Annotated in this window: 125 protein-coding genes, 1 tRNA gene and 2 riboswitches (2 of these 128 running past the window's edge); of the genes, 79 read left to right on the forward strand and 47 right to left on the reverse strand. The window is 45.7% G+C overall.

What is annotated here, in order from left to right:
* From ACFO0S_RS02275 to ACFO0S_RS02290, 4 genes are all read right to left on the reverse strand, one after another.
* Nucleotides 1-356: the start of a heavy metal translocating P-type ATPase gene (locus ACFO0S_RS02275; protein ID WP_378139736.1), read on the reverse strand. Its footprint begins 1,756 nt before the window's first position; only the first 356 of its 2,112 coding nucleotides appear in the window; its start codon is at nucleotides 354-356; its stop codon lies off the left edge, out of view.
* Nucleotides 357-488: 132 nt separating this feature from the next.
* Nucleotides 489-854: an ArsR/SmtB family transcription factor gene (locus tag ACFO0S_RS02280; RefSeq protein ID WP_378139738.1), complete on the reverse strand. Its 366-nt coding sequence runs from the start codon at nucleotides 852-854 to the stop codon at nucleotides 489-491.
* 55 nt (nucleotides 855-909) lie between these two features.
* Complete coding sequence (locus ACFO0S_RS02285; protein WP_378139740.1) at nucleotides 910-1,185, reverse strand: GNAT family N-acetyltransferase; 276 nt, start codon at nucleotides 1,183-1,185, stop codon at nucleotides 910-912.
* 11 nt (nucleotides 1,186-1,196) lie between these two features.
* Nucleotides 1,197-1,601 (reverse strand): (4Fe-4S)-binding protein, encoded by a 405-nt coding sequence (locus ACFO0S_RS02290; RefSeq protein ID WP_378139742.1) that lies wholly within the window; start codon nucleotides 1,599-1,601, stop codon nucleotides 1,197-1,199.
* Nucleotides 1,602-1,737: 136 nt separating this feature from the next.
* On the opposite strand from ACFO0S_RS02290, the gene ACFO0S_RS02295 reads away from it, so the two are divergent.
* From ACFO0S_RS02295 to ACFO0S_RS02320, 6 genes are all read left to right on the forward strand, one after another.
* Entirely contained in the window at nucleotides 1,738-2,043 is a 306-nt protein-coding gene (locus tag ACFO0S_RS02295; protein WP_378139744.1) for a hypothetical protein, read from the forward strand.
* Nucleotides 2,040-2,195 carry a hypothetical protein gene (locus ACFO0S_RS02300; protein WP_378139746.1) on the forward strand — a complete coding sequence of 52 codons (156 nt, stop codon included), beginning with the start codon at nucleotides 2,040-2,042 and terminating at the stop codon, nucleotides 2,193-2,195. The genes ACFO0S_RS02295 and ACFO0S_RS02300 overlap by 4 nt, the downstream gene beginning before the upstream one ends.
* A 72-nt stretch (nucleotides 2,196-2,267) precedes the next feature.
* Nucleotides 2,268-2,654, forward strand: a complete 387-nt coding sequence (gene mscL, locus ACFO0S_RS02305) for a large conductance mechanosensitive channel protein MscL (protein ID WP_378139748.1) — start codon at nucleotides 2,268-2,270, stop codon at nucleotides 2,652-2,654.
* Nucleotides 2,655-2,741: 87 nt separating this feature from the next.
* On the forward strand, nucleotides 2,742-3,434 hold the full coding sequence (locus tag ACFO0S_RS02310) for a DUF1287 domain-containing protein (protein WP_378139750.1): 693 nt from the start codon (nucleotides 2,742-2,744) through the stop codon (nucleotides 3,432-3,434).
* Between the two features lie 18 nt (nucleotides 3,435-3,452).
* A complete protein-coding gene (locus ACFO0S_RS02315) occupies nucleotides 3,453-3,881 on the forward strand; it encodes a VOC family protein (protein ID WP_378139752.1) in 429 nt (142 codons plus the stop codon).
* The gene (locus ACFO0S_RS02320) at nucleotides 3,878-4,288 is read left to right on the forward strand and encodes a VOC family protein (protein WP_378139754.1); all 411 of its coding nucleotides are present in this window, start codon (nucleotides 3,878-3,880) and stop codon (nucleotides 4,286-4,288) included. The genes ACFO0S_RS02315 and ACFO0S_RS02320 overlap by 4 nt, the downstream gene beginning before the upstream one ends.
* On the opposite strand, the gene ACFO0S_RS02325 is transcribed toward ACFO0S_RS02320, so the two are convergent.
* Nucleotides 4,285-4,701, reverse strand: a complete 417-nt coding sequence (locus ACFO0S_RS02325) for a hypothetical protein (protein ID WP_378139756.1) — start codon at nucleotides 4,699-4,701, stop codon at nucleotides 4,285-4,287. The genes ACFO0S_RS02320 and ACFO0S_RS02325 overlap by 4 nt on opposite strands.
* Nucleotides 4,702-4,837: 136 nt before the next feature.
* Entirely contained in the window at nucleotides 4,838-6,298 is a 1,461-nt protein-coding gene (locus tag ACFO0S_RS02330) for an MFS transporter (RefSeq protein ID WP_378139758.1), read from the reverse strand.
* A gap of 121 nt (nucleotides 6,299-6,419) precedes the next feature.
* Here ACFO0S_RS02330 and ACFO0S_RS02335 point away from each other — a divergent pair, with 121 nt between their 5' ends.
* From ACFO0S_RS02335 to ACFO0S_RS02350, 4 genes are all read left to right on the forward strand, one after another.
* On the forward strand, nucleotides 6,420-6,680 hold the full coding sequence (locus ACFO0S_RS02335; RefSeq protein ID WP_378139760.1) for a hypothetical protein: 261 nt from the start codon (nucleotides 6,420-6,422) through the stop codon (nucleotides 6,678-6,680).
* 37 nt (nucleotides 6,681-6,717) lie between these two features.
* Nucleotides 6,718-6,951 carry a diguanylate cyclase domain-containing protein gene (locus ACFO0S_RS02340; protein WP_378140396.1) on the forward strand — a complete coding sequence of 78 codons (234 nt, stop codon included), beginning with the start codon at nucleotides 6,718-6,720 and terminating at the stop codon, nucleotides 6,949-6,951.
* A 136-nt stretch (nucleotides 6,952-7,087) separates the two neighbouring features.
* On the forward strand, nucleotides 7,088-7,690 hold the full coding sequence (locus ACFO0S_RS02345) for a trimeric intracellular cation channel family protein (RefSeq protein ID WP_378139762.1): 603 nt from the start codon (nucleotides 7,088-7,090) through the stop codon (nucleotides 7,688-7,690).
* 86 nt (nucleotides 7,691-7,776) lie between these two features.
* A complete protein-coding gene (locus tag ACFO0S_RS02350) occupies nucleotides 7,777-8,247 on the forward strand; it encodes a hypothetical protein (RefSeq protein WP_378139764.1) in 471 nt (156 codons plus the stop codon).
* Between the two features lie 173 nt (nucleotides 8,248-8,420).
* Here ACFO0S_RS02350 and ACFO0S_RS02355 read toward each other — a convergent pair whose 3' ends face one another.
* The gene (locus tag ACFO0S_RS02355) at nucleotides 8,421-9,590 is read right to left on the reverse strand and encodes a pyridoxal phosphate-dependent aminotransferase (RefSeq protein ID WP_378139766.1); all 1,170 of its coding nucleotides are present in this window, start codon (nucleotides 9,588-9,590) and stop codon (nucleotides 8,421-8,423) included.
* Between the two features lie 128 nt (nucleotides 9,591-9,718).
* Between ACFO0S_RS02355 and ACFO0S_RS02360 the strand changes: the two genes are divergently transcribed.
* The 4 genes from ACFO0S_RS02360 (at nucleotide 9,719) to ACFO0S_RS02375 (ending at nucleotide 11,463) form a co-directional block, all read left to right on the forward strand.
* Nucleotides 9,719-10,375, forward strand: a complete 657-nt coding sequence (locus tag ACFO0S_RS02360; protein ID WP_378139768.1) for a potassium channel family protein — start codon at nucleotides 9,719-9,721, stop codon at nucleotides 10,373-10,375.
* A 24-nt stretch (nucleotides 10,376-10,399) separates the two neighbouring features.
* Nucleotides 10,400-10,729, forward strand: a complete 330-nt coding sequence (locus ACFO0S_RS02365) for a potassium transporter TrkG (protein WP_378139770.1) — start codon at nucleotides 10,400-10,402, stop codon at nucleotides 10,727-10,729.
* A gap of 12 nt (nucleotides 10,730-10,741) precedes the next feature.
* On the forward strand, nucleotides 10,742-11,014 hold the full coding sequence (locus ACFO0S_RS02370) for a potassium transporter TrkG (protein WP_378140398.1): 273 nt from the start codon (nucleotides 10,742-10,744) through the stop codon (nucleotides 11,012-11,014).
* Between the two features lie 98 nt (nucleotides 11,015-11,112).
* The gene (locus ACFO0S_RS02375) at nucleotides 11,113-11,463 is read left to right on the forward strand and encodes a YolD-like family protein (protein ID WP_378139772.1); all 351 of its coding nucleotides are present in this window, start codon (nucleotides 11,113-11,115) and stop codon (nucleotides 11,461-11,463) included.
* A 326-nt stretch (nucleotides 11,464-11,789) separates the two neighbouring features.
* Here the strand turns inward: ACFO0S_RS02375 and ACFO0S_RS02380 are convergent, their stop codons facing one another.
* From ACFO0S_RS02380 to ACFO0S_RS02410, 7 genes are read right to left on the reverse strand one after another with little or no spacing between them, the layout of a single operon-like run.
* Nucleotides 11,790-12,158: a Na+/H+ antiporter subunit G gene (locus tag ACFO0S_RS02380; RefSeq protein ID WP_378139774.1), complete on the reverse strand. Its 369-nt coding sequence runs from the start codon at nucleotides 12,156-12,158 to the stop codon at nucleotides 11,790-11,792.
* Nucleotides 12,142-12,426: a Na(+)/H(+) antiporter subunit F1 gene (locus tag ACFO0S_RS02385; RefSeq protein ID WP_378139776.1), complete on the reverse strand. Its 285-nt coding sequence runs from the start codon at nucleotides 12,424-12,426 to the stop codon at nucleotides 12,142-12,144. The genes ACFO0S_RS02380 and ACFO0S_RS02385 overlap by 17 nt, the downstream gene beginning before the upstream one ends.
* Nucleotides 12,423-12,908 (reverse strand): Na+/H+ antiporter subunit E, encoded by a 486-nt coding sequence (locus ACFO0S_RS02390; RefSeq protein WP_378139778.1) that lies wholly within the window; start codon nucleotides 12,906-12,908, stop codon nucleotides 12,423-12,425. Before ACFO0S_RS02390 ends, ACFO0S_RS02385 begins: the two co-directional genes overlap by 4 nt.
* Nucleotides 12,909-12,932: 24 nt before the next feature.
* Nucleotides 12,933-14,411, reverse strand: coding sequence for a Na+/H+ antiporter subunit D (locus ACFO0S_RS02395; RefSeq protein WP_378139780.1), 1,479 nt, complete (start codon nucleotides 14,409-14,411; stop codon nucleotides 12,933-12,935).
* Nucleotides 14,401-14,742, reverse strand: coding sequence for a Na(+)/H(+) antiporter subunit C (locus ACFO0S_RS02400; RefSeq protein ID WP_378139782.1), 342 nt, complete (start codon nucleotides 14,740-14,742; stop codon nucleotides 14,401-14,403). The genes ACFO0S_RS02395 and ACFO0S_RS02400 overlap by 11 nt, the downstream gene beginning before the upstream one ends.
* Nucleotides 14,730-15,167, reverse strand: a complete 438-nt coding sequence (locus ACFO0S_RS02405) for a Na(+)/H(+) antiporter subunit B (RefSeq protein ID WP_378139784.1) — start codon at nucleotides 15,165-15,167, stop codon at nucleotides 14,730-14,732. Before ACFO0S_RS02405 ends, ACFO0S_RS02400 begins: the two co-directional genes overlap by 13 nt.
* On the reverse strand, nucleotides 15,154-17,547 hold the full coding sequence (locus ACFO0S_RS02410) for a Na+/H+ antiporter subunit A (RefSeq protein WP_378139786.1): 2,394 nt from the start codon (nucleotides 17,545-17,547) through the stop codon (nucleotides 15,154-15,156). The genes ACFO0S_RS02405 and ACFO0S_RS02410 overlap by 14 nt, the downstream gene beginning before the upstream one ends.
* Before the next feature lie 176 nt (nucleotides 17,548-17,723).
* Here ACFO0S_RS02410 and ACFO0S_RS02415 point away from each other — a divergent pair, with 176 nt between their 5' ends.
* The 3 genes from ACFO0S_RS02415 (at nucleotide 17,724) to ACFO0S_RS02425 (ending at nucleotide 20,573) form a co-directional block, all read left to right on the forward strand.
* Entirely contained in the window at nucleotides 17,724-18,401 is a 678-nt protein-coding gene (locus ACFO0S_RS02415; protein WP_378139788.1) for a histidine kinase, read from the forward strand.
* 373 nt (nucleotides 18,402-18,774) lie between these two features.
* Nucleotides 18,775-19,974, forward strand: a complete 1,200-nt coding sequence (locus ACFO0S_RS02420) for an iron-containing alcohol dehydrogenase (protein WP_378139790.1) — start codon at nucleotides 18,775-18,777, stop codon at nucleotides 19,972-19,974.
* Nucleotides 19,975-20,063: 89 nt separating this feature from the next.
* Nucleotides 20,064-20,573, forward strand: coding sequence for an SRPBCC family protein (locus tag ACFO0S_RS02425; RefSeq protein ID WP_378139792.1), 510 nt, complete (start codon nucleotides 20,064-20,066; stop codon nucleotides 20,571-20,573).
* 23 nt (nucleotides 20,574-20,596) lie between these two features.
* Here ACFO0S_RS02425 and ACFO0S_RS02430 read toward each other — a convergent pair whose 3' ends face one another.
* On the reverse strand, nucleotides 20,597-20,779 hold the full coding sequence (locus ACFO0S_RS02430) for a hypothetical protein (RefSeq protein WP_378139794.1): 183 nt from the start codon (nucleotides 20,777-20,779) through the stop codon (nucleotides 20,597-20,599).
* A 453-nt stretch (nucleotides 20,780-21,232) separates the two neighbouring features.
* Here ACFO0S_RS02430 and ACFO0S_RS02435 point away from each other — a divergent pair, with 453 nt between their 5' ends.
* Complete coding sequence (locus ACFO0S_RS02435) at nucleotides 21,233-22,294, forward strand: LLM class flavin-dependent oxidoreductase (protein WP_378139796.1); 1,062 nt, start codon at nucleotides 21,233-21,235, stop codon at nucleotides 22,292-22,294.
* 408 nt (nucleotides 22,295-22,702) lie between these two features.
* Here ACFO0S_RS02435 and ACFO0S_RS02440 read toward each other — a convergent pair whose 3' ends face one another.
* The 3 genes from ACFO0S_RS02440 to ACFO0S_RS02450 all read right to left on the reverse strand — a co-directional run bounded on the left by ACFO0S_RS02440 (nucleotide 22,703) and on the right by ACFO0S_RS02450 (nucleotide 25,583).
* Nucleotides 22,703-23,896 (reverse strand): acyl-CoA dehydrogenase family protein, encoded by a 1,194-nt coding sequence (locus ACFO0S_RS02440; RefSeq protein ID WP_378139798.1) that lies wholly within the window; start codon nucleotides 23,894-23,896, stop codon nucleotides 22,703-22,705.
* A gap of 2 nt (nucleotides 23,897-23,898) precedes the next feature.
* A complete protein-coding gene (locus tag ACFO0S_RS02445) occupies nucleotides 23,899-25,032 on the reverse strand; it encodes a CaiB/BaiF CoA transferase family protein (protein ID WP_378139800.1) in 1,134 nt (377 codons plus the stop codon).
* Nucleotides 25,033-25,262: 230 nt separating this feature from the next.
* Nucleotides 25,263-25,583, reverse strand: a complete 321-nt coding sequence (locus ACFO0S_RS02450) for a DUF3870 domain-containing protein (protein ID WP_378139802.1) — start codon at nucleotides 25,581-25,583, stop codon at nucleotides 25,263-25,265.
* Between the two features lie 139 nt (nucleotides 25,584-25,722).
* Here ACFO0S_RS02450 and ACFO0S_RS02455 point away from each other — a divergent pair, with 139 nt between their 5' ends.
* The 8 genes from ACFO0S_RS02455 (at nucleotide 25,723) to ACFO0S_RS02490 (ending at nucleotide 32,508) form a co-directional block, all read left to right on the forward strand.
* Entirely contained in the window at nucleotides 25,723-26,361 is a 639-nt protein-coding gene (locus tag ACFO0S_RS02455; RefSeq protein ID WP_378139804.1) for an FMN-dependent NADH-azoreductase, read from the forward strand.
* A 145-nt stretch (nucleotides 26,362-26,506) separates the two neighbouring features.
* Nucleotides 26,507-27,319 carry an adenosylmethionine decarboxylase gene (speD, locus tag ACFO0S_RS02460; RefSeq protein WP_378139806.1) on the forward strand — a complete coding sequence of 271 codons (813 nt, stop codon included), beginning with the start codon at nucleotides 26,507-26,509 and terminating at the stop codon, nucleotides 27,317-27,319.
* 106 nt (nucleotides 27,320-27,425) lie between these two features.
* A complete protein-coding gene (locus ACFO0S_RS02465) occupies nucleotides 27,426-28,382 on the forward strand; it encodes a 2-hydroxyacid dehydrogenase (RefSeq protein ID WP_378139808.1) in 957 nt (318 codons plus the stop codon).
* 71 nt (nucleotides 28,383-28,453) lie between these two features.
* Nucleotides 28,454-29,617 carry a M20 family metallopeptidase gene (locus tag ACFO0S_RS02470; protein ID WP_378139810.1) on the forward strand — a complete coding sequence of 388 codons (1,164 nt, stop codon included), beginning with the start codon at nucleotides 28,454-28,456 and terminating at the stop codon, nucleotides 29,615-29,617.
* Between the two features lie 162 nt (nucleotides 29,618-29,779).
* Nucleotides 29,780-30,559, forward strand: a complete 780-nt coding sequence (locus ACFO0S_RS02475) for a transporter substrate-binding domain-containing protein (protein WP_378139812.1) — start codon at nucleotides 29,780-29,782, stop codon at nucleotides 30,557-30,559.
* Between the two features lie 16 nt (nucleotides 30,560-30,575).
* On the forward strand, nucleotides 30,576-31,235 hold the full coding sequence (locus tag ACFO0S_RS02480) for an amino acid ABC transporter permease (protein WP_378139814.1): 660 nt from the start codon (nucleotides 30,576-30,578) through the stop codon (nucleotides 31,233-31,235).
* Nucleotides 31,228-31,947: an amino acid ABC transporter ATP-binding protein gene (locus ACFO0S_RS02485; protein WP_378139816.1), complete on the forward strand. Its 720-nt coding sequence runs from the start codon at nucleotides 31,228-31,230 to the stop codon at nucleotides 31,945-31,947. The genes ACFO0S_RS02480 and ACFO0S_RS02485 overlap by 8 nt, the downstream gene beginning before the upstream one ends.
* A gap of 33 nt (nucleotides 31,948-31,980) precedes the next feature.
* Nucleotides 31,981-32,508 (forward strand): dihydrofolate reductase family protein, encoded by a 528-nt coding sequence (locus ACFO0S_RS02490; RefSeq protein ID WP_378139818.1) that lies wholly within the window; start codon nucleotides 31,981-31,983, stop codon nucleotides 32,506-32,508.
* A gap of 338 nt (nucleotides 32,509-32,846) precedes the next feature.
* On the opposite strand, the gene ACFO0S_RS02495 is transcribed toward ACFO0S_RS02490, so the two are convergent.
* The 3 genes from ACFO0S_RS02495 to ACFO0S_RS02505 all read right to left on the reverse strand — a co-directional run bounded on the left by ACFO0S_RS02495 (nucleotide 32,847) and on the right by ACFO0S_RS02505 (nucleotide 35,145).
* The gene (locus tag ACFO0S_RS02495) at nucleotides 32,847-33,002 is read right to left on the reverse strand and encodes a hypothetical protein (RefSeq protein WP_378139820.1); all 156 of its coding nucleotides are present in this window, start codon (nucleotides 33,000-33,002) and stop codon (nucleotides 32,847-32,849) included.
* 319 nt (nucleotides 33,003-33,321) lie between these two features.
* Entirely contained in the window at nucleotides 33,322-34,257 is a 936-nt protein-coding gene (locus tag ACFO0S_RS02500) for a carbohydrate kinase family protein (protein WP_378139822.1), read from the reverse strand.
* A 120-nt stretch (nucleotides 34,258-34,377) separates the two neighbouring features.
* Nucleotides 34,378-35,145, reverse strand: a complete 768-nt coding sequence (locus ACFO0S_RS02505; protein WP_378139824.1) for an NRDE family protein — start codon at nucleotides 35,143-35,145, stop codon at nucleotides 34,378-34,380.
* Between the two features lie 115 nt (nucleotides 35,146-35,260).
* On the opposite strand from ACFO0S_RS02505, the gene ACFO0S_RS02510 reads away from it, so the two are divergent.
* The 4 genes from ACFO0S_RS02510 (at nucleotide 35,261) to ACFO0S_RS02525 (ending at nucleotide 38,614) form a co-directional block, all read left to right on the forward strand.
* A complete protein-coding gene (locus ACFO0S_RS02510) occupies nucleotides 35,261-35,986 on the forward strand; it encodes an ABC transporter ATP-binding protein (RefSeq protein ID WP_378139826.1) in 726 nt (241 codons plus the stop codon).
* Nucleotides 35,983-36,744 (forward strand): ABC transporter permease, encoded by a 762-nt coding sequence (locus tag ACFO0S_RS02515; RefSeq protein WP_378139828.1) that lies wholly within the window; start codon nucleotides 35,983-35,985, stop codon nucleotides 36,742-36,744. Before ACFO0S_RS02510 ends, ACFO0S_RS02515 begins: the two co-directional genes overlap by 4 nt.
* Before the next feature lie 69 nt (nucleotides 36,745-36,813).
* On the forward strand, nucleotides 36,814-37,758 hold the full coding sequence (locus tag ACFO0S_RS02520) for an alpha/beta hydrolase (protein WP_378139829.1): 945 nt from the start codon (nucleotides 36,814-36,816) through the stop codon (nucleotides 37,756-37,758).
* On the forward strand, nucleotides 37,748-38,614 hold the full coding sequence (locus ACFO0S_RS02525; RefSeq protein WP_378139832.1) for a putative RNA methyltransferase: 867 nt from the start codon (nucleotides 37,748-37,750) through the stop codon (nucleotides 38,612-38,614). Before ACFO0S_RS02520 ends, ACFO0S_RS02525 begins: the two co-directional genes overlap by 11 nt.
* A gap of 168 nt (nucleotides 38,615-38,782) precedes the next feature.
* Here the strand turns inward: ACFO0S_RS02525 and ACFO0S_RS02530 are convergent, their stop codons facing one another.
* Nucleotides 38,783-39,463, reverse strand: coding sequence for a DUF1129 family protein (locus ACFO0S_RS02530; protein ID WP_378139834.1), 681 nt, complete (start codon nucleotides 39,461-39,463; stop codon nucleotides 38,783-38,785).
* A gap of 2 nt (nucleotides 39,464-39,465) precedes the next feature.
* On the reverse strand, nucleotides 39,466-39,792 hold the full coding sequence (locus ACFO0S_RS02535) for a PadR family transcriptional regulator (protein ID WP_378139836.1): 327 nt from the start codon (nucleotides 39,790-39,792) through the stop codon (nucleotides 39,466-39,468).
* 200 nt (nucleotides 39,793-39,992) lie between these two features.
* A riboswitch (SAM riboswitch) is annotated at nucleotides 39,993-40,101 on the forward strand.
* A gap of 81 nt (nucleotides 40,102-40,182) precedes the next feature.
* Here ACFO0S_RS02535 and ACFO0S_RS02540 point away from each other — a divergent pair.
* Genes ACFO0S_RS02540 through metH form a run of 3 tightly spaced genes read left to right on the forward strand, consistent with a single transcriptional unit; the run spans nucleotide 40,183 to nucleotide 46,554 of the window.
* Nucleotides 40,183-41,295 (forward strand): aminotransferase class I/II-fold pyridoxal phosphate-dependent enzyme, encoded by a 1,113-nt coding sequence (locus tag ACFO0S_RS02540; protein WP_378139838.1) that lies wholly within the window; start codon nucleotides 40,183-40,185, stop codon nucleotides 41,293-41,295.
* Complete coding sequence (locus ACFO0S_RS02545; protein ID WP_378139840.1) at nucleotides 41,292-43,136, forward strand: bifunctional homocysteine S-methyltransferase/methylenetetrahydrofolate reductase; 1,845 nt, start codon at nucleotides 41,292-41,294, stop codon at nucleotides 43,134-43,136. The genes ACFO0S_RS02540 and ACFO0S_RS02545 overlap by 4 nt, the downstream gene beginning before the upstream one ends.
* The gene (metH, locus tag ACFO0S_RS02550) at nucleotides 43,117-46,554 is read left to right on the forward strand and encodes a methionine synthase (protein ID WP_378139842.1); all 3,438 of its coding nucleotides are present in this window, start codon (nucleotides 43,117-43,119) and stop codon (nucleotides 46,552-46,554) included. Before ACFO0S_RS02545 ends, metH begins: the two co-directional genes overlap by 20 nt.
* A 20-nt stretch (nucleotides 46,555-46,574) precedes the next feature.
* On the opposite strand, the gene ACFO0S_RS02555 is transcribed toward metH, so the two are convergent.
* Together ACFO0S_RS02555 and ACFO0S_RS02560 are read right to left on the reverse strand one after the other, a co-directional pair.
* Nucleotides 46,575-46,955: a DUF2500 domain-containing protein gene (locus tag ACFO0S_RS02555; protein WP_378139844.1), complete on the reverse strand. Its 381-nt coding sequence runs from the start codon at nucleotides 46,953-46,955 to the stop codon at nucleotides 46,575-46,577.
* Between the two features lie 95 nt (nucleotides 46,956-47,050).
* A complete protein-coding gene (locus tag ACFO0S_RS02560) occupies nucleotides 47,051-47,497 on the reverse strand; it encodes a GNAT family N-acetyltransferase (RefSeq protein WP_378139846.1) in 447 nt (148 codons plus the stop codon).
* Between the two features lie 190 nt (nucleotides 47,498-47,687).
* On the opposite strand from ACFO0S_RS02560, the gene ACFO0S_RS02565 reads away from it, so the two are divergent.
* Nucleotides 47,688-48,335 (forward strand): EAL and HDOD domain-containing protein, encoded by a 648-nt coding sequence (locus ACFO0S_RS02565; protein WP_378139849.1) that lies wholly within the window; start codon nucleotides 47,688-47,690, stop codon nucleotides 48,333-48,335.
* Nucleotides 48,336-48,419: 84 nt separating this feature from the next.
* Nucleotides 48,420-48,893 carry a DinB family protein gene (locus ACFO0S_RS02570; RefSeq protein WP_378139851.1) on the forward strand — a complete coding sequence of 158 codons (474 nt, stop codon included), beginning with the start codon at nucleotides 48,420-48,422 and terminating at the stop codon, nucleotides 48,891-48,893.
* An 18-nt stretch (nucleotides 48,894-48,911) separates the two neighbouring features.
* On the opposite strand, the gene ACFO0S_RS02575 is transcribed toward ACFO0S_RS02570, so the two are convergent.
* The gene (locus ACFO0S_RS02575; protein ID WP_378139853.1) at nucleotides 48,912-49,574 is read right to left on the reverse strand and encodes a type 1 glutamine amidotransferase domain-containing protein; all 663 of its coding nucleotides are present in this window, start codon (nucleotides 49,572-49,574) and stop codon (nucleotides 48,912-48,914) included.
* A 57-nt stretch (nucleotides 49,575-49,631) separates the two neighbouring features.
* Nucleotides 49,632-50,549, reverse strand: a complete 918-nt coding sequence (gene cysK / locus ACFO0S_RS02580; RefSeq protein WP_378139855.1) for a cysteine synthase A — start codon at nucleotides 50,547-50,549, stop codon at nucleotides 49,632-49,634.
* A gap of 161 nt (nucleotides 50,550-50,710) precedes the next feature.
* Here cysK and ACFO0S_RS02585 point away from each other — a divergent pair, with 161 nt between their 5' ends.
* On the forward strand, nucleotides 50,711-51,586 hold the full coding sequence (locus tag ACFO0S_RS02585) for a patatin-like phospholipase family protein (RefSeq protein WP_378139857.1): 876 nt from the start codon (nucleotides 50,711-50,713) through the stop codon (nucleotides 51,584-51,586).
* Between the two features lie 11 nt (nucleotides 51,587-51,597).
* Here ACFO0S_RS02585 and ACFO0S_RS02590 read toward each other — a convergent pair whose 3' ends face one another.
* Nucleotides 51,598-52,146 carry an NADPH-dependent FMN reductase gene (locus tag ACFO0S_RS02590; protein WP_378139859.1) on the reverse strand — a complete coding sequence of 183 codons (549 nt, stop codon included), beginning with the start codon at nucleotides 52,144-52,146 and terminating at the stop codon, nucleotides 51,598-51,600.
* A gap of 12 nt (nucleotides 52,147-52,158) precedes the next feature.
* On the reverse strand, nucleotides 52,159-52,527 hold the full coding sequence (locus ACFO0S_RS02595) for a DUF2188 domain-containing protein (RefSeq protein WP_378139861.1): 369 nt from the start codon (nucleotides 52,525-52,527) through the stop codon (nucleotides 52,159-52,161).
* A 174-nt stretch (nucleotides 52,528-52,701) separates the two neighbouring features.
* On the opposite strand from ACFO0S_RS02595, the gene ACFO0S_RS02600 reads away from it, so the two are divergent.
* The 4 genes from ACFO0S_RS02600 (at nucleotide 52,702) to ACFO0S_RS02615 (ending at nucleotide 55,001) form a co-directional block, all read left to right on the forward strand.
* Nucleotides 52,702-53,115 (forward strand): general stress protein, encoded by a 414-nt coding sequence (locus ACFO0S_RS02600; RefSeq protein ID WP_378139864.1) that lies wholly within the window; start codon nucleotides 52,702-52,704, stop codon nucleotides 53,113-53,115.
* Between the two features lie 33 nt (nucleotides 53,116-53,148).
* Entirely contained in the window at nucleotides 53,149-53,346 is a 198-nt protein-coding gene (locus tag ACFO0S_RS02605; RefSeq protein WP_378139866.1) for a hypothetical protein, read from the forward strand.
* A gap of 40 nt (nucleotides 53,347-53,386) precedes the next feature.
* A riboswitch (SAM riboswitch) is annotated at nucleotides 53,387-53,488 on the forward strand.
* Nucleotides 53,489-53,564: 76 nt separating this feature from the next.
* Complete coding sequence (locus tag ACFO0S_RS02610) at nucleotides 53,565-53,846, forward strand: hypothetical protein (protein ID WP_378139868.1); 282 nt, start codon at nucleotides 53,565-53,567, stop codon at nucleotides 53,844-53,846.
* Nucleotides 53,847-53,858: 12 nt separating this feature from the next.
* Entirely contained in the window at nucleotides 53,859-55,001 is a 1,143-nt protein-coding gene (locus tag ACFO0S_RS02615) for a glycerate kinase (RefSeq protein WP_378139870.1), read from the forward strand.
* 43 nt (nucleotides 55,002-55,044) lie between these two features.
* On the opposite strand, the gene ACFO0S_RS02620 is transcribed toward ACFO0S_RS02615, so the two are convergent.
* Entirely contained in the window at nucleotides 55,045-56,103 is a 1,059-nt protein-coding gene (locus ACFO0S_RS02620) for a CdaR family transcriptional regulator (RefSeq protein ID WP_378139872.1), read from the reverse strand.
* Nucleotides 56,104-56,222: 119 nt separating this feature from the next.
* On the opposite strand from ACFO0S_RS02620, the gene ACFO0S_RS02625 reads away from it, so the two are divergent.
* Nucleotides 56,223-57,350: a glycerate kinase gene (locus tag ACFO0S_RS02625; protein ID WP_378139874.1), complete on the forward strand. Its 1,128-nt coding sequence runs from the start codon at nucleotides 56,223-56,225 to the stop codon at nucleotides 57,348-57,350.
* Between the two features lie 11 nt (nucleotides 57,351-57,361).
* The gene (locus tag ACFO0S_RS02630; RefSeq protein ID WP_378139876.1) at nucleotides 57,362-58,702 is read left to right on the forward strand and encodes a GntP family permease; all 1,341 of its coding nucleotides are present in this window, start codon (nucleotides 57,362-57,364) and stop codon (nucleotides 58,700-58,702) included.
* 38 nt (nucleotides 58,703-58,740) lie between these two features.
* Here the strand turns inward: ACFO0S_RS02630 and ACFO0S_RS02635 are convergent, their stop codons facing one another.
* Nucleotides 58,741-59,973, reverse strand: a complete 1,233-nt coding sequence (locus ACFO0S_RS02635) for an MFS transporter (RefSeq protein ID WP_378139878.1) — start codon at nucleotides 59,971-59,973, stop codon at nucleotides 58,741-58,743.
* Between the two features lie 352 nt (nucleotides 59,974-60,325).
* On the reverse strand, nucleotides 60,326-61,495 hold the full coding sequence (locus ACFO0S_RS02640) for a YbfB/YjiJ family MFS transporter (protein ID WP_378139880.1): 1,170 nt from the start codon (nucleotides 61,493-61,495) through the stop codon (nucleotides 60,326-60,328).
* Between the two features lie 85 nt (nucleotides 61,496-61,580).
* On the opposite strand from ACFO0S_RS02640, the gene ACFO0S_RS02645 reads away from it, so the two are divergent.
* From ACFO0S_RS02645 to ACFO0S_RS02660, 4 genes are read left to right on the forward strand one after another with little or no spacing between them, the layout of a single operon-like run.
* The gene (locus ACFO0S_RS02645; protein WP_378139882.1) at nucleotides 61,581-62,003 is read left to right on the forward strand and encodes a DUF1801 domain-containing protein; all 423 of its coding nucleotides are present in this window, start codon (nucleotides 61,581-61,583) and stop codon (nucleotides 62,001-62,003) included.
* Nucleotides 62,000-62,518, forward strand: a complete 519-nt coding sequence (locus ACFO0S_RS02650; RefSeq protein WP_378139884.1) for an SRPBCC family protein — start codon at nucleotides 62,000-62,002, stop codon at nucleotides 62,516-62,518. The genes ACFO0S_RS02645 and ACFO0S_RS02650 overlap by 4 nt, the downstream gene beginning before the upstream one ends.
* On the forward strand, nucleotides 62,469-62,663 hold the full coding sequence (locus ACFO0S_RS02655; RefSeq protein ID WP_378139886.1) for a hypothetical protein: 195 nt from the start codon (nucleotides 62,469-62,471) through the stop codon (nucleotides 62,661-62,663). Before ACFO0S_RS02650 ends, ACFO0S_RS02655 begins: the two co-directional genes overlap by 50 nt.
* Nucleotides 62,664-62,688: 25 nt before the next feature.
* Nucleotides 62,689-63,348, forward strand: coding sequence for an RNase H family protein (locus tag ACFO0S_RS02660; RefSeq protein WP_378139888.1), 660 nt, complete (start codon nucleotides 62,689-62,691; stop codon nucleotides 63,346-63,348).
* Nucleotides 63,349-63,369: 21 nt separating this feature from the next.
* Here ACFO0S_RS02660 and ACFO0S_RS02665 read toward each other — a convergent pair whose 3' ends face one another.
* A complete protein-coding gene (locus ACFO0S_RS02665) occupies nucleotides 63,370-63,642 on the reverse strand; it encodes a hypothetical protein (protein WP_378139890.1) in 273 nt (90 codons plus the stop codon).
* A 54-nt stretch (nucleotides 63,643-63,696) separates the two neighbouring features.
* A complete protein-coding gene (locus tag ACFO0S_RS02670; RefSeq protein ID WP_378139892.1) occupies nucleotides 63,697-64,098 on the reverse strand; it encodes a hypothetical protein in 402 nt (133 codons plus the stop codon).
* A gap of 111 nt (nucleotides 64,099-64,209) precedes the next feature.
* Between ACFO0S_RS02670 and ACFO0S_RS02675 the strand changes: the two genes are divergently transcribed.
* The 5 genes from ACFO0S_RS02675 to ACFO0S_RS02695 all read left to right on the forward strand — a co-directional run bounded on the left by ACFO0S_RS02675 (nucleotide 64,210) and on the right by ACFO0S_RS02695 (nucleotide 68,968).
* Nucleotides 64,210-66,225 (forward strand): penicillin-binding transpeptidase domain-containing protein, encoded by a 2,016-nt coding sequence (locus ACFO0S_RS02675; protein WP_378139894.1) that lies wholly within the window; start codon nucleotides 64,210-64,212, stop codon nucleotides 66,223-66,225.
* Between the two features lie 75 nt (nucleotides 66,226-66,300).
* On the forward strand, nucleotides 66,301-67,221 hold the full coding sequence (locus tag ACFO0S_RS02680) for a 1,4-dihydroxy-2-naphthoate polyprenyltransferase (protein WP_378139896.1): 921 nt from the start codon (nucleotides 66,301-66,303) through the stop codon (nucleotides 67,219-67,221).
* A 99-nt stretch (nucleotides 67,222-67,320) separates the two neighbouring features.
* The gene (locus ACFO0S_RS02685; RefSeq protein ID WP_378139898.1) at nucleotides 67,321-67,542 is read left to right on the forward strand and encodes a transcriptional regulator; all 222 of its coding nucleotides are present in this window, start codon (nucleotides 67,321-67,323) and stop codon (nucleotides 67,540-67,542) included.
* A 73-nt stretch (nucleotides 67,543-67,615) separates the two neighbouring features.
* Nucleotides 67,616-68,176 carry an AAA family ATPase gene (locus tag ACFO0S_RS02690; protein ID WP_378139900.1) on the forward strand — a complete coding sequence of 187 codons (561 nt, stop codon included), beginning with the start codon at nucleotides 67,616-67,618 and terminating at the stop codon, nucleotides 68,174-68,176.
* Nucleotides 68,177-68,242: 66 nt separating this feature from the next.
* Nucleotides 68,243-68,968 carry a ZIP family transporter gene (locus ACFO0S_RS02695; RefSeq protein ID WP_378139902.1) on the forward strand — a complete coding sequence of 242 codons (726 nt, stop codon included), beginning with the start codon at nucleotides 68,243-68,245 and terminating at the stop codon, nucleotides 68,966-68,968.
* Nucleotides 68,969-69,061: 93 nt separating this feature from the next.
* Here ACFO0S_RS02695 and ACFO0S_RS02700 read toward each other — a convergent pair.
* Nucleotides 69,062-69,134, reverse strand: a tRNA-Val gene (locus tag ACFO0S_RS02700).
* A 73-nt stretch (nucleotides 69,135-69,207) separates the two neighbouring features.
* On the opposite strand from ACFO0S_RS02700, the gene ACFO0S_RS02705 reads away from it, so the two are divergent.
* The 5 genes from ACFO0S_RS02705 to ACFO0S_RS02725 all read left to right on the forward strand — a co-directional run bounded on the left by ACFO0S_RS02705 (nucleotide 69,208) and on the right by ACFO0S_RS02725 (nucleotide 73,564).
* Nucleotides 69,208-69,417, forward strand: a complete 210-nt coding sequence (locus ACFO0S_RS02705; protein ID WP_378139904.1) for a helix-hairpin-helix domain-containing protein — start codon at nucleotides 69,208-69,210, stop codon at nucleotides 69,415-69,417.
* 55 nt (nucleotides 69,418-69,472) lie between these two features.
* Nucleotides 69,473-70,405 carry a glutaminase A gene (gene glsA / locus ACFO0S_RS02710; protein WP_378139906.1) on the forward strand — a complete coding sequence of 311 codons (933 nt, stop codon included), beginning with the start codon at nucleotides 69,473-69,475 and terminating at the stop codon, nucleotides 70,403-70,405.
* A 171-nt stretch (nucleotides 70,406-70,576) separates the two neighbouring features.
* Nucleotides 70,577-72,313, forward strand: a complete 1,737-nt coding sequence (locus ACFO0S_RS02715; RefSeq protein ID WP_378139908.1) for a carbon starvation CstA family protein — start codon at nucleotides 70,577-70,579, stop codon at nucleotides 72,311-72,313.
* Nucleotides 72,314-72,367: 54 nt separating this feature from the next.
* The gene (locus ACFO0S_RS02720; RefSeq protein ID WP_378139910.1) at nucleotides 72,368-72,631 is read left to right on the forward strand and encodes a cory-CC-star protein; all 264 of its coding nucleotides are present in this window, start codon (nucleotides 72,368-72,370) and stop codon (nucleotides 72,629-72,631) included.
* Nucleotides 72,632-72,649: 18 nt separating this feature from the next.
* A complete protein-coding gene (locus ACFO0S_RS02725) occupies nucleotides 72,650-73,564 on the forward strand; it encodes an ArsA family ATPase (protein WP_378139912.1) in 915 nt (304 codons plus the stop codon).
* Nucleotides 73,565-73,614: 50 nt separating this feature from the next.
* Here ACFO0S_RS02725 and ACFO0S_RS02730 read toward each other — a convergent pair whose 3' ends face one another.
* Entirely contained in the window at nucleotides 73,615-74,403 is a 789-nt protein-coding gene (locus ACFO0S_RS02730; RefSeq protein ID WP_378139914.1) for an alpha/beta fold hydrolase, read from the reverse strand.
* Nucleotides 74,404-74,520: 117 nt separating this feature from the next.
* Here ACFO0S_RS02730 and ACFO0S_RS02735 point away from each other — a divergent pair, with 117 nt between their 5' ends.
* The 5 genes from ACFO0S_RS02735 (at nucleotide 74,521) to yfkAB (ending at nucleotide 80,304) form a co-directional block, all read left to right on the forward strand.
* On the forward strand, nucleotides 74,521-75,387 hold the full coding sequence (locus ACFO0S_RS02735; protein ID WP_378139916.1) for an SDR family oxidoreductase: 867 nt from the start codon (nucleotides 74,521-74,523) through the stop codon (nucleotides 75,385-75,387).
* A gap of 268 nt (nucleotides 75,388-75,655) precedes the next feature.
* Entirely contained in the window at nucleotides 75,656-76,633 is a 978-nt protein-coding gene (locus ACFO0S_RS02740) for a TAXI family TRAP transporter solute-binding subunit (RefSeq protein ID WP_378139918.1), read from the forward strand.
* Nucleotides 76,620-77,072, forward strand: coding sequence for a DUF1850 domain-containing protein (locus ACFO0S_RS02745; RefSeq protein ID WP_378139921.1), 453 nt, complete (start codon nucleotides 76,620-76,622; stop codon nucleotides 77,070-77,072). Before ACFO0S_RS02740 ends, ACFO0S_RS02745 begins: the two co-directional genes overlap by 14 nt.
* 12 nt (nucleotides 77,073-77,084) lie before the next feature.
* Nucleotides 77,085-79,103 (forward strand): TRAP transporter permease, encoded by a 2,019-nt coding sequence (locus ACFO0S_RS02750; protein WP_378139923.1) that lies wholly within the window; start codon nucleotides 77,085-77,087, stop codon nucleotides 79,101-79,103.
* A gap of 88 nt (nucleotides 79,104-79,191) precedes the next feature.
* A complete protein-coding gene (gene yfkAB, locus ACFO0S_RS02755; RefSeq protein ID WP_378139925.1) occupies nucleotides 79,192-80,304 on the forward strand; it encodes a radical SAM/CxCxxxxC motif protein YfkAB in 1,113 nt (370 codons plus the stop codon).
* A 45-nt stretch (nucleotides 80,305-80,349) separates the two neighbouring features.
* Here yfkAB and ACFO0S_RS02760 read toward each other — a convergent pair whose 3' ends face one another.
* Nucleotides 80,350-80,793 carry a GNAT family N-acetyltransferase gene (locus ACFO0S_RS02760; RefSeq protein ID WP_378139927.1) on the reverse strand — a complete coding sequence of 148 codons (444 nt, stop codon included), beginning with the start codon at nucleotides 80,791-80,793 and terminating at the stop codon, nucleotides 80,350-80,352.
* 164 nt (nucleotides 80,794-80,957) lie between these two features.
* On the opposite strand from ACFO0S_RS02760, the gene ACFO0S_RS02765 reads away from it, so the two are divergent.
* On the forward strand, nucleotides 80,958-81,767 hold the full coding sequence (locus ACFO0S_RS02765) for a DUF368 domain-containing protein (protein ID WP_378139929.1): 810 nt from the start codon (nucleotides 80,958-80,960) through the stop codon (nucleotides 81,765-81,767).
* 17 nt (nucleotides 81,768-81,784) lie between these two features.
* Here the strand turns inward: ACFO0S_RS02765 and ACFO0S_RS02770 are convergent, their stop codons facing one another.
* The 3 genes from ACFO0S_RS02770 to ACFO0S_RS02780 form a co-directional block, all read right to left on the reverse strand.
* A complete protein-coding gene (locus tag ACFO0S_RS02770) occupies nucleotides 81,785-82,279 on the reverse strand; it encodes a DinB family protein (RefSeq protein WP_378139932.1) in 495 nt (164 codons plus the stop codon).
* A gap of 12 nt (nucleotides 82,280-82,291) precedes the next feature.
* Nucleotides 82,292-83,425: a M20 metallopeptidase family protein gene (locus ACFO0S_RS02775; RefSeq protein ID WP_378140400.1), complete on the reverse strand. Its 1,134-nt coding sequence runs from the start codon at nucleotides 83,423-83,425 to the stop codon at nucleotides 82,292-82,294.
* A 143-nt stretch (nucleotides 83,426-83,568) separates the two neighbouring features.
* On the reverse strand, nucleotides 83,569-84,741 hold the full coding sequence (locus ACFO0S_RS02780; RefSeq protein ID WP_378139934.1) for an MFS transporter: 1,173 nt from the start codon (nucleotides 84,739-84,741) through the stop codon (nucleotides 83,569-83,571).
* 146 nt (nucleotides 84,742-84,887) lie between these two features.
* Here ACFO0S_RS02780 and ACFO0S_RS02785 point away from each other — a divergent pair, with 146 nt between their 5' ends.
* The 10 genes from ACFO0S_RS02785 to ACFO0S_RS02830 all read left to right on the forward strand — a co-directional run bounded on the left by ACFO0S_RS02785 (nucleotide 84,888) and on the right by ACFO0S_RS02830 (nucleotide 96,106).
* Complete coding sequence (locus tag ACFO0S_RS02785) at nucleotides 84,888-85,817, forward strand: AEC family transporter (RefSeq protein ID WP_378139936.1); 930 nt, start codon at nucleotides 84,888-84,890, stop codon at nucleotides 85,815-85,817.
* Between the two features lie 12 nt (nucleotides 85,818-85,829).
* A complete protein-coding gene (locus tag ACFO0S_RS02790; RefSeq protein WP_378139938.1) occupies nucleotides 85,830-86,729 on the forward strand; it encodes a DMT family transporter in 900 nt (299 codons plus the stop codon).
* 118 nt (nucleotides 86,730-86,847) lie between these two features.
* Nucleotides 86,848-88,269, forward strand: coding sequence for an NAD-dependent succinate-semialdehyde dehydrogenase (locus ACFO0S_RS02795; protein WP_378139940.1), 1,422 nt, complete (start codon nucleotides 86,848-86,850; stop codon nucleotides 88,267-88,269).
* Between the two features lie 54 nt (nucleotides 88,270-88,323).
* The gene (locus ACFO0S_RS02800) at nucleotides 88,324-88,512 is read left to right on the forward strand and encodes a hypothetical protein (protein ID WP_378139942.1); all 189 of its coding nucleotides are present in this window, start codon (nucleotides 88,324-88,326) and stop codon (nucleotides 88,510-88,512) included.
* A gap of 225 nt (nucleotides 88,513-88,737) precedes the next feature.
* Nucleotides 88,738-90,585 carry a GAF domain-containing sensor histidine kinase gene (locus ACFO0S_RS02805; protein ID WP_378139944.1) on the forward strand — a complete coding sequence of 616 codons (1,848 nt, stop codon included), beginning with the start codon at nucleotides 88,738-88,740 and terminating at the stop codon, nucleotides 90,583-90,585.
* Nucleotides 90,560-91,210 (forward strand): response regulator, encoded by a 651-nt coding sequence (locus ACFO0S_RS02810; protein ID WP_378139946.1) that lies wholly within the window; start codon nucleotides 90,560-90,562, stop codon nucleotides 91,208-91,210. Before ACFO0S_RS02805 ends, ACFO0S_RS02810 begins: the two co-directional genes overlap by 26 nt.
* A 159-nt stretch (nucleotides 91,211-91,369) precedes the next feature.
* Nucleotides 91,370-92,797 carry a S8 family serine peptidase gene (locus ACFO0S_RS02815; RefSeq protein ID WP_378139948.1) on the forward strand — a complete coding sequence of 476 codons (1,428 nt, stop codon included), beginning with the start codon at nucleotides 91,370-91,372 and terminating at the stop codon, nucleotides 92,795-92,797.
* 18 nt (nucleotides 92,798-92,815) lie between these two features.
* The gene (locus ACFO0S_RS02820; protein WP_378139951.1) at nucleotides 92,816-95,278 is read left to right on the forward strand and encodes a S8 family serine peptidase; all 2,463 of its coding nucleotides are present in this window, start codon (nucleotides 92,816-92,818) and stop codon (nucleotides 95,276-95,278) included.
* Nucleotides 95,279-95,483: 205 nt separating this feature from the next.
* Nucleotides 95,484-95,648, forward strand: a complete 165-nt coding sequence (locus tag ACFO0S_RS02825) for a hypothetical protein (protein WP_378139953.1) — start codon at nucleotides 95,484-95,486, stop codon at nucleotides 95,646-95,648.
* Nucleotides 95,649-95,680: 32 nt separating this feature from the next.
* Nucleotides 95,681-96,106 carry a DUF4126 domain-containing protein gene (locus ACFO0S_RS02830; protein ID WP_378139955.1) on the forward strand — a complete coding sequence of 142 codons (426 nt, stop codon included), beginning with the start codon at nucleotides 95,681-95,683 and terminating at the stop codon, nucleotides 96,104-96,106.
* Nucleotides 96,107-96,140: 34 nt separating this feature from the next.
* Here the strand turns inward: ACFO0S_RS02830 and ACFO0S_RS02835 are convergent, their stop codons facing one another.
* The gene (locus ACFO0S_RS02835) at nucleotides 96,141-97,178 is read right to left on the reverse strand and encodes an NAD(P)/FAD-dependent oxidoreductase (protein WP_378139957.1); all 1,038 of its coding nucleotides are present in this window, start codon (nucleotides 97,176-97,178) and stop codon (nucleotides 96,141-96,143) included.
* Between the two features lie 118 nt (nucleotides 97,179-97,296).
* Between ACFO0S_RS02835 and ACFO0S_RS02840 the strand changes: the two genes are divergently transcribed.
* The 5 genes from ACFO0S_RS02840 to ACFO0S_RS02860 all read left to right on the forward strand — a co-directional run bounded on the left by ACFO0S_RS02840 (nucleotide 97,297) and on the right by ACFO0S_RS02860 (nucleotide 102,467).
* The gene (locus ACFO0S_RS02840) at nucleotides 97,297-98,091 is read left to right on the forward strand and encodes an ABC transporter ATP-binding protein (protein WP_378139960.1); all 795 of its coding nucleotides are present in this window, start codon (nucleotides 97,297-97,299) and stop codon (nucleotides 98,089-98,091) included.
* A gap of 1 nt (nucleotide 98,092) precedes the next feature.
* Nucleotides 98,093-99,022: an iron-hydroxamate ABC transporter substrate-binding protein gene (locus tag ACFO0S_RS02845; RefSeq protein WP_378139962.1), complete on the forward strand. Its 930-nt coding sequence runs from the start codon at nucleotides 98,093-98,095 to the stop codon at nucleotides 99,020-99,022.
* A gap of 1 nt (nucleotide 99,023) precedes the next feature.
* On the forward strand, nucleotides 99,024-100,034 hold the full coding sequence (locus tag ACFO0S_RS02850) for a FecCD family ABC transporter permease (RefSeq protein WP_378139964.1): 1,011 nt from the start codon (nucleotides 99,024-99,026) through the stop codon (nucleotides 100,032-100,034).
* Complete coding sequence (locus tag ACFO0S_RS02855) at nucleotides 100,031-101,041, forward strand: FecCD family ABC transporter permease (RefSeq protein ID WP_378139967.1); 1,011 nt, start codon at nucleotides 100,031-100,033, stop codon at nucleotides 101,039-101,041. The genes ACFO0S_RS02850 and ACFO0S_RS02855 overlap by 4 nt, the downstream gene beginning before the upstream one ends.
* A gap of 178 nt (nucleotides 101,042-101,219) precedes the next feature.
* Nucleotides 101,220-102,467, forward strand: a complete 1,248-nt coding sequence (locus ACFO0S_RS02860) for a NupC/NupG family nucleoside CNT transporter (protein ID WP_378139969.1) — start codon at nucleotides 101,220-101,222, stop codon at nucleotides 102,465-102,467.
* 383 nt (nucleotides 102,468-102,850) lie between these two features.
* Here ACFO0S_RS02860 and ACFO0S_RS02865 read toward each other — a convergent pair whose 3' ends face one another.
* Genes ACFO0S_RS02865 through ACFO0S_RS02875 form a run of 3 tightly spaced genes read right to left on the reverse strand, consistent with a single transcriptional unit; the run spans nucleotide 102,851 to nucleotide 105,403 of the window.
* Nucleotides 102,851-103,774, reverse strand: coding sequence for an ABC transporter substrate-binding protein (locus ACFO0S_RS02865; protein WP_378139971.1), 924 nt, complete (start codon nucleotides 103,772-103,774; stop codon nucleotides 102,851-102,853).
* A gap of 16 nt (nucleotides 103,775-103,790) precedes the next feature.
* Nucleotides 103,791-104,438 carry an ABC transporter permease gene (locus tag ACFO0S_RS02870; RefSeq protein ID WP_378139974.1) on the reverse strand — a complete coding sequence of 216 codons (648 nt, stop codon included), beginning with the start codon at nucleotides 104,436-104,438 and terminating at the stop codon, nucleotides 103,791-103,793.
* Nucleotides 104,435-105,403: an ABC transporter ATP-binding protein gene (locus ACFO0S_RS02875; RefSeq protein WP_378139976.1), complete on the reverse strand. Its 969-nt coding sequence runs from the start codon at nucleotides 105,401-105,403 to the stop codon at nucleotides 104,435-104,437. The genes ACFO0S_RS02870 and ACFO0S_RS02875 overlap by 4 nt, the downstream gene beginning before the upstream one ends.
* Nucleotides 105,404-105,492: 89 nt before the next feature.
* Between ACFO0S_RS02875 and ACFO0S_RS02880 the strand changes: the two genes are divergently transcribed.
* Together ACFO0S_RS02880 and ACFO0S_RS02885 are read left to right on the forward strand one after the other, a co-directional pair.
* Nucleotides 105,493-106,050, forward strand: a complete 558-nt coding sequence (locus ACFO0S_RS02880) for a hypothetical protein (protein ID WP_378139978.1) — start codon at nucleotides 105,493-105,495, stop codon at nucleotides 106,048-106,050.
* Between the two features lie 17 nt (nucleotides 106,051-106,067).
* The gene (locus ACFO0S_RS02885; RefSeq protein WP_378139981.1) at nucleotides 106,068-106,970 is read left to right on the forward strand and encodes an acetamidase/formamidase family protein; all 903 of its coding nucleotides are present in this window, start codon (nucleotides 106,068-106,070) and stop codon (nucleotides 106,968-106,970) included.
* 40 nt (nucleotides 106,971-107,010) lie between these two features.
* On the opposite strand, the gene ACFO0S_RS02890 is transcribed toward ACFO0S_RS02885, so the two are convergent.
* The 3 genes from ACFO0S_RS02890 to ACFO0S_RS02900 all read right to left on the reverse strand — a co-directional run.
* Nucleotides 107,011-107,985: a class I SAM-dependent methyltransferase gene (locus tag ACFO0S_RS02890; RefSeq protein WP_378139983.1), complete on the reverse strand. Its 975-nt coding sequence runs from the start codon at nucleotides 107,983-107,985 to the stop codon at nucleotides 107,011-107,013.
* 76 nt (nucleotides 107,986-108,061) lie between these two features.
* Nucleotides 108,062-109,870, reverse strand: coding sequence for an oligoendopeptidase F (gene pepF / locus ACFO0S_RS02895; protein ID WP_378139985.1), 1,809 nt, complete (start codon nucleotides 109,868-109,870; stop codon nucleotides 108,062-108,064).
* 266 nt (nucleotides 109,871-110,136) lie between these two features.
* Nucleotides 110,137-110,175, reverse strand: the end of a protein-coding gene (locus ACFO0S_RS02900; RefSeq protein WP_378139987.1) for a hypothetical protein. Its footprint extends 171 nt past the window's final position; 39 of the gene's 210 nt are visible here — the last part of the coding sequence; the start codon falls outside the window, past its right edge — the gene reads right to left on this strand; it ends in the stop codon at nucleotides 110,137-110,139.

Here is a 110,175-nt window from a genome sequence, read left to right on the forward strand (position 1 = left end):
AGATAAAGTCCGATTACGACAGGTTGGGGGGCTGAGAATGCATAGTCGGTATAGAGTGCTGCTAGGAGCAGTAAAAAGGAAGCGACGGTGTTCCGGTTTTCTCGCGACTCCCAAAATGAACGCTTATCTCCAATGTTCGTGCGATGAGATTCTTCGTAGACACGAATTCCATCAAAGGCTCCTGCTTTTTCAAGCTGTTCAATCGTTACGTCTCCTGTAACAGTCAATTTGGATGCACCAAAATTCAGTTGTAGGTTTTGTACGGTACCGATCTGTTGAATATTCTTTTCAAATTTAGCAGCGCAGTTTGTACAAGACAGCCCTTCTAGCCGGTACACATGTTGCTCTGATTTCATGAGGTACACGCCCTTTACATTCAAATGAACATTTGATTGTTTTTAGTATATGCCGGTAGGTATCTTGTGTCAATATCATTCAAGTATTTGTTTGAATGAAAAAACCCTTCTTCCACGAAGGAAGAAGGGGCGTTATTCGTTAAGATGTTCAATGGCAATTTTAACAAGATCGGTGATGTGATGGTCTTTTACCGAATAGTAGACAAGCTTCCCTTGCTTACGGTTTTTAGCGATTCCCATTGTCCGGAGCAGTCGTAAATGATGAGAGGCTGTGGCTGTCGAGATGCTGACGATAGCAGCGACGTCACAAACACACAGTTCATCTTCTTGGGTCAAGGCATAGATAATTTTCATGCGTGTCGCATCCGATAATGCTTTGAAGATCGTTTCAACCCCCTTGACTTGCGAAATGAGAGGAGTGATACGCTCGACGACCTCTGGATGAGTACACTCTACTTCGCAGTGGTCTACTGATAGTTTCTTTAATGATTGACTCATTGTGAATCGCATCCTTTAATGTGAGAATACCTCAAGTATAGCAAACCTGCTGTACTTAGTTATTCCACACATCTTTATATTCTGGTGTCTTCTCAAACTGGCTCTTGATAAACGGACATGTCGGCACAATTTTGAGGTCGTTTTCACGAGCATAGGCTACGAGCTGTTCAACGAGCTTTTGCCCTACGCCTTCTCCTCGGAGAGAGTCGTCCACATGTGTATGGTCCGCAATCAGTTTCGTGGAGCCCGTCGGCACATAGCGTACTTCAGCAAGTGTATGCTCACTGTCCTCTCCCACATAAAACTTGTTGTTGTCGTGTTTGATTTCCATACAATCTCTCCTTATTTGCAGCTGCCAGATTGATCACAAAACGGGGTATTTGATGTGCTTCCACAACCGCAAATCACGGCGCGGTAGGTCACGATGTCTTGTTCTTCTTGATGAAAATGAAGATCACCGCGCATAAATAACTGACCCTTTTCATTGGGCTCTACACGCGTCGGCACTTCCGGAAGTTCCCCCCGCACGTTGTCATGGCGGATGTATTGAAGTGCACCACTCGGGCAGCGTTCGACTACTTCTACGATGTCCGGTGCTGCCCCGTTTTCAGGATTGACCCAAGGACGTTTCTTTGTATTGAAGACAGCCGGAAGCCCTTTGACGCATTCTGCTGCGTGGATACATAGACCAGGCGTGAAATAGACATTGATGTCCGAGCCGACATATTCTTTAGGTTCCAGTTTCATAAGACACTCTCCTTTTTCTGATAATTCCTACTACTGGGTGTATCCTATCCATTGGAGCTCTAAGTGCTATTGCTAAATGAAACCTTTTTTGATAGGGTACGTATAATTCATTAAATACAGCCTAGAGGTGAAAATCATGGTATCCCTTATCCATTTCGCTAGTATAGTATCTGTCATTACATTGTCTCTATTCAAAGATGTATCTGATAAGCAATATAAAAAAAATATCGATGCACTACGCCAAGAGATTTGGTTTCAAATGTATTGGAATGATCCAGAATATCAAGCAATTTTAAAAGAAGACCCTCAATTGCGTAAAATCATCTGCTATATCAATCGTGAGAAACTTGAAAAACAGCGCTATGCCGCTTGGCAACGCAAGAAAATCATTACGATTGTGGAGAAGAAAGCGCAAGAAGTAGAGGAGGACACGCAGATATGATGCTTTTATTAGGCATTGCATTTTTCATTGTTGTTTATATTTCACTCAGCACAATCGAACGATTGTTGCGTGAGATGAAGACGCAAAATCAGCAGATCATCGATTTGTTGGAGCGGGCAGAACGGAAGAATCCAGATTTAGACGCCAATTAATCATCCGCTCCTACCATATTTTGTTTCCATTTCGTATAATTATTAGGAAAACAATCATTTGGAGGTTTTTTTATGTGGAATGCCTTTAAAGCATTTGCGTTCAAAGGCAATGTACTGGAACTGGCAATTGCTGTTGTAATTGGAGCAGCCTTTGGGAAAATCGTCTCTTCTTTAGTCGAAAATATTATTACCCCGCTGATCGGACTCATTATGGGAGGCGTGGACTTTTCAGGGCTTGCAATTACTGTCGGGAATGCCAATGTTACATATGGAGTTTTCATCCAATCTATCATCGACTTCGTGATTGTCGCGTTTGCCATCTTTATGTTTGTCCGGTTACTTGACAAATTCAAGCGGAAAGAAGAAGTGAAACTGGAAGAAGGACCAACCATCGACTCGAAAGAAGAGTTGCTGATTGAAATTCGTGATTTATTAAAGCAACAAAATACACGTAGTTAATTCATAGACCGTCTAGATCAATTCTAGATGGTTTTTGCTATCTTTTAGGAAAGATGGGCGTTCTTTATAGGAAGAAGAGGTGAAGAAATGAAAAAACGTTCTATAGTCGGTATTGGGGTGATAGGGATAGTCGTGTTTGTGTTGTTTTTCCGAGGAGGTGTAATTCCCCAGACTCTTGGATGGACCTGGGAGAATCCGTTTGCACCTCGAGTCGAAGTGGAGGACCACACCGAATTTGTCGATCGGAATGGTAATGGTATAACGGACCAACTGGATATCGTGGCAGCTGCACGCAAAGAAGTAGAGAATCGAACGACCTACCGCAGTGCCTATTATGGCGGAGGCTACCCTCCCGAAGATGAAGGTGTCTGTACAGATGTGATCTGGCGAGGATTAATGGGTGCGGATATTGTCTTAAAAGACGCAATGGACGCAGACATTGCAGCGAATGTGGCAGCTTATCCCCGGACGGAAGGGACGCCTGACCCTAATATCGATTTTCGTCGTGTCCCCAATCAGTTTGCTTATCTTGAGCGCCATGCCGAGTCCCTGACCACTGAACTCATTCCTGGAGATCCGGAAAATTTAGCGGAATGGCAACCAGGAGATATTGTGATTTTCTTAGAAGGTACAGATCATACGGGAATCATCTCTGACCGCCGTGCAAAAGACGGGACGCCGTATATGATTCACAACGCACCTCCATTTGCTGCGGAAATTAAGTTGACTTCTTATTCACAAGAAATTGCCGGCCATTACCGATGGAATTTTCATGAATAGGAAGGAAAATCATTTCGAATGGCGAATAAACTAGACGAGGTGATGAAAATGACACGACTAAAACGTGTAGGAACAACGTATTTGCCCGTATCGAACTTGAAAAAAGCAACCGAATGGTACACATCCAATCTAGAAGCGGAAATCTCTTATCATGACGATGAGAAGACGATACTGAACTTTGCAGATCAAAGCTTCTTCTTGATTCCTGCTGCCCCTGATCAATCCAATAGTTTCATTGATGCGAAGGGGACGGAGTGGTTTGGGCTAGGTTTTGAAGTCGATGGAGAAGAAAACCTTCTCACATTCCACCAAGACCTGTTGAAGCAAGGTGTCAAAGCAGGAGACATTGAGTCCCGCGGACACGCGGGGAAAAACTTTCGGTTTTGGGATGAAGACGGCAATGCGTTTGATGTTTGGAGCGAGTGGAAGGAGCGGGGTGAGACATGAGAGCAGGAAGTCTATTTATCCCGGTTCGAGATTTAGAAAAGTCAGCAATTTGGTATGAAAAACATCTTGGAGTGAAGCGGATTGATAGTTGGGGAGAAGGGATGGGATTTTACTTTCCAAATGGACCTACACAGCTCGCGCTGATTGTAGTGGAAGAAACACCCACCACCGAATTTTCTATCACGCACGCACGGAAAAATGTGTACTATAATTTCCTGACATCCGACATTGAACAATTACATAAAGAATTTCAAAATCAAAAAATTCATGTGAGTGCCATCAAGAACTTTGGTGGGATGCTGTGTTTTGACGCCGTGGATCCGGACGGCAACGTGTTGAGTTTTGTAGATGAACCGGAAGATTCACTCTATTATTCAAAACAAATCGAAAAACGTCAAAACCATTAAGAGACGTCTTCATTTTCCCGGATTAACACGTGAAGTCCTTCTAACTTAAGATGCGGACGATCTACCAGGAACAGTCGATGCGAGTAAGCAAGGCGAGATGGGACGTGGCGGGCCTCTTGAAACGACCAGTATTCAAGATGTTGGCCAGACGTCAGGTAAAATGAAGTGTCTTCAATACAAAGGCGCCCCTCTTTTGTACGGACGATCTCACCCGCATATTGGACTGGTTTGGTTCCTTGACGAATGAGAAGAGACAACTCTCTCGTTTGTTCGCTCACGCGCTGTTGGAATTCAGAAGAGGAAAAATGGTCTTCCTCATGAGCATATACTTCAAACAACTGAGCCAACTGGCGAAGCTCTTGAGCCAATGGTTTTAATGCGTCTGACGTTTTCATTTGGTTTGAAGAAAGCATGGTCACCACTCCTAATAAGAACATTTGTTCTATATTATCATGTCAGTCAATGGACGACAAGTTGGATTTACAAGATGAGACTAGTTAAGCCGGATTGTCGAGTAGACAATCCGGCTTGTTTAAGCTTTTATACATGTCACCTTGATGTAGAATGTGACTTATAGTTTACGAGTAAACCGCTACACAATGCGCCAATAAGTAACACAGTTGCTGTGACCATGAACAACACCGAAAGGGATGAGGAAACGAGCGAAAGGCCTGAAGAACCAAGCACAACGCCGAGTGAGAAGAACGCGTAAAAATACCCATAGGCTTTCCCGCGGTTCTTTTCCGTCGTGCCTACATAAAGAAAAACATTGATAGCGGGAAATGTAAAAGCGAATCCCACTCCGTAAACAATCAGTATTCCATAAAACGCGGCTAGAGATGAAGCCAGTCCTAGACTTAACTGGGCAGCCGCAATTAACATCACGCCAATTCGGAAGTTGGCGAGTGCAGGCCACTGGTCGAACAATTTTCGTATAGGAGACAGAAAGATCATGACAGCCGTTACGCCAAAGGTACTCAGTAATGTTCCACTTACACGAGAACTAAACCCAAGTTCTTCAACACGAAGTGGCAACAGGTACGCCAATGCCCCTTGGGAGAACATCATCAAAAATGCACCTCCGAACGCGACAACGAGGGCAGGGTGGAAGCGAAGCGTTTCCGGGTGGTCTTTCGTCCGACGGAACAATTGTCCGCGTAGCAAAAAGAAGGCTGCTACAAACAAAATGACTCCGAAAAGCCCAACCGTTTGGAACACAAAAGGAGCGGATATCTGCGCAGCCATGATGCCGCTGAAGGCAGGACCTATGATAGCGGCTGACCCGACGAAGGCTCCTGTCATCGCGTTCTCACTTCCGGTCTTGCCTTCTAAGCTTTGATTTGCCACATAGGTAAAAGCAGCGGGAACAATAAATCCGCCAATAAACCCATGAACAAAACGGATCACGAGCAACGATTCCGGAGTGGTCGCCCATGTATACGCAAACAGCATAATGGACGTTCCAAGAAGGCCGATGACAAGAAGGCGGTAAGGGCCCAACCGGTCGGTAAAAAGGCCAGCAAGTAGGTTGCCTCCTGTATTTGAAAAGGAATAGATCCCCACAGCCATGCCTGCTACGAGTGTACTTGCGCCAAGACTTGTGGCAAAGGTGCTCATAATAGGAAGCTGTGCAAAGAGGTCCATGAATGAGAAGAAAATAATAGCATAGACGAGCCACAAAACAGGAAAAGCTTTCGTACGGAACTGAGCTTCACGCTTTTTCACGGCACGGTCTAACAGAAAATTGGCAAACGGAATAAAGGCGGCTGCAATCCCAAGTAGACTCCAGTACACGTTCCATCTGACCGTAAGCTGTACGATGACAATGGTGACGATATAGCCAATGAAAATGGCACCGTGTATAGAGCCGACGAAGGTGACCGCAAGAGGCAAGCCTGCCCAGTACTTTAATGGCATCGCAATGCCGAGTAAGATGAGTAAGGAAATCCCATCTATAATACCAAAGAAACGAAACAAACGAATAGGAAGATACTGTTTTTCTTTCAGCAACGGTGAACCCTTCTTTCTTTCACTTCCTTCAGTATTTCATAGAAAAATTTGGGTGGCAAGCTACGAAATGTGAACGATTCACCTATGACTTTTGGTATGCTTAGGGAAAGGGGGAGACTGCATGGAGAAGTCGAAAAAATTACATACCATCTACAGTGGGGTCTTTATTCTAACAACCCTTGTTTTGATTGGGATTGTTGTGAGTATTGCCGGACTGCAGTCCTCCCAAAACTTGCGAGAAGAAAGTGGCGGGGCACTCGTTGTGACCGCGAAGACCATGGGAAACCAGCTCGATCAACATATGTGGTTTCGTTACGGGGAAGTGGGAATGCTGACTCAGCTCGAGCCGTTCCGAAATCCTAGAAGGCGTTTCAATTGCTGAACGCCCTGTTTATTTAGAGGCACAAAATGCTCCGTTTATTGAGGATGTACATGAAGCGGACCGTCAGACTGCCGAACGGCGCGTGAGCGGACTGATGAAGGAGCAAGGGAAGTCCTATTCTGTTGAAGGTCAAATGGCGATGGTAGGAATCAGTGCAGGGGGGCGTCTATGGACGGGAGAAGATTCTTTAGAAGACGTATTGGCACAAGCGGATAGTGCACTGTATGACGTGAAGATGAACGGTAAGAAGGGCATAAAATTTTATAACTAAACGAGCTGCGGGGAAATCCCTTGCAGCTTTTTGTTTTCATAGATTTCAGGTCGTCTTCAAATGTGGTATGATAGCAAAAGTGATTTTTTATAAGGTCAGACCTTTGCACGAGTGAATAGTAGGGGAGTTATGCCCTGTGGTATGGGATGTATTGAATGTTATTGGAACGCTTGCGTTTTGCATTAGTGGAGCGCTCGTTGCGATGGAAGCGAAATACGATATTATGGGAATTTATATATTGGGGCTCATCACGGCATTTGGCGGGGGAGCGGTTCGGAATCTGATGATTGGTTTACCGATTGTCGAGGTATGGCAACAGACGACGTTATTTGTTATCGCCTTGCTTGCGATGACATTGTTTATCTTACTACCGAAGAGTTTTGTGTTTCATATGAAAGAATGGTCGTTGTTCGATGCAATTGGACTGTCGGCTTTTGCCGTGCAGGGAGCGATGTATGCGCAGTCGATGGACATGCCACTGCTTGCTGTCATGTTTTCTGCCTCCATCACAGGGGCTGGCGGTGGGATTATTCGCGATGTACTCGCCCAGAAGCGGCCGAGTGTGTTCACGAAAGAAGTGTATCTCTTATGGGCGATTCTCGCCGGGTTCGTCATCGGAATGGACTGGGTGTCCACCGACGTCCAACTATATGTTGTCTTTGCCATCATCCTTGCATTACGTTTGATTTCGCAGCGGTGCAAGTGGGATTTGCCGATTCGCAGCTTCGATGACAGATAGAAGGGGAATTTCGAATAAGTGAAGTATTAGCCAGATTATGTTAAAATATACACGTGATACAAAAGTGGATACAAAGGAGTGATTGAATGCAGGCCCGGTTAGTTAAGCGCGACCGTAGTTACATGATTGGGATTTCTGTGACCATTCCCTCTGCAAAACGAAACCAAATTAAGTTAAATAAATCGGTAATGAAACGCCTTGTTTCACTGCAACGATATTTGACGTTACCTGGAACGGAAGAAATCATTGCTTTTCCTTCAAACAAAAAAGGTTTGGACGGGGATGAATGGATCATTGGGTATTCCGTCTTCTCACGTTTCCCACCATTCAAAGATTATGAGCTACATGAACTTCCAGGAGGCACGTATTTTGTAGGTGCCCAGAATGTGGAGCTTGAATCCGTTTATGGCATGATGAAGTCTCATTGGATCATGACGGAAATGTATAAACCATTACCTGTGTTGTTTGAGTGCTACACAATTTCAGGTGACCATAAAGATGTGCAAGTCTACTGGAAAGTAAAACCCCAGTCTGGTACAGAGCAAAAATATGCCTAATGCGTCCGAGCGAAGTCTTTGCTCGACGCTTTTTTTGTTTACCAAGGGGTTGGGCAGCTGAGGTCCTTTTCTTGTAACTGCCCGGTTCATTTCAAGGTTGTACCCGGTCCATTCCACAACTCCACGTAAAAAGCACCTTTCCCGTACAAAGAAAAGGTACTTCCACAAGTTAGTTAGTTTTGAAACAAACCTAGCTTTCCGATCCGCTGAACCGCTTCCGCAATACGTTCTTCTTCAACGACAAGTCCGACACGGACATAGCCTTCTCCATGAGAACCGAAGCCATTCCCTGGCGCAACGGAAACGTCTACTTCCGCGAGAAGTTTATCTGCAAACTCTTGACTCGTAAAGCCTTCGGGAACAGGAAGCCAGGCAAAGAAAGAGCCTGCTGGTGCTTCAATCTTCCAGCCTATTTTTGCACATTCTTCAACAAGACGCGTGCGGCGCTGACTGTATCGTTCGACCGCTTCTGTAATGTGATGTTGAGGGCCTGTCAGTGCTTCCACAGCTGCTCGTTGAACGGCAGGGAACAGGCTACAATACATATGATCATGCAATCGGTCCAGTGCCGCAATCATTTGTGCATTTCCGGCTGCAAAGCCGACACGCCAGCCTGCCATGTTGTACGTCTTCGATAACGTATACATTTCAATGCCTACATCTTTGGCGCCTTCTTGTTGGAGGAAGCTAACCGGACGTTTCCCGTCAAAACCAAGTGCGCCATAAGCGAAGTCATGACAAATCGCGATATCATGTTTTTTGGCAAAGTCGATGGCTACTTCAAAAAATGACCCGTCGGCCATCGCACCAGTTGGGTTGTTTGGGTAATTCAAATACATGAGCTCGGCTTTTTTTCGTATGTCTTCAGGAATGTCGTCGAATACTGGTAAAAATCCATTTTCTTGTGTGAGTGGCATCGTCGCCATTTCTGCACCGGAAAGAGAAAGGGCAGAGAGGTAATCAGGATAGCCTGGATCTGGGAGCAACAACACATCACCTGGGTCCATCATCGCCATCGGCAGTTCAACAAGACCGGCCTTGGAGCCAAATAAAATCGAGATTTCCGTTTCCGGGTCGAGTTCAACGTTGTATTCACGCAAATAAAAGTCTGCTGCACCCTCGCGCAGCGATTGAATCCCCCGGAATGGGGAATATTTGTGAGTAGATGGATCATCGGAAGCCTCGTGAAGAGCTTCAATGATGTGCTGAGGAGTGGGCTGGTCTGGGTTGCCTTGCCCAAGATTAATGACATCTCTGCCTTCGTTTACAGCCGCTGCTACTTGAGCGACAAGACGAGCAAAAAATTGCTCAGGGAGCTGTTCTAGTCGTTTGGAAAACTTCATGGGTTTCGCCTGCCTATCTGGTTGTATTATGGCAAAGCGTAACGTGATTTGAACCGCTTGTAAAGTCCTATTGACAACTTTTTGTGGCAGGAGTAATGTAGCTCTATTCAAATAAGGGGATGAAGTAAATGGACAGTACGTTTGCAGTATTTGGGCTTGGGAGATTTGGCGGTAGCTTGGTGAAAGAACTTGTGGCGATGGATCAGGAAGTCCTGGCCGTTGATATAGATCCGGAAAAAGTCGATTACTACAGCAATTATGCTACACACGCAGTAGTGGCAAGTGGCTATGATGAGAAGGCATTACGTGCCCTGGGTGTGCGGAACATCGACCACGCATTTGTTTCATTCGGTGAGGATATTCAGTCAAGCGTGCTGACTACTATGGTACTTAAGGAGTTAGGTGTTCCAAAGGTGTGGTCGAAAGCCCATGATGAAAATCACGGAAAAATCTTAGAAAAGATTGGAGCAGACCGCGTCATCCATCCAGAGCGTGATATGGCACGCCGGATTACCCACAATTTACACTCGTCTAAAATTATCGATTTTATTGAACTGTCGAGTTCATTTAGTATTGCTGAAATTCGTGTGACGGACCGTTTGATTGGGAAACGTTTGTCGGAACTTGATTTGCAGCGAAAATTCAATGTGAACTTTGTTGCCCTGCAGAGAGGCCAAGAAACGATACTCAGCTTTTCGGAAGATGAGCAAATTAAAGAAGAAGATTTATTGGTGGTCATTGGCAAAAACGAAGATATTGAACGTTTCGATACACAGGGCTCGTAATTCTGGATAAAGAAGGCGAAAACGATGTTTTGGAGATTTTTTAATTGGAGGGCTTATTCACCACCTGCCGTCATTGCATTGAGTTTTTTTCTGATGATTATGATTGGAACGATTTTATTAAGTTTACCCATCGCTCATGAAGGAGATATAGAGTGGATAGACGCATTATTTTTTGCGGCATCTGCAACAACTGTAACAGGACTCGGAGTGTCCGACACAGCCAGCACTTTCACCGTTTTTGGAGAAATGGTATTGATGGTGTTGATTCAGTTTGGTGGCATCGGCCTAATGACCTTTTCGGTTGCTGTGCTGGTCTCTTACTTACCTTTCACTGGGCCGACAGGTATCCACTAGGGGAAGCCGCTTATTTGGCTATGTTTCATGACGATTACCGAGAAAATCCCCTTTCTCTCGCTCTTGTTTGAAGTCTTTTCCGCTTTCGGGACGGTCGGACATTCTATGGGGGTTACGGCAGAGCTTAGTGATATAGGAAAGTTTTTGATTTGTCTTACGATGTTTATCGGACGACTAGGGCCGCTCACCCTCTTCTTTTTGTTAGTTAAACCAAAGAACCGCCATTACCGGTACGCCCATAATCAGGTATATCACTGTTATGAATTTAGCTTAAACTCTTACTGATAAAACGGTGAGAGTTTTTTAAATGGAAAAAAATAAAGATTGTTGAAATAAGAACATTTGTTCTATACTGAAAGGGAATACAGGAGGAGGTGACGCTGATGGAAAGACCGGACCCTTCCCGCATTCGCGATCGGGGAAGAATCAAGTGGACCGCCATGATGCTGCCCGAGCATGTGGCTATCATTCGTGACTATATAGCGAATGACGGCAAAGTCAAAAAACCGGTTCTGGACGAATGGGATCTACGTCAACTCGAAGAATCCATTGGTTTGGCGCTCGCCCAACGAGCGGAAATCAAATTGAAGTATTGGTATGAGGGAGACATCTTGACGCGCGGTGGCAAAATCACAAAGGTCGACACAAATCGCCGACGGCTCTACGTCGAAGACCCCTTTGACACGACGGCCTACCCGCTAGACTGCATCATCGACATCTCTATCATTGACTAAACTAGATGTGGAGCAGGCTCGTTCTGAAATTCGGTTAAATGACAGCGTGGACAAGGAGGCGTCCTTTGCCTCCATGGACGCGATGGCATTTAGCATGGATTTCAAGCCTGCGCAACTCGATAACTCCTAGATGTGAAGCCACCTGTTCCAGAAACTCCGAGAAAATCAGGCGTGCCCGAAGAGGCGTTCGTTGCCTCTACGGGTGCGAATGATTTTGGAGTGTGTTTCTAGGTGGTGCAACTCGATAACTCCTAGATGTAAAGCCACCTGCTCCAGAACCAAAAAAACACCTTCCTCCTGTTCAAGGAGCGAAGGTGTTTTGCATATTACGATTTGCGAGATTGACCCGAAAGCTCTCGGAGAAAATCACCCAAGGCATCTTCTGTCGAAGAATCCGAAAGTTTCACGTTCGAACGATAGGCTGCCCGAATAATGATATGACCTGCCACCGGGGCTGTCAAAAAGACAAAAACGATACCGAGCAACAAGCGAATGCTAATGAACGCTTCAGTGGCCCAAAAGAAGATGAACGCGCCGATAAGCGACAGCAATACAGCAAGCGTCGAACTCTTAGTAGCTGCATGGGAACGTGTATAGACATCGGGTAACCGAAGAATGCCAAATGCACTAATCACCGCCATGATACTGCCGAGAAAAATCAAGATGACACTAAGTGTTTCAATCGTCGTGCTCATGTTCGACAATCTCTCCTCTCTCTACATAGCGAGCCAGACCCACGGTACTAATAAAGGCTAAAATTCCCACAATTAAAATAACTTCTAAATACGCGTGGGTACGTAGGAAAACCGAAAACACGGCAACAAGTGAAATCAAATTGACGCCAATCATATCTAAGGCAACCACTCGGTCCGGCATTGACGGCCCACGGATAATGCGATAAAGCGCAATGAAAATAGCGATTGTAAATAAGAAGAGGGACGCCACGAGTAAAAAGTCGATCATGGTCGAGTCACCTCCATAATCGCTTTCTCAAATGTTTGAATCGATTTGATGACTAAATCCCGCGAGACTTCCATATCCATGGCATGAATAAAGAACGTCTTTCCATCGGGGGAGACTTCCATTACGACAGATCCTGGGGTCAATGTGAGCAAAAGTGCCAGTGCCGTGAGTTCGTAATCTCCTTCCATGTTGTGAGTGTACGTGAAAATTCCAGGCTTGATGGAAAGAGACGGGCTTAAGATCTGTTTCAGCACCAAGATGCTGGACTGAAATAATTCTGAAAAGAAAATGAACAACAATTTGAGGGTCGAATAGACACGAATCAAATAGAATTTACTTCCGAAGAAACGGTGCATCAAAAAGATGATGACAGCCCCAATGAGATATCCCGCAAAAAAAGTAGGGAAGTAAAAGGCATCTTCATCCATCAGAAACGTCCAAAGTGCCGCAATCGTTAAGTTGAGTAAAAATTGAGCGGGCATTTCTCATCACGCCTTTCTAAAAGATTACGAGCCATTTCCTAGGACCGCCTTAATATAAATGGATGGATCGAGTAAAGTCGCTGCAGCCTGTATGTAAGGAGCAAGCATTTCGCTGCCGAGTCCTAACAACAGTGTAATGGCAGAAAGCATCACAATAGGTGCTAAGCGCATGGCAGGAAGGGGACGTTGCTCGTCCGCACTGATGATCGTCTCTCCCCAGAAGCACTGACTAAAGATGCGTAGCAGAGAGTAAAGGACGGCCAGACCAGAAAATAAGGCAAGAACCATTAGTACATAGGAACCGTTGGCGATTGCTCCTTCAATTACCAATACTTTGCCTAAGAATCCACTAAACGGTGGAATTCCTGCAAGCGATAAGATGACGATGAAGAATGACCAGCCGAGGACCGGATAGTTCTTGAGTAAACCACTCATCTCATGGATGTGAACCTTATTGGTGACATAGATCATCGTTCCAATTAACAAGAACAAGAGGGCTTTCGCAAACATGTCATGCAAGATGTAATAAATCGTTCCTTCTATCGCCAATTCGTTACCGATGGCAAGACCAGCCAGCATGAAGCCGACAGCAATCACGACTTGGTAGGCCGCAATTTTCCGGATATCCGTATAAGCAACGGCTCCAAGACTGCCTCCAATGAGTGTCAACGCCGCCATAACGGATAAAATCATAGGAATCATTTCACCATCATTAAATATAAGCGTGAACATGCGGAAGAGCGCATAAACGCCGACTTTTGTCAGAAGAGCGCCAAAAAGAGCCGATGTGACAGTAGGTGTGGAACTATATGAGCCAGGCAACCAAAAATACAGAAGTAAACCTGCTTTCAAACTAAACACTATTAAAAAGACAAGACTAACCACAGTGAGTAGAGGGGTGGGGCCAGCTTCAGCCACGCGCTCTGCGATATGTGCCATATTCAACGTGCCGAGTGAACCGTATAAGTAGGCAATTCCGATAAGGAAGAACCAGGAGGACACGATATTGATGGCCACGTACTTTATGGCTTCACGAAGCTGAAAGCGATTGCCCCCGAGTGTGATCAACACATAAGAAGATAAAAGCATCACTTCAAAACAAACAAAGAGATTAAAGATATCTCCGGTCATATAAGATCCAATAATCCCCGCATTCAAAAAGAGGACGAGGGGATAAAAATAATAGTTGGTCATCTTCTCTCGTGGAGATAATGCGAGATACAGCAAACAAATGATGGTGACAAAAAGTGTCGTAAGCGACAGCAACAGTGCAAGTGTATCTGCTACAAATAAAATACCGAATGGTGGCTCCCATCCACCAAAATCTAGGCGGATGATGGTATGGGACTGAACGTACTGAAGAAGATAGACGCCGAGTCCAAATAATCCACTAAGTGCGCCGATACTGACCCAAGCCTGCAGTTTCGGGTGCTCACGGTAGAAAATCAATGTGACACCGACGAGAATCGGCAGTGCCATGAAAAATGCGAGACTATTGCTCATCTTCGGACCCCCTTAATTCATCCAAGCGATCCGTCCCGTGTTCTTGATACACGCGGTAAGCGAGCACTAAGATAAAGGCCGTCACCGCAAAACTGATAACAATCGCCGTTAAAATAAGTGCCTGAGGAAGGGCATCAATGTAACTGTCCGCTTCTTCTCCGAGAAGGGGAACGGTTCCTGTTTTCAGTCCGCCCATTGTCAGAATCAAGAGATGCACAGCGTGAGACAGAATCGCAGTCCCTAAGATGATACGAATCAAATTTTTACTGAGTAACAGATAAATGGCAACGGAGGTCAAAATGCCGACAAGGATGATAATTAAGCTTTCCATTTATTTGACCCCTCACTAATACTTAAAATAATGTTCACGACAACGCCAACAACCGTCAAAGCAATGCCTGCTTCAAAAATCGTCACCGTGGCGAGTTCGGTCTTTCCGAAAATCGGTAAGTCAAAGTAGCCGAAGCTCTGATTCAAAAAAGGTTGTCCGAAGAAAATCGGTAGAACGGCACTGCTTGTGGAAATGAGCACACCGATCGCCGACAACTTTTTAAACGAAATTGGAATCCCTTCACTGACGGTCTCCACATCATACGTTAAGAATAACAACACAAACGCGGATGCCATTACGAGACCGCCTATAAATCCGCCACCTGGTGTGTGGTGTCCTGATAAGAAAAGGTAAATACTGAACGTCAAAATAATCAAGACGACCGCTTTGACAACGGTTTTTAAAATGACATCATTGATCTTCACGCGGTTCAGCCCCTTTCTTTTGACGCATACGAATCAAGGTGAAGACGCCGATTCCTGCAATGAACAACACCAGACCTTCGAGCATTGTATCAAATGCGCGGAAGTCACCGAGGATGGCGTTGACGATGTTTCGTCCGCCAGCTAACTCATACGAATCTTCATAATACGAAGAGATGCTGTCGAACTGGTTGTAGCTATTGACTGCGAGGCCGATAATGATGACCATCAGTCCGCCACCAAATGCAATCAAACCATTCCGCACCTTTTTCCGGATGGACAGGGTTTCTGGCTTCCACTCTGGTAGATAGTTAAAGCATACAAGGAACAGAATGGTCGTCACGGCCTCGATGACGAGTTGCGTCAGAGCAAGGTCCGGCGCACGGAAAAAGACAAAGAAAATCGCAATAGAGAAACCGATGACGCCGTTTAACAAAATTGCAGTGAGTCGCGATTGGGCAAATAGAATCGCCATCGCCGCCATCGCCATCGTGATGGCGAGCAGAGTTTCATAAAGCGAGATTTCCGCATCACCCGAGAACGAGATAGCAATCGGTCCTACGGTGAGCCATATGCCACCGACCAAAAGAATGAAGAACGTAAAAATGTAGGCGAAATAACTTGGTAAGTTTCCATTCATGTACCGGTGTGTCACATTTGTGGCCATACCTTCATATGTTCTCAACGACCATAAAAACAAATTGTTGAACGACCAGGTGGACGGAAGGTATTGATAATACGGGCGCCATTTTTTCAACAAATAATAAGCGAGACTTCCGGCCAAGATGATGCCAATCGTCATCCATAGTTCCGCGTTAAATCCATGCCATGCATAAATACGCGGTGCAAGTTCCGCACCTCCCTCGATCATCGTGCCCAGTGCAGGCTGCAAGATAGCATTCCCCAGGAGGTTCGGGAAGAAGAATAAGCCGACAACGAGTACGGCAAGGATAATCGGTGAAATCAACATGCCAATCGGTGCTTCGACCGGTGGGCGTTCATCAATTTCTGCCTTCACGGCACCGGTAAATGTACGGAAGACTAAAATTAGGCTATAGACAAACGTAAATAGACTGGCAACCCAAGCAACCGTTACAATTATCCATCCCATGGAAGCAGCAGAAAACAACTCGAGTTCTCTTACAGAAAGGACGGCTGTGAAGAACATCTCTTTACTTAAGAAACCGTTCAGAAGCGGAAGGCCGGCCATCGAGAAACTACCGATAACGGCAAGAACAAAGGTGATCGGCAAGAATTTGAGTAAGCCACCCAGACGACGTAAGTCACGGGTTCCAACTTGATGGTCAATGATTCCGACGACCATGAACAGAGAGCCTTTAAAGGTTGAGTGGTTGACAAGATGGAACAGTGCTGCAAAAAGCGCCAGTGCGTAGAGTTCTGGATCGGCTACACCTGCGTGAAGACTGACGGAACCGATACCAAGCAGCGTCATGATGAGACCGAGCTGACTGATTGTCGAAAAAGCAAGTAGCGCTTTTAAGTCATTCTGACGAACAGCGTTAAATGATCCCCAGAACAGGGTGGTGAGTCCAATAATCGTAATAACCCAGAACCAATAGACGTCTCCGCCAAATCCAGGCGTCAGTCGTGCAACTAAGTAGATACCTGCCTTGACCATTGTGGCAGAGTGCAGGTAGGCACTGATTGGCGTTGGTGCTTCCATGGCATCCGGCAACCAGATGTGGAACGGGAACTGGGCCGACTTCGTGAAAGCCCCAAGCAAGATACAGGCCATTGCTGGATAAAACAACAGGTGATTGGACACTTCCGGAAGAGTCGTCAAGATTTCACGGATGCTGAAGGAATCGGTCATCAAATGCACCATAATAAAACCCGCCAGCATACTAAATCCACCAAACATCGTGATCAGTAATGATTTTTGAGCGCCGTTTCGCGAATTTTTCCGGTGGAACCAGAAGGCGATGAGTAGGAAGGATGAAATACTCGTTAATTCCCAGAAAACGTAAAGCACAATCAGATTATCGGATAATACGACCCCTAACATGGCTCCCATAAACAGCATGAGATATGTATAAAAGTGCGGCAAGGAGTCTGTTGGAGATAAATAGTAGATGGAGTACAAGATAACAAGGGAACCGACCCCTGAAATCAATAGAACAAAAACAAGACTTAATCCGTCTAAAATAAAGGAAAAGTCAATGCCATACGTAGGAATCCAAGGCATTAGAAATGTTAGCGTTTCACCTGAGGCGATTCGTGGTATATGACTAGCGAAATATCCAAAGAGGATGAGAGGTATGCTAAGAACAAGCCAACCTAAATTGAAGCGTCGTAAAGAATGTGAAGCTATTGCAATGCCGACTGCGGCCAGAAAGGGCAACAAGATAGAAAGAAAAAGCATAAAATTCCTCCTACAAACAGGCTGATGCCCAAGGGTTTCAGGCATTCTATTTAATCATACAGGGAAATCATCAAAGAGTAAAATGATACTAGCTGTTGCAAAAGAATTTAGTATGGGCTATAATTTTGTAGTTTTAAACAATAAGCCACGGCAATGAAAAGATGGAGGGACCAGAAATGGGATTAATCCGCGGGAAAATGGATGAAAGTATTTTAGTATGTGTGTTTTACGGTCCGAACGGGGAGCGATTGATTCGCCGCGGCCATCAGCTGTCAAGCATGCTGGGCTGTCCGTTATATATTCTTACAGTAGATGCTGTACCTTTTGATGAGTTTGATGCGGATAAGACCGCCTATATAGAACGTTGGAAAGAACTGACGGAAGAACTTGGGGCACAAGAGTTCATTATTCGTGACAATGAGAAACGCTCTTCTGCAAAAGTCATTGCGGAAGTGTCCAATCAATTAGATGTGACGCAGATCATTATTGGTCAGACGGCAAGAAGCCGCTGGGAAGAAATCACGAAGGGGTCATTCATTAACTTGTTGCTTCGTGAGATTCCATTCGTTGATCTGCACGTCGTGTCGGTGTCTCGTACGATTCGTGCATCTGAAGACGAATTGTTTGAACGAGGTGTTCGTTGTTATGTCGTGAAAGACGGCGAAGGATACGCTCTTAGTTTTACACAACGTAAAGAGTGTAAGATGGAAGGGATTTTCTTTAAGGAAATTGGAACGGACTTTAACAATGGCATCTTTAAATTCATGGATGATCATGAACTGCGCCAAGTGACCGTTCATGACGGGAAAATTGACCAACCAGAAAAAATTAAATCATGTATTGAAGAAAAATAAACGCACCGCGTCTTCCTTTACGAAGACGGTGCGTTTTTTTGTTGGTCGAGATGTTTCATCCTATAAGGAAATAAACCTAAACGTTCATAAGGTCTGCGAGCGCTTCTTCTTTAATCGATATTTCGGTTGCTATATAAAAAGCCCCTTTCCAAAAGGAAAGGGGCGGGACCGGCCATATTGCCGGTCTCTCATCTGAGGCGAGCCAGACCACGCTCCACAACGTGTTCCCGAAGGAGTGTCTGTTCGACTTACACAGAGCAGCTCATCGCAAAATATATCATACGCGAAAAGTGGTCAAATGTCAATGAGCAGGAAGTCTTTTCGCCTATGTCGAATGAGAGAAAGAGACTATGATTTGAAAAGAGGAACAACGATGAATAAATTATATGCCCGAACGTATCAAGCGATTTACCGAGGTGTGTCAAAAGTACTTCCGTGGCGTACACCACTCCTTGTTGCAGGGGAAGGCAGTGTTATAGAAAGTGTAAGTGAGTTGAAGCAACGACACATCACAAAATTCTTACTTGTCACAGATGTGACAATGACCGATAGGGGTTTGTATCACTCCTTTATAGAAGCAGCTGTAAAAGAGCGAATCAAGGCCGTGATTTATGACCAAACGATTCCGAATCCGACCATCACAAATATTGAACAGGCCTTCGAACTCTACAGGTCGCAGCAGTGCCAAGCCATCGTTGCTTTTGGTGGAGGGTCTGTTATTGATTGTGCTAAAGGCGTAGCAGCACGCGTCGCTCAACCGAATAAACTGATTCCGGACATGAAAGGGCAATTGAAAGTCCGAAAGCCGACGCCGTTTCTTATGGCGATTCCGACCACGGCAGGAACAGGCAGTGAAGGAACCGTTGCCGCTGTAATCTCCAACCCGGAAGCGCAAGAAAAATATGCGGTCAACGACACTGTTCTCATTCCAGACGTGGCCGTTTTAGATCCCCTTCTAACTGTAGGGTTGCCTGCTCCTTTGACAGCCACCACAGGGATGGATGCATTGACGCATGCAGTAGAGGCCTTTATCGGAGGGAGCAATACGGCGGAAACAGAAGCTTATAGTAAAGAAGCTGTCGCGCTCATCTTTCAGTGGTTGCAGGTTGCGTATGAGGATGGCAAAGACCTCGAAGCACGAAAAGCCATGCAGAAAGCATCGTACCTTGCAGGTCTTGCATTCACACGTGCCTATGTCGGAAATGTTCATGCCATTGCCCACACATTAGGCGGCTATTATAATGTGCCACATGGTTTAGCGAATGCAGTGCTATTACCAAAGCTATTACGTTTTTATGGAAACACAGCCGCCCCAAGACTGGCAGAGCTCGCGGAAGCTGCAGGATTGTTGATAGAAGGGAAAACCATTGCAGAGAGAACCGAAGCATTTATCGAAGCAATTGAGAAGATGAATGAAGATATGCAGATCCCGGAACAGATTGACGGGATTAACGAAAAGGATATCAAAGAGATGGCAAAAAAGGCCTATAAAGAAGCCAACCCATTGTATCCGGTTCCTGTGATTATGAGTAAGAAACAATTTGAACAACTGTACCATGAAGTCATGAGATAATTCTTTACATTTCCCCTTTTATTTCCTATTGTGGAATTCATATAATTTGGTATATACTAGGAAATAACCAATTGTAAGGAGGGGAAGTCATGACACGTGTTATTTGTAAGCAATTGCAAATCAATGCATCACTCGAACATACTTGGGCACTTTGGACAGACGCTTCTCAAGTAGAGAAATGGTTTGCGCCCAAAGCGTTTATTGACCCATCTCTAGGAGGACGGTATGAATTGTTTTTTGTTTCCGGAAATTCTCTATATAGAAATACAGAGGGTTGTCGTATTCTCCGTTTTCTGCCGCAGGAAGAATTAACGGTGACATGGAAAGGTCCGAATCAGTTTACGGATTTGATGAATCAGCCTTCGTATCAAACGACGGTCACTATCCGGATGAAAAAAATGTCGGATTCCACGACTTGTGTGAAGATTTTTCACGATGGGTTTAGGGAAGAGGAAGTGTGGGACGCGGCGTACGACTGGCATGACCTCGCATGGGCAGGCATTTTAAACCGATTACAAAATGAACTGGAAAAACCGGAGTATTCACTTGGCTATACACAGTTCCCTACATACAAAAAAACCGTTTCCTGTGCAGGTTAATTTCTGCTTGAGGAAACGGTTTTTTATTCACCTTGCGCCCGTTTAAAAACTTGCTGGACACCGTAGATGAGAAAGATGATGCCGGGTAGTCCGATTACATAGTACAAGACACTCCATACAGGGCCTTCGTTGGGCATGACTTGTGGATAGATATATAAAAAGAGCGTCGCTGCTATAAACATGGCGAGGTATTGAAAGATTTTCATGAAAATGCCTCCTTCTTCATTTTAGTGTAGCAGATAGGGGAGCAGGGAGAAAAGTGAAACTTCGCATGCCTGCTTTGAAGTTCTAAGCTTTCTCACCTGTATTGGCCGGGGAACAAATTCATCTGACCGAACTCCTTGCGAGCTGAAAGGTAGTTGGATGAAAGATGAACTGGCGTTAAGTGATGAATGGAACCGTGTAAATGCTGGAGGAATACGGACGTCCATGTCACTCAAAGAGTTTGAAGTGAAAGAGAAGTAAAAGCGTAGATGGGTTCTATGGATTGGTGTTCCACTGGGCCTGATTGTTTTCATTGTAGTCGGGTTGTATATAATAGGATCTATGTAATTCCGTCAAAAGTCTGAAAATCTTGAAATCGAAGTGTTTTGATTTTGTACCATTCTATAACCTGCGTATACTGAAAAATAGGTAGATGTCAGGAAGGAAGTTGCCAGATGGAAAAGTATCGTTTCGACCAGAAAAAAGGATTAGAGTTTGGACTCTATACACTGGGTGACCATATGCCCAACCCACATACAGGAGACCGCATCTCTGCTCAGCAGCGTATTCAGGAAATCATTCGACTCGCCCAGCTTGCGGAACAGGCCGGCATGGACTTTTTTAGTGTCGGAGAAAGCCATCAAGAGTATTTTGCGACGCAAGCACATGCCGTTGTTCTCGCTGCAATTGCGCAAGCGACAGAGAAGATTAAGATTGGAAGCTCCTCAACCATTGTCAGTACGTCGGATCCTGTTCGTGTCTATGAAAATTTCGCAACCATCGATTTAATTTCAGGAGGGCGTGCGGAAATTGTGGCAGGACGTGCTTCTCGTGTCGGTTTGTTTGAGTTACTTGGTTATGATATCCGGTATTATGAAGAATTATATGAAGAAAAATTTGATTTGTTGCTTCAGATTAATGAGAAGGAACGCATCACATGGGACGGTCGGTTCCGCTCACCTTTGAACGATGCAGAAGTATTGCCGCGTCCGGTTGAAGGGAAGTTGCCGATCTGGCGTGCAGTTGGTGGCCCTCCAGCGAGTGCGATTAAAGCAGGTAATGCGGGCGTGCCGATGATGCTTGCGATGCTTGGTGGACAAGCGGAAAACTTCCACTATTCGGTCGAAGCGTACCGTGAATCCGCGCGACGTGCCGGACATAATCCGGACGAGTTACCGATTGCGACAGCAGGCATGTTCTTCACAGCGCCTACTTCTCAAGAAGCCATCGATACTTATCACACATATGTCGATAAAGGGATGATGAAGAGCAATGGGCGTGGGTATCCAAAGTTTGCATTTGAACAAAGTGCACAGGATCCACGCGATGTGTTGAACGTCGGCAGTCCGCAACAAGTGATTGAAAAGATCTTATACCAGCACGAACTGTTCGGTCATCAGCGCTACATCGCGCAGATGGATTTCGGCGGCGTGCCGTTTGATCAACTAGAGCGCAACATCGAGTTGATTGGTTCCGAAATTTTACCGGCCATCCGAAAGTATACGCAACAAGCCTAAATGGGCCCGCCTTTCCTTTGGGAAAGGCGGGTTTTGCTGTGGCCAGAGTGTCTCCGCGTCCGAATGTCTCGCAAACGCTTTGGTTCGCCCCAAAAGCCGCTCCATTTGTCTCGAAAAGCACTGTGAATGACTCGAAACCTTCCATTTGTCTCGCAAACGCTTTGGTTCGCCCCAAAAGCCGCTCCATTTGTCTCGAAAAGCACTGTGAATGACTCGGAATCTTCCATTTGTCTCGTAAACACCTTGATTTGCCTCGGAAGCACATTGGTTTGTCCCACAACGACTCTCCATCTACTCAAATCGTCAACTGCTTATTAGCTAAACCCTTCCTATGAAAAAATCCCGCAGCCAAAGCTGCGGGCACTTCAAGAACTTCTGTTTTTGTTTCTGAACGAGTGTTCTTCACATCTAATTTGTCTCCCACCCAGGCAACATACTCGACAACACTTTATCCTCCCGGTACCCGAGCACATACTCGGCTTGCATGACCGTGTGGATTTCGCGGGTGCCTTCGTAGATGACCGGTGCTTTGGAGTTGCGAAGGAAGCGCTCGACCGGATATTCGTCGGAGTAGCCGTTTGCGCCGAAGATTTGCACGGCGTCGTCGGCTGCTTTGTTGGCGAAGTCGCACGCCTGCCACTTGGCAAGCGAGGTTTCGCGCGTGTTGCGTTTGCCTTCGTTTTTCAGTTGACCTGCGCGGTAGACAAGTAAACGACTCATCTGATAGCCCGCTTCCATGTTTGCCAGCATCTGCTGCACGAGTTGGTGGCGGCCAATCGGTTTGCCGAAGGTCTCGCGCGTGTGACAGTACTCTGTGCTGACTTCTAGACATGCTTGAATCAAGCCGACCGCGCCTGCTGCAACTGTGAAGCGGCCGTTATCGAGAGCGGCCATCGCAATTTTAAACCCTTCGCCTTCTTTTCCGAGCAAGTTCTCTTTCGGCACCTTGACGTCTTCGAAGAACAGTTCGCCTGTGTTGCCTGCACGAATCCCAAGTTTGCCTTTCACCGCTTGAGAAGAAAAGCCTTCCCATGAGCGTTCAACGATGAAAGCGGAGATGGCTTTGTGCTTGTCTTCTTTACTTCCGGTATACGCAAAAATCAAGAAGTTGTCGGCAATATCGCATAGTGAGATCCATGCTTTTTGGCCGTTTAGTACATAGTGGTCGCCATCTAATTTCGCTGTTGTTTGAAGAGCGGCTACATCTGAACCGGCAGCGGGTTCTGTTAATCCGAAGGCACCAATTTTGTCACCTTTTGCTTGCGGGACGAGGTATTTTTCTTTTTGTTCTTCCGTTCCCCATTGAAGCAGCGTCATACTATTTAGGCCTGTGTGTACAGACACTGCTGTACGGAAGGCCGTATCGCCACGTTCAAGCTCTTCGCACACGATAGCGAGGGAATTGTAATCCATGCCACTACCGCCGTATTTTTCAGGAATGCAGACGCCCATCAGACCGAGTTCTGCTAAACGTTTATAGATGACAGGGTCAAACTTTCCGTTGCGGTCCCAGTCCCGAATGTTTGGCATGATTTCTTTATCGACAAAGTCTCGTACTGTCTTGCGTAGCATCGTTTGTTCTTCAGTGAAATGAAAGTTCATTATCATTCGCTCCTTTTGATCCATTTGGTTTGGTGTTGTCCGGGTTCAGGCGGGATGAGGCGATAGGTGACCGGTGTTCGTGACAGTTTCAACGGACTCCCAATCATACGAATAGGTCCTGCAACCGGATGTTCTCCGCTAATCCACATGTTGCGGTGTTCGAGTTGTGGGTCTCGCGTCAATTCCTCAAACGTGTGAATCGGACCACACGGGATGCCGGCAGTTCGCATTGCTTCGACCCATTCCGCAGTTGTTCGTTCGTGTAAATACAGTTCAAGCATAGACGTCAATGTCTCTCTGTGTGCCACGCGTCCGGCATTTGTTGCGAAGCTAGCGGGAGGGTCCCAACCGATCAACTGGCACAACACGTCAAACTGCGTGTTCGTGCCTACGGCGAGAATCACTTGGCTATCTTTCGTCCGGAACGTCTGGTACGGTGCAATTTGCGCATGGGTGTTGCCGCGACGAACGGGCTCTTTTCCAGTCATCAGGTAGTTGCTGCCAATATTGACGAGGCTACTGACGGCGCAGTCGTAGAGGGAGAGGTCGAGTTTTTGGCCTTCTCCGGACGCGCCTCGCTCCAGGAGTGCCGCTTGAATGCCGATGCATGCGTACAGCCCTGTCAAGATGTCAACGATGGCGACACCTACTTTTTGAGGTCCCGATTCCGGGGTACCGGTGATCTGCATCAAGCCACTCATTCCTTGCAAGATGAAATCGTACCCAGGAAGGTCTTTCAGTGGCCCGGTCTCCCCAAACCCGGTAATCCCACAGTAGACGATACCTGGATTAACCAAGCGCAATTCGTCGTACCCAAGTCCAAGCTTCTCCATCGTCCCCGTTTTAAAGTTATGCAACACGACGTCACTTTCTTCCACCAGCTTGAGAAAGGCGTGGCGATCCTCCGCGTGGCGTAAGTCGAGTGTGATGCTCTCCTTATTCCGGTTCGCACTCAAGTAGTACGCGCTGACACCTTCTTGGAAAGGCGGTCCCCAGTTGCGTGTCTCGTCCGAACCTCCGGGTGCTTCTACTTTGATGACTTCTGCTCCCAAGTCACCTAGGATCATCGAGCAATAGGGTCCCGCGAGGACACGACTGAGGTCGAGAATTCGAATCCCTGATAACGCTCCTGTCATCTATTTCTCCTTTCTTGCCATAAAAAAAGCCAGCCCAAATACCCTTGACGAATTCAAGAGATGGGACTGGCGGATGGTCTGAGAAAAGCATTCGGCTAAGAATGGTTGTCAGATTCGGCAGTTTCGTTGTGTAGTTGGTGCAGGAATCGTGGACGGACACGGCAAGTGTCTCAGCGTTCCTTATCTCCACTGTATCGAAAAAAAGACATCGTGTAAACTGTATTTACGAACTACTCTGACAATTTTGTGCGTTGTGCGTCGTATTGTTTGTATAGATCGCGAAGGGCGGATTGCAACGCACTTCCAGCTTTACCTAGATAATGCGTTTGAATCGCTTGAAGGGGCTCGTCGATGCCATCTCGTAGGCTATAACCTCGGAGAAGCTGGTGAACAAAATCTTGTCCGTGCTGGGTAGCCAGAGTACAGGAAGCAGCGACGATGACACTGTATTTCCGGTCGATTTCCGCTGTGATGGTCAAGGTTTCATAAAGGTTCTGGGCCGCCATTCCGGCTGGTAATCGAGCATGTCCTGCGATAAAGACAGTTTTCATGGCAAATTCCTCTTTCTCACATTTTCTCCAGTATAGCAAATTGGAGAGAGCAGATGTCTTGAATTCGAATGATGTTCGTGATAGGATGACCTTTCTGCTTCTTTTAGGCAGTTAGCTAAGACAACAAGGAGGAACCAATATGACCAACGTATTAGTCGTAAAAGCAAATAATCGCCCGGATGGGATTTCAACTAAAATGTATAACACGTTCATGGAAACAGTAAAAGGGAACACAGACATGAACGTACGCGTATTTGATGTATTTGAAGAGGATATGCCGTATTTCGGCCAAGATCTTTTCAATGCTTTCGGTAAGATGCAAAATGAAGAAGAATTGTCAGACGTGGAGCGCCGTATCATGGCTGCGAAGCAAAAAGCAATGGACGCAGTAAAGGAAGCGGACATTCTTGTGTTCGCTTTCCCATTATGGAACTTAACGATTCCAGCGGCACTTCAGACGTTCATTGATTACGTCTACTCTGTAGGCTTTACATTCAAATATGACGCACAAGGTAACTTAGTGCAATTGATGCCTGAAAAGAAAGTCATTCTTTTGAATGCACGTGGTGGCTTATATTCTGCACCAGAGATGGTGCCTATGGAAATGTCATATAACTATATGCAAAATGTCTTCCATGGCGTGTTCGGTATGCAAATCATCGAAAACGTGATTATTGAAGGTCACAATGCCAACCCACAACAAGCAGAAGCGATTGTGGAAGCAGGAATTCAGCGTGTTCAGGAAGTAGCTCAGAAGCTCGTTGCACAATACGCGTAATTATAGATATAGGTGAGAAGGCAGAGTCCTTCTCTCTTTTTTTGCTTCGAAAGCCCTGTCCACTCCCCGTTTGCTTGTCAAATATAAGGGGTAAAGGTATAGTTGTAACCGAAGTTTATTTTTTTACGTGAAGGGATGAGGAAATGTGTCGTTAACTCCCGAGCAGCGCATTGAGCTGCATGAATTCAACAATTTGACGAAATCATTAAGTTTTAATATGTACGATATCTGCTACACGGGCACGAAAGAAGAACGTGAACGTTACATTCAGTATATCGATGAACAATATAACGCAGACCGTCTAACGACCATTTTGACAAAAGTAACCGAAATCATTGGTGCGCACGTATTGAACGTCGCGAAACAAGATTATATTCCGCAAGGTGCAAGTGTGACGATGCTCGTTTCGGAAGGGCCAGTGGAATCTGCTCCAAAAGAGCAATTTGACGAATCGCCAGGTCCTATTCCGGAAACGGTCGTGATGCACTTAGATAAGTCTCACGTCACGGTGCATACGTACCCAGAATATCACCCGAATGAAGGGATCAGTACGTTCCGTGCGGATATCGATGTATCCACATGTGGGGAAATATCACCACTGAAAGCACTGAACTATTTGATCCACTCGTTTGATACGGATATTATGACGATTGACTACCGTGTACGTGGATTCACACGCGACAAGACTGGTCACAAACTATTTATCGATCACGAGATCAATTCGATCCAAAACTATATCCCAGAAGACGTGCAGGATCAGTTTAACATGATTGACGTGAACATCTTTCAGGAAAATATTTTCCACACGAAGGCAAAGCTGAAAGACTTTGACTTGAACAATTACCTGTTCGGGAAGAAGAAAGAAGACTTAACGCCGGAAGAACAACAGAAAATCGAAGCGCAATTGAAGATGGAAATGGATGAAATCTTCTACGGCAAAAATATTGTAAAGAAATAAACGACACCGGATTCCTTTATGGAGTCCGGTTTATTCATGTTTCATTGTCTCTAGTTCAAGAAGTTTGGTATGCTAACTAAAATAGATGTGGAAGGGATGAAAATCAGTGAATGTATTCGCAACACGAAAGCTACCTCAAGAAGTATCGGATAAACTTAAGCAACAAGTCGATTATTCAGAATGGCACTCAGAAGAGCAGGCGATGACCAAAGGGGAACTGATGGATGCCATCAAAGAAGCAGACGGGATCATTAGTGTTTTATCGGACCAACTAGACGCGGAAGTGCTTGCGTCCGCTCCACATTTAAAAGTCATCAGTCAGCTGGCGGTAGGCATTAATAATATTGATGTAAAAGAAGCAACAACGCGTGGCGTTCGCGTGACGAATACACCGGACGTATTAACGAATGCGACGGCTGATCTAACATTTGCTCTTCTTCTAGCAGCGGCTCGGAAGTTGAGTGCAGCAAGCGCAGAAGTACGGGAAGGGAACTGGAAGTCGTGGTCGCTGTTGCAGCTTGCTGGAAAAGAGCTCAGTGGGGCAACGATTGGAATTTTAGGGTTTGGTCGCATCGGTCAAGCGGTCGCACGCCGAGCGAAAGGTTTCGATATGAACGTCATCTACTGGAATCGTTCGAAGAAACCAGAAGCGGAAGTGGAAATTGGAGCTACGTATCAAGAGTTCGAAGATGTCTTGAAGCAAGCAGACTTCCTTGTGATCATGCTGCCATTCGCACCGGAACTCAAATATCTGATTGGGGAAGAAGAGTTGGCTCTCATGAAATCGGATGCCATCCTCGTCAACACGGCGCGTGGCGGTCTTGTGGATGAAGCTGCTTTGTATGAAGCACTCAAGAATGGAAAACTAGCGGCTGCAGCTCTGGATGTATTTGAAAAGGAACCCGTGCCAACAGACCACCCGCTTCTCACGTTACCGAATGTAGAGGTCGCTCCGCATATCGGAAGCTCGACGCTCGCCACGCGCATGGAGATGGCAAACCTAACTGTACGCAATCTTCTCGCCGTACTTGACGGCAAAGAGCCTGAGACCCCTGTGAATTAATCCTATTGCGTATCATTTTGAATTCCATTATAGTAGCGGCATGGATTGAACACAGAAAGGAAGATTTCTAAATGAAAGAACAACTGGAACGTTATGTAGAAGAAATTCAGCAAGACCTATGGCAAATGAGCGATCACCTTTACCATCATCCGGAACTCGGAGACGAAGAACATGAATCGATGGAGTTGTTGACGGATTACCTTGCCCGCCACGATTTCCAAGTTGAAAAGGGAATTGTGGGACGCCCTACTTCCTTTAAGGCGACATACGATAGTGGCATTCCGGGACCGACGATTGCTTTTCTATCCGAATATGACGCTCTGCCGGAAATTGGTCACGGCTGTGGACATAACATGATCGGGACGATGGGTGTCGGCGCGGGCGTCTTATTATCAAAAGTACTCGCGGATACCGGTGGAAAAGTGTATGTACTCGGTACTCCTGCAGAAGAGACGAACGGTGCGAAAGTTGATATGGCGGAACAGGGAATCTTTGCGGATGTGGATGCAGCGATGATGCTTCACCCAGCGGATGAGTCCTACGAAAGTGGAGATTCACTCGCAATGGATGCCATCCAGTTTGACTACAAAGGGAAAACAAGTCACGCGGCCGCTTCACCAGAAAAAGGCATCAACGCGCTTGATGCCGTCATTCAATTATTCAATGGGATCAATGCACTTCGCCAACACGTACGTTCCGATGTGCGGATCCACGGGATCATCACTGATGGCGGAAATGCGGCAAATGTCGTTCCTGGTTCCGCTTCTGCCCAGTTCTACGTACGTGCCGCAGACCGAGCCTATCTAAATGAAGTAGTCGAGAAAGTAAAAAGCATTGCACACGGTGCAGCATCGATGACAGGTGCCACCCTTTCTATGCATAATTATGAATTAAGTTACGACAATATGTTGACAAATCAAACCTTATCCAAGCGCTTCACTGAAAATTTAAAAGCCGCTGGAACGGAGGTGGTTCATCCGGCTAAAGAGTCGTATGGGTCACTCGATATGGGGAACGTGAGTCAAATGTGTCCTTCCATTCATCCATACATCGGATTAGATTCACCAGGCCTTGTCTTCCATACGCAAGAACTTGCAGACCTTACCATCACTGAGAACTCTCACCGAATCCTCGGTCAAGGTGCGCTAGCTATGGCGATGACAGGGTATGACTTATTAACCGATGAAGAACTGTTGACTTCAGTCAAAGAAGAATTTGAACAGCTTTCAAAATAATCACAAGTAACTCCAGTACATCGCCCGTACTGGAGCTTTTTTCAAACTCAATAGTCGGAATTATAAAACTTCAATAAAACTGTATACAAATACAAAATACCGTGTTAATATTCATTTACTCGATTAAATATACATTCGGATGAATAAAGGAGATGCATACACATGAAGAAAATTTGGTTCGCACTTTTAGCAGGACTTGTTGTCCTGATGTTAGCAGCTTGTGGTTCCTCAGAAGAAGGTCAGACAGCTTCTGAAGGCGAAGGTACGGAAGGAACAAAGACATTGTCAATGGGAACATCAGCAGATTTCCCACCATTTGAATCGGTGGACCCATCCGGTGAAATTATCGGATTTGATATTGACCTAGCAAAAGCAATTGGAGAAGAACTTGGGTATGAAATCGAAGTAAAAGATATGAAGTTTGACGGACTCATCGGTGCACTTCAATCTGACCGCATTGATTTTGTTATGTCCGGCATGTCAGCAACAGACGAGCGTAAAGAAAATGTAGATTTCTCTACAGAATACCACCGTTCAGGTGAGATGTTTTTATCTCTTCAAGATGCAGGGATTGAAAGCATCGAGGATTTAGACGGCAAGACACTAGGTGTTCAGTTAGGAACCATCCAAGAACAAGGGGCACGTAAACTTCAAGAGGAATACGGCTTTGAAATCAAGCCAATCGATAGCTCTTCGATCATGGTGCAAGAATTGTTATCGAAACGTGTAGATGCCATCTATATCGACAAAGCTGTTGGAGCTGGCTACCAAGCGGAACAAGACCTTGCGGGATTTGATGATCCAACAACGGCATCCCCAGGAATGGCGGCAGCTTTCCCGAAAGGCAGCGACCTTGTGGAAGAGTTCAATGCAGCACTTGCTACTCTTGAAGAAAACGGTACGCTACAAGAATTAAAAGAAAAATGGGAATTAGAAGAATAGAAGGGAGTGGTAAGGCATGAATTTGGACTTTAGCCAAATCGTGCCTTATATTCCTTTTATGCTCGAAGGAATATGGGTCACGTTACAACTTGTTATTGTTGCACTCATCTTTGGATTTATCTTAGGGACATTACTTGCCCTTGTGAAGATTATGAACAACCGCGTCTTACGATTTTTAGCGGATGCCTATACATCTATCTTCCGCGGAACGCCTCTGATTTTACAGTTGATGATTATCTATTTTGCCGTTCCTCAGCTGACAGGCTATGATATTCCGACATTCCTTGCAGGGGTCTTAGCCTTTGGATTAAACTCTGCGGCGTACATCTCGGAAATCATCCGAGCAGGAATTCAAGCAGTAGATAAAGGGCAGATGGAAGCGGCGATGGCGCTAGGAATTCCATATAAGCCAGCGATGAAAGATTTGATCCTTCCGCAGGCGATGAAAAATATTTTACCGGCACTGATGAATGAATTTATTACCCTGACAAAAGAATCCGCTCTCGTCTCGACCATCAGTTACATGGACTTGATGCGCCGGGCACAAGTGGTCGGTTCCGATATTTACAGAAACTTTGAACCGTTACTCTTTGTTGGGATGATCTATTACCTTCTTGTGATGGGGTTAACGCTCATTGGTAGGAAGATTGAAAAGAGGTTGAGACAAGGTGATTAATATTGAATCCGTATCGAAAAGATTTGGGACGAATCAGGTGTTGACCGACATCTCAACAACGATTCAGCCAGGTGAAGTCGTGGCCGTCATTGGGCCTTCAGGGTCCGGAAAATCGACGTTGCTACGCTGCATCAATTTACTGGAGCAGCCTTCCGCTGGAGACATCACGTATAAAGGGGAGTCTCTCGCAAAGACGAAGAACTTGTCGGCTGTGCGTGCGAAAATTGGCATGGTATTTCAACATTTTCATCTGTTTCCACACATGACGGTTCTGGAGAATTTAACGTATGCACCGATACAAGTCAAGAAGTTGGCAAAGGTAGAAGCGGAGGAGAAAGGGCGAAAGCTTCTTGCTCAAGTCGGCTTGAGTGAAAAGGAATCGTCGTATCCTTCTCAATTGTCAGGTGGACAAAAGCAACGTGTCGCGATTGCACGTGCACTTGCGATGGAACCGGAAGTCATGCTCTTCGATGAGCCGACTTCAGCCCTTGACCCGGAAATGGTTAAAGAAGTACTGAATGTAATGAAAGACCTGGCGCATACCGGAATGACGATGGTAATTGTGACACACGAGATGGGCTTTGCCCGCGAAGTTGCGGACCGCATCATTTTCCTAGACCACGGACAACTCGTAGAAGAAGGCGCACCAAGTGAATTCTTTACGGCTCCCAAGTCCGTTCGTGCGAAAGATTTCTTAGAAAAAGTGCTGTGATTGGGTATACTCCTCTTATAGAGGAGGGACTTTATGACACGTAAAATCAAACTCTTTATTGCTCAGACACTGGATGGATACATCGCGACAAATGAGGAATCTCTGGATTGGCTGTTTGCTGTCGATGGAGAAGGTGACAATGGGTACAGTGACTTTTTGGCGGAGATCGATACCGTTGTTATGGGAAGACGGACATACGATTGGGTGATGACGCATGAAAATGGGGCGTATCCGTATTCCCAACTAAAGGGGATCATCTTTACAAACACAGCCTTTCAAACTCCGGATAACGTTCAGCTCGTTTCAGGCTCTGTAGCCGACTGGGCAAAAGGTGCGTTAGCGGAAAAAGGGAAGGATATCTGGGTCATTGGTGGAGGAGAATTGATCCGTCAATTCCTAGAAGCTGGCCTTGTCGACGAGTTAATTGTCACGACAGCTCCGGTTCTATTGGGTGAGGGGATACGATTATTCCCACCAGGAGAGTATGGATGTAAACTAGAGCTTCTTGCTGTCAAAACACATGGGCAGTTTGCAGAGAGCGCCTATAGAGTAAGGAGATAAGGACAGTTCTTTTCGAACGAGTTTACTTCAGTTACTCTCGATGCTTTTCTACTAGATGATGAGATAAGAAAATAGGGTGGGATGGTGCTGAAATCATGCACTGTCCTGCCCTATTCTTTTTTTCATTATTCAGCTGACACGGTCGGACCCTGGGTTGCCGAGTGGGAATGAGAGTGGGACGGTGGGTGGGTTCGCGACACGGTCGGACCCTGGGTTGCCGAGTAGGAAGGAGAGTAGGACGGTGGGTGGGTTCGTGACACGGTCGGACCGTGGGTTGCCGAGTGGGAATGAGAGTGGGGCGGTGGGTGGGTCCGCGACACGGTCGGTTATTCGGTTTGTCAGACGGACGAATTGATTCTTACATTCGCACCAGATGAGAGGATAAACGCACCAGACGGTCGATTATTCACACTGGTTCGCACCATAAACGCACTAGCCAGGCATGTTGTTGGATCACCGAGCTCTAATCGCACCAGATCTTTATGTATTCGCACCAGTTGCCCCCTTATTCGCACCAGTGGCCCTCATATGCGGATTCTGTACAACATATTGACGACGGAGTGAGCGAAAATAAACAATAAGTGTTTACGAGATTCCAAAAATGCTTATCAAAACACCTATACAATATCAAAAACGAGTTTCTCACCGAGATCTAACATGAAAAAACGACCCACGACAAAGAATTTTGTCATGGGTCGTTGCTTTTATTTTATTATTTTTTGAAGTAGAATATGAATCTTACCAAGTTGTATAAGATTTTCCATCAAGAGAAGGCTCTAGTCCTTCTCATCACAAAACTGCTAGTCCTTCTCATTACAATACTCCAATTTCCTCTAATCGAGGCATGGCTGTTAAAGCACCTTGCTTTGTTGCACATAGAGCACCTAGTTTATTTCCGAACATGGCACACTCCAGTACATCAGCATGGGTTTCAGGGAATCCGTGATGGTAAACGTGATATAACACGCCAGCGATGAATGCGTCGCCTGCACCTGTTGTATCCACTGGAATGACTGGGGTAACGGGAGCGTGAATCTGTTGTCCGTCCACCAGACAAATTGTACCGTTTTCACCATCCGTCAAGAAGACAAGAGGGATGGAGTACTGTTGCAAGCGCTCTATTCCTTCTTCAATGTCTTCTGTCTTCATCAAGAAGAACATTTCATCCCGCGTCATCTTGACCATATGGGACAGTCCCATAAATTCACAGATCGTCTGACGGCAACGCTCTTCTGTTTCCCATCGTAAAGGACGTACATTAACATCAAATGATAACAGGACACCTTTGTCTCGAGCGAGCTCCACAGCTCTACGGGTCGTAGCCAGTGCAGTGGGATGGAACATCGTGCCTGAGCAAAAATGAAAGGATACGGCGTTATCAAACGCTTCCGGATCTAAATCATCTGGTCGTACTTGTATTTCAGGGGTCGGGTCCAAGTACTTCGCAAAGATGCGGTCCGATTCCTCTGTCAGATGTACATAGACAGATGTGCAGCGTTTATCCGCGACTTGAAGGGCATGCTGCAGATCCACACCTTCTTCTGCCATTTGGGCACGAACAAAGGCAGACTCTTCGTCATCTCCGGTGATGGTGATAAATCGTGACGGGAGGCCTAAACGACTTGCACCTGCTGCCACATTGACAGTTGCACCACCAAGGTAAGGGTCAAACTCTGTATTTTCATGGTTTCTGGCAATATAATCAACAAACGAATCGCCATAACTCAACACATAACGGGTAGTAGACAAACCAAAACGCTCCTTGGAAAATTCATTTCCGTTTAGTATATCAGAAAATGAAGGGATTTTAAGGCTTCCTGCTTGTTTCAGCGCCACGATTCGACAAAGGTTCACAACTTTGTAAAATAATCAACCGTCGATTCGGAAAGTGTATGAAACTTCAGAAGATACGGTCGTTTCTTCATAGCTACGTTCTGAAAATTCCACATGTCCATCATGCGTAATAGTAATGACCGTCGTGCATCGTGTTCCGTAATTCGGCATGTGGATGAACATCGACGATAGCTTTCGTTCGAGATCTAGTCCGACCCCTGTGTCCGGTAGAAGATGGTCTTGCGCTTGATCCGTCTTCACCATGAAGTCTAAGAGAATCTCATGGTTTACTTCATCATTCGTATCGACATACTCACTAAGAAGCGTGCGTGCCGTGTCCACTTTTGGCCAAGGTGTATTTAAAAATTTGTTGCTGAGAGCGTGTGTCCCTTCCGGAATCAGGTGCCCCGAAGATTTCATATTGGAGTAGTAATACATCTCTTTCGGTGTGCCGAGAAGAACATTGAAGCCGTTATAGGACATTTTTTGGTCTTCGAGTTTATCTATAAACTCCTTAGGGGGCTCTGAGCTCGTTAAGAAGTCTTTGACGATATCTCCACGGGAAATCAGATCTTGTTGGACGCTCAGCGGATCGCGGTAATTAGTGAGGGCTGCAATTCGTCCGGTCTTAGATATGCCTAACCAAGTTCCCCCTGCATGAAAGTCTTTTCCTGCAAGAAGCTCGGGATGTTCTTCCCAAAAGCGGGCAGGTGCAGTGGGGCGGTCATAAAATTCATCCCGATTGGCCGCCATGATGAACGCATACGTGGGATGGTCATGAAGATGAAAGGCGATAAGACACATGCCGAATTCCTCCTGAAACGATTTTTTCTTACTATATCACGAACGGGTAAGTTAGTGGCGTATTCGTGTCTGATTCACTAGACTAAAGAGAGAAGAAAGCAAAGGACGTGTTTGAATGAGTAAGCAGCCAGCTATAGAACTGAAAAACGTCTCTCTTCAACGGGGAGAGGTACTTGTTTTGAAAGGCCTAACAGGTCAATTTCCAGAAGGGAGGATCACAACGATTATTGGCCCTTCCGGTGCAGGAAAATCCACTGTACTAAAACTATGTAACGGACTTCTCTCACAAGACTCAGGAGAGGTCACGATTCTCGGGAAACCTCTTTCTGAATGGGAACCTGCAGAGCTGAGGCAACAAGCAGGGATTGCCTTACAGAGCGCCCCGATGATCAGTGGGACCGTGGAGGAAAACTTAACATTACCTTATGCTCTTCACGGTGCAGAAGTAGACGTCGACAAAGTGAATCGCATGATTCAGGAAGTGGGTTTAGATACAAACTATTTACAACGAGATATTCGGGACCTCTCAGGTGGTCAACGGCAGAAGGTGTCGATTGCACGCACATTACTGACGGAACCTGCGATTTTGTTACTTGATGAAATCACTTCAGCGCTTGACCGGGCTTCCCGTGTAGAGATTGAAGAGCTGATTCAATATATACACCAAACATACGGGACAACCATAATCTGGATTACACATAACTTAGAACAAGCCGAGCGTATCGGACATTACACATGGGTGATGATGGACGGGAAACTCGTAGAAGAAGGCGCCAGCGAGCTACTAAGTCACTCAACTAATCCTCAGGTGCAACGTTTCATTAAGGGGTCGGTGTCATGACGTACGGAACTTTAGCGCTCACTCTGATTTTTGTATTAATTCCACTCGTCCTCTCCAAAACATTGCGGCTTGATCTCGAAAAGGATACCTTGATTGCTACGGTTCGTTCGATTATTCAATTGATTGCGGTTGGATACATTTTAAAATTTGTATTTGAATCGGATAGTTTTGTCTATATCTTGTTGATGGTCGCATTGATGATTGGAGCGGCTACTTTAAATGTCCGGAAAAAAGGAAAGTCGATTCCTGGGATCACGTGGAAAGTAGCTGTCACCCTGATTTTTGTCGAAGTACTGACCCAAGGCATTTTAATCGGGTTTAACATCACGCCCGCTACTGCACAATACGTCATTCCAATCAGTGGTATGGTCATCGGAAACTCGATGGTACTCGCTATTTTATTTTTAAATCGTTTTACAGCGGAAATTGAAAGTCACGAAGATCAGATAGAACTCATCCTGTCACTCGGCGGAACGCCAAAGCAGGCGATTCACTCACGTTTGATTCAAGCGATCAAAACCAGCATGATCCCTACGATTGAAAGTCAAAAGACGATGGGCCTTGTTCAACTGCCCGGCATGATGAGTGGGCAGATCATTGCCGGGGCAGACCCCATCCAAGCCGTCCAGTTCCAGCTCTTGATTGTTTTTCTTATTTTAACGACGGCAGCAGTTACAAGTATTGCGCTTGGGTTTCTATCGTATCCAACACTGTTTAATGAACGCTATCAACTACTTAAACCAGCAGGACGCTCATGAACTTGACAGCGTCTTTTTTAATGACACAATAATTAGTGCCAGAGAGAGTCAAAAAGGGGGATATGAGAAATGAAGCGTGAAGAAATCGTATTTCAAGTAGAGGGAACACCGTATGAAATCAGTGGGGTGTGGGAAGTTCCTGAAGGATATTATGGGAAGGCGGTCGTCCTCGTTTCGGGATCAGGGCCCGTTGACCGAGACGGCAACATTCCGAAGTGGAAGAATAACCTCTACCTGTCATTCGCAGAAGCTTTGCATGACTTGGGCATTGCGACGTTCCGCTATGATAAACCAGGTACAGGGAAAAGTAAAGGAGACTATTACGAAGCAGGACTGAGTGATTATATTGCAGTGGGTGTAGAAGCTCTTCGGAAAATCAAAGACCGCCCGGAAGTGCAGATGGTGACACTTATCGGGCATAGTGAAGGCGCCTTAATTGGTCCTGCGATTTTAGCACAAGTACCTGCAGATGGATTTGTATTCTTTAGTGGGACTGTTGGACGTGGGGATGAATTGTTGTCCTTCCAGCTCGACGAATTAATGAACGAATTTCAACAGATGAAAGGCATCAAAGGCTTCCTGTTGCGACTAATTAACGTGGAAAAGAAGATATTGAAACAGAACCAAAAGGTCCTCGCAAAAATGCGCAACACGACCGAAGTGAAGATTCGCTACCGCGGGGCGCAGCTTAATGCAAAATGGTATCGGGAGATGCTGACGTATGATTGGAAAGACTATGTCTATGCGATTCCGGAATATTCAATGGCTATTGAGGGCGGTCGAGACATCCAAGTTCAACAAGGGTCGGCCGTGGCTTTTGCTGAAATGACGGGGACGAAAGCTGTCGTGATTCCAGATATGAATCACATTATGCGACGCCGTGCGACGCCACATTCCTTATTAGCCATTCAAAAGGAATATAAAAAAGACTTTGCGGAGCAGCCGGTCCATCCAGAATTGATTCAAGCGTTCCAACAGTTTTTCGATGAGGCGGTGCCTCCAGTTGAAAAGTAAACGACAAGTAGCGGTGGAGCAATTAGAGGCTGTCATTACGGCACTTCGCTGCCCTATATGTCAGAGTGCTCTAGAAGTGACGGAGACGGGGGCAACTTGTCCACACCGACACACGATTGATGTTGCCAAACAAGGATATCTCCATTTGGCAGGAACAGTGACGAAAAGCCGGTATACAAAAGAACTGTTCATAGCAAGGCAGACGCTTCTAAAAGAAACGAAGTTTTTTGAGCCGTTGATTGATGAAATCGTGAAGTGGATTCGCGAGGAAGTGACTGAGCCCTCTCTTCGGATTGTTGATATGGGATGCGGGGAAGGCACACATCTTTCAGGGATTGTCAGGCAGCTCCCTGGAAGTCACGGTATCGGAATCGATCTTGCAAAAGACGGCGTGCAACTTGCAACGAATCATGGAGCGGACGTACTATGGCTCGTTGCAGACTTAGCGAAGTCCCCACTTCAAGACCATTCTATCGATATCGTATTAAATATTCTGTCCCCAGCCAACCACACAGAGTTTAGACGTGTACTTACACCAAGTGGATATGTTATCAAAGTGATTCCAAATGCCCGCTACCTTCAGGAACTGCGTAGTTTCTTCTATGCAGGGACGGAGAAAGAGACGTTTGAAAATGAAGAAGCGGGAGAACGCTTTGCCTCTGAACTAGAAGTGGTTGGAATTTCACAAGTGACCTATACGAAGAACCTTACCGAGAAACAATGGCGTGATTTGATTGCGATGACCCCCCTGACATGGAATGCACCAGCTGATCAAGTCGATGCATTTATTGAACGTGGGGAATCAGAGGTGACGATTGATTTGACTGTGCTTATTGGGCGTGTGAAGGAAAAATAGTTTCCAATAATCGAGTTTGTCACGACAAATGGCATTTATGACAGGATAAATTTCGAGTTTGTCACGACAAATGGCATTTTTGTCAGGATAAATTCCGGTTCTGTAGGAATAAACCGCTCGACCTATAAAAAGAAGACCTATCCTCCATCGAGAATAGGTCTGTATCGATTATTTCCATTCTGTACGTTTTAAAATCCAAGAAATTAATAAGAAAATGGCTCCCACACCAATGGAAGAAGCGGGTGGGAAGGATGTTGCTGGACCAATAGTCGGCAGTAACCAGTTGACGCCTGCAATCAATCCAAATCCCAAAGCGCCTAAAGTACCCGCCACAATAACCTCTTTTAACCGCCCTTTTTTTGTTACTTCTTCAAATGCCGTTTTGTTGATCCAACCAAAAATTAAACGTACTCCACTATAGACAAGCGCAGCAATTAACGCCATTTGAATCAAGGTCGGGATCACGTAAAGACGATCATCGACGGGTGTAAACTGCGCAAGGATGAGCATGACAATTCCACGCCATATAAAATAGTAGCCGGTCAACTGAAACGCAATTCGTCCCCAAAACTTCACCATATCGCGCTTTTCCTCGTCCGGAATTTGTTCGATGATGTCATCCGCATAGGCTTTTGGATTCTCACCAAAAACGACTTTGGCGGATTTTCCGTTTGCCTGTGCCTCAAGCATGTGATCAAGTAAATCCATCAGAATTTCTTCTGTCTTCTGCTCTGACAATGACAATCTCGACCGAATATACATCAGAACTTGCTCATAATATACTTTATTCGGCTCATGAAGCAGTTCGCGTTTTTCGTTGTTCTGTTTGATCAATTCTTTTGTATCCACAGTTACGCCTCCTCTTTCAAAAAATGTTCAAGTGGGACAGAAAGCAGCTTCCATTCATTCCGAATGAGAGTCAATGCTTCTAAACCACTTGGAGTAATGGAATAATATTTCCGGTTGGGTCCTGATTCCGATGGACGCATCTCACTGACGATCCATCCTTGCTTTTGAAGCCGTAAGAGAACAGGATAGATAGTTCCTTCCGGTACATCTGGAAGACCGGCAGATTGAAGCTTCCGGGAAAGTTCATAGCCGTACACCGTCTGCTTCTCGATAACTGCCAGGATGCACCCATCAAGAAATCCCTTCAGTAACTGAGATCGTACAGTCACTTGATTCACCTCGCTAGTTTGTAATGCAAGATAGTTGAATAAAAGAAATACTACTCGGTAATGCAAAGTAGCTATCCTAACTATAAACAGAATAAAAACCAATGTCAACCAACATTCTCAAAAACAGTCGTTGACATCGTTCCCTTCAGTGCGTTAAAGTAATAAAAAGCTTTGATGCACTGAGCAATTTCATACGCAACATCTTATCACGAGAGGTAGAGGGACTGGCCCGTCGACACCTCAGCAACCAGCTGCATGACAGTATGGTGCTAATTCCAGCAGAGCTCGGGTAGCTCTGGAAGATAAGAGGGATAGAGTAACAAGACGCCTTCTTATGATTTTATAAGAGGGCGTTTTTCTATACCCTCTCCCACTCGAGGAGGAAATGATATGACCTATCAACTAGAAACCAAATTGGCTCAAGCCGGAAATCGAAAAGACCCCGCGACGGGTGCGGTCAGCTTGCCGATCCACCTATCGACCGCTTACATCCATCCGGGAATTGGGCAGTCTACAGGATATGATTATTCGCGGACAGCCAACCCGACACGAACCGCTTTGGAAGAAGCACTCGCTACACTAGAAAAAGGCGACCAAGGGTTTGCTTTCAGTTCCGGAATGGCAGCTGTGCATGCCGTCCTTCAATTGTTCCGCACGGGAGATGAATTGATCGTCTCGGAAGATTTATACGGAGGTAGTTATCGCTTGTTCCACCAACTCCAGGACCGGACAGGACTTGTCTTCTGCTACGTCGATACGACCGATGTAGAAAAGGTCAAAGCGGTGATATCCGAGAAGACCGTCGCGGTGTTTCTTGAATCACCAACGAATCCGCTGATGAAAGAGACCGACATTAAGGCGATTTCGGATATTGCAAAAGCTCATGACCTCTATGTGATTGTCGACAATACCTTTTATACGCCAGTCCTTCAGCAGCCACTGACACTTGGAGCCGATATCGTCCTCCACAGTGCCACCAAATATCTCGGGGGACACAATGATGTACTAGCGGGTGCAGTCATCACAAAAGGTGCGGAGCTTGGCGAACAATTCACAGTCATCCAAAACTCGATTGGGGCTGTACCAAGTCCGCTTGACTGTTGGTTGCTCGTGCGAAGCCTAAAGACTCTTGGGTTGCGTATCGAGCGTCAACAACAGAATGCGAGAGAGCTTGCTGCGTTTCTTACTGCGCATCCGGCGATTGATTCCGTATTGTATCCAGGCAAAGGCGGCATGTTGTCTTTTCGGTTGAACGACGCCTCTTGGGTGCCTGTCTTTTTAGAACGTTTAAAACTTATTGCATTTGCTGAGAGTCTCGGGGGCGTCGAGAGTTTTATTACGTACCCTACCACGCAAACGCATGCCGATATTCCGGAAGAGGAACGGGAACGCGTGGGCATTTGTGGAAGGCTGCTGCGTTTCTCAGTCGGGATCGAACACGTGTCGGACTTACAGCAAGAGCTTCAACAGATTTTAGATGAACTGGCAGGTGGTACCCGATGAAACGGCCATTTCTTGAACAACTCCGGGAGCGTGTATTGATTGCTGACGGTGCGATGGGAACGCTTCTTTATTCATACGGCGTCGATCACTGCAACGAAGAGTTGAATTTATCCCATCCGGAAGATGTTCTCCGTGTACACACGCAGTACATTGCAGCTGGAGCAGAAGTCATCCAGACCAATACGTATGCCGCGAACTACGTGAAGCTTTCCCGCTACGGTCTGCAAGACCAAGTGAAAGCTATCAATACCGCGGCTGTACGCCTAGCCAAAGAAGCAGCGGGGGATGATGTTTATGTGCTCGGAACCATCGGAGGACTTCGAGGAATCAGACAAGATATTCCGCTCGATGAAATCAAGCGCAGCTTTCGGGAACAGCTCTATATCTTCATGATGGAAGGTGTCGATGCGCTGTTACTTGAAACCTATTATGATTTTGAAGAACTGCAGACGGTCGTGCGTATTGCTAAGGAAGAGTGTACACTGCCGGTTATTGCAGAAGTCTCGATGCACGAGGTCGGTGTGTTACAAAATGGTCTCTCCCTTGCTTCGGCTTTAAAGAAGTTAGAAGCTAGTGGGGCGGACGTCGTGGGTGTCAATTGCCGGATGGGCCCGTTTCATATGGTAAATGCCCTTAAGCAAGTGCCAATTCCAGAAAAAGCTTTGTTGTCTGTCTATCCAAATGCCAGCCTTCCACAAATGGAGGAGGGCCGGTATACGTACTCAGAAGAATATACGTATTTTGCTGAGCGTGCGGCAGAGCTCAAAGAACAAGGGATTCATTTGATTGGGGGCTGTTGCGGGACGACGCCAGGGCATATTCAGGCCGTCGCCAAACGTTTGACAGACCGGACCCCCGTGACACAAAAAGATGTTCAGATACAGGTTGAAAAGGAGGCTGTTGCCCAGTCGCACGGCGAATCACCTCTTCTTCAAAAAGTGAAACGAGAGACCACCATTCTTGTCGAACTTGATCCACCGAAACATTTGAATACGGACCGATTCTACGAAGGAATTGAAGCCCTTCATCAAGCTGGGGCGGATGCACTGACGCTTGCAGACAATCCGCTCGCTTCCCCACGTGTAGGGAATGATGCGGTAGCAGCCATCATCAAAGAACGCTATGGTGCCACGCCGCTTGTGCACCTGACCTGTCGAGACCGAAACTTGATTGGCTTACAGTCTCACTTGATGGGTCTACATGAACTTGGCGTGCAAGATTTGCTTGCTATTACGGGAGACCCAGCCAAAATCGGTGATTTTCCGGGGGCCGCTTCTGTTTATGACTTATCGAGTTTAGAGCTAATCGAGTTGATTAAGCAAAACAATCGGGGACTATCGTTTTCCGGGAAATCGCTGGAACGTCCGACAAACTTTTCTGTAGGAGCCGCCTTCAACCCAAACTACCGCCACATGGACGCGTCCATTAAACGACTGGAGAAAAAGGTCGCATCAGGCGCTGATTATTTTATCACGCAGCCTGTATTTGGAATCGACCAATTACATGCGTTAGCGGAAGCGGCTCAGAAAGTAGATAAGCCGTTCTTCGTCGGCATCATGCCTCTTCTGAGTTCGCGGAATGCTGAATTCTTGCACCACGAAGTCCCTGGGATTCGCTTGCCGGAGGAAACACGCAGGCGGATGCGCGACGCGGGAGACGATCCGAAGCGTTCACTTGAAGTCGGAATGACCATTACAAAAGAGATTCTTGCTGAGGCCGTGCGCCTCTTCCGAGGAATTTACATCATTACACCGTTCTTGCGCTACGAACTATCTCTTGAATTGATCGACTTCATCACGACACGAAAGCAGGAGGAAACCTATGACCATCTCCACATTTGAAACGCAATTACAACAAAAGATTCTTGTACTCGACGGCGCAATGGGGACGATGATTCAAGAAGCCGATTTGACAGCAGAAGATTTTGGCGGGGAAGCGTATGAAGGGTGTAACGAATACCTTGTAAAGACGCGACCCGATGTCGTAGAAACTATCCACGCCGCTTATTTTGAAGCTGGGGCGGATATTGTGGAAACCAACACATTTGGTGCCACGCCAGTCGTACTCGATGAATATGATCTTGGGCACTTGGCCTATGAGTTGAACAAAGAAGCAGCCGAAATCGCTGTTCGTGTGGCAAGCCGCTTTGCTACCCCTGATCAGCCTCGGTTCGTCGCAGGTGCCATGGGCCCAACGACAAAGACCTTGTCTGTTACAGGCGGTATCACTTTCGAGCAACTTGCTGAGGATTATCAAGTGCAAGCAGAAGGACTACTTGACGGGGGCGTCGACCTGTTACTCGTTGAAACGAGTCAAGATGCCCTCAATGTTAAAGCTGCTAACATTGGCATTCAACGGGCATTTGCCAGTCGTGCGCGTCAGGTGCCGATCATCGTTTCTGGAACGATTGAGCCGATGGGGACGACGCTTGCCGGGCAATCCATTGAAGCGTTTTATATTTCACTCGAGCATATGAAGCCACTTGTGGTCGGACTGAACTGTGCGACCGGGCCAGAATTCATGCGGGATCACGTGCGGTCCCTGTCCGGACTGGCTTCGAGTTACGTCAGTTGCTATCCAAATGCAGGGCTTCCGGATGAAGAAGGGAATTATAATGAGACGCCGCAGTCCTTGGCTCTAAAAATGGAAGGCTTTCTTGAGAAGGGGTGGCTGAACCTTGTTGGGGGATGCTGTGGGACAACACCTGAACACATTCGAGAGCTTGCGAAACTTGCCAAACAGTATGCCCCTCGCTCACTTGCTGTGCATGAAGAGCATAAAGTATCTGGCATCGAACCGTTCATTTATGATGACCCGTCCACTCGTCCGATTTTAGTTGGGGAACGTACAAATGTGATCGGTTCCCGGAAGTTCAAACGCCTCATTCAAGATGGAAAGCTTGAAGAAGCTTCTGAAATCGCTAGAGCACAGGTGAAAAACGGGGCACAGATCATCGATATTTGCCTCGCTGACCCTGACCGAGAAGAAGTAGAAGATATGGACCAGTTCATCCAACAAGTGGTGAAAAAAGTAAAAGTGCCTCTGATGATTGATTCAACGGATGAAGAGGTGCTAGAGGTCGCTCTGCGCTACTCACAGGGAAAAGTAATTATAAATTCCATCAACTTAGAAGACGGGGAAGAGCGTTTCGAAGCAATTGCCCCTCTTGTGAAACAATTTGGAGCGGCTGTGGTGGTTGGCACGATTGATGAGCAAGGGATGGGTGTTTCAGCCGAACGAAAACTAGAGATTGCCGAGCGTTCCTATCAGCTGTTGACCGAGAAGTACGGACTGGCACCGACTGATATCATTTTTGATGCCCTCGTTTTCCCAGTAGGAACAGGGGATGAACAATACATCGGCTCTGCGAAAGCAACAGTGGACGGGATTCGCGCCATTAAAGAACGCTTACCGCACTGTCCGCAAATACTCGGTGTGAGCAATGTATCCTTCGGATTGCCTCCGGTCGGTCGCGAAGTGCTGAATGCTGTGTTCTTGTATCACTGTGTGCAAGCTGGGCTAGACTATGCGATCGTCAACACCGAAAAGCTCGAACGTTTCGCTTCGATTCCGGAAGATGAGGTGCGTCTGGCGGAGGAACTGTTGTTTACCACCACGGACGAAACGTTGGCGGGCTTCACCGAATTTTACCGTGGGATGAAAAAAGAAGAGAAGGTCATCGCGCTTCCAGAAACCGTGGAAGAGCGGCTGGCCTATTACATTGTGGAGGGAACCAAAGAAGGGCTACTGCCTGACCTTGAAGCTGCTCTCGCTAGCTACCCGTCTCCGCTTGATGTCATTAACGGTCCTCTCATGGCAGGTATGTCGGAAGTAGGGCGTCTATTTAATGGCAATCAGCTGATCGTTGCGGAAGTGCTGCAAAGTGCGGAAGTGATGAAGGCGGCTGTCGCTTTCCTTGAGCCGCATATGGAACAAGCGGACATGTCCTCGACGAAAGGAAAAGTGTTGCTAGCGACCGTGAAGGGGGACGTGCATGATATCGGTAAGAACCTTGTTGACATCATCCTCAGCAACAATGGATACGATGTGAAAGACTTAGGCATTAAAGTTACCCCGCAAGAACTCATCGAACAGGTCAAGGTGCATAAGCCGGATATCATTGGTCTGTCGGGTTTACTCGTGAAGTCGGCGCAACAGATGGTCATCACAGCACAGGATTTAAAAGTGGCGGGCATTGATACACCTGTAGTTGTCGGGGGCGCGGCATTAACCCGGAAATTTACAGCGAATAAGATTGCGAAAGAGTACGACGGGTTGGTTCTCTATGCAAAAGATGCCATGGACGGACTGGATCTTTTCAATCGATTGCAAAACAGTGAGGGTAGAGAACAAATTGAGTCAGAGTATACAGAGGATCAACAAAAACGAGCAGAAGCTTCCGCTGAAGCCGAGCCGGTCGTGGTGCATGAGATAGGTACTTCGTCAGTGAGCAGAGATGTTCCTGTCTTTACGCCAACTGATCTCGATGTCCACATTTTACGCGACTTCTCGTTGCGTCAAATTTATCCTTACATCAATCAGCAGATGTTACTGGGCCATCACTTGGGCATCAAGGGGAAAATTTCACGATTACTCGAAGAAAAAGATGAGCGAACTGTCAAACTGAAAGAGTTGACGGATCAGTTGTTTGACCAAGCAGTGACAGAAGGTGTTCTACAAGCGTCCGCCCTCTATCAATTCTTTCCGGCCCAATCAGAGGGCAATGACGTCATCATCTATGATCCACAAGATGAGTCCAAAGAAATCGAACGCTTTCATTTTCCAAGGCAGCATAAAAATGACTTTTTGTGTCTCGCCGATTACGTAAAACCTGTAGGTGGCCCGATGGATTATGTAGGATTCTTTACAGTCACTGCAGGGAAGGATATTCGGGCATGGTCACAACAATTAAAAGAACAAGGGAAGTTTTTAGAAAGTCACGCGCTGCAGGCACTTGCGCTGGAGACGGCAGAAGGTCTTGCGGAGCGTATGCACGAGATGATGCGTACGCGCTGGGGATTCCCAGACCCTGTTGATCGGACCATTCAAGACCTCTTCCGGACCAAGTATCAAGGGCAGCGATTCTCCTTCGGCTACCCAGCCTGTCCGGAGCTCGAGGATCAGAAAAAACTTTGGAAGCTATTAAAGCCTGAACGCATTGGCGTTGAATTGACGGATGGTTGTATGATGGAACCAGAGGCTTCTGTATCTGCCATGGTATTTGCTCATCCGGAAGCCAGATATTTTAATGTGTATTAATGAACAAGAACCACGCACACTTAGGAGGTGCGTGGTTCTATTTTTCGTTCAAAGTTGATGTAGCGTGTGCCTTGAAAAGTCAGGAGGCCTTTATCACCTTCTGCTAGTTGTCCAAATTCATGTCCGCGAAGGGGGAGTTCCATCCGGTCCCCGCTTTGTACTTCAAATGTGACATAGTACCACGTGTTTGCAGAGCTGTCCCCAGCACCTCCGCTCGTTTCCGTGCGTTTCGTTACGATGTGAGCGGGCACGGTTAGTTTGGGGGAATTATTATTTTTCGACCAGGTGGTGATGGATTTTCCAATAACAAAAATAAACGTAGATATAACAATAATGAAGACGATCGCAATAAATAGCGTTCCGAACGTACTCATACCATTCATGGAATCTGAAAAGCCCATTTAGTCCCTCCTTTATTCTGTGTATCTTATCTACGAAACGTATGCTTCTTGGTTTCATATGTATGAAAAAATCACCTCCCGAGGGAGGCGATTCATTAATTGAATTGCATCTGATGCGTCGTTTCAGGGGAATCTGTAGTGACGCTAAACCCATTGTGACGATAGAAGGCATCCGCTTTCGCCGAATCCGTCCGGCACGTCACTTTTGTAAAGTTTTCTTTTGCTTTGTTGAGGCAAGCTTTCAAGAGCATCGAACCCACACCATGTCTTCGTTCGTCAGGTTCTACATAAAAGCGCTTGAGGCGAGCGGTGTGCGTATCCTCTGTGTAGGGATTTTGTTCGACCCCACCAATGGCTACAAGTTCATCGTTCTTCCAAACGCCTAGTAGGGCTTCTCCAGGCTTCGTGAATTGCTGCTTGCCATTTTGAAAATGCTCCACGAGTCGGGATAGAAAACGATAGCCCTCTGTTTCGCTTTGTTTCACTAAATGATCAATCGACACATTGGATAAGTCAGTGATCTCTTTCACCTCATACGTCATGATAAAACCTCCTTTTTATACCTATTCGACACGGGGTGGGAAAATCCTTCTTTCCACTGTTGTTTAAATTTAGTTAGAAACTGAGGCTTTTTACTATAGAAAATGTATAGAGTCAGGATTGATGATTGACTATTCTGACAATTTATAGTAGTATTATACCAAATAGTTTATAAAACGGGAGGTGAATCGTATGGACCATTATCTTGCCCGTCAACCAATCGTTGATACCGACAGAAATGTGATTGCATATGAGCTCTTGTCTCGAAATAGCGAAGAAAATGTCTATTCTGACCAAGATCCACATGAAGCGACCAGACGGGTGTTAGAGACCGCTTTTCATGTGATGGGCCTTGATTATGTAAGTCATGGACTACCTGTCTTTGTTAATTTCACGCGCGACCTCATCGTCAACTACAGACAACTAACTATTCCCCCAGGTTCCCTGACCATTGAAGTACTCGAATCCATTGAATTTGATGAAGAATTGTTGAAGGCGTTGCAACATCTGAAAAAAGCAGGTTATCAATTAGCTCTTGATGATTTCAATTGTAACTCTTCTGTTCACGGCATACCGGATATTTTAAGAACGACAGATTTCATTAAAATCGACTTTAGAGCGCCATTTAACCAGCAACAGTGCACAGAAAATTTAGCGAAACGGTCAGGCAAGAAGTTGATTGCAGAAAAGGTAGAAACGTTCGAGGACTATCAACGAGCCCTGGATTCAGGATACACATACTTCCAAGGGTACTTTTTTGGGAAACCAGAAGTATTATATAAAAAGTCGACGTCATTAATGATTGATGACCAGATTGCTGTCCATCTTCCACATCTGTAACATTCGAAAAGCTTGCCGATGTGCAGGCTTTTTTTTCTATGAGAAAGGGTATACTTAAAGAACTAAAGTAAGGGGGATGGCAAGATGAACAAAGCAGAAATACTCGCGCATTTTCGTGCATCGATGAAGTGGATCGAAGGGATGAAGGAATGGGAAGAGAAGAATTGGCGTTCACCCATTGCAGAAGGGAAGTGGACAGTGGCAGAAGTCATTGGCCATTTGGGTCCATGGGATCGTTTCTTTTTAAACGAGCGCCTTCATCCAATTCTTGCAGGCCACGAACTTGTACCCTATCCTAAATCTGATGAACTAAATGCCCAATCAGCAACTTTCGCAAGGGAACAGACACGAGACCAAACGATTCGCGAGTTTTTACTCGGTCGTCAAAAGATGGTGGATGAACTATCCGCTGTCCCTGAAGCAAAATGGGGAGAGCCATTCCGAATCGGGGATCACGAAACCAATTTAGAGCAGTACTTCACAGGTTTTGTTGAACACGATGAGCATCACTTCGAACAGATTCGCCAAGCGCTTGATTTAAAAGGCCGCTGGACGTAAAAAAGAGTAGGCAGATGCCTACTCTTTTAATGTATCAATAAACGCATGAGCGACTGCTTCAGTGGATTGAGGGTTTTGCCCTGTTACCAGTAAACCGTCACGTACTACCTTTCCACTCCAGTTGTCAGCAGCTTCATGGTGCGCTCCCAGTTCTTCAAGCTTTGAAGCGAGAAGGAAAGGCATGTCATCTTGAAGACCTGTGTCCTGTTCTTCTGCATCCGTGAAGGCACTTACTTTCTTGCCTTTTACAAGTGGGTCTCCATTTGAAAGTGTAACACCTACAAGACCAGCTGGCCCATGACACACTGCGGCAACCGGTTTGTTCGCTTCGTAAATCGAACGGATGACTTCTTGTAGTTTTGTGTTATCCGGGAGGTCAAACATCGTTCCGTGACCACCTGGTAAAAAGATGCCATCAAAATCTTCTGGATTTTGATGATCAAGGGATTCTGTATGTTGTAGGTGCGTTTTTGTCTCAAGCATTTCTTCTGAAACGTCACCTTCTAAACTTGTTGGATCGATTGGAATTTCGCCACCTTTTGGACTAGCGATCGTTACGTCGTAGCCTTCCTTTTGGAAAGCGAGAAATGCTTCGCCAAATTCAGATAGCCAAACGCCGGTTTTTTTGCCGTTAGGTAATTCAGAGTGATTCGTTAACACCATTAAAATACGTTTTGACATTGTGTAGGACTCCTTCCGGTTTTGAAAGTTACCTACGTACGATACCCGATTTCTTGTTTATTCAATCAAACCCATGCTCAAATAACGTTCACCCGTATCCGGTGCGATGCATACCACTTTCTTGCCAGTGCCCAGTTTTTTTGCAATTTCAATCGCTGCATACACAGCCGCTCCTGCAGAAGGGCCAACAAAGATACCTTCCTCACGAGCGAGGCGTTTGAACATGTCAATGGCTTGGTCATCTTCAATTTGAAAAATCTTGTCGTAAATCGATGTATTCAAAATCGATGGAATGAAGCCAGGACTTGTTCCTACCAACTTATGACGTCCAGGTTTCCCACCAGATAGAACAGGCGATCCTTTTGGTTCGACCACGCCGATGTAAAGTTCTGGCAAGTGTTGTTTCAGTGTCTCACCGGTACCCGTAATCGTTCCTCCGGTTCCCGCTGTGGCGACAAATGCATCCAGATGGCCATCCATCTGCTCAAGAATTTCGAGGGCGGTCGTCCCGCGGTGAGCATCTGCGTTCGCTGCATTTTCAAATTGCTGGGGAATGAATGCATTTGGAATGGTTTCTTTTATTTCCACTGCTTTTTTTATAGCCCCTGGCATTTTTTCATCTTGTGGTGTCAGCACCACTTCTGCGCCAAATGCTTTTAATAAATTGATACGTTCTTGCGTACTATTATCAGGGAGCACGAGAATGGCGCGGTAGCCCCGAGCTGCAGCCACCATGGCAAGACCGATTCCTGTATTTCCACTCGTCGGTTCAATAATCGTGTCGCCGGGTTTAATCAACCCTTGTTCTTCAGCGACCTTAATCATATTATTGGCAGCACGGTCTTTGACGCTTTTTGTGGGGTTGTACATTTCGAGCTTCACATAGACATCCGCTGCCGCTTCCGGCACGATACGGTTTAATTTGACAACGGGTGTATCCCCGATTAAATCTGTAATTCGTTGATAAATCGTCATAGTATAACCTTCTTTCTAGGCGTTCTTTCCTCTCAGTATACCAAGTCAGGTATTTGATTTCCAATTCAAAGTGTTTCAATCGGAATTAAAATATATTTTCCAGTTGCTTCCTGATTATTTTTGCGAAATAATAGTAGATAGAAGAGAAGGAGGGACAGCAAATGAAGCAGCAAGGACTCATTCTAGAAGGTGGCGGCATGCGTGGTGTCTTCACTGGTGGGGTGCTCGAAGCATTTATGGAGCATGATTTCTACTTTCCTTATGTGATTGGCGTATCTGCCGGAGCTTGCCAAGGATCATCCTACGTAGCGAGACAACGTGATCGGAACCGGAAAGTGTCGATTGATTATGTGACACATCCAGACTATATTTCGATTAAAAACTTATTCTTGAAAAGGGAATTATTTGGGATGGACTTATTGTTTGATAAGTTACCCAATGAACTTGTGCCATTTGATTATGACACGTTTGTGAAAACCCCGGAACGGTTTGTCATCGGAACGACAGATTGTTACAGTGGAGATCCTGTCTATTTTGAAAAAGATGCCCCGCGCGATGAAATTTTGAAACTTGTACGCGCTTCTAGTTCGCTGCCCTTTATGGCTGCTCCTGTTGAATACAAAGGAAGTATTCTTATGGACGGTGGAATTGCCGATCCAATTCCGCTAAAGAAAGCTCTCACAGACGGTGTGGAAAAAGCAGTGGTGATTCTCACGCGTCCGAAAGGATACCGCAAAGCCCCTTCTCGCTTGAACGGAATCAGTAAGTATATGTATAAACAATATCCGGGCCTCGTTCATCAGATGGAAACACGATGGCAGCATTACAATGAAACGTTGGAATGGTTAGAGTCGTTAGAAGATCAAGGGGAAGTCTTCGTCATTCGTCCGCATGAGTCGTTTAAAATCGGTCGGGCGGAGCGGAATCCAGAGAGGTTATCCGCCTTGTATGCATCGGGACTTGAAGAAGGTCATCGGCAATTTGAGCAATTGATGGAATGGTTAGGGGAACCCGTAGCGGTCAAAACAAAAGCCTGAGACATATCGTCTTAGGCTTTATTACGTAATGGTTTCAGTGCACCGCCCCAAGCTAGAACTTGATCGAGCATATCTGAAATGTTTTTATCATGCAAATCGCGTGGCTTGAACGTCTCCCCGTTTTCAAAGTCAAGGAATAGAGAGAGGACTGGATGGATACGGACATCTGCCATCATCAGTTCAGCACAGACTTGCCGAACATGTTCTGCAGCCCTCGTGCCCCCGGCAGAACCATAGCTGACAATTCCTGCTGATTTGTTGTACCACGCTTCACGTGCACTGTCTAATGCATTTTTCAAAGCGCCAGTCATACTGTGATTATATTCAGCGACAATAAATACGAACGCATCAAGTTCGTTTAATTTATCATTCCACTTTTGGACGCCTTCCGATTCTTCCGTTCCTAATAAAGGAAGGTCATAGTCTTTGATGTCGACCAGTTCATACTGTGCATCTCCGCGAGCATTCGCTTTCTCAAGAACCCAATTTCCTACCTGTGGACTCACACGACCTTCTCGGGTGCTTCCCAAAATGATGCCAACCTTTAATTGTTCCGTCATGGTTCTTCCTCCTTAGTCATATAGGGTTTGATCGATGGATCCATCCTCTTGGTAAATGGTTAAAATTCCGTCTTTGTTTGTCACATACGATTTGGCTTCTTCGAGAAGCTTTTGTTTTGTTTCAGCGGTCTGTATAGCACGCTCTCCATCTTTTTTCATCAGAGCCCATCCGTCATTATGCGTCTTTACCGTATAATGGGGACGGCTTGAATCATCTGTTCCATTCACATAATCTCTTGCTTTTGCGGTAGCAATGGAGATAGCTCGACCTTCTTCCATCCCGTCTTCTATCATTGCATTGGCCATTTCAATGGCTTTGTTTCGTATAGCAGCGTCTAAGTTTTTCATGGAATCAGGGTAGTCTGATTTTGTCCATGGCATACACATCGCCTCCTTAGGGTTCAGTTTTCCCTTGTTTCTCTCAATTAAACTACTAACTCTCCTATTTCACTTGCCATAGGCATCACTTCCTGATTTTTGAAAAAAGAGTTTTAGATTCTTTAAAATATGGGAAAGGATGTACATCGTACAGCACATCGAGAGGAGGAGAACATAATGATTTCGAAAACCGCCAATTACTGGATCCTGACGACAGGTGAAGAATTAAAACATCGATTATTGGCGCTTCGTGATGCCGGGTTTAAAGAAGATGAAGTCGTCATTTTGGCAAAGTCGGGTCGCCAAGTGAGCTGGCTTCAAGAAAATACATCCTTACAAATACAGACGGAAAACAACTCCTTCTGGGATTCTGCAGTTTCTTTTTTTCGAGGAGAAGATCGTGTACAAGACGTACTTTTTCGTCTGGGTTTCGGATCAGATGTAGTGGAACGCGCAGAAGCAGAAATTGATGCCGGTCATTATTTTGTATTTGCAGACCGAGTGAATGGTGCAAATCTCGGAGCGACGGATGATTCCATTCGACATGTAGTTAATGCGCCGTTTACGGATGAAGAGGAGAGGGAACACTAAAATAAATGAGACAAAGAAAAGGAGGATAAAGCAATGAATGAGTTTGAAAAAGAGAAAGAGAAAAACAACAGTGGGAAAATTCCACTACCAAGTGATGAAAAGTCATTGACGGAAGAAGAAAAAATCGACAGCGATCCCTTCTTTTATAGAGAAGACCCAGCCGATACCGAGGGTGAAAATGAACTCTACAATCACAAAAAGGCAGATAAAGACGATATTCGCTCAAAGTAACCATCTATGCTATACTTACACTAACTAAACAGAAACTCTTTTCTTATCAAGAGAGACGGAGGGATTTGGCCCTACGAAGTCTCAGCAACCTGCCTATGAGGTAAGGTGCTCCATCCAACAGGTATCCCCTGAACGATGAGGAGAAATATTGCTTATGCGACTCTTCTCTCTCGGGAAGAGTTTTTTGTTTGGCAAATTTCAAAAGGAGGCTGTTTTGCATGTCAAAACAAACACTTGAACAACAGTTGCAACAGTTAAAAGAGACGGAGCCAAAAAGTTATGCGGGAGCAATGGTACGTCACCAAAAAATGAAAGCTTTAGAAAATCAGCTGCTGTATTTGGAACTTGGAGAAGAGATTTCAAGAAGTCGTATCGACAAAGAGCGTGAAGAAATTTCGGCTCTTGAGCAGGAAATTGAACGCTTATCACGAAGTGTAGAAGAGAAGAAACAGAATTTGCACTTTTATTTATTTGGTCCAGCTAGCAAACGCTTATTCTAGGGAGGAACTTCAATGAAAATCATCGTCAGCTCAGATGCATGGAAGGGTACACTCACGTCCAAGCAAGCCACACGTGCACTCGCACAAGGGATTCAATCTGCAGACCCTACTGTGGAAGTCGTGGAATTCCCCATTGCGGACGGCGGGGAAGGCACACTCGATGCATTGATGAACGCAACGAAAGGAACCTATAAAACAGCACGTGTAGAAGATCCCCTCGGCAGATCGATTCAAGCGGCTTATGGAGTAACGGGTCTCTCCCGCCATACATGCGTGATTGAGATGGCCCAAGCCTCAGGTTTTAGCTACGTGAAGAAAGAAGAACAGAATCCTCGTCTCGCATCGACTTACGGGACGGGTCAATTAATTAAAGCGGCTCTCGATGAAGGGCATCGGAATTTTATTTTAGCCATCGGAAGCAGTGCCACAAACGACGGGGGCGCAGGTATGCTTCGTGCCCTCGGTATGAAGTTCATAAATGAACATGGTCAGGAGATCTCAGGAGACCTTCTACAGGTAAAAGACCTCGCACGACTCGATGATTCAGCATTTGATTCACGTATTCAAGAGTGCACGTTTGCCGTGGTCAGTGACGTTCAGATTCCTTATGTAGGTCCGGGCGGGGCGACGGCTCTTTACGGGGAGACGAAAGGAGTCCATCCTGACGATAAACAGGATGTGGAAGCGGCTTTGAAACGACTAGCGGATGTCATTGAATCTCATACCGGCTTACGCCTTCATGACCGGCCGGGTGCAGGAGCAGGTGGAGGGCTTGGTGGGGCTGTCCAAGCGTTCTTCCCCTCCAAGTGGTACCACGGAATCGACTTCATTTTGAAGCGTTCTGGATGGGAAAATTCTCTTTCTGGCGTCACGCATGTGGTGACGGGAGAAGGACGCCTGGACGCACACACCTTCCTCCAAGGAAAAGGGCCCCATGGCGTGGCGAAGTTTGCATCTGAACGAGGATTGTCTTGTACGCTATTTGCTGGCAGTGCGGAAGAAGGCGTGGGAGAAGAAGCGCTCGCGCTATTTGAAGAAGTCGTGGTGGTTACGTCGACCGAGTCAGAGCTTTCGCGTGCGTTCGCAGAGCCTGAAGACGTCATTAAGCAAGCAGCGGCGAAATGGTTTTTAAACAAACGTGGACGTGCAGAATAAACAAAATGCCTGGTGAGATGCCAGGCATTTTTATATGGAAAAATTACTTAGTCAACCAGTGAAGAGCGAGCCATAATTTCCGAGCTTCGGAAAAATGTAAAGGATGGTATCCAGTCTCCTCGAAAATCTGCTGTATTCGATAACTGAGCGTATGACGGTGGATGCCTAGAGCGTCAGCTGTTTTTTGAATGGATAGTTCACATTGAAACAGGACGCGTAACGTTTCTTTTGCTTTTGCATCAAGTTCAACCAGGATAGACTCCGCATACGCAAGGCGCTCTTCTGGATCGACTTGATCTAATAAATACATCAGCTCGACATCTGCAAAAGGTGTGATGCGACCTGTTGCATGATTCCGTGCGACTCGAGCTGTCGCCAAACTCCGAGCAAGCTCTTGAACAGACGTTGCTTCTTTTCCGATGGCTGCCGTCACTTGTGTCGTCACATTTAAGAACCGGTTCATTCTCTCCTCCAGTTGAAGAAAGGGCAGACGACTTGTAAATGCGATCAATTCCCCAGTCATACTTACTCCGGCCACCTTATCCGACCAGTCAAAAAAGTCTTCAAACTTTCGCCTTAAGGCAGGCACTTCCTTTTCTTCACAATGAAAGACGATACAATACATAGGGGCTTCGAATTGAAATCCTGCTAATGAGAGCCTTTCCATCGTTTCGGAAGAGAGACGCTCGGTCATCATGAGCTCCGTGATGGCATCATCTTTCCATTTCCGGTTCCATTCTGCCTCTGAGGTCACGACCGACTGATGAAGAAGAAGTTCACATGTTAACTGGACGAGAGAGGCGACGGGTTTTAATTCTTCCGGGCTCCCTGTAATTCCAATAACGGCAACTAATTTCTCTTTATAGTAAAGAGGTAAATTAATTCCCGCTTTGCTTCCCGACCACTTATCTATATCTGTCTCTTCAATTACTAACGTTTCACCGGTCTTTGCTACATAAGCCGCTCCAGCGTGGAGTTGTTGGAGACGAATGGACTCCCCAGAAGCAAAAATTCGTCCACTTGTATCCATCACATTAATATTATGATGGAGACGAATCATCGTTTGGTCAACCATTTGATTGGCTAATTCCTTCGTCAACATCGACATACCTCCTAAAAAATCTATCATTAATCATAATAAATTTGTACACCAAGTATAATGCATTATCAGAAAATACACACTACACTATTTTGTAAGCGTTTACGAAATGGGGGAGCATCTTGAATTTCATCATCAGTCCAGACTCATTTAAAGGAACACTCAGCGCTCAAGAGGCAGCTCGCGCGATGGCAGAAGGGATTACATCCGTGTACCCGGAAGTCACATGTACACTTCTTCCTGTTGCGGACGGAGGAGAAGGGACGTTAGAGGTTCTCGTAGATCTTACAGAAGGACGTTTCATTCAGATTCCTGTTAATGATCCGCTTGGACGCAAAATCAACGCCCGTTATGGCATTCTCGGTGATCAACAAACTGCGGTCATTGAGATGGCAGAAGCTTCTGGCATCATGCATGTAACGAAAGAGGAAAGGGATCCGTTTCGGGCGTCTACGTTTGGCACTGGCGAATTGATTCGTCATGCACTCGATCAAGAATGCCGGCAGTTTGTCATTGCGATTGGCGGAAGTGCAACAAATGACGGGGGAATCGGAATGCTTCGAGCACTCGGTGCCAGCTTTTACGATGAAGAAGGAAACGAACTTGGGGACCATCTGCCGGACTATGCCGGTCTTGCCAACATCGATTTGACGAGATTTGATTCTCGTCTCGCGTCGTGCGATTTCTCGATTGCGTGTGATGTCGACAATCCTCTTCTTGGGGAGAGAGGAGCTACCGCTATTTTCGGTCCACAGAAGGGGGTCACACCTGAACATGCTGAAGTACTGGAAGCGGTACTCGCACGTTTCGCACAAGTCGTTCAAGAAGTGACGGGTGAGGCCCATCATGAAAAAGCGGGTGCAGGGGCTGCTGGAGGACTGGGAACCGCCCTTCTTGCTTTCTTCCCAGCGCATCTAGAGCGGGGGATTGATAGTGTCCTAAATGCTATTGATTTCAATCGACACTTAAAATCTGCCGATGTGGTCGTTACGGGAGAAGGAAAGTCAGATAGTCAAACGTTGTCAGGAAAAGCTCCACTCGGGATTTCAGAACGGGCACGAGCAGAAGGAGTGCCAGTCGCCTTGCTTTCGGGAACGATTGACGAAGACGAGCGGGCGGTACTTATCCCTCATTTCACGTATATGGAGTCTGTAGTATCAGAGGGATGTTCATTAGATACAGCGTTAACAGAGCCATACAAGGCGCTTGTCTTGGCGGCAGAACGATTAGGGAGAAAACTTAAACTTTAGGGGGAACCACCATGTTATTTGCGATTATTTTACTAGGCGTGCTATTAATTGTCTTCGCGACAGCTGTACTCAAAGTCCATCCGTTCATTTCATTAATCGTGGCAGCTTTCTTTGTGGGAATTGCAGCAGGGCTTCCACTGACCGATGTCGTACGGTTTGTAAATGAAGGGTTCGGAGGTTTGATGACAAGTATTGGTCTCGTGATCGTCGCGGGAACCATTATTGGTGTCATCTTAGAAAAGTCTGGAGCTGCCTACCGGATGGCTGAGGTCGTTTTACGTGTTGTAGGGGAAAAGCGTCCACAACTTGCCATGTCACTGATTGGGTACATCGTATCGATCCCAGTATTTTGTGATTCCGGATATGTTATTTTATCGAGCTTGAAAAAAGCCCTGGCTAAACGTGCGAAAGTGGCTGTCGCATCTATGGCCATTGCGTTAGCAACCGGGTTATTTGCTACACATACACTCGTTCCACCAACGCCAGGTCCGATAGCAGCAGCAGGGAATATCGGTGCGGCGGACTACTTAGGTACAATAATTTTAGTTGGCTTACTTATTGCAATCCCCGCTGTTATTGTCGGGTATATTTGGGCTGTCAAAGTAGGGACAAAAATCCAAGTGGAAGAAGATCTTGAAGCGCTGGATTATGACGAAATCATTGCTTCTTTTGGAAAAATGCCATCAGCGTTTAAATCCTTTTTACCACTTGTGGTGCCGATTGCTTTGATTGCTTTAGGTTCGATTGCAACGGCATTAGGAGGAGAAGGTGGCATCACAGCCTTCTTCCAGTTCCTTGGCGCACCAACCGTCGCCTTGTTCTTAGGTGTATTTGCAGCCCTTCCATTATTGCCTTCTTACGACAATGAGACATTGACAGGCTGGGTAGGGGACGGATTGAAGGAAGCTGCCCCTATTTTGTTAATCACAGGAGCAGGTGGTGCATTCGGAACAGTCATCCGGAACACAGGAGTGGCCGACCAATTACAGGCAATGGACTTATCTGCTTTCGGTACGGGCGCATTGTTCTTGATTGTTCCGTTCTTAATTGCAGCTGCCCTGAAAACAGCACAGGGATCTTCTACAACAGCGCTTGTCATTACATCTACACTCGTTGCACCGCTCGTTCTTGAGCTTGGGATTACGGATGGTGTCGCGCTTGCCCTTGTGGTGATGGCCATTGGTGCCGGTGCTATGACGGTGAGTCACGTCAACGACAGTTTCTTCTGGGTCGTTACAGAGTTCAGTGGCATGAAAGTAACAGATGCCTACAAAGCAATGACGATGTCGACACTCCTGATGGGGATTACGACAATCGTCGTCACAATGGTCGCTTGGATGATTTTTGTATAATAAAAAACCCACCGGAATGTAACCCGGTGGGACAGGGATCAAGTTGCAGCAACAGGCTGCGGCTTTTTCTTATGGCGTGAATAGAACCAAAACATGGCGAAGAAGACGATGCTACTAGATAGACGGAGTGCCGCGTTGATGTGCATGGCTTCGACGATTCCGAACCATTCAAGGAACAAGATCCCGATTTGAGGTGCGGTAAACGCCATGAGCGATAACAAGATGTTATACGTTGTAATACAGTACGTGCGTTTATCTGCAGGACTGTGCTCAAGTAGCATGTTGAACATCACCAAGATGACCCCGGACAAGAAGAACCCAGACGTTGTCTGCACGAGAAACAGCAAAAAGAAATTCGTCGTGAGTACTGTAAAGAACGGAGCGGAGGCCATGCCGATCGCAAGTACGATAAAGACAAGCGTGTTCGAGTACTTTTCCGACCATTTCTTCCACAACGGATAGGTAAAGAACTGCATCAGCATATTCCCAGCAGAGAACATACTGAACCAGAAGATCGTCGCTTCTGCGATGCGGACATGATAGATGTTAAAAAGTCCCCAGGCCATCTGCCACGTGAAATTAAAGAATAATGCGGCTACCAAGAACCAGCGGTAGCCTTGATTTTGGAAAATGGACCAATCCATCAGCTTGCGTTTTGTTTCGGTTTCCACAGGTTCATTTTCCTTGTGTTTGAAAATCATATAGCCTTCTAAAATTCCGAAAGCCAGAGCAAAAAGAAAGAGCGCTTGATACGATAACACGCTATCCGTGGCATCACGTAAAACGATTCCAACAAACAATGTGGTGACAAGTCCGACGACGGTCAGCATCCGGTTCCGGTCACTAAAGAACTGACCGCGACGATTCTCTTCGATAAGGCCGCTGATCAGCGTTTGGAAGCCAATATTCGCCATTGCTGTCGGCACATGCATACAACCGATGATGACGAGAAATGCCCACGCCCTGTATTCTGGAGGCAGATAGACAACAAATACGATCGCCAGAAAGAAGAGACGAGCGGTAATGATGGCTGTACCCACCAGTCGCTTGTATGCACTACTTTTATTGAGCAAAATAGCCGTTGGAATGGTCATTAATAGGGCGATGAGGGGAGGTAGCGAGCTAAGTAGCCCTACCTGATAGTTGTTCGCTCCTAAAATGGTAATCATGTAGAGCGGAAAAAATGTATTGGTGATGTTCAAGGCGACGGTAGAAGCCATCCCATTGTAGATGCTGATTCGTTCGTTATACGGTCGGTTCATTTTAAACATACGCGTTCTCCATCCATCATTCGATACCTGAATTATACTCCGGAAAGCGAAATTTACAAGGGACTGAAGGAAGATTTTTCGATTAACGAATGAATTTATGTGAAGTAGAGGAAAGAAAAGGAGGATTAAGGTACGGACAGGGAAGGTGAGCGAACGTTCATCGTCCAGCGAACGTGTTTCATCGGACAGAAAGGTGATTTGTCACTACAACATCGAGATTTCACCTACCAGAGAATCGATTTGTCGTGACAAACTCGAATTATGGAAACGAAACACCCGGGGCCATCCCAACCCCTAACTGCCCAACCCCTTCCTAGTAAGCCCTTCCCACAAAAAAACGTTCGTTCCCTACTTAGGAAACGGACGTCTTTTGTTTTTCCATCATTAAAATAGGCACAATACACAAAGCCCCAAGAGCAATTACGGCACTTGCGCCAACAAGAGCAGAAGCGAACGAACCTGTCTGTACCGCAAGCCAAGACGCAATAATCGGTCCAATCATTTGTCCGAGCGCATATGTCACGGTCAAAATGGAAAGAATGCGTGCACTGGCATATGGGAACTTCTCACGGGCATAAGAAGCAACAAGTACAGTGACGCCCATAAACGTTGCCCCGAAGAGGACAGCACTCGAATAGAAGCTAAAGCTGCTCTCGGATAAGGCAGGCAATAATACACCTACCGACTGGATTACTAATAGAGCTGTGAAGGAGCGCATCCATCCGAAACGCGCCCCCACATATGCCCATAGCATTGTAGAGGGGACCGCAGCCAGGCCGACGATTGCCCACACTTGGGTACCCCCACCTTGGAAGACAGGGGAATTCTCGGCAATCGCAACAATAAACGTTCCCGTGATAATGTATCCCAGTCCTTCGAACCCGTAGGCAATCAACAGCCAGATCAGCCAAGGCTCTATTTTCCGTTTCGCTGTAGCTGGGGCAGACGTCCCCCCACTGGCAGGCTGTTCTTCTTGAACGATTAGTAAGACATATACGGCAAGAACAAGAGCAATCAATCCGAGTCCAATCCATGCGCCATCACTTGAAAAATGCGTGACGAGTGGTTGAACGACGAGTCCAGAGATAAAAATGCCAAGCCCGACCCCTGCATACATGATGCCTGACAGACCAATTCGGCCCATGGTAGCCAGGCGGTCCAAAATGATACTGCTAGTGAGCACAAAGACAAACGCACTCATCACACCGGAAAGGAAACGGAAGACAAGCCAAAACGAAGCAGAGTCAATCAGCCCCATGCCGAATGTAAGAGCGATACTTGAAACTAAACTCGCACGAAGTAACGGAGTGCGTACCTTTTGTATCGGAAGGAAACTACCGATCAGCGCGCCGACAAGATAACCAGCATAATTCGCTGAAGCCAATGTCCCGGCAAATACAGTTGAAAATCCCTTTTCAAGCTGCATAAATGGTAGAATGGGGGTATAAGCAAAGCGTCCGATGCTCATGGCGATAAAGAGTGCAAATACGCCACCTAGGACGAAAAAAATAGGATGTCTCACGATGTTCACCTCAACCAGTTCAATACGTCTAGTATACGTGAAACATTCGCTTTGCGAAATAGTACATGAAGGGATGGGGAACCAGATGGCATATGAGCAAAAAACCAAACCGACCAATGCAAGTGTTGTCGAATTCGTCGAAGCCATTGAAAAGCCTGCGAAGAAAGAAGACGCATATCGGTTACTGGATATGTTTTATGAAGAAACAGGATATGAACCTGTAATGTGGGGACCGAGTATTATCGGGTACGGTTCGTACCACTATAAATATGCGACCGGCCATGAAGGGGAAGCGCCGCTTGTTGGCTTCTCTCCGCGAAAAACTGCACTGACTCTTTATGTAGCGCCAGAGGAAGATGAACGCGAATTGTATTTCTCCCGATTAGGAAAACATAAAGCGAGCAAAGCTTGTATCTATATAAACAAACTAAGCGATGTGGACGAGAGTGTATTACGTGAGATGATTCGCCGTTCCGTTGAAGTGACGAAAGCGAGGTATCCGGAATGAAATGGGATAAAGAGATTGAAATCGAAGCACCAATCGATACCGTGTGGGCTCTGTTCGATGAAAGCCATCCGCAGCGCATTATGCCGAAAGTCGATACAAATGAGTGGATTGTGAAAAACGAGCCGCTTACAGGGTCATCCTATAAACAGACCTACCGAGAAGGGAAGCGCACAGAAAGTTATCTTGTGACCATCTCGGAGTTTACAGATGAGCCAGATCATAAGAAAAAGACGATTCAATTCGTTTTAGCGAACCTCTTTGATACGAACCTTACATTTGAAATGAAGAAAATTTCGGAAGGCTGGACACATTTTCGGTATATTGGTTCCAATGAAGGCATGAACTTTATTGGCAAAACGATGTTGAAGATTGGGAAGAAACAAGAAAACGGCGGTCCGGTTGTAGAAGAATTTGTTCAACGGATAAAAAGAGAAGCGGAAAAAGACGCGAGAGGAGGCGAACACCATGAAATATCTACAAGCACAGATGAGTCAACTCGTGAAATCAGAACGTGAGCTTCAACTAAAGCTCAAGAATTTGATGAAAGAACATGATTTAGGAAAAGCCCATGCCCTGAAAGCACTGTATCACGCAGAGGTAGCAGACAGTGGGAAGTACATGAATGCATACAAAGAATTGGACGGAATTCATTCGAAGTAACGAATGGCGCAGGGGGGTCTAGCATATGAATGTATCTATTCGCTGGCTATACAAAACACCTAGAAACCAAGAAACACGCTTTGAATCACAAGAAATGCCGCTAGAACGCGCCCTACTATTTGTGGAAGATATCGAACGCACGGGTCGCGCGCACCAGATTGAATTAATCGATGGCCGAGGAAGCAACTGGACGGTCAAAGAAGCGAAACGCTATCTAAAAGAAGTGGAAGTGGAACCGCATAACGTGTGCATCTTTTTTGACGGAGGCTATAAGCGAGAGACTGGAGAAGCGGGCCTCGGGTGCGTCATCTATTATGAACAAAATGGCAAATCTTACCGTCTTCGCCAAAATGCATTTGTTGAAGGCTTCACATCAAATAATGAAGCGGAATTTGCAGCCCTCCATTTGGCATTACAAGAGCTCGAGTTCTTGGGAGCTAAAGGTATTCCTGTGGAGATTCGTGGCGACTCCCAGGTCGTGCTTCAGCATATGATTGAAGACTGGGAAATCATGGACCCGACGCTTGCTTCATGGGGACGTCGTGTGGATCAAAAACTCGACCATATGAAGCTGCAGCCTGAGTACCATAAAATTCCGAGACATAAAAACAACGAAGCGAACCGACTGGCTACACAAGCTCTAAAGGGCATTCCAGTCGCAGCGGAAATTGAATTGGTCCAATAAGAAAGAGGTCTAGCGCAAATGCTAGACCTCTTTTTCGTGGTACCGATCGACAACTTGTTTCGCTTCAAGAAGCGACCAGCCGTTCTCTTCGCGTACCCGTTTCACTGCCTCCACGTTCTTTCCTTGTTTCAGCAACATCGAAATTTCTTCTTCCAGTTCCGGTGTGAACGCGACGTGCGCCTCGCCTTCTTGTCGTTCGAGGCGTTGGATGCGTGTCCGTAAGCTGCGTACTTCTGCAAACAGATAGAAGCTAAACCCACCAACGAAAATGAGTAAAAGAATGGACCATTCCATCTTGTTCTCCTCCCTTCCTTCTCGATACGTACGAAAAGACAGGAAGAAAGTTCCTTATTTTCGTGAATTCGCAGGAACGGTAAAGAACGTAATCACTGCAAACATGAAGAAAGCAATCAATAAAATCATTCCTCCGACAATAAAGAAAATCAGAATGAATGTATCATTCATATTGAACGGATTTAAGTTATAGAACCACATTCCTGCCGTTAAGCCGATGGCTCCGACCATCGCTGTGATACTATGGATCGTCACGAGTTTTTTGTACTTGATTTCAAACACTTGGTAGAAGATTCCCCAAGCAAAGACGGATAACCAACCAACGAGTAAGATGTGGGCATGGATCGGGCGTAACGAGTAATCCATCACACCGGCCATATGTGAACCGAGATATGTTCCGATAAATCCAAAAATCGCTGCAAACTGTATAAGTCGAATACTCCATTTCTTTTCCATTTCCTAACCTCCTATGTAACCTATGTGTCTACAATATAGTCTACCATCTATGATACTCTTAACAATAAAGACTAGTGAACGAATCATGACAATACAGAAAGGGGTCAGAGCATGAAAAAGTGGGGATGGACCATTTCTTTACTAAGTGTCCTAATGATTGCAGGGTGTTCAGATGACATTACACCGGAAGAACGTCTAGAAGCTTACGTTGCTGCTTGGAACGAAGCGGACTATGAGACGATGTATACAGATTTTGTGTCGGAAACGACGAAAGAGACGGTGGATGAAGTAGCATTCGTCGAGCGTCAACGAAGTCTTGACGAGGCCCTAGGGGTTACGGAGCGAGAAATCACCTTTACACGAGCACCGGAAGACACGGAGTGGGAACCAACGGAACCTGCTGAATTTCCGGTTCAACTTAAAATAGAAACACTTGCAGGACCTATTGAATGGGAACAAGATATGACGCTACATCCCATTGAAGCAGACGATGAATTAACGTGGGTGGTGGACTGGAATGAAGGCTTTATTTTACCTGGTCTTATGACAGGAGATGAAGTGCGTGTCTCGACACAGTCGTTCAAACGCGGCGAACTGTATGACCGTAATGGAAATCCACTGGCCATTAATGGTACAGGGTTTGACGTTGGTGTCGTGCCTGGAAAGTTCACAGACCTAGCGGCAAAAACGGAGCTCGCCACACTTCTAGGCGTCACAGAAGAATATATTGATAATCAACTTTCGCAGAGCTGGGTTCGTGATGACCTGTTCGTCCCTCTGGATAAACTGGCGTCAACCGATCCTTTGAAAGATAAGCTCCTGACCATTCCGGGTGTTCTTTTAAATACTGCAGAAATGCGTGAATATCCATACGGAGAAGCCACGTCTCACCTAATTGGATATATCGGACCGATTACCGCGGAACAACTTTCCGAACATGAAGACGAAGGGTACACCGAGTTTGACGTCATTGGTCGTCAAGGGTTGGAGCGCTATTTAGAGGAACGTCTACGTGGGGAAAACGGGAAGACCATTTACATCGATCCAGTAGCAGAAGGCGCAGAGAATGTGACGCTTGCACAGCTTCCCGCAAAAGACGGGAAACGGATTGAACTGACCATTGATGCAGAGCTTCAGCGCATCACCTATGATTCGATGGACGGAGAGCCGGGGACAGCTGCGACGGTAAACCCGGAAACAGGAGAAGTACTGACGCTTCTAAGTTCTCCCGGATTCATTCCATCCGAATTTATGCTTGGTATGACCCAGACGAGGTACCAAGAGCTCAGTGATGATCCATTGAAACCGCTCCTCAATCGCTTTGCGGCATCCTACGCACCAGGATCTACGTTAAAGCCAATTACAGCAGCCATTGGAATGGCGAACGGCACACTTGACCCTACAGAGGGCATTGTCATTGAAGGGGCACAGTGGCAAAAAGATGCGTCCTGGGGCGACTATCGCGTCACACGTCTTCACCCGGAAGCGCCCAATCCGATTGATTTGACGAAAGCGCTCGTTTATTCCGATAACATTTACTTTGCCCAACAAGCGTTGCGCATGGGAAGAGAACCCTTTGTCTCCGGCCTTGAAAAATTTGGATTCGGAGAAACCATTCCATTTCTGTTGAATCTACAGGCTTCACAAGTTTCAAATGATGGCACGATCTCTTCAGAAGGACAATTGTCCGATACGTCATTTGGACAAGGACAGATGCTCGCGAACATTCTTCACTTAGCCATTTCCTATCAGCCGTTTGTAACAGACGGGACGATGTGGCAACCGACTCTTCTGATGGAAGAGGAGGATCAAGTCGTGTGGAAAGAAGGTATGGTGAGTCCGGAACATGCAGCTGTACTTCGTGAAGGAATGCGCCGGATGGTCGTGGATGGATTTGCCCAGGCAGTAAACCTTCCATCGATTCCGGTCGCAGGGAAAACGGGGACGGCTGAGCTGAAAGCAAGTCTAAACGAAGAAGGCCAAGAGAACGGGTTCTTCGTGAGTTACCCAACGGAAACAGAAGACTTCATTCTAGCGATGATGATTGAACAAGTAGAAGACAATGGCGGAAGTGGGTACGTGGCAGAGAAGGTCGCGCGCGTCTATCAACTTCTTTACGGACAGTAAATCGCGCACCCTTTGCAGTAAGTATAATGATATAATGAAGTGCTGAGTAGTTTAGATGCGAAGGAGATTTTTGAAATGACTGCACTTGATTCGACCGTACCGATTTCACGTGGAAAATTAATGTGGCAAATGACGCGCCCTCATACGCTGACGGCTACATTTGTTCCTGTTATTTTAGGGACGGTAATGGCTCTATTTGATACATCGATTCACTGGGGACTGTTCATTGCCATGATGGCAGCGGGACTTTGTCTGCAGATTGCTACGAATTTGTTCAATGAATACTACGATTTTAAAAAGGGTTTAGATACAGCAGAATCTGTTGGAATCGGCGGCGGAATTGTTCGCCACGGCCTTAAACCAGGTATGGTCTTAAGCGTCGCTTTGATCTTATATGTGATTGCCGGATTAATTGGTATCTACATCGCTGCCTCCACGAGCTGGTGGTTAATCGCAATTGGAGTTGTCGGCATGGCTGTCGGTTACTTCTATACAGGAGGTCCTCTTCCGATTGCATATACACCTTTCGGCGAAGTGTTTGCTGGAGTTTTCATGGGCATTGGGTTTATCTTGATTGCCTATTATCTTCAGACGCTTGAAGTGACGACGTGGGCGCTTTTGCTCTCACTTCCATTTGGAGTTTTAGTTGGCGCCATCAATATGTCCAACAACATCCGCGACATCCAGGAAGATACAATCGGTGGCCGAAAGACACTACCGATTTTACTAGGTCGTGAAAAGGCGATTACAGGCCTCGCAATTGCATTCATCATTTCTTATGCGTGGATCATCGGGCTCGTGATGATGCAAATCGTGACACCTTGGGCACTTCTTGTCCTGCTTGCTGTTCCCAAGTCGATGAAAGCTATTAAGAGCTTCCGTTTAGGCAAAACGCAGCCACAGATGATGGGACCTGCGATGAAGTCGACTGCGTTAACCAATACGTTTGTCGGGATATTGTTGACGATTGGGTTATTTATTGAATGGTTAATTTAACGGGAAACCGTCTACTTTTTTCAGAGTAGACGGTTCTTTTTGGTTGTAAAAAGAACGTATGTTCCATATAATAAGAACAGATAAAGGAGGTCGGAAAGTATGCGAGACCATATGGTCAAGGCAATGAAATATAATCAAGTCGTTGAGATTGTGTATATGGATAAAGCGGGTAATGTAACGAAGCGTCGTATTCGTGTGTTAAAGATGAACGGGGAGAGGTTATGGGTATGGGACTATAACAAACGAGCCAAACGAACCTTTTTACTCGATCATATCCTCGCTAGTCAACCGGTCCTCCATAAAGAACGGGAAATTGTCTAACATTCATCCATTTTCATATGGTACAATAGGAAAAATTTAAGCAGTCTTGCTAGTGGATAAGGGATGGATGGGAATGAAGTTAGTCTTATTGTTTGGGCCACAAGCCGTGGGGAAGATGACGGTAGGGCAGGAGTTAGCGAAAATCACTGAGTTGAAATTATTTCATAATCACATGACGATTGATTTGGTCTCCAACTTTTTTGATTATAGTACCAAACGGGGACAGGGACTCGTGAACTCGTTCCGTCAGCAAATTTTTGAAGAGGTTGCAAAGAGTGACTTAGAAGGGTTGATATTTACGTTTGTCTGGCGGTTCGACAAAGATATTGACTGGAACTACGTTGAAAATGTCGTGGGAATTTTTGAGGCAGAAGGTGCAGACGTCTATCACGTAGAACTAGAAGCTGATCTTGAAGAGCGTTTGGCGCGCAACGTCACACCGAACCGACTCGAACATAAGCCGTTCAAGCGAAACTTGGAATGGTCACGAAACGATGTCATTACCACTGCCGAAAACTACCGACTGAATTCGCACCCAGGAGAACTACAAGTGCAAAACTATTTACACGTCGATACAATGAATGTAGATGCACAACAAGCCGCACTGCAAATTAAAACTCACTTTAATTTATAAATGGACTGTTTAGATAAATAAGAGCTGGGTAACGTGAAAGTATGAGCCAAGATAGGAGGCCATCATATGAGCACGGGACTCAGCTTTCTTTGTGTCATCGGGTTTATCATCATTCATTTATTTACAAGGCATTTGAAGTTTTTACGAAGAAAACCGCGTAGCCAGTTTTTATCTATTGCAGGTGGAATTGCAGTGGCTTACGTCTTTTTACATCTCCTCCCTGAACTCGGTGATTTTCAGGAAGAGTTAAAAGGAGAAGGTCTACTGTCCTTCTTTGAACACCATATTTATATGATTGCTTTATTTGGTCTTGTTTTATTCTATGGGTTAGAACAATTTGTAAAAACATCTCATAAGCATCGGACAGATGCTTCATCCATTGAGCATCACGCTGGGGTCTTTTGGGTTCATATCGGAACCTTTGCTTTATACAATTTCAGTATTGGTTATCTTCTTGTCCGGGAAGAGTTCACAGGTTCTCTCGGGCCTTGGGCTTTTTTTGTGGCACTTGGCGTTCACTTTATCACCATTGATAGTAGTCTGGACGAGCAGCACGATAAGGATTATGAAAAATACGGACGGTGGTTATTGACGGCTTCGATTTTGTTAGGGTGGGCAACAGGGGTTGTGACGGAGATTCATCCCTTTATTCTTTCGTATCTCGTAGCGCTGCTTGCTGGAGGAATAATTTTAAACGTGATGAAGGAAGAACTTCCTGAAGAGCGAGAGAGTAGTTATCCTGCGTTTTTCGGCGGCGTCTTTGGCTATACAGTGCTTCTCTTGTTAATTTAAACATCAAAAAAGAGCCCCTAGACATACGGTCTAATAGGACTCTTTCGTGTGAAAGCCGTGTTCCGACAGCTTCCACGTGGGTTTGGCACCCAATGATCCCGACTGGGTTCGAACCAGCGACCTCCACCCTGTCAAGGTGGCGCTCTCCCGGCTGAGCTACAGGATCTAATTTAACTGACAAAGATTATTATACCGCTTTTCCTAGATAGTGCAACACTATTTTGAAGGAGGTTCAATCCATGACTTCATATTCATCATCTACACCTTTGCCACAAACGATTGGAAAGCCTGCCACGCGTGCATTGCATGCTCATTCTATCTATACATTAGAAGAACTATGTATGAAATCGCTGGAAGAAGTAAAAGCCTATCACGGAGTAGGCCCAAAGGCTATAAAAATTTTATCTGTTGCCCTCCATACTCACCAACTTGCCTTTCGAGTAGATTAAATCCCTAAGTAACGGGTAAAAGAAAAGCAAACTGCCCATAAGGAGGGAGTCCACTATGCCTTTAAAAGAACATGAAAAACAACTCGAAGAAATGTTTTATGACTGTGAAAAGAACTGTGAAAACAACGGGAAAGTCGCATCCTACATACCTGCACTGGAACGCGTCGATCCAGACGTATTTGCCGTCAGCATCATGGATACGGCTGGCCGAATGATTTCAACAGGTGACGTAGACCATAAATTTACGATGCAGTCCATTTCCAAAGTCGTCATCTTTCTGTATGCTCTCGAAAACTTTGGAGAGGAAGCTGTATTTGAGCGAATCACCCTCGACCCAACAGGTGACCCGTTTAATACGATTATGGGGATTCAAAGTACATCAGAAGGGAATGTCCACAACCCGATGATCAACTCTGGTGCTATCGTCTTAAGTTCCATGATTGCTGAACGCGACGGGGACGAAGCGCTGTCCAATATGCTGGAATTCACTCGCAAACTGACGGGAGATGACGGTATCTATGTGGATGTAGAGGTCTTTGATTCCGAAAAATCGACGGCGCTCAGGAACAAAGCCATTGCCTACTTCTTACAAGCATCCGGATCCATTCACGACACCGAAGACTCACTCGACCTGTATTTTCAAATGTGCTCGATTGCTGTCAATGTAGAAGATATTGCACGCATGGGTGCGCTACTCGCAAACAAAGGTGTTGATCCGTTCTCTGAAGAGCGAATCCTGCAAGATGCCAACGTGAAGACGGCCAATGCCTACATGCTCCTAAGTGGGATGTACGATGCCTCTTCTCGATTTACGATTAAAGTTGGATTCCCAGCAAAAAGTGGGGTGTCCGGAAGCATTCTTGCTGTGGTCAGTGACCGAATGGGAATCGGTATTCTTTCGCCGCCACTCGATTCTCGTGGTAACAGTGTGAAGGGAATTCAATTACTGAAGCGATTATCCGAAGAATGGGATCTCTCGGTTTTCTAAATTATAAGCTTCTCACATCCAGTGAGAGGTTTTTTTTTGACTGAATCCCAAAAAAAATAAAAAAAAAGTCGAAAAAAATAATAAATTGTTTATTTCTAATATTGAAATAATTCAGACCTTATTTTAATATGATGAGGTAAGCAAAAATGGGAAGTAGAAGGGGGATTGGAAATGAATGCGATTGCATTAGCTTCGATTGGACTATTTATCTTCATTTTAGGCTACCGATTTTATTCGAAATTCTTGGCAGAAAAAATCTTTAAGCTGGACCCGGACTATGTCACACCTGCTCATCGTTTTGAAGATGGTGTTGACTTTGTCCCGACAAATAAGTGGGTTCTTTGGGGACATCACTTTACTTCAGTTGCAGGTGCTGCGCCGATCTTAGGGCCGGCTATTGCAGTCTACTGGGGCTGGCTGCCTGCGTTTTTATGGGTCGTTTTGGGCACCGTTTTCGCAGCTGGATTCCATGATTTTGGAACTCTAGTCCTGTCTGTGCGAAATAAGGGGCAATCTGTCGGAACGCTTGCGCACAAATTAATTGGCCAACGAGGAAAAATCTTGTTTTTATTCATCATTTTAATTTTAGTACTTATGGTCAATGCCGTGTTTGCATGGGTCATTGCGAACCTCTTTATCTCGTTCCCGGCAGCGGTGTTACCTGTTATGATTCAAATCCCATTAGCGATTTGGATTGGCTATGCTGTCTATAAAAAGCAAGGAAAAATGTTAATTCCATCCTTAATTGCTCTTGTCATCATGTATGCGACGGCAGTCATAGCGAGTAATGTCGAATGGCTACAAATTGACCTTGTCCGCTATATGGGTGGTGAAGAGGGAGCAGGCTTGTTTGGACTAGGAGCCATTTCGACCGCTTTCTTTATTTGGATCATGTTCTTAATGGTTTACGTTTATATTGCTTCCACGCTACCAGTATGGAAGTTGTTACAACCACGTGATTTCATTAACTCACACCAACTTGTCGTGGGTCTGTTAATTCTTTATTTGGGATTATTATTCACAAATCCTCAGATTACAGCGCCGATGGCCAATGCGACCAATGACGTTTCTTGGTTGCCGCTATTGTTCATCACGATTGCCTGTGGTGCCATCTCCGGATTCCACGGATTGGTTTCTTCAGGTACATCTTCCAAACAGCTTTATAAAGAAACAGATGCTCGCTTTGTAGGATATGCAGGAGCAGTGGGTGAAGGTATTCTCGCACTTGTCTCTATTATGGCCGTCATCACGTTCTTCCCGAATGCGGATGCCTTCCGTGAAAGTTATTCCAGTTTCGCAGCTGCGAGTGGTGGGGGGCTAGGCAACTTCGTTAAGGGTGCTGCTCAACTTGCAGAAGGCCTCTTCATTCCGGCAGGAGTCGCAACGACAATCGTTTCAATCATTGTCATTAGCTTCGCAGCAACGACTCTTGATACATCTGTACGGCTTATGCGCTATATTATTGCCGAACTTGGTCAAGAATATAACATGCCCGTCCTGACAAAAACGCATGTAGCGACAACAATTGCGGTCGTCTCTTCTGCAGCTCTTGTTTTAATTCCGCAAGGTCCAAACGGCTTCGGTTCAGGCGGATACTTGTTATGGCCATTGTTCGGTACATCTAACCAGTTACTAGCGGGTATATCACTACTCCTGATCACGATTTGGTTGAAGTGGTTGGGCCGAAATTATTGGGTGGCCCTCATCCCAATGATCTTCCTCGTATTCATGACCATGTATGCAATGGCTCAGCAACTGTTCTTCCAATGGGCCATGTGGGGAAGTAACCCGAACACGCTCTTGTTTGTATTCGGCGCCATCATTTTTGGATTCACGCTGTGGATTTTATTGACTGCCGTTTCCGCTTTACGTAAGGGAATTGACCCGGACTATAAATTCGAAGATTAGTGTAAAAAGGGCTGCTCCGTGCAGCCTCTTTTCATTCAAACGAGGAGGTGCACCATGTCATTACTTGATAAGATGAAAGCCCTCGTAGCTTTTTATGATGAAGTATTATCGATGCCGCACCGGTCGGAAATCGCACGAGAACTTCGTGACCAAGATGATTTGTTTTTGTTCATGCTCTATTCCGAAATGCTTGGCATCCCGAATCCGGCGTATTATTACACGCTCGAGTTATACCCGTATATGATGGAGCAGTTTCATGACTGGCATCTTCGTGTAGGAATGGACAAATCACCGATGACTGGGTTTAGATGCTGTTAAGAGAGGAGGAACAACGAGATGGAACAACGCATTTTATTCGTCGGAGGAAAAGGCGGTGTCGGGAAGTCGACCTCCGCGGCAGCCATAGCGTGGAATTTCGCGAAAGCAGGGAAACGGACATTACTGGTATCGACAGATCCTGCGCATAACGTCGGAGACATATTTGATACAGCGATTGGAAGTAAGGGAAAAGAGGTTGCACCTAATCTGATTGCACTTGAAATCGATCCGGAAGTGGAAACGACCGCCTATATCGACCAAGTGAAGCAGAATGTAAAGGGCACGGTCAATCCAACGATGATGCAAGAAGTGTATCGACAGTTAGATACGGCAAAGGCCTCCCCTGGTGCAGACGAAGCCGCTCTATTTGATAAGATTGTCTCTATTGTTCTCGATGAACAAGTAAATTATGACCGCATCGTCTTTGATACAGCGCCAACAGGACATACGATTCGTCTGTTAACCCTTCCGGAGTTGATGGGTGTGTGGATTGAAGGGTTGCTTCAAAAGCGAGAGAAGACCAATGAGAATTATACACAGCTATTAAATGACGGGAAACCTCGAGAAGATCCCATCTACGATGTGCTCAGGGAACGTCAGCGAAGGTTTAAAGCCGTGCGGGACATCTTGTTAGATGAAGAGAAGACGGGGTACATATTTGTTTTGAACCCGGAACGGTTGCCCATTCTCGAGACGCAAAAAGCTGTCGACATGCTTCACAATTACGGGATTCATGTTCGCACACTGATTATCAATAAAGTGTTACCTGAGAAGGTCGAAGGGGCTTTCATGCTTGAGCGAAAAGAAGCAGAAGCACCTTATCTTGAGACGATCGCCAAACGATTTGCGAAACAAAAGCGAATTTATATTCCATTTTTCGCACGTGATATCTCGACGAAAGACCAATTTGAACAGTATGCGACCTATGTATAAAAAAGGCTTATTTCAGTCCAAGTTCACTTGGTTCTGGAATAAGCCTTCTTTCATGTTGTCCGCTCGACACCTAGAAATTCAAGTACGAAATCTAAAAAGAGCATGCGTTGTTCGACATTCGGTGCGTGTCCAGATTGGTTAAACTCAGCGAATGTGGCATGAGGAATCAGGCGTGCCGTTTCTCGTGCCTCTTCCGGTGGATTCAATTGATCATGGTCGCCACTAATGACAAGTGTTTCAGCCGTGATTTTCGACAAGTCCGGTGTGAAATCAAATTCCGTGAGTGCCTGGTTCGCTGCTTCAATCTGTTCAGCGGACATCGGTTCTGATTTTTTCGCGGCCTCTTTACTCCATTTTCCAACTGCTTGCAAATCATGATACATATACTTCGACGCTTTTAGTAATTTCGCATTATGTGAAAGTCCATTGAGTTCATCTCCGTGTTTTTCAAAAAGAGCTTGCATGGCGGATGTCTTTCCTGTTGATTTTGTGGCGACAAGCACAAGCCGTTCCACACGGTCGCCTAGTCGGATCGCTACGCCTTGGGCGACATAGCTTCCCATGGAGACGCCCAGAAGATAGACGGTGGGTAACTCGAGGTAATCAATCAGCGCTACAATGTCTTCGATTAAGTCATCAAGCGTGTACGAGGAGGGGCGGTCTGAATCCCCGTGCCCCCGAAAGTCAGGCGCAATGACGCGGAAATATTTTTTTAAAATGCGTGTCTCCTCATCAAACATATGTCGATTTCCCGTCAATCCATGCAGGACCAGAAGAGGGGGTCCCGATCCTTTTTCTGAAAAAGCCATTTTATGAGAGTGGATAGTAGTCGTTAACATGTTCGGGCTCCTTTCGTTGTGCTATGTAAATCCCCTTTTCAAGAGAAATTAAAACGTTTTAAAGCATGTAGGGAGGGAAAACAAATAACGATGAAAAATGAGGAGGAGGAATGAACAATGAATATTCATGAACGTCAACAAGATGGGCAACCGCCTCAGACACAGAAAAAGCAACCAGGTGTCGAATCCAAGATGGAACCCGCACCGGTCCATCCTACGGATTACAAAGGCTCTGGAAAATTAAAAGATAAAGTAGCGTTGATTACAGGTGGAGATAGTGGGATCGGAAAAGCTGTAGCTATTGGATTTGCAGCTGAAGGTGCTCATGTCGTCATCAACTACTTAGAAGAAGATCGTGATGCGGAAGAGACAAAAAGCATGATAGAAGACCGAGGGGCTAAATGTCTCCTAGTGAAGGGTGACGTCTCCGATGAATCTTTCTGTAAAGAGTTAATGGATAAGACAGTGAAAGAATTTGGTCAACTGGATATTCTCGTCAACAATGCAGCGAAACAGTTTCCGCAAAATTCGATTGAAGATATTACGTCTGAGCAGTGGGATCTAACATATAAGACGAACATCTATCCCATCTTCTACCTTTCAAAACTTGCGATGCCTCACTTAAAACAAGGAAGTTCAATCATCAATACGACATCGGTCACAACGTACATGGGCAATAAAGAACTGATTGATTATGCTTCCACTAAAGGAGCCATCGTAGGGTTTACGCGTAGCCTCGCGCAAAATGTAGCGGACAAGGGCATCCGAGTGAATATGGTCGCCCCTGGACCGATCTGGACACCCCTTATTCCTGCGACATTTGATGAAAAGCATGTCGAGGAATTCGGTACCGATACACCGCTTGGGCGTCCAGGGCAACCACGTGATCTAGTAGGTGCCTATGTACTTCTTGCTTCAGAAGATGGAGCATATATGACGGGACAGTGCATCCACGTAAATGGTGGAATGTGGATGAGTTCGTAAAAGAGCAGCTTCGGCTGCTCTTATTTATGCTTTTTTAGCTCTATTTTACACTGAGTTCGGAGAAAAAAACTTCTCATTTTTATTGAATGTTTACCCAATATAACGAATTATTATTAATAATAAACCAAATAAAGGAAGTTTATGAAATATATTTCTATCATTTTATTCCATCTGAACCATTTTAAAAGGAAAACTGTGATTTTTCTAACAATTGAAATAAATTTTGTGTATAATTACAGAGTAATTTAACTAGAGGGGGTCATCTAACATGAAACGGACATATTTGAAAGGGTTTTCAGTCATTCTACTAGCTGGTTCTATCCTGGCAGCGTGTGGTTCTGACGACAGTGGCAGTGCTGGCTCGGGAGACGGAGAAGGACTGGATACAAATATCGTGACAATCGGTACGGGAGGATCTTCGGGTCCATACAATATCATCGGAACAGCACTTGGAGAGCGCTATTCTTCGGAGTTCGGTGTCAATTCGAAAACCCAAGCAACTGGTGCTTCGGTCGAAAACATGAACTTGTTAGCGCAAGAAAAGATTGAAATGGCTTTCGTCATGAGTGATGTATTAAGTGAAGCAGTGAATGGGGAAGGAAACTTCTCAGAGCCGGTTAACAACGTACAACAAATCGCAGCGCTTTATCCAAACTATGTTCAAATCGTAACAACAGCCGATACAGGTATTGAAACGATTGAAGACCTTGTCGGTAAGCGTGTGGCAGTTGGGGATCAAAACTCAGGTGTTGAAGTGAATGCACGGAACCTATTAAACGGCCACGGTATTACATATGATGATATTCAAGTTGATTATTTAGGATATGCAGAAGCAGCAGATGCTTTAAAGGCAGGCCAGTTAGACGCAGCATTCCTTACTTCTGGTATTCCGAATGCATCCCTTATGGAACTTGAACAATCGATTGATTTAAAAATCGTAAGTGTAAGCCCGGAGAAAATTGCTGAAATCGCTCAAGATCAATCGTATTTCGTCGCACTTGAAATCCCAGCTGGAACCTATGGAAATGAAGAAGCGGTTCCAACTGCTGCTATCATGAACGCACTTGTTGTTCGTTCAGATTTAAGTGAAGATGATGTTTATCAAATGACGAAATCATTCTTTGAAGGACTAGGCGACTTAGCGAATGCGCACCAAGCAGCCACTGAAATTTCACTTGAAGCTGCTCAAGAAGGTATGGTAGCTCCTGTTCACCCAGGTGCACAACGCTACTATGACGAGCAATAAAAAGCGGAAGTGGGGAGTGGCGATCGCCACTCTCTTTCTTTTTTGTATTCCAGTTAAAGGGATTCAAGTGAGCAGTGAACAATATACGCACTTTTATCCATCAAATGAAGTAGAGCTTCGATGGATCCATTCAGTGGAAAAAGAAGAATGGAAAGAGTTTTACCGTATACATCATCATGAACTCCTACTCTATGAGACGGCATTTAAGACGTTCGGGGCTGGTGTGCCAAGTGATGGAGAAGTCATACCGTCGGATGATGGTTTGGTGCATTTCAAAATGAACCAATCATTTCCCGAACTCCGTCTCTTCGTTTCAGATTCAATTGAAACCACGATGTTTTTTTCCGGACAAGAAGTCCCTATCTATAAGTACGTGGATGATTACGTGGACATTGTTATTCGTGTCACCTATTATCCATGGTGGCTCATCCATACATAAAGGAGTGGAACTATGGCAGTAGAACCCAAAGCAACCATTGCCGCTGACCCAGCAGCAGATAATCAGCAAGAAATCTTAGAGAAGTTTGATAAAGAGTCAGTTGTACGACAGTTTGCAAATAAAAAGATCGTTTGGTTTGTTACACTATTGGCTGTCGCCTACTCACTCTTTCATCTCTATATTACATTTAATCCTATGCCACAGCTCCTGCAGCGTTCAATTCACGTGGCCATTGGGGTCGCTCTTGTCTACTTGATTTATCCAGTAACCAAATCGCAGGACCGGACGAAGGTTCCTTTCTATGATTGGATCCTATTCTTGCTCTCACTTAGCACAGCAGCCTACCTGATTGTTGAATACCAAGCCATTGTAACGACTCGTGGTGGAATACCGAATACGATGGATGTCGTTATGGCGATTTTAGCCGTTATGTTAATTTTGGAAGCATCTCGTCGAATTATGGGGCTGATCCTACCGATTATGGCGTTGCTCTTCTTGTCCTATCCATTCTTTAGTCATATGTCCTTTATGCCGAACCGGTTAATGACAAGACCATATGACCTAGGGGATATATTTGGACAACTTTATTTGAAAACAGAAGGACTTTACTCAAGCGCCATTGGTGCTTCGGTTACGTTCATCTTTCTTTTCATTTTGTTTGGAGCTTTTTTAGCGAAGTCAGGGATGGGTCAACTCTTTAATGATCTAGCACTCGCACTCGCAGGAAGTAAAAAGGGAGGACCAGCAAAAGTGGCGGTTGTCTCTAGTGGATTTATGGGAAGTATTAACGGGGCCGCGGTTGCGAATGTCGTGGGAACGGGTGCGTTTACGATCCCACTTATGAAAAAAGTAGGGTATTCGAAAAACTTTGCAGGAGCCGTAGAAGCCAGTGCATCTGTCGGTGGACAGATTTTACCTCCGATTATGGGAGCAAGTGCCTTCATCATGGCTGAAACGACAGGTGTCAGTTATGGCACGATTGCTTTAGCAGCTCTCTTACCAGCAGTACTGTATTATCTCGGCGTCATAGCCCAAGTGCATTTCCGTGCAGGAAAAGATAATCTTCGAGGGGTTCCGAAATCGGATCTTCCGAAACTTAAAGAAGTATTAAAGTCTCGCGGACACTTGCTGTTGCCACTTGTCGGATTAATTTATTTTCTTGCGATTTCGACACCGATTGGTTATGCGGCATTCTATACCATTATTTTGACGGTTATTGTAAGTATGTTTCGTAAAGAAACGCGTATGTCCTTCATGGATATTGTAGATGCTTTGGCATCTGGTGCTAAGCAGTCACTATCGGTTATGGTAGCCTGTGCGGTCGTCGGGATCATAATTGGGGTTGTGAGCTTAACAAGTTTCGGTACCGTAATGACCTCTGCCATTACAAGCTTAGGTGCTGGCTCATTATTCCTGACATTGTTCTTTACGATGATTGCGTCGATCATTTTAGGGATGGGTCTTCCATCCATTCCAGCTTACATCATTACAGCGACAATGGCTGCGCCAGCACTTGCAACCTTCGATATTCCAGTGCTTGTTGCGCACATGTTTGTCTTCTACTTCGGTATATTTGCCAATATCACACCACCTGTCGCTCTTGCGGCATTTGCAGGTGCGGGAATTTCTGGAGGCGACCCAATGCGAACTGGTTTCCAAGCTTTACGTCTTGCCATCGCCGGGTTCATCATTCCGTATCTGTTCGTCTACAATCCGGCTATGCTGATGATTGATACAACAGGAGTAGCTACGAACGCCACTGAATTTGCACGGCCTGAGATTATGTCGATTGTGATCATTGTTATCACATCCGTGATTGGTATTCTCGCTCTTGGCGCAGCGGTGGAAGGGTATTACCGAACCCACCTTAACTTGATAGAACGACTCGTTCTAGGGGTAGGGGCTCTACTTATGATCGTACCTGAAGGGTTTACAGATATAATTGGACTCGTAATTGTTGTTCTTGTTGCGGGATTGAATTTTATCAAAGGTCGTAAAGAAGAAACCGCGACCGCGAATAGTACGACCTAAAAGAGCAGCTTCGGCTGCTCTTTTTTCTTATGGTCAAAATGTGTACAATAGAGCAGTGGAAAATGATAGAGAGAAGGAAATACAACCAATGGTACTTTTACATAATAAACAAACGCCTACAACAGATGAATGGGAAGCGTATCTCGATGTCACGCGCCACGGAAAGCTGATGCTATCCAGCATTGAACTCACGACAACCTATCTGTGCAATATGCGTTGTGAGCACTGTGCGGTTGGCGACATATTGGCGTTGAAAGACCCAACACCGATTGCACTTGAGAAAATCTTTGCGAAACTGGATGAGATTACGCATCTGCGCACACTCAGTCTAACGGGAGGCGAGCCACTTTTTTCAAAGAAATCACTTGAGACAGTGATCCTGCCTCTCTTAAAATATGCCAAGTCACGAAATATCCGAACACAAATCAACTCCAATTTAACGATGCCGTTCGAGCGCTACGAAACGATTGCACCGTACTTGGATGTTTTACACATCTCACATAACTGGGGAACAATCGAAGACTTCATGGAAGGTGGCTTTGCGAACATGCCGACACCGCCACCTGTAGCCGTTCGAAAACGTCAGTTTGCTACGATGATTGAGAACAGTCGTCGTCTTTCTGAGATGGGCGTCTTTGTGTCTGCAGAAACCATGCTTAATAAACGAACACTTCCCTATATCGAAGAAATTCATCGTCAAGTGGTGAAAGACATGAAGTGCAGTCGTCATGAAGTGCATCCGATGTATCCTGTCAGTTTCGCTTCGAACTTGGATGTCTTGACGCTGGATGAGACTCGTGCAGCCATTCGTCAATTACTCACTGTTCGAGACGAGGAAACATGGATGTTATTTGGTACGTTGCCATTTTACTCGTGTAGTGAGTCTACTGAGGATCAGGAGTTGCTCACATTGCTCCGTGCACAAAAAAATGTCACGGTTCGAAATGACCCGGATGGACGTTCGCGCTTAAACGTTAATATTTTCACGGGGGAAGTGGCAGTGACTGATTTTGGGGAAGCAGCAAAGGTAGGCAACTTGCTGGAAACTTCTCTCCCGGAAATTTATGAGAACTGGGTAGAGACAGCTACGGCCAGGTCGATGAATTGCCATTGCCCAGCAGTAAAGTGTCTGGGGCCTAACCTATTGGTGAAAGATGCTTACTACCCAGAAGTTGATTTTAGCAATCGAAAAGCAAAATAAAAGAAGAACTATTCTCGCCAGGTAAGGTGAGAATAGGTCTTCTTTTTAAAATGTATAACGTGAAACTTGCTCATCGGAAATAAGGAGTCCTTCCACTTCTTGGAAACCGATTTTATCATAAAACTGTTTTGCAGCTTGATTCTTCGGTTCATAAGACAACGTAATCGTCTTATGTCGTGGCTGCTTGTTCGCACGAATATCTTCAATGAGAGCTGACATTGCTTCGCGACCATAATTTTTGCCCTGGAATTTTTGATCAATCATAAAACGGTAAATCCAGTATTCTCCGTCGTCTTCATCCACTCCGTAAAGTGCAAACCCTACAAGCTCCTCGTTCGCATAAATGGCTTTTGCGACAAATTCATCTAAAAAATGCAATTGAGCCAAAGACACTGCATTGGACGTAATAAACGCCTTTTGATCGTCTCGTACAGATAGTGAGATCACGTCGATCCAATTCTCTTTTGTTACTTCTTGTAATGTAATCATTCCCTTTCCCCCTCTGTTACATCGTACAAGATTGGATAAAAACTAAAAAGAGCTATTTTTCGGTATTCTCACACGAGAAGTACTGCTTTTATGTGCAGTGCAAAATCGGTTCCTTTCCGCTATACTGAAACAATGTAAAATGGAAAAAAGGAGCGGTTTTAGAAATGGAATGGAAAAATATTTTACGTGGGTTCGTCATAGGTGTGGCGGATTTGATTCCAGGTGTCAGTGGAGGGACGATTGCTGTCATATTGGGGATTTATGATCGTTTGATTGAAGCCATTAGTGGATTCTTCAGTAAGGAATGGAAACGTCATGCCTTGTTTTTAGTTCCTCTAGGTATTGGCATGGTCGTAACTATATTATCCCTCAGTCGTGTCATCGACTTTTTACTTGAAAATTATTACGCACCGACTCAATTCTTTTTCCTCGGATTGATTATTGGTGTCGTTCCGATGTTGTTCCGTGAATTACATACACGTGCGGGTTTTAGACCAAGTTACTGGGTAGCCATTCTTATCGGAACGGTCCTTGTTGCGAGTATGGCGTTTATCCGCCCGGCTGAATCGGAAGTTATTACATCATTATCAGCAAGTACTTCGGCTTTACTGTTTTTCTCCGGTTGGCTTGCGAGTATGGCGATGCTCCTTCCAGGTATCAGTGGATCTTTCATCTTACTTTTAATTGGCGTCTATCCGACAGCCATCAAAGCGTTATCTGATTTAAACATCCCACTAATTTTACTCATCGGAGCTGGAGTCGGTGTTGGGTTTATCGTGAGTAGTAAAATTATTCGTTATTTACTAGGCAACAAACCAGGAATCACGTTCGCCGTCATCATTGGACTTGTCTTAGGGTCCCTTGCTGTCGTTTTCCCAGGGCTACCGGAAAATGGCGTGCAGTGGATACTGAGCCTCGTGACATTTGCGGCAGGGTGGATCATTGTTCATTTATTAAATCGCGTATCTGCATAAAAAAGCTGACCGTCCATTTAAGGGCGGTCAGTATTTTTTTCGGCACGTTTCAGTTGGCGAATGTAGTGACGAATGGTATCTAAATGCAGGCCTTCATGGAAGAAGCTAAATAACAGACACCCACCAACCGTATCAAACGTGATACCAACTTTATTTGTGAAAGCTTGAGGTAACAGGTTTTCAAGTCCGGACTGGTGGGATTGTTTGATCCGCTCCGATTGTAGAAGCATCTGTTCTTTGATTTCGGCTAATGTAGGTGGCGTTTCGTTCCAGTCCGCTGGGCTTGTTCCTGCAGCGAATAGTCGTGCATAGACATCGGTTAGATGTCCTTGTTGCCCCGCGACTTCATACGCGAGCTTTTCTTGAACATACAGAATGTGACCGAAATTCCAACGAATCGAGTTTCGATACCCTTCCGGAATTCGGTCGGAAAATTCTTCGGGCGTGTGATCGAGTACAGTAAGGGTTAATTTTCGAACGGTATCAAGATGAGCTTCCATATAGGTCTCCATTGATGTACCTCCTTAGTCTGCTTCTAAATAATCAAGTGTAACTTGAATCAGTACTTTGGCTGCTTGGACCATGGCACGTTCATCAAAATCAAACTTCGGGTGGTGATGAGGATAGATAGCGTCTATTTCGGGATTGCCCGCTCCCGTAAAGAAGAACGCACCGGGACGTTCAAAAAGGTAGTAGGAGAAATCTTCGCCACCCATGATAGGGGGCATCTCCACGACATTCTCTGCGCCTATCGCTTTTCGTGCAGAAGAAGCAACAAGTTGGATTTCCGGATCTGGATTGATTAGCGCGGGGTACCCTTTGAAATAATTAAATTCATACGTTGCGCCGCTTCCTTCGCAAACCCCTTTAACAATGCGCTCCATCTCAAAGATGATCTGCGTCTGAACCGCTTCACCAAATGTGCGAACGGTCCCCCCAATCACTGCAGAATCCGGAATGACATTGAAGGCGGTTCCTGAATTAAACGTTGCGACAGTTACTACTGCAGGCTGTAATGGATCTAGTCGACGACTCACAATGGATTGAAACTGGCTTACCACTTGCGTACCGAGATAGAGGCTATCGATTGTCTCGTGTGGCGATGCTCCGTGGCCACCACGGCCATTAATTTTCACTTCGAAACGGTCCGGTGCCGCCATCGCAGGTCCGGATGCCCATCCAATCTGTCCGTGAGGAAGCATCGACCAGAGGTGTGTTCCGAATACGGCATCGACACCGTCTAAGCAGCCTGCTTCAATCATGGGTTTCGCGCCACCAGGAGCAAATTCTTCCGCAAACTGATGAATAAGCACGACATTTCCTTTTAAATGCTCACGATTCTTCTGAAGGACTTTCGCTACGGCAAGTAGAGTAGCTGTATGTCCATCGTGTCCACATGCGTGCATCTTCCCGTCGATCTTGGAACGGTACGGCACGGTCTTTTCGTCTTGAATCGGTAATGCATCAAAATCAGCTCGCAAGGCAACCGTTTTTCCGGGTTGACCTCCGTAAATACGACCAATAACGCCGCGACCGCCAAAGTCCGTTTCGGCCTCAATACCAAGCTCTCTTAAATAAGCAGCAATGGTCTTTGGTGTCTCCACCTCTTCAAACGATAACTCTGGATTTTCATGGAAATGTCTGCGTAGTTTGACCATTTCGTCCAACAATTCTTCAACCTGTGTGGCATATGTAAACAATGATGGAACCTCCTCTATGTTCTATTAGTGTCTATTATACTCTTTTAGAGATACGAAACAATAAGAACCCCCCTTCATTTTGATGAAGGGGGTAGCTCCTATTAGAGTGCTGCTTTTGCTTTTCGCTGCCACGAGATGGACAGCATAAGTGTCGCGAGTAACACGACCAGTCCCAACATGAATGGATATTTCATATCAATGTCATAAATGGTACCTGCAAGAAGTGGGCCTAAGATGTTTCCGATACTCATGTATGAGTTGTTCAGTCCCATCGCGAGGCCTTGCTCATTTCCGGCCATCTTCGAAATCATCGTCGTCAACACCGGACGAAGTAACGATGTGGCGAGGAAGACAAGCAGGGTGATGCCGAAGAACATCGCGTAGCTTGAGGCAATCAACGACAAGAAGAAACCAAGTGCCGCAATGCCTAAAAATACAACAAGTAAGATCGGTTCTCCAAATCGACGGACGAGATAGTCGACGACAAACAATTGGATCACAACACTTACAGCACCTGTTGCTGTAATCATCCAAGCAATCTCCTGAGCCGTTGCACCATATGCAGCGTCTACATACAGTCCGAGCACCGTTTCATAGGCAATTAATCCGAAGCTCATGACCATAATGATGATGAGTGGAATGAAGTACGGCTTTTTCGGAGACTGTAAGACGTCATCAATCAAGGATGACTGCGGACGTGCCATGACGTCGCCTTCTGGACGACTTTCTTGCAAGGTGAAATAAGAAATCACCACTGCTGCTAGGCCCACAATAGCAGAGACAAGGAGAGGTGTTTTGGTTCCGTACTCTGCTAAAAACCCACCAATACCAGGTCCGACGACGATCCCTAGAGACATCGAAGCGGAAATGAAACTGTTTCCTTTCGCGCGTTGGTCCATGGTTGTAATGTCTGCGACATAGGCGAAAATAGCGGGAATACAGAATGCTGCCCCCACACCGCCTATGAATCGAGAAACATAGACAAACCAGATATTCGGTGCTAAGTAAAAGAGTAGCATCGAAAAACCAAGGCCGAACAGACCGAGGATAATCATTTTACGACGACCATATTGGTCTGTGAAGCGACCACCGAGCGGGGAGAAAATCAGCTGGGCACCAGCGAATAACGCGATGATCATCCCGGCCGCTGTGCCTCCTTGCCCAAGTTCTCGTAAATACTCAGGTAATATCGGGAGAATTAATCCAAAACTCCCTACAGCAATGAACATATTGAGCATTAATATCGATAATTTTTTGCGTTGATCTTTAGTCATACCATTTATTCTCACTTTCTCAGTTCAGTACTCACCTATTATACGGAGAGGATTTTAAAATAGCGACCTCAAACTCTTCGATTTACGAAAAAAGATGATTGGCACAGAGGTCAAAGAGGGATAGTATGAAGAAAGGGGGTGTGGAATTGAACTATTTTGCATTATTATTTCTTCAAATCATCCTACCCATTTTGATTTTACTGGGTCTAGGCGCAATCCTTCAAAAGAAGTTTGCGTTTCGTGTCAAAGCCCTGTCACAACTCGTAACCTATTGTTTTATGCCGGCAGCAGTGTTTATCAACCTATATGAAACAGAAATCTCCTGGCCAGTTCTGACTCAAGTGGTAGGATTTGTTGTGTTGTTTATCCTCTCGCAAATCGCACTTGGCGAACTTGGGGCACGTCTGTTAAAGCTTCCTCGAACGGAAGCTGCGGTCTTTAAAAATAGTATCGTGTTGATCAATTCTGGAAATTACGGTCTGCCGGTGGCTCAGCTATTATACGCGAGTGCCCCAATAGGTGTGGCCATCCAAGTCATCATGGTGATTTTTCAAAATATCACAACCTATACATATGGTCTCTATAATTTAATTTCTACGGCCAAATCCGGAATGGCCATCGTCAAAGAACTGATTCGAATGCCGATTGTGGTGGCACTCGTGTTGGGAGCGGTCATGAACTATTTATCGGTCCCTATCCCCGTGCCTTTACGCATCCCGATAGATTATGTAGCGGGAGGGTTTGTCGCAGTGGCGCTGATTACACTCGGCGCACAGTTGTCGACGATAGCGGTTCGTTCTTTGTTCAATCGAACGGTGCTCCTCAGCAGTCTGTTCAGGCTGGTGTTTGGACCTGTCCTCGCGTTTTTACTTATTCTGCTGCTCGGGCTCGATGGCATCGTGGCGCAGTCATTACTTATCGCCAGTGCCTTTCCTACATCACGTAACAGTGTAAGTTTGGCCCTAGAATACGATGTGGATGCCGATACAGCTGCTCGTACCGTATTATTTTCAACTATTGTCAGTGCCTTCACAGTCACTGTGGTTATTTATATTTCGACTATTTTATTTAGATAGGACGTGTGTTGTTTGTCTCAAGAGTCTTCATCACCTAAGATTATTCTGCCACTCTTTATTTCCATTGTCGCGATTTCATTTGCAGCGATCTTCGTCAAATGGTCAGACGCACCGGCGACAGTTCTCAGTATGTACCGTATGGTTCTCGCAACCTTGTTTTTACTACCGATCGTCTGGATGCGACGTGCTGAATTTCGCCATGTGACGTCGCGTGAGTGGGGACTTCTTGCCTTTTCCGGCGTATTCTTAGCTCTACATTTTGCCTTATGGTTTGGCTCGTTGAAATTAACGACTGTCGCAAGCTCAACTATCATCCTTGCCCTGCAGCCCATTGTTTCGCTTATCGGTGGCTTCATTGTCTTTCGTGAGCGGACCACTCGTGCAGCACTCCTAACGATGTTTGTCGCTGTTGTTGGAGCGATCATGATTGGATGGGGTGATTTCGGTTTAAGTAAAGCGGCGATTCTTGGCGATATTTTATCGTTCCTCAGTGTTATAGCTGTCGTTGGATATTTACTGATTGGCCAGAGTGCCGTAAAGAAAGTATCACACTGGATCTATAGTTTTTCTGTATTTGGGTTTGCAGGACTTGCACTTATCGTGTACAACGTAGTCGCAGGCGTACCGTTTACAGGCTATTCCGGTCAGGACTGGGGCATTTTCCTGCTGCTTGCCATCGTTCCTACCATTTCGCATATGATCAACAATTGGTTATTAAAATATGTAAATGCGACAACAATTTCTATGAGTATTCTGGGAGAACCTCTAGGTGCCACCTTACTCGCAGTTTGGCTATTGGGCGAACGTTTGACGGGCTGGCAGCTTGTCGGGGGTGTGATTGTTCTTCTCGGTGTATTTTTATTCCTGCTGGAACAGATGCGACAAAAACCCAAACAAATTCGAACTTCTTAAGACCACGCGACTGCAGTCTTTTTTAACTTGATATCCTGTCAAGCCGTGTAGGACAACGTTTAGTGTGATTTACGTGGTGGTAAACAGAGAAGATGGACAAGAAAAAAGGAGTGGAAGCATGAACTATTCAATCATCATCAATGGACAAGAAGTCGGGCAAGACTTGGAACAATTGGATGTTACCAATCCGGCGACAGGAGATCTCGTTGGCACGGTTCCGAAAGGTGGTAAGGCAGAAGCACGCCAAGCAACTGATGCTGCTTTTGAAGCATTTAAGACATGGTCGAAACTCTCTGCTTATGAACGCTCAGAAAAGTTAATGGCATGGTCGACACTGATTGACGAGCACGCGGATGAAATTGGTGAACTGATGACCCGTGAACAAGGAAAGCCGTTTGAAGAAGCAAAAGGAGAAGTTGTTTACGCGAACAGTTTCTTTAAATGGTACGCGGAAGAAGGCAAACGCATCTACGGAGAGATGATTCCAGCAACTGTCGCTAACAAGCGCATCTTTGTGCATAAACAACCAGTAGGCGTCGTTGCAGCCATCACACCTTGGAACTTCCCAGCTGCGATGATTACACGAAAAGTCGGACCGGCAATAGCCAGTGGGTGTACCGTTGTGATTAAGCCTGCCAACCTTACGCCACTGACAGCGATTCGTATGGTGCAGCTTGCGAAGGAAGCAGGTATTCCTGACGGGGTTGTGAACGTAGTAACAGGAGATTCGAAAGAAATTGGCCAAGAGTGGCTGCAAGACATGCGTGTCCGCAAGCTGACGTTCACCGGTTCAACAGAAGTCGGGAAAGAATTGATGAAGGGTTCTGCGAAAACCGTGAAGAAAGTATCCCTTGAACTAGGTGGTCACGCACCAGCAATCGTCATGGATGATGCGAATTTCGATAAAGCAGTGGAACAAGTCATAGCTGCGAAGTACCGCAATGCCGGGCAAACTTGTGTATGTATCAACCGTCTCTATGTCCATGAAAAGATTGCTGATAAGTTTGCGCAGGCGATAGCGGAAAAATCAAAGGAGTTAAAAGTCGGTAATGGGTTAGAAGAAGGCGTGAAAATTGGACCACTGATTAACGAAGACGCTGTAGAAAAAGTGAAGAAGCACGTCCAAGATGCGAAAGATAAAGGAGCCAACGTGTTAACTGGTGGAGAATCAAAAGAAGGTCTCTTCTATCAGCCGACGGTCTTAATGAATGCAACGGACGATATGCTCTGCATGAATGACGAGACATTTGGACCACTATTACCGATTGCTACGTTTAAAACAGTAGACGAGGCGATTGAGCGCGCGAACGACACGGACTTTGGTCTAGCTGCGTATGTCTACACGTCTTCTATCAATACGGGCATTTACATTGCCGAACAACTCGAATACGGTATTGTCGGTCTTAACGATGGCGTTCCTTCGTCTGCACAAGCTCCGTTTGGCGGATTTAAGCAGAGTGGAATCGGACGTGAAGGTGGTCATTACGGCATGGATGAGTTCCTTGAAGTAAAATATATTTCACTCGATCTTGCCGAATAGCTTTGACATCGTGTAGTCGCCCGTGATACGTTCAGTTTACAAGAACGGAAGGGGATGGAAAGAGTGTCAGAACAACCAAAAAAGATGTCATTAAAAGAAGCTGTCGCTGCACAGCTCGAAGCGAAGAAAAATAAGCAACAACAAGGCCAAGCGAACCACTCCGTTGACGCTGGCGGAAAAAAGCTACAATCCCAACAAGCAGGCAAGAAAGTAAGTACGACGCGCCGTAAAATGGGTAGCTAATGAGGAGCATCACAACCTTTCCGGGTTGTGGTGTTTTTTTTTGGGACGCGATTGAGGGGAGGGTCCGTTCAGCGGCGGAGCCCGGTCCATTCTATTTATCCATATGCGGCTGTAGTAAAGTTGTAATACGGTAAATTGTTTAAATAATGAAAAAGTATAGTGTCCGCCAAATGATAAATTGCGTTACAATAGGACCATACCAACGGGCGAGGAGTGGAATTTGAAATGGCCGCAGAGCTACGTGAAAAATGGGCAACTTATTATATGTCGAGCATCACATTGTTCGGTGGGTGTATTCTCTTTTGGTCTATCTTTCAGTTAAAACCTATTAGTAATCTGTGGATTCTCACACTTCTATTTGCTCTGCTCGTTGTGAGTGAGTATTATCCTATGCCGGTTTGGAGAGGGTTTACTGCCATTTCCTTTCCTATCCTGTATGTAAGCTTTTTACTATTCGATTTTACAGTTACGGCCGTTATGTATGCGATTGCCGTGTGTTTCGTTAATATAGTGCAACATAGGCCTCTACGAATTGTGTTGTTCAACCCGGCTCAATTGACCATCAGTTTGTTTGTTTCGATGCAGTGTCTCAGATGGCTCGACGGCTGGATCCAATCACTTTCCATGTCGGATGCAGGTCAAGGCATTGTACAATTTACCTTGATGCAGGTTGTCTTTTTTATCATCAATAACCTAATTGTCGATATCGTCTTGGTGCTTCGCCCGCAACCCTACACGGTCCAGGCTTGGGTGTCAAAAACATTGACGGAGTTGAGTGCCATCTTCATCTCCCTCATCTATGGAGGGATGCTATATGTCTTAGGAAGCCAGAATAGAGGCGACGTGGATGTTATCGCCTACTTTTTCTTTTTCTCGCCTTTAGTTGGATTCGCGCTGCTAAGCTCAGTCATCGTACGTCTCGGTGCCGAGAAGAGAAGAATGAAGGCGCTGTTTCGTATTACTTCTCAACTCAATCAACTGGTTCCGGGCAAATTCCAATTAACGCAATTGAAAAAACCATTTCAAGATTTTATCCAGGCAGATAGTTTTATGTTACTGATCAAAGAAGGCAAACAGTGGAAGGTTCAGCTTTCTCAGGCAGTTGATGAGCCAGAAGCAATCGACACGGACCCGGCTGTAAACGCCATGCTAAGTAAGCAAGAACATCTTATTATTCGAGATACGAGAGCGACGAATGTTGTCAAAACAGACCTACTTCCCCCGGATTTGCGGAACCATGCCTATTTTCCACTTTGTGTAGAAGATGAAGTGCTGGGTCTATTGATGGTCGGGCGTAATCGGTCCAACAGCTTTACCGATGAAGATGTTCAATCCATTGCCACGTTGACCAATCAATTGGCTATCGCACTAAAATCAAGTCAGCTCGTCAAAGAAAAAGAAAAACGAGTGTTACTGGAAGAACGTAATAGGATTGCGCGAGATATCCATGACGGGATTGCTCAAACGCTAGCAGGTGTCGTGATGAAGTTGGAGACGGCAGAGCGCCGTATGCACACACAGCCTGAAATTACTTCGTCTTTGATTGATACGAGTATCATCCAGCTGCGTCAAGGGCTAAAAAACGTCCGTGAATCCATTTATGCCCTTCGCCCTGACCCTACAGAGCGGGTCGGACTCACGGGTGCTGTTGCTGCCAAACTTGATGCCATCCGTTCAGAAGAGCCATTTGATCTGACGTTTGACGTCAAAGGTCATGAGAGAGAGCTACCCGCAGAATTGGAAAAAGAAATGTATGCCATCTTTCATGAAGGTCTGCAAAATGTGAAAAAGCATGCCCAGGCCAAAACAATTTCTGTATCCCTTGATTATCAAGATCAGCAAGTGGTTCTGAGGATTACAGACGACGGAAAAGGGTTCTCATTATACGAAGCATTGGTGGAGAAGAGAAAACTGTCCCATTTCGGGATTCTTCAGTTACACCAGTCTGCAGAAAAAATGGGTGCCACGCTTCATATCAACAGTGAACCGGGAGAAGGCACAGATATTACACTTACCGTTTCAGATGTTCCAGAGGAGGCCATAATCGATGATACGTTTGATTATAGTAGATGACCATGCGGTGTTGCGCGACGGATTGAAGACCATACTTGAATCTGAACAAGACATTCAAGTGATAGGAGAGGCGGAGTCAGGAAATCTGGCCATGAGCTTGGTGACAACATTAAAACCGGATGTGGTGCTCACAGATATCAATATGCCCGGGATGAACGGCATCGAAGTGACGAAAGCAATCAAACAGATTGATTCCCATGTCAAAGTATTGATTCTTACTATGCACAGCCATGAAGAGTACTTGATGGCTGCCATCAAAGAAGGGGCCGATGGGTATTTATTGAAAGATGCCCCGTCTAATCATGTGATTGATGCAATCCGAACTGTGCATACGGGTGAATCGGTCATTCATCCTTCGCTAACTAAAAAGTTGATGAACTATCATCATCAACAGTTGAGAGAGGAAAAAACAGAGAACAAGTTGACAGGGCGTGAGCGTGACGTGTTGATCTGTTTGGTGGAAGGATTGACGAACAAAGAAATTGGAGAACGATTGTTTGTCAGTGAAAAGACAGTAAAAATCCATGTCAGCAATATTTTCAAAAAATTGAATGTCAAAAGTCGCTCCCAAGTCGTGATCCACGCGGTGCAAAACGGCCTCGTTCCATTTCCCGATCAACGCTGACACACCCGTCTGCTATACGTATATGTATAGCAGAATTTTTTATTTACTACGAAAGTAGTAGATGGACTAGGACCTAAATGACAAAAATCTACAACGAATGCAGAATAGTCGGAATTATAAATATATGTGATGATAAATAAAACGGAGAGGAGATAGTGTATGAAACGACGTAATGGAATCATTTCTGCTTTACTCGCTACATCTATGCTTCTAACTGCAACTGTTTCGGCAGAAGTGAACGTAGGATCAGGCAGCCATCAAGGAGCAGTCATAGATCCCGAACTGAAGGAAACATTTGCAAAAGGAGCTTCTATTGCAGAGGTCATCGTCACGTTTGAAGACGAAGCACTACATGACCGCTCAGCAATTTTGCAAGAACTGGGTGTTGATACAGGCGTTCACTTGAAAAGTTTACCGATGACAGGCCTTGTTGCTTCTGCAGACCTGGTGAACCAATTGGCGAAACATCCCGATGTTGAATCCATTTATGAAAATCGGGCACTGGCCTACGAAACGGCGGATGCCACTCACATGACAGGTGTGGATGCTCTTCGAACTGACGCTGCACTCACAAAAGCTAATGGCGGTTTTCCTATTACTGGGAAGGGGATTGGAGTGGTCATCAATGACAGTGGAATAGATGGAACTCATAAAGATCATGCATTTGGCGATCACCTCGTGCAAAACGTTCTAGGTTCAACGAACTTACATGCTGTTTCAGAATTGCTACCGATTTCATATGTGGACAACGTTCCAAATACAGATTCCAATTCGGGTCATGGGACTCATGTAGCAGGAATTGTAGGGGGAACGGGTGCCATGTCATCTGGAAAGTATGAAGGAGCTGCACCTGGGGCTAAGTTGATCGGCTATGGGTCTGGTGCAGGGATTGCAATGCTAGATACACTTGGTGGCTTTGACTATGCACTTACCCATCAACGCGAGTACAACATTCGTGTCATTACCAATTCATGGGGAGATACGAGTCAAGCGGGGAAAGCGTTTGATCCAACAGATCCGATTAATGTGGCAACCAAAAAACTATATGACCGTGGCATTATTACCGTTTTTTCAGCTGGAAATTCAGGTCCTGCCGCAGCCACGATTTCAGGAAACTATAAAAAAGCACCTTGGGTTATTACTGTAGCAGCAGGGGACAAATCCTATCAGCTCGCTAACTTTTCTTCTCGAGGTCAAGCAAGTGTTGGTGGTACAGTAACGGTCGACGGAGAGACATGGAACTGGGAAGACCGTCCGACAGTAACGGCGCCTGGATCTAAAATTGTATCTACTCGCGTCATCTCACCTCTTCCTTTACTAGGTGCGAGTTCGGATGCAACCGAAATTGACCCGGCGCATGTCCCTTATTATACAACGATGAGTGGCACCTCTATGGCGGCACCTCATGTAGCAGGGATCGTAGCTTTAATGTTAGAGGCAGACCCCACATTGACAGGAGTTGAAATCAAAGAAATTCTTGAAACTACAGCCAAGCCGATGGAAGGTTATGAAAAGTGGGAGGCCGGTGCAGGTTACGTAGATGCATATCGCGCAGTGAAACACGTGATGAACTCAAAATCAAATTAAATTTGAGAGGAGAATATAATGAAACGTTTATGGATAATTTTGATTGCCTTTGTCCTTGCTTTTCCTCTAGGTACGGGAGGCCAGGTGTCTGCGGAGACACTTCCCGTCGTCGATGAAGAAATTTTTGAAGCATTGGTAACTTCCAATGTAGCTGAAGTAATTGTCACATTCCACGGAGAAGGCCCGGTACAGCCAACGCACCTTGACCTATTGGAAGAGGCGGGTGTGTCGACAGGGATGAGTCTGAAGAGTTTACCGATGGTCGGTGTGCTTGCTTCTCAACAAGCAGTCGAACGTCTAGCCCAAATGCCGGAAGTACGTTCCATTTTCTTAAACGAAGAACTTACGTATTTCAATGCAGATGCTACAGCTATCACAGGCGTAGATAAAGCGATGACGGATTCAAAGTTTAAAGAAATGAACGGCGGATTCCCTGTATCAGGCGCTGGCGTCGGCGTCGTAGTGAATGACAGTGGGGTAGATGGCACTCATAAAGATCATGAGTTTGGCCGAAATCTTGTACAAAATGTCATGGGTTCATTGAACTTAAATGCTCTAGAACCTACACTACTTCCCGTTTCTTACGTAGAGAATGTAGTGAATACAGATACAAACTCTGGACACGGGACGCACGTGGCAGGAACTGTCGGTGGAACAGGTGCCATGTCTTCAGGAAAATATGAAGGAGCCGCACCAGGAGCCGATCTTATCGGGTATGGTTCTGGCGCAGCACTATTTGTCTTAGATGGAATTGGAGGCTTTGACTACGCTATCACAAATCAAACACGTTATGGCATTCGTGTCATCACCAACTCATGGGGTTCAAGTGGAGGTTTTGAACCGGAGCATCCAATCAACTTGGCAAGTAAAGCCGCATATGACCGTGGAATCACTGTGTTGTTTGCGGCAGGTAATGAAGGTCCGGGAGAAAATACGCATAATCCTTATGCTAAAGCGCCATGGGTCATCTCTGTAGCGGCTGGAGTGAAGGATGGAACGCTTGCGGACTTTTCTTCTCGCGGGACAAACGGTGTCGGAGGAACGTTCACGATGAACGGTCAGGAGTGGTCATGGAAAGATGAACCAACGGTTACAGCACCAGGTGTAGACATTGTATCTACTCGTGTCATCTCGCCTGTAGGTACACTTGGGATCGACCAAGATGTCAGCTCGCTCGATCCGGCTCATCTGCCTTACTATACAACGATGAGCGGTACATCGATGGCAACACCACTAGTAGCTGGAATCGTGGCATTACTACTAGAAGCAGATCCAACATTGTCGCCGCAAGAAATTAAAGATATTCTCGTGTCGACGTCGACGAATATGCCAGGTTACGAAACATGGGAAGTGGGGGCAGGGTACGTCAATGCCTATGCTGCTCTAGATACCGTGTTTAACGGAAAAGAGTTTGGTTCTACATTGAACAGCAACCAGACATTTGCCAGTCATGTAGAAGCGAACACGGAATACGATGATTTCTCCGTTGTCTACGACCCGACAAAAGTAACATCAGACAACACGACAACGTTTACAGTAGAGCAAGGGATCAGCACGTTATCTGCAAAAGTGAACGCGCAAGGGATTTTAAAAGAGACAGGGAATCCGATTAATTTAATCTTGATTGCTCCAGATGGTACGGAATACAGTTCAGGAATCAGCTTGCTTTTTCCTACTACTTTTGACCGGACTGTTACTGTTTCTTCACCAAAGGCAGGAACATGGAAAGCGGAAATCCGAGGATTAAGAGGTTCGGATGCCAATCCTGTTGGAGTTGCTTTGCCTGAAACCGTTCAAGGAAAGTTGTCGTTCTTAAAAGTGGGCGGTTACACAGGATTATCAGATATTGCTAATCATCCGGCGGCTGGGGCTATTCAATTAGGCGTCCAGGAACGATTGTTTGATGGTCTGTCATCGGGGAAATTTAATCCTGACAGTCCATTGCTTCGAAAAGATATGGCACGCTATTTGGTCATGGGAGCGGGGATCAAACAAGCGCTGCCTATATCCGGAACGAGCAGCTTTTCAGATGTTAAAGTTAAGGATGGAAGCTTTATCGAAGCGGTGACGGCAAAAGGATCCGCACTACGTGACCCATCGCACTATCAAAAAGGTGTCATGGTTGCGGCGTCTGCAGGGAAGTTCGCACCTAAGTCTGCCGTTACACGAGCAGAACTTGCCTACTCTTTAGTCCAGGCATTAGGTCTACAACAACAAGCAGAGAAATTTACTGGAACTGTTACAGTGCAGTACAAAGATGAACGACTCCCAATTGAAGATGCAGAACAAATTCCTGAAAATCTTAAAGGATATGTGCAAGTCGCACTTGATCTGAATATTGTACATGCTTATTTTTCAAGTAAACAAGATCCATATGCACTTCAGCCTACGGTGAAAGTTTCATTCTCACCATCAGCTACGGTTACACGCGGGGAATATGCTGTCGCAAAAGTTCGTTATTACAACGCATTTCTCAAGTAAATAGGGACCACGAGAAGCTACCCGTCGATTGGCGGGTAGCTTTTTGGTGAACTCCACACCCCCGAACCCAGGGTCCGACCGTGTCGTGAACCCACCCGCGTTCCTACCCGGCGACCCACCCCCGAACCCAGGGTCCGACCGTGTCGTGAACCCACCCGCGTTCCTACTCGGCGACCCACCCCCGAACCCAGGGTCCGACCGTGTCGTGAACCCACCCGCGTTCCTACTCGGCGACCCACCCCCGAACCCAGGGTCCGACCGTGTCGTGAACCCAGGGTCCGACCGTGTCGTGAACCCACCCGCGTTCCTACCCGGCGACCCACCCCCGAACCCAGGGTCCGACCGTGTCGTGAACCCACCTCTTACTTAGATTGGGTCAACCTGTCTGCTACATTTGACTGGATGGGAACACTCCCTGCGCTGATTGCGTTTGGTGTCGCCACTGTCGTGGAGGTCGGCGCTTATTACTTACCGGTTATTGATAACTTTTTATCCGTGCATGCAGCTCCGGCTGCAGCGGTAGCAGGTGTCCTCTTGACCGCCTCATTTTTAATGGATAGCAACCCGTTAGTCACGTGGGCGGTAGCGATTATTGCGGGAGGCGGAGCGGCCACTCTTACGAATGCGGCGAGCGGAACAGCGCGTGTGGCAAGCACAGCGACGACAACAGGTATAGCGAACCCTGCTCTGTCTGTGGTGGAAGATGTCACTGCAGTGTCTGTTTCAGTCATTTCGATTTTCATACCCTTTCTCGGGATCCTCCTCGTCCTCGTCGCTTCCTTTCTTATTTGGCGAATGCGCAAAAAACGACGAGCAGCGTATAGCTAGACCACAAAAAAGGACGGCCACCTCGGCCGTCCTTTTAGCTATATAAAAGTTCTTTATTTTTCTCTTTAAAGATTTCGTTGTGTGAAGAAACCATTGCCACTTTCTCAGCCGTTGGTTCTATATACAGCTTTGCTCGGTTGACGGCATTCGCCGCATCATGGAAGCATCCGGCAATCAAATTCACCTTGCTGCTGTGGATCAAGATGTCTCCTGCAGCAAAAATTCCAGGAACAGACGTCTCACTTGCATCCGAACCAATCACACGAGAGTATTCATCGAGTTCAAAATCAAACGAGCTATTTTGCAGCAAGTCCGCATCGATTTCGTAGCCGTGATTGATGATTACTTCGTCCACAGTTAGTTCCGATTTGTCTCCTGTTAGTTCATCCTTCACTTCCACACGGTCAATGGCTTGACCTTCCGCGTCGGCAATCAATTTGCAGATGGTTGTATTGAAGAGGCACTTAACACCACTATTCAGTAATTGCTCGATCTGCGCTTCATGAGCACCCGTGAAGGCTTCTTTGCGGTAGACAACTGTTACAGAGGCTGCCAAAGGAGCTAGTTCGTTTGCCCAGTCGATCGCAGCATTCCCACCTCCGGAAATGACCACATGACGCCCTTCAAATTGTCGAAGTGATTTTACTACATAATGAAGGTTAGACACTTCATATCGGTCCGCGCCTTCGATCGCAAGTTTCTGAGGTTTTAAAATACCGCTTCCGAGTGCCATTACAATCGTTTTTGAATAATGTTTCTCGCCAGAATCTGTGTGCAGGCAAAATGTTTCGTCTTCCAGACGTTCAATCCGAGTGACTTTTGTACTCAAGTGGATTGTCGGATGAAATGTTTTCGCTTGTTTCACAAGCTGTTCAATCAGTTGGGCAGCTGGGAGCGGAGGCTGTCCACCAACATCCCAAACCATTTTTTCCATATAGACATTGAGTTTTCCGCCGAGCACTTGTTGCGCGTCAAGAATTTTCGTCTTAAGTCCGCGCAAGCCACTATAAAAAGCGGAGTACAGTCCGGCAGGGCCGGCTCCAATGATGGTTATATCAAATACGTCTCTCATAATTTTCGCTCCATTCAAATGAGAAAAGTTATCATTTATTCGTTGACATGTCGATTGTAACGTATTAAAGTAAGTTTGTAAATGAAACTGAGAATCTTTATCATCGGGAGTGTATCGAGTGGTTCGATTACAAGCACAAGATCTACAAATTAAATATGGAGACCGTACGATTGTCGATAAACTCTCTGTCGAGATTCCTGATGAGAAAGTCACCGTCATTATTGGTTCGAATGGATGTGGGAAATCTACTCTACTGAAAGCAATGACGCGCATCATTCCTCATCAGCAAGGCGCCGTTGTACTCGATGGGGAACTGATTGCGAAAGAAGATACGAAGTCGCTCGCACGGAAAATTGCTGTACTGCCGCAAACGCCTGATAGTGCAGGTGCTTTGACCGTGAAAGAGTTGGTATCTTACGGACGCTTTCCGCACCAGTCACGTTTTGGCAAGCTATCGAAGCGTGATTTTGAAATCATTGATTGGGCACTGGAAGTGACAGGCACTAAGTTCTTCGAAACGCATCCCGTTGATTCATTATCGGGAGGGCAGCGTCAACGTGTGTGGATTGCGATGGCTCTTGCACAAGAAACGGATATGATTTTTCTTGATGAGCCGACCACGTATCTAGATATGGCCCACCAGCTAGAAATCTTAGAGCTTCTCCAAAAGCTCAATCAGGATGAAAAACGAACGATTGTCATGGTTCTTCATGATTTGAATCATGCAGCTCGTTTTGCAGATTACATCATCGGCATGAAATTCGGGCATATTAAAATGGCTGGAACGGCAGAGGATGTTATACAGAAAAGCGTGTTACGGGAACTGTTTAATATTGATGCTGAGATCGGAATCGATCCCCGTACACAAAAACCAATTTGCATTACCTATAACTTAATTCGAGGAGAAAAATAACATGAAGAAAATGTATGCATTTTTACTTGTTTTAGCTACTGTACTATTTCTAGCCGCTTGTGGTTCAGACAACGACACATCGTCAGGAACGGCAGAAGAACCGGAAGCAGAAGAATCAGGAACCATCACGTATGAGTCAGAAAATGGTCCCGTTGAAGTACCTGCAAATCCACAACGTGTCATTAACTTAGCGACATTTGCAGGAAATGTCATGGCACTAGATGTACCGCTTGTAGGAGTGGATCAGTGGGCAAAAAACAACCCGAACTTTGAAGAAAAACTAGCTGATGTAGAAGTGGTTACAGATGAAGATTTAGAAAAAATTATTGAATTAGATCCAGACCTCATCATTGGTCTGTCAGACATGAAAAATGTCGATAAATTAAGTGAAATTGCGCCTGTTGTGACATACACTTACGGGAAAGTAGATTATTTAACGCAACATATCGAAATTGGTAAACTTCTAAATAAAGAAGAAGAAGCCCAAGCTTGGGTCGATGACTTCAATGCACGTGCGAAACAAATAGGGGAAGACATTAAAGCAGAACATGGCGAAGAAACGACAGTTACAGTAATTGAAAGCTTTGACAAGCAATTGTATGTATTCGGTGACAACTGGGGGCGTGGTACAGAAATCTTGTACCAAGCGATGGGTCTAACCATGACAGATAAAGTAAAAGAAATGGCACTGAGTGATGGCTACTATGCCCTCTCTTCTGAAGTTCTACCGGAATATGCAGCAGACTTTGTCGTGTGGAGCCGTCATGGGGATGCAGACAACTCGTTTGCAGAAACAGAAACATTTAAAAACATTCCAGCTGTGAAAGAGGATCGCTTACTGACAGTAGATGCCGCGGCATTCTACTTCAATGATCCAATCACTTTGGATTTCCAATTAGACACATTTAAAGACGGATTTTTAGGAGAGTAATATGTGGAAGTGGAAGCTACAAAACTATCCGTTTCGTTATAAGATGATCATCAGCCTGGTGGTGCTAGCCGCTGCTTTTGTGCTAGCGATTACGGTGGGTGCAGCGAACACTACAATCAAAGACGTCCTAGCGGCATTTGGCATCGGTCCCGTGACCGATGCCGCTGTTGTTTTACAAGAAATCCGGATCCCTAGGGAAGTTGCCGCAGCCCTCGTTGGCGCGGCTCTTGGCGTTTCTGGAGCTATCATTCAGGGGATGACACGCAACCCGCTTGCGGACCCAGGCCTACTAGGTCTAACGGCTGGAGCCAATGCTGCACTCGCAATCGGGTTAGCAGCTTTTCCGTCCCTTCCTTATCTCGGTGTCATGGTGGCATGTTTCATTGGTGCGGCTGTTGGAGCTGCGCTCGTCTTTGGATTGAGTTCGTTTCACCCAGAAGGTTTTTCAACCATTCGCATTGTATTAGCCGGTGCGGCAATTTCAGCATTTCTATATGCAATCGCAGAAGGAGTAGGCATTTATTTTAAACTTTCTCAACAAGTGTCTATGTGGACAGCAGGAGGCATGATTGGAACAACGTGGACGCAGGTGGGCATTATGGTCCCGTTTGTTGTCTTAGGTGGACTTGTCGCTATTCTGTATTCTCGTCACTTAACGATTCTCAGCTTAAGTGAAGAAGTAGCTGTCGGACTTGGACAAAAAACCCTCCACGTAAAAATCATTATGTTTATCCTCGTCGTGATGCTGACAGGAGCTGCCGTTGCTCTTGTAGGGAACTTAGCGTTCTTCGGACTCATGGTGCCTCACCTCGTCCGGCCGATAGTAGGGACTGACTATAAGTTCGTACTGCCGATGTCCTTGGTTGTTGGTGCGATGTTTATGCTCTTCGCCGATACTGTCGCTCGTACCATCAATGCACCGTATGAGACGCCAGTGGCATCCGTAGTAGCTATCATGGGGCTTCCATTCTTCTTATTTTTGGTTCGAAAAGGAGGAGGAGCATTCCGATGATGAATACAAAAGCACAAAACCGTCAAAAATGGTTTTTAGGAGGATTCTCTGCAGCGATTTTAGCGACGATATTTATTAGTCTAGGTTTAGGAGACGCAGCGGTTTCTTACGACCGGATTGGTGCAGTCCTAAGTGGAAATGGGACGTTTAAAGAAGAGTTCGTCTTCTTTGATATCCGTTTGCCACGAATTCTTGTCACATTGCTCGCAGGGATGGCACTTGCTCTATCCGGTGCACTTTTACAGGGCATCACACGGAACGATTTAGCCGACCCTGGTATTATCGGGATCAATTCAGGTGCGGGTGTGGCTGTGGCTGTGTATTTTTTATTCTTTCCGATTGAAGCGGGAGTATTTATCTACGCACTCCCCGTCATCGCATTTTTAGGTGCCTTTCTTACAGCGGCCGCCATTTATTTTTTCTCCTATGACCGGATTTTAGGAGTCCAGCCTGTTCGTCTTGTATTAGTGGGGGTCGGATTCTCTATGGCGCTTTCCGGACTGATGGTGTTACTCATCTCTTCTGCTGACCGAGAAAAAGTTGATTTTATTGCGCGCTGGTTAGCGGGAGATATTTGGGGGACGGACTGGCCATTTATTTGGGCACTACTCCCATGGCTTGTCCTTCTTGTCCCAATTGCTTTAATAAAAGCATACCGCTTAAACATTTTAGGCCTTGGTGAACAAGTGGCCATTGGTTTAGGCTTGCCTATAGAGAGAGAACGAATGACACTTAGTGTGATTGCTGTGGCTCTCGCCGCTTCTGCGGTTTCTGTCACAGGAGGTATTTCATTTGTGGGTCTGATGGCTCCTCATATTGCCCGCCAACTTGTAGGTCCCCGGCATCAATTATTTTTACCGATCAGCTTATTGATTGGTGGGTTATTCTTATTGGTTGCGGACACAATTGGACGCACCGTATTAGACAGCGGAAACGTACCAGCAGGCGTAATTGTCGCCCTAATCGGAGCTCCTTATTTCGTGTACTTACTAATGGTAAAAAGGTAGGAGCAAGGGACATTAACGAGAGATAGAGAGAAGGCAACTGAGAGTTCTTTCATTTACAAGTGATGAGAAATTTGATAAGATGCCGATAGTTGTCTGTCGTCAGACATCTTCAAGGGGTGATTCATGTAAGAAAGCGTTTTCGTTTTCTTGCTCACTAAACGAAAAGAAGGTGCACATATTGAATATTCTCTGGGGTCTTGCAGGTATTGTCGTTGTCCTTGGAATTGCATTTTTACTGTCTTCTGCAAAGAAATCGATTAAGCCACGTACAATTTTAGGTGGATTAGCGATTCAAATTCTCTTTGCATTTATTGTTCTGAAATGGGAGTTAGGTCGGCAAGCGTTATTAGGGCTGACAAATGCTGTTCAAAATATGATCAGCTATGCAAATGAAGGGATTGCCTTTGTATTTGGTCCCCTTGGAGATCCAGTGGACGGCGTCGGTTTCGTCTTCGCATTCCAAGTTCTTGTGATCATTATTTTCTTCTCGTCTTTAATCTCTGTCCTGTATTACCTTGGCATCATGCAACTCGTCATTAAATTCATTGGTGGAGCATTGTCTAAACTTCTTGGTACAAGTAAAGCAGAATCGGTTTCTGCAGCTGCAAACATCTTTGTCGGACAAACGGAAGCACCGCTCGTTGTACGTCCATTCCTTGCAAAAATGACAAAGTCTGAGTTGTTTGCTGTAATGACAGGTGGTCTTGCTTCCGTGGCAGGTTCAGTTCTTGTTGGATACGCCTTATTAGGTGTACCACTTGAATTTCTTCTAGCAGCGAGCTTCATGGCTGCACCAGCAGGTCTGATCATGGCAAAGATGATGATTCCTGAGACAGAAGAAGTCGATGATACGAATTTTGAGATGGAAAAAGATACGAACTCTGTGAACGTCATCGATGCGGCGGCTAACGGAGCGAGTGACGGATTGAAACTTGCTTTGAACGTCGGAGCGATGTTAATCGCGTTTATCGCATTGATTGCATTAATCAACGGTTTACTTGGCGGTGCTACGGGTGGAGTAAACTGGTTATTGAATTACGCGAACATGGATTTCCAACTTCCAGCGCTTACACTTGAAAGAATCTTAGGATGGATTTTTGCACCACTCGCATTTATCATTGGTGTTCCATGGGCTGAGGCTGTTCAAGCTGGTTCATACATCGGTCAAAAGTTAGTACTTAACGAATTCGTTGCGTACTCTTCATTCGCACCGGAAATTGCAAACTTAACGCCGAAAACGGTACTCGTTGTGAGTTTTGCACTTTGTGGCTTTGCGAACTTAAGTTCGATGGCGATTCTACTTGGTGGTCTAGGTGCTCTTGCCCCTAACCGTCGTCCTGATATCGCGCGTCTGGGTATTCGCGCAGTAGCTGCTGGTACACTAGCGTCCCTTCTAAGTGCTGCGATTGCTGGGATGTTCTTTTAACTCTTAGATGTGTAGCAGGCTCGCCCTGAAATTCTGTCAAATGCCAGCGTGGACAGGGAGGCGCCCTTTGCCTCAATGGCCGCGATGGCATTTGGCATGGATTTCAAGCCTGCGCAACTCGATAACTCCTAGATGTGGAGAACGCTCGTCCAGAAACCGTGAGCTAAGACGGGGGCTCCAAAAATGCGTTCTTTGCATTTCTGGAGGTCACGGCTTAGTGAAGGGGTTTCTAGCGTTCGCAACTCGATAATGCAAGATGTGGAGAACACCAGATGTGAAACAACCTGCTCCAGAATGTAAAAACTCGCTTTCCCGAAAGGGGAGAGCGAGTTTTTGTTTACTTTATCGAGTTTCAGCCTTCAGAACGCCTGTGGCATCTAACATTATTCTTCAATCAATCCTTTTTCAATCAAGAAGTCACGTGCGACGTCTTCAGCTTTGTCGCCATCAATATCCACGCGGGCATTCATTGCAATCATCTCTTCTTCTGTGATCATGCCAGCTAAACCATTGATCAGTTCTTCAAGATCGGGGAACTGTTCGAGCGTTTCCATGCGTACTAAAGGAGCGGCATCATATTTCGGGAAAAAGCCCATATCATCTTCAGTAGATAATAAGTTGAATCGTTCAATACGGCCGTCTGTGGTAAAGGCAGGAATGACGTCCACGTCCCCATTCCTTAATGCTTCATACATAATATTCGGATCTAAACTTTCCGTTGAAGAAAACCCAAAACCATACGTACTTGCTAAGTCATCATATCCGTCTCCTTGACGCTCATAAAACGAATGAGGTGCGCCGAAGACCATATTTTGCGATTTCGAAAGTTTCGCTAAATCACTGTAGGTGTCGGCTGAAATCCCACTCTCTTGCGTGTAAGCGAGGGTATAGGTGTTCTCAAAACCAAGAGGCTCTAACCACGTGACATTAAATTCTTCTTCATATCCTTTTTTGACGCGATTGAAGACGTCTTCCGAGCTCTCACCTACTTCTGATTCGAGCTTTAAAACATCTTTTAAGCCAGTGCCCGTATATTCTACATAAATATCAATATCACCTTTTTCGATTGCGGGCGTTAAAATCGCTACCTCTCCTAGGCCTTCTTGATAAGTGATAGCATAATCGGAATTTGCCTCTAGATACTGGCCAATGATTTGAGGCAAGATAAATTGCTCTGTCCACGGTTTACCTCCAATAATTATCTCGTTATCTGCGTCGTCACCGGAAGAACCATTCCCACATCCAGATAAAATGAGAGCGGCTGTACCGGTCACTGCGAAAAATCTATTATTCCAGATCTTGTTCATCGTCATTTCCTCCTTGTTATCGATTCATTCCTTTTGGGGTACTGCGTTTTTCTACCCATTTCAATGTAAAGTCAAAAAATAGTGCAATAAAAGCTACAGGCAGAGCTCCTGCGAGTACCAATGAGTTGTTATAGGATTGAAGACCTCGGTAAATGACGTCACCGAGTCCTCCGGCACCTACAAAGGTGCCGAGTGTCGCAATTCCTACAGTAAGGACGGTTGCTGTTCGAATGCCTGCCATGATAAAAGGGAGGGCAAGCGGCAACTGGATGCGCCATAAAATGTCGCCTTTAGTCATCCCCATGCCAGTACCGGCTTCGATAATGGATGAATCAATGCCTGTGATTCCGGTATAGGTGTTGCGGATAATCGGAAGCAATGCATAAATAGTGAGAGCGATTAAAGCGGTGGTTGATCCAATCCCAATCAACGGAACTAAAAAACCAAAGAGCGCTAGGCTCGGAATGGTCTGAAAAACGGCGGTCACCCCAATGACTGGTTCTGCAAAACGCTGATATCTCGCAACGAGAATACCGAGGGGGAGAGCTATCACTAATCCAATAAAGAGTGCGACAAAGGAAAGAAACATATGCTGGATGAACGATTCAATAATCAAGTCACTTCGCAACTGAACCGTGTTCCAAAAATTGACCCACCACGTCATGCGCTCACCTCCGAACGTGTTGCTGACTGAAGCAACGTCAACTGACTAATGAATCCGACTAATTCATTGCCGTTCGCCACCATCAGGTAGGGGACTTGGTGCTTTTCAAATTGAGCAATCGCTTCTCGAACAGTAGCTGTATTGACGATTCGAAAGGAGCGGATTGCAGGGTCCAGCTCTTTCTGATAGGTCAAGTCAAGCGCATGTAGTGGGACATCTAGCCATGAACGGTTTCTCTCTAAGCGTTCTGTACCGATGAACTGCGTGACAAACTCACTTGCAGGCGACTGGATAATTTCCTCGGGCGTCCCCATTTGTTCAATTTTGCCGTCACGCATGAGGATAATCTGGTCTGCGATTTTTAATGCTTCGTCCATATCATGGGTCACAAAGACAATGGTCTTTTGAATGTGTTGTTGAAGGGAAATCAGTTCATCTTGAAGCTGTTCGCGACTGATGGGGTCTAAGGCGCTGAATGGCTCATCCATCAATAAAATGGAGGGGTCTGCTGCGAGCGCTCGAACAAATCCAACACGTTGTTGCTGCCCGCCTGAGAGTTCAAGGGGATAGCGGGTTAAGTAGATATCCGGATCGAGACCGACAAGCTGCATAAGCTCCCTAATACGATCCAGCGTTTTCTCCTTCGGCCATTTTTTTAATTGAGGAACGAGAGAGGCATTTTTCTCGATCGTCATGTGAGGAAATAAACCGATGCGCTGAATGACATATCCGATGTCGCGCCTAAGCTCTACCTCAGGTATACTAGAGATAAGTTGATTATGTATAGATATGGTACCGGATGTGGGTTTTTCCAATTGGTTGATGCATTTCATGAGTGTTGTTTTTCCGCAACCACTGGGGCCGATAACCACTGTCAATTTTCCTTCAGGCATTTCTACAGAAACATCGTCAAGTGCTTTTGTACCGTCAGGAAACACTTTGGTTATTTGATCGAGTTGAATCACATCATTCACTCCTTTTAAAACAGATATGGAAATAATACCACTATACCCCGGTCATTCGATACATAAACCAGTTTCAAAGGGGGGTAAAAATGAGGGATTATGGTCCTCGGCATATTTTTATGGCGATTGGCATCAGCTTATTGTTGTTTTCACCGATTCTTTGGTTGATTGCGCCCATCTTGGTGACAGAGACAATATATTATGAACGAGATAGTTGGCTGACCTATGTCTATCCGAAAAGTTTACAATTGTATGGTGTGGCCATAGCCTTAGTAGTAATTGCGCCAGTTCTATTGTGGCTCGTCGACGTGAAAAAATGGACGATTGGATTAGCCAGTGCGCTGATTGTCATTTCCGGAGTGTGCTTTTATGGAGCAGGCTTAGGGTATTTTCAATTACGGGAAGAGACCGTCGCCTATCGTCTTCCGTTTGAAAAGGAATTGAAGACGTATGATTGGGCAGAAGTGGCGGAAGTGATATATCATATTCGTCCGGCAGAATCGGAAGAGCCTTCTTGGTATACGTTTACGTTTACGGACGGGAGTCAAACGGAAATTAATGAAACGCGAATTGTTACGCAGGCTCAAGGAAAATTAAATAGTCGTGTGCGTACGCTAGGAATACCATTGATTTATGATGAACTCTAATTGAGGAGGAGATGGCTTTGAAAACCATTCACAAGACAGAAGGTACAATTTATTCATTCTCGGCGGAGCACGAGCCGGTTTACCGTGCACAAAACGGAGAGAGTTTAACGATTGAGACCTATGATTGCTTTACAGACCAAATTCAATCTGAAGATACGACACTATCAGAGCTGAACTGGGACCAAATCAATCCAGCAACAGGACCCATCTACATCGAAGGTGCTGAACCTGGAGATGCTTTAAAAGTGACAATCTTAAGCATTGAGACAGATGTAAAAGGTGTGATGATGGTCGGCCCGGGACTCGGAGTGTTGGGAGACCAAATCGAAGAAATGAAAGTAAAGGTCATGCATGTCCGCCATGGTCGTGTATTGTTTAACCATATAAGTTTACCCGTCCGTAAAATGATTGGTGTCATTGGGACGGCCCCTGCAAAAGGTGCGGTCAATTGTGGAACACCAGGTGCACACGGTGGAAACATGGACAATAAGATGGTGACAGAAGGCGCTACTTTATACTTGCCAGTTCATGTGCCAGGCGCTTTATTCGCTTTAGGTGATTTACATGCGGCGATGGGAGACGGGGAAGTTTCCGTGTCAGGCGTCGAAGTGGCGGGAAGTGTGACTGTGAAGCTCGAAGTAGTAAAAGATATGAAAGTGGAACAGCCCATTCTAGAAAACGGTCGGTATTTTACACAAATCGCTTCAGCGGAAACGCTTGATGAAGCGGCCAAGCTAGCAACCGACCTGCTCATCAAACGACTGGTTACATACACCAATCTGACACTCGAAGAAGCAGTGATGCTGATGAGTGCAGTCGGGAACGTAGAGGTCTGTCAGATGGTCGACCCACTCATGACGGTGCGTGCCGTTTTTCCGAAATCTATCTTAGGACAACTTGAAACGACCTTGTTGCCATAAAAAAACTCGTATTCCTTCATGGGAATACGAGTTTTATTCATTATTTGATGACAATGGAGTACCAGCCGCCTTCTTTCACAATCGGCTTTAAGCTATCCACTTTTCGCCCAATAGCTGCAGCTAACACTTCAATATCCTCTGCAGTTGGAAGGCGATGAAGGTTGTCATGAACCGATAAGAAATTATTGAATGCTGCGGAAAATTTTTGGCCATGGTCCGATAAATAGAGAGGCGTGATCAACGAAATTCCACCGTTCTCATCTAAAAGACGTTCAATGTTCTTCATCAGCTCCATACGTTCAACAGGAGAGAAATAGTGAAGCAGATTGTGCATCATAACACAGCTAAACAGCTTTCCCTCATTGTCCCAATCGCGTAAGTCTTGTTGTTCGATGCGCACGTTTGTTAACCCTTCACTTTGCCGTGTGGCATCTTCCACTACCGCTTTATTCAGATCGATACCGACGAATTCTTTATGCGGAAATTCGTGGGCAAGTCGGCGGATATAGCCTGCATTCCCGCAACCGATGTCGAGAATGGTCTCGCAGGAGATTTCAGAGACTACTTTTTTCACAGAACGGTAACTGATTTGCTCGATAAAGGAGGAAGTGGTGGCTACGGCTGTTCCATGCACATCTCCATCAAACGAACGACGCGGCGCATCCCCGGTTAAAACGGGTGTATAGTCCATCAGGGAGGGGATATGTAATTCCATTAATTCCACAAGTAAATCACCAATCGCCACATCACTCTTCTTCGAAAAGTAATTCTTCATCTGTTTGCTCGGGTAAACACGGTCTCCATCTTTTTTCAGATGACCTAGGATCAATCCGGTCTGTACCCAGTTTTCAAGAAGTTCTTTATCATTGACTTGCGCACTGACGGTGCCGTTTTGTTGTAATTCATCGAATAAATTTAGGCGATAGCCTAAATACGCATGCCATGTCGGTAAAAATCCTTCATTTTGTTTCATCCATTTTCGTGCTTCCCAGACGCGTAACCACTGTCTAACCATCTTGTCCACTCCTCACGTTATTAGAAAACGACCTAGTAGACTAGGTCGTCGCATAAGGATAGAAGCGGACAGAAGGTTACTTCTGTGCTTCTATCTCGTTTGTTAAGTTTTCAAGTTCATCAATCAATTCGCCAATGTATGCGATCGTATCACGAAGAGGTTGTTCCGTTGTGATATCCACGCCCGCCATCTTCGCAAGTTCTGCAGGTTTTTTCGTGCCGCCTGCTTGAAGAACTTTTAACCATTCTTCAACAGCAGGTTCGCCTTCTTCTAAGATACGTTTCGAGACTTGAGTTGAAATGGTAAGACCCGCACTATAGGTGTAAGGATAGAGTCCCATGTAATAGTGTGGTTGGCGCATCCATGTAAGTTCTGCACCCTCTGTAATTTCCACTGTGTCGCCCCAGAACTGCTCCAGCGTTTCACGTTTTAACTTGTTTAAAGTGCCTGCATTTACATTGTTCCCTGAATCGACCAGTTCATAAACCTTTCTTTGGTAATCTGCTTCTAATAAATGTGTAACAAAGTTGTGATAGTATGTGCGCGCAACAATGGATGAAATCACCCAACGTTTAAATTGTGGATTGTTCGATGTGCTGAGTAAATGATTGGCCATCAACATTTCATTCATTGTCGACGGTGCTTCAATGAAATATAGAGATGGACGTGAGTTAAACACGTTTTGATGTTTGTGTGCATTGTAGAAATGGCCTGCATGGCCAAGTTCATGTGCAAGAACGAACACTTCGTTCATTTTGCTAGACCATGAAATCAGGATGTATGGATGGTGGCCGTATGGGCTTGAACAGAAAGCGCCTGTAGACTTCCCTTTGTTATTAGCAAAGTCCGTCCAGCGCTCGTCAAACGAACGGTTGACCATATCGATATAATCATCACCCATGATGCCGAGTGCATCTTGCATGTATTTGCGAGATTCTTCAATCGTCACTTTAGGCTCGTAGCTTGGATCAAGTGAGATCTTTAAGTCTGCAAATGTCATTTTGTCTAAACCATGTGCGCGTTGTAAAAGCTTCGCATACTTGCGCATATGTGGAGCAAGTTCGTTCATGATGAGGTCAATTTGACGGTCATAAAGAGACTTGTCGACTTCCTGATGGAAAAGAAGGTAATCAAATACGCTCTTATGGCCTCGAAGGTCTGCCATCGTCTTTTCACGCTGAATATGCATGTCATATGTTTTCGCTGTCGTATGTTGATATTCCCGAAGCTTGTCAGAGAATGCTTTGAACGCTGTACGACGAACTTCTGTATCGTTCTCTGTTTCGATTTCGTTCTCGAACGCCACATAGCTTAGTGGGTGAGAAGCGCCACTTGCTTCGAAGTTATCAAAGTTCATGTCGACCATTTTGGTTGTGTTGTACAGCTCATAAGGTCCGTCAAAAACAGTTTCTAATGCTGCAAGAGTCTTTTCCACTTCCGGGTGAAGTTGGTACGGCTTTGCACGAAGGAGTTCTTCGAAATAATGGCTGTATTCAGACGAAGATGCTTTCGCTTCTTCGAGGACCTCTTCTGATAATTCGAGAAGCTCACTTTCCAGGAAACTCATTTGAGCTCCGAGTTGTGCAGAAATCGAGCCAAACTTGCTAGCACGCATTTGTGCTTCTTCGCTTGTTTGGTCGACACTGAAGGCTAAGCTACCATATGTACCGATAGGAATAATTTGCTTATAGATGTCCTCGTATGCGCGAACAGCATTTACGACGTCTTCCGATGTGGAAATCTTTCCTTTGTACGTTGCTTCAAATGACTGAACGTCTTCTTTTACTTGGGCAATGGCTGCTTCATAGTCTGCTTCCGTGGCAAATAGGTGGGTTAGATCCCACGTTTCTTGTACAGGAATGTCTTTACGATTTGGTAAACTCATGATTTCTCTCCTAACTATTACGGTTTTCGAATCATTAGTAAGTATACCGAGGATTCAGAAAAATTGAAAGTGTTAGGCAAGGAAATTGCGTTCTAGGACCAATTTTTTTACTGTTCAATAGAAAAGGAGGGGGAAGAGATGGAGGGACAATGGGTGTCTCAACCAGTGGCCTCCATTGTGCGCGTTCGATTACACGAAAAAAGCTGATTGAGTAAGTTTTCAATCAGCTTCTTGCTAACGGGTTAAAAAGGGAAAAGATGGAGAATCTACTCGCTATCTTCCTCGTCCTCTGTTTCATCTACCTC

It is taken from the genome of Chryseomicrobium palamuruense, assembly GCF_042649045.1.
Classification (GTDB): domain Bacteria; phylum Bacillota; class Bacilli; order Bacillales_A; family Planococcaceae; genus Chryseomicrobium; species Chryseomicrobium palamuruense.

What these genes read in the sequence shown, in the direction of transcription:
- ACFO0S_RS02300 (WP_378139746.1), top strand. Translation starts at nt 2,040, where the DNA reads ATGATGCTTTTATTAGGCATTGCATTTTTCATTGTTGTTTATATTTCA.
- ACFO0S_RS02680 (WP_378139896.1), top strand. Translation starts at nt 66,301, where the DNA reads ATGACTGCACTTGATTCGACCGTACCGATTTCACGTGGAAAATTAATG.
- ACFO0S_RS02400 (WP_378139782.1), bottom strand. Translation starts at nt 14,742, where the DNA reads ATGGAAAGCTTAATTATCATCCTTGTCGGCATTTTGACCTCCGTTGCC.
- ACFO0S_RS02675 (WP_378139894.1), top strand. Translation starts at nt 64,210, where the DNA reads ATGAAAAAGTGGGGATGGACCATTTCTTTACTAAGTGTCCTAATGATT.
- ACFO0S_RS02430 (WP_378139794.1), bottom strand. Translation starts at nt 20,779, where the DNA reads ATGAAAATCTTTCAATACCTCGCCATGTTTATAGCAGCGACGCTCTTT.
- pepF (WP_378139985.1), bottom strand. Translation starts at nt 109,870, where the DNA reads ATGAGTTTACCAAATCGTAAAGACATTCCTGTACAAGAAACGTGGGAT.
- ACFO0S_RS02660 (WP_378139888.1), top strand. Translation starts at nt 62,689, where the DNA reads ATGAATGTATCTATTCGCTGGCTATACAAAACACCTAGAAACCAAGAA.
- ACFO0S_RS02410 (WP_378139786.1), bottom strand. Translation starts at nt 17,547, where the DNA reads ATGCTTTTTCTTTCTATCTTGTTGCCCTTTCTGGCCGCAGTCGGCATT.
- ACFO0S_RS02335 (WP_378139760.1), top strand. Translation starts at nt 6,420, where the DNA reads ATGGAGAAGTCGAAAAAATTACATACCATCTACAGTGGGGTCTTTATT.
- ACFO0S_RS02820 (WP_378139951.1), top strand. Translation starts at nt 92,816, where the DNA reads ATGAAACGTTTATGGATAATTTTGATTGCCTTTGTCCTTGCTTTTCCT.
- ACFO0S_RS02355 (WP_378139766.1), bottom strand. Translation starts at nt 9,590, where the DNA reads ATGAAGTTTTCCAAACGACTAGAACAGCTCCCTGAGCAATTTTTTGCT.
- ACFO0S_RS02725 (WP_378139912.1), top strand. Translation starts at nt 72,650, where the DNA reads ATGGAACAACGCATTTTATTCGTCGGAGGAAAAGGCGGTGTCGGGAAG.
- ACFO0S_RS02720 (WP_378139910.1), top strand. Translation starts at nt 72,368, where the DNA reads ATGTCATTACTTGATAAGATGAAAGCCCTCGTAGCTTTTTATGATGAA.
- ACFO0S_RS02690 (WP_378139900.1), top strand. Translation starts at nt 67,616, where the DNA reads ATGAAGTTAGTCTTATTGTTTGGGCCACAAGCCGTGGGGAAGATGACG.
- ACFO0S_RS02685 (WP_378139898.1), top strand. Translation starts at nt 67,321, where the DNA reads ATGCGAGACCATATGGTCAAGGCAATGAAATATAATCAAGTCGTTGAG.
- ACFO0S_RS02440 (WP_378139798.1), bottom strand. Translation starts at nt 23,896, where the DNA reads ATGAACTTTCATTTCACTGAAGAACAAACGATGCTACGCAAGACAGTA.
- ACFO0S_RS02780 (WP_378139934.1), bottom strand. Translation starts at nt 84,741, where the DNA reads ATGACTAAAGATCAACGCAAAAAATTATCGATATTAATGCTCAATATG.
- ACFO0S_RS02280 (WP_378139738.1), bottom strand. Translation starts at nt 854, where the DNA reads ATGAGTCAATCATTAAAGAAACTATCAGTAGACCACTGCGAAGTAGAG.
- ACFO0S_RS02415 (WP_378139788.1), top strand. Translation starts at nt 17,724, where the DNA reads ATGGGATTAATCCGCGGGAAAATGGATGAAAGTATTTTAGTATGTGTG.
- ACFO0S_RS02870 (WP_378139974.1), bottom strand. Translation starts at nt 104,438, where the DNA reads ATGACGTGGTGGGTCAATTTTTGGAACACGGTTCAGTTGCGAAGTGAC.
- ACFO0S_RS02775 (WP_378140400.1), bottom strand. Translation starts at nt 83,425, where the DNA reads ATGGTCAAACTACGCAGACATTTCCATGAAAATCCAGAGTTATCGTTT.
- ACFO0S_RS02380 (WP_378139774.1), bottom strand. Translation starts at nt 12,158, where the DNA reads ATGAGCACGACGATTGAAACACTTAGTGTCATCTTGATTTTTCTCGGC.
- ACFO0S_RS02395 (WP_378139780.1), bottom strand. Translation starts at nt 14,411, where the DNA reads ATGAGCAATAGTCTCGCATTTTTCATGGCACTGCCGATTCTCGTCGGT.
- ACFO0S_RS02350 (WP_378139764.1), top strand. Translation starts at nt 7,777, where the DNA reads ATGCAGGCCCGGTTAGTTAAGCGCGACCGTAGTTACATGATTGGGATT.
- ACFO0S_RS02390 (WP_378139778.1), bottom strand. Translation starts at nt 12,908, where the DNA reads ATGCCCGCTCAATTTTTACTCAACTTAACGATTGCGGCACTTTGGACG.
- ACFO0S_RS02880 (WP_378139978.1), top strand. Translation starts at nt 105,493, where the DNA reads ATGAGGGATTATGGTCCTCGGCATATTTTTATGGCGATTGGCATCAGC.
- mscL (WP_378139748.1), top strand. Translation starts at nt 2,268, where the DNA reads ATGTGGAATGCCTTTAAAGCATTTGCGTTCAAAGGCAATGTACTGGAA.
- ACFO0S_RS02325 (WP_378139756.1), bottom strand. Translation starts at nt 4,701, where the DNA reads ATGCTTTCTTCAAACCAAATGAAAACGTCAGACGCATTAAAACCATTG.
- ACFO0S_RS02590 (WP_378139859.1), bottom strand. Translation starts at nt 52,146, where the DNA reads ATGACGGAACAATTAAAGGTTGGCATCATTTTGGGAAGCACCCGAGAA.
- ACFO0S_RS02445 (WP_378139800.1), bottom strand. Translation starts at nt 25,032, where the DNA reads ATGACAGGAGCGTTATCAGGGATTCGAATTCTCGACCTCAGTCGTGTC.
- ACFO0S_RS02375 (WP_378139772.1), top strand. Translation starts at nt 11,113, where the DNA reads ATGGAAAGACCGGACCCTTCCCGCATTCGCGATCGGGGAAGAATCAAG.
- ACFO0S_RS02800 (WP_378139942.1), top strand. Translation starts at nt 88,324, where the DNA reads ATGGAAAGAGTGTCAGAACAACCAAAAAAGATGTCATTAAAAGAAGCT.
- ACFO0S_RS02600 (WP_378139864.1), top strand. Translation starts at nt 52,702, where the DNA reads ATGATTTCGAAAACCGCCAATTACTGGATCCTGACGACAGGTGAAGAA.
- ACFO0S_RS02795 (WP_378139940.1), top strand. Translation starts at nt 86,848, where the DNA reads ATGAACTATTCAATCATCATCAATGGACAAGAAGTCGGGCAAGACTTG.
- ACFO0S_RS02360 (WP_378139768.1), top strand. Translation starts at nt 9,719, where the DNA reads ATGGACAGTACGTTTGCAGTATTTGGGCTTGGGAGATTTGGCGGTAGC.
- ACFO0S_RS02560 (WP_378139846.1), bottom strand. Translation starts at nt 47,497, where the DNA reads ATGACGTATGAGGTGAAAGAGATCACTGACTTATCCAATGTGTCGATT.
- ACFO0S_RS02740 (WP_378139918.1), top strand. Translation starts at nt 75,656, where the DNA reads ATGAAACGGACATATTTGAAAGGGTTTTCAGTCATTCTACTAGCTGGT.
- ACFO0S_RS02765 (WP_378139929.1), top strand. Translation starts at nt 80,958, where the DNA reads ATGGAATGGAAAAATATTTTACGTGGGTTCGTCATAGGTGTGGCGGAT.
- ACFO0S_RS02730 (WP_378139914.1), bottom strand. Translation starts at nt 74,403, where the DNA reads ATGTTAACGACTACTATCCACTCTCATAAAATGGCTTTTTCAGAAAAA.
- ACFO0S_RS02890 (WP_378139983.1), bottom strand. Translation starts at nt 107,985, where the DNA reads ATGGTTAGACAGTGGTTACGCGTCTGGGAAGCACGAAAATGGATGAAA.
- ACFO0S_RS02515 (WP_378139828.1), top strand. Translation starts at nt 35,983, where the DNA reads ATGACGTACGGAACTTTAGCGCTCACTCTGATTTTTGTATTAATTCCA.
- ACFO0S_RS02865 (WP_378139971.1), bottom strand. Translation starts at nt 103,774, where the DNA reads ATGAACAAGATCTGGAATAATAGATTTTTCGCAGTGACCGGTACAGCC.
- ACFO0S_RS02835 (WP_378139957.1), bottom strand. Translation starts at nt 97,178, where the DNA reads ATGAGAGACGTATTTGATATAACCATCATTGGAGCCGGCCCTGCCGGA.
- ACFO0S_RS02595 (WP_378139861.1), bottom strand. Translation starts at nt 52,527, where the DNA reads ATGCCATGGACAAAATCAGACTACCCTGATTCCATGAAAAACTTAGAC.
- ACFO0S_RS02315 (WP_378139752.1), top strand. Translation starts at nt 3,453, where the DNA reads ATGGCGAATAAACTAGACGAGGTGATGAAAATGACACGACTAAAACGT.
- ACFO0S_RS02605 (WP_378139866.1), top strand. Translation starts at nt 53,149, where the DNA reads ATGAATGAGTTTGAAAAAGAGAAAGAGAAAAACAACAGTGGGAAAATT.
- ACFO0S_RS02435 (WP_378139796.1), top strand. Translation starts at nt 21,233, where the DNA reads ATGGAAAAGTATCGTTTCGACCAGAAAAAAGGATTAGAGTTTGGACTC.
- ACFO0S_RS02670 (WP_378139892.1), bottom strand. Translation starts at nt 64,098, where the DNA reads ATGGAAAAGAAATGGAGTATTCGACTTATACAGTTTGCAGCGATTTTT.
- cysK (WP_378139855.1), bottom strand. Translation starts at nt 50,549, where the DNA reads ATGACGATTTATCAACGAATTACAGATTTAATCGGGGATACACCCGTT.
- ACFO0S_RS02620 (WP_378139872.1), bottom strand. Translation starts at nt 56,103, where the DNA reads ATGTTGACGAAGGAATTAGCCAATCAAATGGTTGACCAAACGATGATT.
- ACFO0S_RS02830 (WP_378139955.1), top strand. Translation starts at nt 95,681, where the DNA reads ATGGGAACACTCCCTGCGCTGATTGCGTTTGGTGTCGCCACTGTCGTG.
- ACFO0S_RS02770 (WP_378139932.1), bottom strand. Translation starts at nt 82,279, where the DNA reads ATGGAGACCTATATGGAAGCTCATCTTGATACCGTTCGAAAATTAACC.
- ACFO0S_RS02815 (WP_378139948.1), top strand. Translation starts at nt 91,370, where the DNA reads ATGAAACGACGTAATGGAATCATTTCTGCTTTACTCGCTACATCTATG.
- ACFO0S_RS02450 (WP_378139802.1), bottom strand. Translation starts at nt 25,583, where the DNA reads ATGAAAACTGTCTTTATCGCAGGACATGCTCGATTACCAGCCGGAATG.
- ACFO0S_RS02715 (WP_378139908.1), top strand. Translation starts at nt 70,577, where the DNA reads ATGAATGCGATTGCATTAGCTTCGATTGGACTATTTATCTTCATTTTA.
- ACFO0S_RS02470 (WP_378139810.1), top strand. Translation starts at nt 28,454, where the DNA reads ATGAAAGAACAACTGGAACGTTATGTAGAAGAAATTCAGCAAGACCTA.
- ACFO0S_RS02655 (WP_378139886.1), top strand. Translation starts at nt 62,469, where the DNA reads ATGAAATATCTACAAGCACAGATGAGTCAACTCGTGAAATCAGAACGT.
- yfkAB (WP_378139925.1), top strand. Translation starts at nt 79,192, where the DNA reads ATGGTACTTTTACATAATAAACAAACGCCTACAACAGATGAATGGGAA.
- ACFO0S_RS02570 (WP_378139851.1), top strand. Translation starts at nt 48,420, where the DNA reads ATGAACAAAGCAGAAATACTCGCGCATTTTCGTGCATCGATGAAGTGG.
- ACFO0S_RS02850 (WP_378139964.1), top strand. Translation starts at nt 99,024, where the DNA reads ATGTGGAAGTGGAAGCTACAAAACTATCCGTTTCGTTATAAGATGATC.
- ACFO0S_RS02635 (WP_378139878.1), bottom strand. Translation starts at nt 59,973, where the DNA reads ATGTTTAAAATGAACCGACCGTATAACGAACGAATCAGCATCTACAAT.
- ACFO0S_RS02545 (WP_378139840.1), top strand. Translation starts at nt 41,292, where the DNA reads ATGAAACGGCCATTTCTTGAACAACTCCGGGAGCGTGTATTGATTGCT.
- ACFO0S_RS02810 (WP_378139946.1), top strand. Translation starts at nt 90,560, where the DNA reads ATGATACGTTTGATTATAGTAGATGACCATGCGGTGTTGCGCGACGGA.
- ACFO0S_RS02750 (WP_378139923.1), top strand. Translation starts at nt 77,085, where the DNA reads ATGGCAGTAGAACCCAAAGCAACCATTGCCGCTGACCCAGCAGCAGAT.
- ACFO0S_RS02610 (WP_378139868.1), top strand. Translation starts at nt 53,565, where the DNA reads ATGTCAAAACAAACACTTGAACAACAGTTGCAACAGTTAAAAGAGACG.
- ACFO0S_RS02290 (WP_378139742.1), bottom strand. Translation starts at nt 1,601, where the DNA reads ATGAAACTGGAACCTAAAGAATATGTCGGCTCGGACATCAATGTCTAT.
- ACFO0S_RS02285 (WP_378139740.1), bottom strand. Translation starts at nt 1,185, where the DNA reads ATGGAAATCAAACACGACAACAACAAGTTTTATGTGGGAGAGGACAGT.
- ACFO0S_RS02575 (WP_378139853.1), bottom strand. Translation starts at nt 49,574, where the DNA reads ATGTCAAAACGTATTTTAATGGTGTTAACGAATCACTCTGAATTACCT.
- ACFO0S_RS02805 (WP_378139944.1), top strand. Translation starts at nt 88,738, where the DNA reads ATGGCCGCAGAGCTACGTGAAAAATGGGCAACTTATTATATGTCGAGC.
- ACFO0S_RS02650 (WP_378139884.1), top strand. Translation starts at nt 62,000, where the DNA reads ATGAAATGGGATAAAGAGATTGAAATCGAAGCACCAATCGATACCGTG.
- ACFO0S_RS02555 (WP_378139844.1), bottom strand. Translation starts at nt 46,955, where the DNA reads ATGGGCTTTTCAGATTCCATGAATGGTATGAGTACGTTCGGAACGCTA.
- ACFO0S_RS02420 (WP_378139790.1), top strand. Translation starts at nt 18,775, where the DNA reads ATGAATAAATTATATGCCCGAACGTATCAAGCGATTTACCGAGGTGTG.
- ACFO0S_RS02425 (WP_378139792.1), top strand. Translation starts at nt 20,064, where the DNA reads ATGACACGTGTTATTTGTAAGCAATTGCAAATCAATGCATCACTCGAA.
- ACFO0S_RS02475 (WP_378139812.1), top strand. Translation starts at nt 29,780, where the DNA reads ATGAAGAAAATTTGGTTCGCACTTTTAGCAGGACTTGTTGTCCTGATG.
- ACFO0S_RS02455 (WP_378139804.1), top strand. Translation starts at nt 25,723, where the DNA reads ATGACCAACGTATTAGTCGTAAAAGCAAATAATCGCCCGGATGGGATT.
- ACFO0S_RS02630 (WP_378139876.1), top strand. Translation starts at nt 57,362, where the DNA reads ATGTTATTTGCGATTATTTTACTAGGCGTGCTATTAATTGTCTTCGCG.
- ACFO0S_RS02615 (WP_378139870.1), top strand. Translation starts at nt 53,859, where the DNA reads ATGAAAATCATCGTCAGCTCAGATGCATGGAAGGGTACACTCACGTCC.
- ACFO0S_RS02745 (WP_378139921.1), top strand. Translation starts at nt 76,620, where the DNA reads ATGACGAGCAATAAAAAGCGGAAGTGGGGAGTGGCGATCGCCACTCTC.
- ACFO0S_RS02705 (WP_378139904.1), top strand. Translation starts at nt 69,208, where the DNA reads ATGACTTCATATTCATCATCTACACCTTTGCCACAAACGATTGGAAAG.
- ACFO0S_RS02585 (WP_378139857.1), top strand. Translation starts at nt 50,711, where the DNA reads ATGAAGCAGCAAGGACTCATTCTAGAAGGTGGCGGCATGCGTGGTGTC.
- ACFO0S_RS02510 (WP_378139826.1), top strand. Translation starts at nt 35,261, where the DNA reads ATGAGTAAGCAGCCAGCTATAGAACTGAAAAACGTCTCTCTTCAACGG.
- glsA (WP_378139906.1), top strand. Translation starts at nt 69,473, where the DNA reads ATGCCTTTAAAAGAACATGAAAAACAACTCGAAGAAATGTTTTATGAC.
- ACFO0S_RS02365 (WP_378139770.1), top strand. Translation starts at nt 10,400, where the DNA reads ATGTTTTGGAGATTTTTTAATTGGAGGGCTTATTCACCACCTGCCGTC.
- ACFO0S_RS02855 (WP_378139967.1), top strand. Translation starts at nt 100,031, where the DNA reads ATGATGAATACAAAAGCACAAAACCGTCAAAAATGGTTTTTAGGAGGA.
- ACFO0S_RS02540 (WP_378139838.1), top strand. Translation starts at nt 40,183, where the DNA reads ATGACCTATCAACTAGAAACCAAATTGGCTCAAGCCGGAAATCGAAAA.
- ACFO0S_RS02520 (WP_378139829.1), top strand. Translation starts at nt 36,814, where the DNA reads ATGAAGCGTGAAGAAATCGTATTTCAAGTAGAGGGAACACCGTATGAA.
- ACFO0S_RS02295 (WP_378139744.1), top strand. Translation starts at nt 1,738, where the DNA reads ATGGTATCCCTTATCCATTTCGCTAGTATAGTATCTGTCATTACATTG.
- metH (WP_378139842.1), top strand. Translation starts at nt 43,117, where the DNA reads ATGACCATCTCCACATTTGAAACGCAATTACAACAAAAGATTCTTGTA.
- ACFO0S_RS02320 (WP_378139754.1), top strand. Translation starts at nt 3,878, where the DNA reads ATGAGAGCAGGAAGTCTATTTATCCCGGTTCGAGATTTAGAAAAGTCA.
- ACFO0S_RS02695 (WP_378139902.1), top strand. Translation starts at nt 68,243, where the DNA reads ATGAGCACGGGACTCAGCTTTCTTTGTGTCATCGGGTTTATCATCATT.
- ACFO0S_RS02565 (WP_378139849.1), top strand. Translation starts at nt 47,688, where the DNA reads ATGGACCATTATCTTGCCCGTCAACCAATCGTTGATACCGACAGAAAT.
- ACFO0S_RS02665 (WP_378139890.1), bottom strand. Translation starts at nt 63,642, where the DNA reads ATGGAATGGTCCATTCTTTTACTCATTTTCGTTGGTGGGTTTAGCTTC.
- ACFO0S_RS02480 (WP_378139814.1), top strand. Translation starts at nt 30,576, where the DNA reads ATGAATTTGGACTTTAGCCAAATCGTGCCTTATATTCCTTTTATGCTC.
- ACFO0S_RS02310 (WP_378139750.1), top strand. Translation starts at nt 2,742, where the DNA reads ATGAAAAAACGTTCTATAGTCGGTATTGGGGTGATAGGGATAGTCGTG.
- ACFO0S_RS02735 (WP_378139916.1), top strand. Translation starts at nt 74,521, where the DNA reads ATGAATATTCATGAACGTCAACAAGATGGGCAACCGCCTCAGACACAG.
- ACFO0S_RS02645 (WP_378139882.1), top strand. Translation starts at nt 61,581, where the DNA reads ATGGCATATGAGCAAAAAACCAAACCGACCAATGCAAGTGTTGTCGAA.
- ACFO0S_RS02505 (WP_378139824.1), bottom strand. Translation starts at nt 35,145, where the DNA reads ATGTGTCTTATCGCCTTTCATCTTCATGACCATCCCACGTATGCGTTC.
- ACFO0S_RS02385 (WP_378139776.1), bottom strand. Translation starts at nt 12,426, where the DNA reads ATGATCGACTTTTTACTCGTGGCGTCCCTCTTCTTATTTACAATCGCT.
- ACFO0S_RS02490 (WP_378139818.1), top strand. Translation starts at nt 31,981, where the DNA reads ATGACACGTAAAATCAAACTCTTTATTGCTCAGACACTGGATGGATAC.
- ACFO0S_RS02845 (WP_378139962.1), top strand. Translation starts at nt 98,093, where the DNA reads ATGAAGAAAATGTATGCATTTTTACTTGTTTTAGCTACTGTACTATTT.
- ACFO0S_RS02760 (WP_378139927.1), bottom strand. Translation starts at nt 80,793, where the DNA reads ATGATTACATTACAAGAAGTAACAAAAGAGAATTGGATCGACGTGATC.